106 protein-coding genes, 2 tRNA genes and 3 pseudogenes (1 of these 111 running past the window's edge) are annotated in these 115,343 nt (G+C 48.3%); 61 read left to right on the top strand and 50 right to left on the bottom strand.

The features are described 5' to 3' along the window. Both BT142_RS13285 and BT142_RS13275 read right to left on the bottom strand, forming a co-directional pair. Window positions 1-245, bottom strand: partial view of a hypothetical protein gene (locus BT142_RS13285; protein ID WP_139182233.1) — the 5' end (the start) only. The gene continues 427 nt to the left of window position 1, outside the view; the window shows 245 of its 672 coding nt (coding positions 1-245); it begins with the start codon at window positions 243-245; the stop codon falls past the left edge of the window. Window positions 246-790: 545 nt separating this feature from the next. After that, the gene (locus BT142_RS13275) at window positions 791-1,648 is read right to left on the bottom strand and encodes a LysR family transcriptional regulator (protein WP_072418673.1); all 858 of its coding nucleotides are present in this window, start codon (window positions 1,646-1,648) and stop codon (window positions 791-793) included. Between the two features lie 149 nt (window positions 1,649-1,797). On the opposite strand from BT142_RS13275, the gene BT142_RS13270 reads away from it, so the two are divergent. The 6 genes from BT142_RS13270 (at window position 1,798) to BT142_RS13250 (ending at window position 5,955) form a co-directional block, all read left to right on the top strand. Beyond that, window positions 1,798-2,640 carry an aldo/keto reductase gene (locus BT142_RS13270; protein WP_072418672.1) on the top strand — a complete coding sequence of 281 codons (843 nt, stop codon included), beginning with the start codon at window positions 1,798-1,800 and terminating at the stop codon, window positions 2,638-2,640. Between the two features lie 12 nt (window positions 2,641-2,652). After that, window positions 2,653-3,168 carry a flavodoxin gene (locus BT142_RS13265; RefSeq protein ID WP_072418671.1) on the top strand — a complete coding sequence of 172 codons (516 nt, stop codon included), beginning with the start codon at window positions 2,653-2,655 and terminating at the stop codon, window positions 3,166-3,168. Window positions 3,169-3,180: 12 nt separating this feature from the next. After that, window positions 3,181-3,936 (top strand): carboxymuconolactone decarboxylase family protein, encoded by a 756-nt coding sequence (locus BT142_RS13260; RefSeq protein ID WP_072418670.1) that lies wholly within the window; start codon window positions 3,181-3,183, stop codon window positions 3,934-3,936. Between the two features lie 183 nt (window positions 3,937-4,119). Further along, window positions 4,120-4,278 (top strand): hypothetical protein, encoded by a 159-nt coding sequence (locus tag BT142_RS19160; protein ID WP_175444946.1) that lies wholly within the window; start codon window positions 4,120-4,122, stop codon window positions 4,276-4,278. 141 nt (window positions 4,279-4,419) lie between these two features. After that, complete coding sequence (locus tag BT142_RS13255) at window positions 4,420-5,586, top strand: family 43 glycosylhydrolase (protein WP_072418669.1); 1,167 nt, start codon at window positions 4,420-4,422, stop codon at window positions 5,584-5,586. A 36-nt stretch (window positions 5,587-5,622) separates the two neighbouring features. Then, the gene (locus BT142_RS13250; protein ID WP_072418668.1) at window positions 5,623-5,955 is read left to right on the top strand and encodes a carbohydrate-binding protein; all 333 of its coding nucleotides are present in this window, start codon (window positions 5,623-5,625) and stop codon (window positions 5,953-5,955) included. 159 nt (window positions 5,956-6,114) lie between these two features. On the opposite strand, the gene BT142_RS19650 is transcribed toward BT142_RS13250, so the two are convergent. The 6 genes from BT142_RS19650 to BT142_RS13220 form a co-directional block, all read right to left on the bottom strand. Then, entirely contained in the window at window positions 6,115-8,577 is a 2,463-nt protein-coding gene (locus BT142_RS19650) for a cellulase family glycosylhydrolase (RefSeq protein ID WP_072418667.1), read from the bottom strand. A 409-nt stretch (window positions 8,578-8,986) separates the two neighbouring features. Continuing rightward, on the bottom strand, window positions 8,987-9,850 hold the full coding sequence (locus tag BT142_RS13240) for a carbohydrate ABC transporter permease (RefSeq protein ID WP_175444947.1): 864 nt from the start codon (window positions 9,848-9,850) through the stop codon (window positions 8,987-8,989). A 1-nt stretch (window position 9,851) separates the two neighbouring features. Beyond that, window positions 9,852-10,868 carry a carbohydrate ABC transporter permease gene (locus tag BT142_RS13235; RefSeq protein WP_072418666.1) on the bottom strand — a complete coding sequence of 339 codons (1,017 nt, stop codon included), beginning with the start codon at window positions 10,866-10,868 and terminating at the stop codon, window positions 9,852-9,854. A 115-nt stretch (window positions 10,869-10,983) separates the two neighbouring features. Beyond that, window positions 10,984-12,315, bottom strand: coding sequence for an ABC transporter substrate-binding protein (locus tag BT142_RS13230; protein ID WP_072418665.1), 1,332 nt, complete (start codon window positions 12,313-12,315; stop codon window positions 10,984-10,986). 533 nt (window positions 12,316-12,848) lie between these two features. Next, complete coding sequence (locus BT142_RS13225; protein WP_072418664.1) at window positions 12,849-17,498, bottom strand: zinc ribbon domain-containing protein; 4,650 nt, start codon at window positions 17,496-17,498, stop codon at window positions 12,849-12,851. A gap of 595 nt (window positions 17,499-18,093) precedes the next feature. Next, on the bottom strand, window positions 18,094-18,786 hold the full coding sequence (locus BT142_RS13220; RefSeq protein ID WP_072418663.1) for a 4Fe-4S binding protein: 693 nt from the start codon (window positions 18,784-18,786) through the stop codon (window positions 18,094-18,096). Window positions 18,787-18,948: 162 nt separating this feature from the next. On the opposite strand from BT142_RS13220, the gene BT142_RS18775 reads away from it, so the two are divergent. Next, complete coding sequence (locus tag BT142_RS18775; RefSeq protein ID WP_072418662.1) at window positions 18,949-19,611, top strand: Crp/Fnr family transcriptional regulator; 663 nt, start codon at window positions 18,949-18,951, stop codon at window positions 19,609-19,611. A 140-nt stretch (window positions 19,612-19,751) separates the two neighbouring features. Here BT142_RS18775 and BT142_RS13210 read toward each other — a convergent pair whose 3' ends face one another. Then, window positions 19,752-20,498, bottom strand: a complete 747-nt coding sequence (locus BT142_RS13210; RefSeq protein WP_072418661.1) for an alpha/beta fold hydrolase — start codon at window positions 20,496-20,498, stop codon at window positions 19,752-19,754. Window positions 20,499-20,889: 391 nt separating this feature from the next. Here BT142_RS13210 and BT142_RS13205 point away from each other — a divergent pair, with 391 nt between their 5' ends. Beyond that, window positions 20,890-25,476, top strand: coding sequence for a glycoside hydrolase family 2 TIM barrel-domain containing protein (locus BT142_RS13205; protein ID WP_072418660.1), 4,587 nt, complete (start codon window positions 20,890-20,892; stop codon window positions 25,474-25,476). A gap of 171 nt (window positions 25,477-25,647) precedes the next feature. On the opposite strand, the gene BT142_RS13200 is transcribed toward BT142_RS13205, so the two are convergent. Then, on the bottom strand, window positions 25,648-25,896 hold the full coding sequence (locus tag BT142_RS13200) for a hypothetical protein (RefSeq protein WP_072418659.1): 249 nt from the start codon (window positions 25,894-25,896) through the stop codon (window positions 25,648-25,650). A 230-nt stretch (window positions 25,897-26,126) separates the two neighbouring features. Next, window positions 26,127-26,438, bottom strand: a complete 312-nt coding sequence (locus BT142_RS13195; protein WP_072418658.1) for a winged helix-turn-helix transcriptional regulator — start codon at window positions 26,436-26,438, stop codon at window positions 26,127-26,129. A 36-nt stretch (window positions 26,439-26,474) separates the two neighbouring features. On the opposite strand from BT142_RS13195, the gene BT142_RS13190 reads away from it, so the two are divergent. Beyond that, a complete protein-coding gene (locus tag BT142_RS13190) occupies window positions 26,475-26,684 on the top strand; it encodes a hypothetical protein (RefSeq protein ID WP_072418657.1) in 210 nt (69 codons plus the stop codon). Between the two features lie 318 nt (window positions 26,685-27,002). On the opposite strand, the gene BT142_RS13185 is transcribed toward BT142_RS13190, so the two are convergent. After that, window positions 27,003-28,001, bottom strand: a complete 999-nt coding sequence (locus tag BT142_RS13185; protein WP_072418656.1) for an alpha/beta hydrolase — start codon at window positions 27,999-28,001, stop codon at window positions 27,003-27,005. Between the two features lie 145 nt (window positions 28,002-28,146). Between BT142_RS13185 and BT142_RS13180 the strand changes: the two genes are divergently transcribed. The 10 genes and pseudogenes from BT142_RS13180 to BT142_RS13135 all read left to right on the top strand — a co-directional run bounded on the left by BT142_RS13180 (window position 28,147) and on the right by BT142_RS13135 (window position 41,583). Continuing rightward, window positions 28,147-29,022, top strand: a complete 876-nt coding sequence (locus BT142_RS13180) for a LysR family transcriptional regulator (RefSeq protein ID WP_072418655.1) — start codon at window positions 28,147-28,149, stop codon at window positions 29,020-29,022. A 146-nt stretch (window positions 29,023-29,168) separates the two neighbouring features. Beyond that, complete coding sequence (locus BT142_RS13175) at window positions 29,169-31,976, top strand: DUF6055 domain-containing protein (RefSeq protein ID WP_084659476.1); 2,808 nt, start codon at window positions 29,169-29,171, stop codon at window positions 31,974-31,976. Window positions 31,977-32,345: 369 nt separating this feature from the next. Continuing rightward, window positions 32,346-32,555 carry a helix-turn-helix domain-containing protein gene (locus BT142_RS13170; RefSeq protein WP_347497675.1) on the top strand — a complete coding sequence of 70 codons (210 nt, stop codon included), beginning with the start codon at window positions 32,346-32,348 and terminating at the stop codon, window positions 32,553-32,555. Window positions 32,556-32,759: 204 nt separating this feature from the next. Then, window positions 32,760-33,678 (top strand): annotated as a pseudogene (locus tag BT142_RS13165) (tyrosine-type recombinase/integrase); the annotation flags it as partial. Window positions 33,679-34,083: 405 nt separating this feature from the next. After that, window positions 34,084-34,935: a site-specific integrase gene (locus tag BT142_RS13160; protein ID WP_072418652.1), complete on the top strand. Its 852-nt coding sequence runs from the start codon at window positions 34,084-34,086 to the stop codon at window positions 34,933-34,935. Window positions 34,936-35,051: 116 nt separating this feature from the next. Further along, entirely contained in the window at window positions 35,052-35,621 is a 570-nt protein-coding gene (locus BT142_RS13155) for a hypothetical protein (protein WP_139275804.1), read from the top strand. A gap of 2 nt (window positions 35,622-35,623) precedes the next feature. Then, a complete protein-coding gene (locus tag BT142_RS13150) occupies window positions 35,624-36,418 on the top strand; it encodes a zinc ribbon domain-containing protein (RefSeq protein ID WP_072418650.1) in 795 nt (264 codons plus the stop codon). Between the two features lie 14 nt (window positions 36,419-36,432). Further along, window positions 36,433-37,509 carry a zinc ribbon domain-containing protein gene (locus tag BT142_RS13145; RefSeq protein WP_072418649.1) on the top strand — a complete coding sequence of 359 codons (1,077 nt, stop codon included), beginning with the start codon at window positions 36,433-36,435 and terminating at the stop codon, window positions 37,507-37,509. A 13-nt stretch (window positions 37,510-37,522) separates the two neighbouring features. Then, entirely contained in the window at window positions 37,523-38,089 is a 567-nt protein-coding gene (locus tag BT142_RS13140) for a zinc-ribbon domain-containing protein (protein WP_072418648.1), read from the top strand. Then, window positions 38,086-41,583, top strand: a complete 3,498-nt coding sequence (locus BT142_RS13135) for a hypothetical protein (protein WP_072418647.1) — start codon at window positions 38,086-38,088, stop codon at window positions 41,581-41,583. Before BT142_RS13140 ends, BT142_RS13135 begins: the two co-directional genes overlap by 4 nt. 556 nt (window positions 41,584-42,139) lie before the next feature. On the opposite strand, the gene BT142_RS13130 is transcribed toward BT142_RS13135, so the two are convergent. Next, entirely contained in the window at window positions 42,140-42,535 is a 396-nt protein-coding gene (locus tag BT142_RS13130; RefSeq protein WP_072418646.1) for a hypothetical protein, read from the bottom strand. 196 nt (window positions 42,536-42,731) lie between these two features. Here BT142_RS13130 and BT142_RS13125 point away from each other — a divergent pair, with 196 nt between their 5' ends. From BT142_RS13125 to BT142_RS13105, 5 genes are all read left to right on the top strand, one after another. Beyond that, window positions 42,732-42,935: a helix-turn-helix domain-containing protein gene (locus BT142_RS13125; RefSeq protein WP_072418645.1), complete on the top strand. Its 204-nt coding sequence runs from the start codon at window positions 42,732-42,734 to the stop codon at window positions 42,933-42,935. Between the two features lie 132 nt (window positions 42,936-43,067). Beyond that, window positions 43,068-43,688, top strand: a complete 621-nt coding sequence (locus BT142_RS13120; RefSeq protein ID WP_072418644.1) for a recombinase family protein — start codon at window positions 43,068-43,070, stop codon at window positions 43,686-43,688. After that, window positions 43,681-43,911, top strand: coding sequence for a helix-turn-helix domain-containing protein (locus tag BT142_RS13115; RefSeq protein ID WP_072418643.1), 231 nt, complete (start codon window positions 43,681-43,683; stop codon window positions 43,909-43,911). Before BT142_RS13120 ends, BT142_RS13115 begins: the two co-directional genes overlap by 8 nt. Window positions 43,912-43,914: 3 nt before the next feature. Continuing rightward, on the top strand, window positions 43,915-44,712 hold the full coding sequence (locus BT142_RS13110) for a tyrosine-type recombinase/integrase (protein WP_072418642.1): 798 nt from the start codon (window positions 43,915-43,917) through the stop codon (window positions 44,710-44,712). A 466-nt stretch (window positions 44,713-45,178) separates the two neighbouring features. Continuing rightward, the gene (locus BT142_RS13105) at window positions 45,179-45,595 is read left to right on the top strand and encodes a hypothetical protein (protein WP_072418641.1); all 417 of its coding nucleotides are present in this window, start codon (window positions 45,179-45,181) and stop codon (window positions 45,593-45,595) included. A gap of 135 nt (window positions 45,596-45,730) precedes the next feature. On the opposite strand, the gene BT142_RS13100 is transcribed toward BT142_RS13105, so the two are convergent. From BT142_RS13100 to BT142_RS13090, 3 genes are all read right to left on the bottom strand, one after another. After that, a complete protein-coding gene (locus tag BT142_RS13100; RefSeq protein ID WP_072418640.1) occupies window positions 45,731-47,161 on the bottom strand; it encodes a hypothetical protein in 1,431 nt (476 codons plus the stop codon). A gap of 2 nt (window positions 47,162-47,163) precedes the next feature. Beyond that, complete coding sequence (locus tag BT142_RS13095; RefSeq protein ID WP_072418639.1) at window positions 47,164-49,926, bottom strand: tetratricopeptide repeat protein; 2,763 nt, start codon at window positions 49,924-49,926, stop codon at window positions 47,164-47,166. Between the two features lie 388 nt (window positions 49,927-50,314). Then, complete coding sequence (locus BT142_RS13090; RefSeq protein ID WP_072418638.1) at window positions 50,315-51,022, bottom strand: helix-turn-helix domain-containing protein; 708 nt, start codon at window positions 51,020-51,022, stop codon at window positions 50,315-50,317. A gap of 197 nt (window positions 51,023-51,219) precedes the next feature. Here BT142_RS13090 and BT142_RS13085 point away from each other — a divergent pair, with 197 nt between their 5' ends. The 8 genes from BT142_RS13085 to BT142_RS13050 all read left to right on the top strand — a co-directional run bounded on the left by BT142_RS13085 (window position 51,220) and on the right by BT142_RS13050 (window position 59,131). Then, on the top strand, window positions 51,220-52,665 hold the full coding sequence (locus BT142_RS13085; RefSeq protein ID WP_072418637.1) for a YfjI family protein: 1,446 nt from the start codon (window positions 51,220-51,222) through the stop codon (window positions 52,663-52,665). Window positions 52,666-52,671: 6 nt separating this feature from the next. Further along, window positions 52,672-52,986 carry a hypothetical protein gene (locus BT142_RS19645; RefSeq protein WP_242940033.1) on the top strand — a complete coding sequence of 105 codons (315 nt, stop codon included), beginning with the start codon at window positions 52,672-52,674 and terminating at the stop codon, window positions 52,984-52,986. 342 nt (window positions 52,987-53,328) lie between these two features. Then, entirely contained in the window at window positions 53,329-54,528 is a 1,200-nt protein-coding gene (locus BT142_RS13075; protein WP_072418635.1) for a plasmid recombination protein, read from the top strand. Window positions 54,529-54,583: 55 nt separating this feature from the next. Continuing rightward, window positions 54,584-54,877 (top strand): helix-turn-helix domain-containing protein, encoded by a 294-nt coding sequence (locus BT142_RS13070; RefSeq protein ID WP_072418634.1) that lies wholly within the window; start codon window positions 54,584-54,586, stop codon window positions 54,875-54,877. A 204-nt stretch (window positions 54,878-55,081) separates the two neighbouring features. Continuing rightward, window positions 55,082-56,281, top strand: coding sequence for a tyrosine-type recombinase/integrase (locus BT142_RS13065; RefSeq protein ID WP_072418633.1), 1,200 nt, complete (start codon window positions 55,082-55,084; stop codon window positions 56,279-56,281). A gap of 292 nt (window positions 56,282-56,573) precedes the next feature. Next, window positions 56,574-56,843: a DUF6809 family protein gene (locus BT142_RS13060; RefSeq protein WP_072418632.1), complete on the top strand. Its 270-nt coding sequence runs from the start codon at window positions 56,574-56,576 to the stop codon at window positions 56,841-56,843. 10 nt (window positions 56,844-56,853) lie between these two features. Continuing rightward, window positions 56,854-57,270, top strand: a complete 417-nt coding sequence (locus BT142_RS13055; RefSeq protein WP_072418631.1) for a hypothetical protein — start codon at window positions 56,854-56,856, stop codon at window positions 57,268-57,270. A 220-nt stretch (window positions 57,271-57,490) separates the two neighbouring features. Further along, the gene (locus BT142_RS13050) at window positions 57,491-59,131 is read left to right on the top strand and encodes an Eco57I restriction-modification methylase domain-containing protein (RefSeq protein ID WP_072418630.1); all 1,641 of its coding nucleotides are present in this window, start codon (window positions 57,491-57,493) and stop codon (window positions 59,129-59,131) included. Here BT142_RS13050 and BT142_RS13045 read toward each other — a convergent pair. The 6 genes from BT142_RS13045 to BT142_RS13020 all read right to left on the bottom strand — a co-directional run bounded on the left by BT142_RS13045 (window position 59,121) and on the right by BT142_RS13020 (window position 64,306). Further along, window positions 59,121-60,149 (bottom strand): hypothetical protein, encoded by a 1,029-nt coding sequence (locus BT142_RS13045; RefSeq protein ID WP_072418629.1) that lies wholly within the window; start codon window positions 60,147-60,149, stop codon window positions 59,121-59,123. The genes BT142_RS13050 and BT142_RS13045 overlap by 11 nt on opposite strands. A gap of 2 nt (window positions 60,150-60,151) precedes the next feature. Continuing rightward, the gene (locus BT142_RS13040) at window positions 60,152-60,376 is read right to left on the bottom strand and encodes a helix-turn-helix domain-containing protein (RefSeq protein ID WP_072418628.1); all 225 of its coding nucleotides are present in this window, start codon (window positions 60,374-60,376) and stop codon (window positions 60,152-60,154) included. Between the two features lie 188 nt (window positions 60,377-60,564). After that, on the bottom strand, window positions 60,565-61,392 hold the full coding sequence (locus BT142_RS13035) for a hypothetical protein (RefSeq protein ID WP_072418627.1): 828 nt from the start codon (window positions 61,390-61,392) through the stop codon (window positions 60,565-60,567). Then, window positions 61,379-61,843, bottom strand: a complete 465-nt coding sequence (locus BT142_RS13030) for a hypothetical protein (RefSeq protein WP_072418626.1) — start codon at window positions 61,841-61,843, stop codon at window positions 61,379-61,381. Before BT142_RS13030 ends, BT142_RS13035 begins: the two co-directional genes overlap by 14 nt. Before the next feature lie 174 nt (window positions 61,844-62,017). After that, a complete protein-coding gene (locus BT142_RS13025; protein WP_072418625.1) occupies window positions 62,018-63,133 on the bottom strand; it encodes a DUF2971 domain-containing protein in 1,116 nt (371 codons plus the stop codon). Window positions 63,134-63,277: 144 nt separating this feature from the next. After that, complete coding sequence (locus tag BT142_RS13020; protein WP_072418624.1) at window positions 63,278-64,306, bottom strand: hypothetical protein; 1,029 nt, start codon at window positions 64,304-64,306, stop codon at window positions 63,278-63,280. 260 nt (window positions 64,307-64,566) lie between these two features. On the opposite strand from BT142_RS13020, the gene BT142_RS13015 reads away from it, so the two are divergent. The 5 genes from BT142_RS13015 to BT142_RS13000 all read left to right on the top strand — a co-directional run bounded on the left by BT142_RS13015 (window position 64,567) and on the right by BT142_RS13000 (window position 69,410). Continuing rightward, window positions 64,567-66,027, top strand: a complete 1,461-nt coding sequence (locus tag BT142_RS13015; protein WP_072418623.1) for a YfjI family protein — start codon at window positions 64,567-64,569, stop codon at window positions 66,025-66,027. A gap of 101 nt (window positions 66,028-66,128) precedes the next feature. Next, a complete protein-coding gene (locus BT142_RS13010) occupies window positions 66,129-66,425 on the top strand; it encodes a helix-turn-helix domain-containing protein (protein ID WP_072418622.1) in 297 nt (98 codons plus the stop codon). 3 nt (window positions 66,426-66,428) lie between these two features. Next, the gene (locus BT142_RS19150; RefSeq protein ID WP_175444948.1) at window positions 66,429-66,602 is read left to right on the top strand and encodes a hypothetical protein; all 174 of its coding nucleotides are present in this window, start codon (window positions 66,429-66,431) and stop codon (window positions 66,600-66,602) included. A 308-nt stretch (window positions 66,603-66,910) separates the two neighbouring features. Further along, a complete protein-coding gene (locus BT142_RS13005) occupies window positions 66,911-68,110 on the top strand; it encodes a plasmid recombination protein (RefSeq protein WP_072418621.1) in 1,200 nt (399 codons plus the stop codon). 118 nt (window positions 68,111-68,228) lie between these two features. After that, window positions 68,229-69,410, top strand: coding sequence for a tyrosine-type recombinase/integrase (locus tag BT142_RS13000; protein ID WP_072418620.1), 1,182 nt, complete (start codon window positions 68,229-68,231; stop codon window positions 69,408-69,410). Between the two features lie 116 nt (window positions 69,411-69,526). Here BT142_RS13000 and BT142_RS12995 read toward each other — a convergent pair. The 3 genes from BT142_RS12995 to BT142_RS18480 all read right to left on the bottom strand — a co-directional run bounded on the left by BT142_RS12995 (window position 69,527) and on the right by BT142_RS18480 (window position 70,303). After that, window positions 69,527-69,601: transfer RNA gene (locus BT142_RS12995), tRNA-Glu, on the bottom strand. A gap of 3 nt (window positions 69,602-69,604) precedes the next feature. Beyond that, window positions 69,605-69,681 (bottom strand) — tRNA-Met (locus BT142_RS12990). 175 nt (window positions 69,682-69,856) lie between these two features. Continuing rightward, window positions 69,857-70,303, bottom strand: a complete 447-nt coding sequence (locus BT142_RS18480; RefSeq protein WP_084659472.1) for a zinc ribbon domain-containing protein — start codon at window positions 70,301-70,303, stop codon at window positions 69,857-69,859. A 204-nt stretch (window positions 70,304-70,507) separates the two neighbouring features. Here BT142_RS18480 and BT142_RS12975 point away from each other — a divergent pair, with 204 nt between their 5' ends. The 6 genes from BT142_RS12975 to BT142_RS12950 all read left to right on the top strand — a co-directional run bounded on the left by BT142_RS12975 (window position 70,508) and on the right by BT142_RS12950 (window position 76,139). Beyond that, on the top strand, window positions 70,508-71,329 hold the full coding sequence (locus tag BT142_RS12975) for an Mrp/NBP35 family ATP-binding protein (RefSeq protein WP_072418619.1): 822 nt from the start codon (window positions 70,508-70,510) through the stop codon (window positions 71,327-71,329). Window positions 71,330-71,488: 159 nt separating this feature from the next. After that, window positions 71,489-71,860 (top strand): GntR family transcriptional regulator, encoded by a 372-nt coding sequence (locus tag BT142_RS12970; RefSeq protein ID WP_072418618.1) that lies wholly within the window; start codon window positions 71,489-71,491, stop codon window positions 71,858-71,860. 3 nt (window positions 71,861-71,863) lie between these two features. Beyond that, window positions 71,864-72,733 carry an ABC transporter ATP-binding protein gene (locus tag BT142_RS12965; RefSeq protein ID WP_072418617.1) on the top strand — a complete coding sequence of 290 codons (870 nt, stop codon included), beginning with the start codon at window positions 71,864-71,866 and terminating at the stop codon, window positions 72,731-72,733. Then, window positions 72,717-73,454, top strand: coding sequence for a hypothetical protein (locus tag BT142_RS12960; protein ID WP_072418616.1), 738 nt, complete (start codon window positions 72,717-72,719; stop codon window positions 73,452-73,454). The genes BT142_RS12965 and BT142_RS12960 overlap by 17 nt, the downstream gene beginning before the upstream one ends. Window positions 73,455-73,466: 12 nt before the next feature. After that, a complete protein-coding gene (locus tag BT142_RS12955; RefSeq protein WP_072418615.1) occupies window positions 73,467-74,264 on the top strand; it encodes an ABC-2 transporter permease in 798 nt (265 codons plus the stop codon). Between the two features lie 12 nt (window positions 74,265-74,276). Next, entirely contained in the window at window positions 74,277-76,139 is a 1,863-nt protein-coding gene (locus tag BT142_RS12950; protein ID WP_072418614.1) for a serine hydrolase domain-containing protein, read from the top strand. Window positions 76,140-76,177: 38 nt separating this feature from the next. Here the strand turns inward: BT142_RS12950 and BT142_RS12945 are convergent, their stop codons facing one another. Continuing rightward, the gene (locus BT142_RS12945) at window positions 76,178-76,951 is read right to left on the bottom strand and encodes a hypothetical protein (protein ID WP_072418613.1); all 774 of its coding nucleotides are present in this window, start codon (window positions 76,949-76,951) and stop codon (window positions 76,178-76,180) included. A gap of 259 nt (window positions 76,952-77,210) precedes the next feature. Between BT142_RS12945 and BT142_RS12940 the strand changes: the two genes are divergently transcribed. From BT142_RS12940 to BT142_RS12890, 11 genes are all read left to right on the top strand, one after another. Then, window positions 77,211-78,953 carry a putative bifunctional diguanylate cyclase/phosphodiesterase gene (locus tag BT142_RS12940; protein WP_072418612.1) on the top strand — a complete coding sequence of 581 codons (1,743 nt, stop codon included), beginning with the start codon at window positions 77,211-77,213 and terminating at the stop codon, window positions 78,951-78,953. A gap of 160 nt (window positions 78,954-79,113) precedes the next feature. Next, window positions 79,114-80,175, top strand: a complete 1,062-nt coding sequence (locus BT142_RS12935; protein WP_072418611.1) for a transglutaminase domain-containing protein — start codon at window positions 79,114-79,116, stop codon at window positions 80,173-80,175. 14 nt (window positions 80,176-80,189) lie between these two features. After that, a complete protein-coding gene (hisA, locus tag BT142_RS12930) occupies window positions 80,190-80,960 on the top strand; it encodes a phosphoribosylformimino-5-aminoimidazole carboxamide ribotide isomerase (protein ID WP_072418610.1) in 771 nt (256 codons plus the stop codon). 118 nt (window positions 80,961-81,078) lie between these two features. Next, window positions 81,079-82,149, top strand: a complete 1,071-nt coding sequence (locus tag BT142_RS12925) for a D-alanine--D-alanine ligase family protein (protein WP_072418609.1) — start codon at window positions 81,079-81,081, stop codon at window positions 82,147-82,149. 15 nt (window positions 82,150-82,164) lie between these two features. Continuing rightward, window positions 82,165-82,998, top strand: coding sequence for a glutamate racemase (murI, locus tag BT142_RS12920; protein ID WP_072418608.1), 834 nt, complete (start codon window positions 82,165-82,167; stop codon window positions 82,996-82,998). Window positions 82,999-83,019: 21 nt separating this feature from the next. Beyond that, complete coding sequence (locus tag BT142_RS12915; protein ID WP_072418607.1) at window positions 83,020-83,436, top strand: YwiB family protein; 417 nt, start codon at window positions 83,020-83,022, stop codon at window positions 83,434-83,436. A 150-nt stretch (window positions 83,437-83,586) separates the two neighbouring features. Beyond that, window positions 83,587-84,267 (top strand): response regulator transcription factor, encoded by a 681-nt coding sequence (locus BT142_RS12910; protein WP_072418606.1) that lies wholly within the window; start codon window positions 83,587-83,589, stop codon window positions 84,265-84,267. After that, window positions 84,260-85,591 carry a sensor histidine kinase gene (locus BT142_RS12905; protein ID WP_072418605.1) on the top strand — a complete coding sequence of 444 codons (1,332 nt, stop codon included), beginning with the start codon at window positions 84,260-84,262 and terminating at the stop codon, window positions 85,589-85,591. The genes BT142_RS12910 and BT142_RS12905 overlap by 8 nt, the downstream gene beginning before the upstream one ends. Before the next feature lie 34 nt (window positions 85,592-85,625). Continuing rightward, on the top strand, window positions 85,626-86,420 hold the full coding sequence (locus tag BT142_RS12900) for an HAD family hydrolase (RefSeq protein WP_072418604.1): 795 nt from the start codon (window positions 85,626-85,628) through the stop codon (window positions 86,418-86,420). Window positions 86,421-86,424: 4 nt separating this feature from the next. Continuing rightward, window positions 86,425-87,108, top strand: a complete 684-nt coding sequence (locus BT142_RS12895; RefSeq protein WP_072418603.1) for a response regulator transcription factor — start codon at window positions 86,425-86,427, stop codon at window positions 87,106-87,108. A 47-nt stretch (window positions 87,109-87,155) separates the two neighbouring features. Further along, window positions 87,156-88,907 carry an Rqc2 family fibronectin-binding protein gene (locus BT142_RS12890; RefSeq protein ID WP_072418602.1) on the top strand — a complete coding sequence of 584 codons (1,752 nt, stop codon included), beginning with the start codon at window positions 87,156-87,158 and terminating at the stop codon, window positions 88,905-88,907. Between the two features lie 80 nt (window positions 88,908-88,987). On the opposite strand, the pseudogene BT142_RS12885 reads toward BT142_RS12890, so the two are convergent. Further along, window positions 88,988-90,262 (bottom strand): annotated as a pseudogene (locus tag BT142_RS12885) (recombinase family protein). Window positions 90,263-91,341: 1,079 nt separating this feature from the next. Between BT142_RS12885 and BT142_RS12880 the strand changes: the two are divergent. From BT142_RS12880 to BT142_RS19635, 3 genes are all read left to right on the top strand, one after another. Next, on the top strand, window positions 91,342-92,442 hold the full coding sequence (locus BT142_RS12880; protein ID WP_072418601.1) for a dockerin type I repeat-containing protein: 1,101 nt from the start codon (window positions 91,342-91,344) through the stop codon (window positions 92,440-92,442). A 603-nt stretch (window positions 92,443-93,045) separates the two neighbouring features. Continuing rightward, window positions 93,046-93,222: a leucine-rich repeat domain-containing protein gene (locus tag BT142_RS19640; RefSeq protein WP_242871973.1), complete on the top strand. Its 177-nt coding sequence runs from the start codon at window positions 93,046-93,048 to the stop codon at window positions 93,220-93,222. Window positions 93,223-93,227: 5 nt separating this feature from the next. Continuing rightward, window positions 93,228-93,572: a hypothetical protein gene (locus tag BT142_RS19635; protein WP_242871974.1), complete on the top strand. Its 345-nt coding sequence runs from the start codon at window positions 93,228-93,230 to the stop codon at window positions 93,570-93,572. 197 nt (window positions 93,573-93,769) lie between these two features. Here BT142_RS19635 and BT142_RS12870 read toward each other — a convergent pair whose 3' ends face one another. The 12 genes from BT142_RS12870 to BT142_RS12815 all read right to left on the bottom strand — a co-directional run bounded on the left by BT142_RS12870 (window position 93,770) and on the right by BT142_RS12815 (window position 101,502). Further along, a complete protein-coding gene (locus tag BT142_RS12870) occupies window positions 93,770-94,321 on the bottom strand; it encodes a CDP-alcohol phosphatidyltransferase family protein (RefSeq protein WP_242871975.1) in 552 nt (183 codons plus the stop codon). Then, on the bottom strand, window positions 94,278-94,640 hold the full coding sequence (locus BT142_RS12865) for a VOC family protein (protein WP_072418599.1): 363 nt from the start codon (window positions 94,638-94,640) through the stop codon (window positions 94,278-94,280). The genes BT142_RS12870 and BT142_RS12865 overlap by 44 nt, the downstream gene beginning before the upstream one ends. A 134-nt stretch (window positions 94,641-94,774) precedes the next feature. After that, complete coding sequence (locus BT142_RS12860) at window positions 94,775-95,242, bottom strand: GNAT family N-acetyltransferase (RefSeq protein WP_072418598.1); 468 nt, start codon at window positions 95,240-95,242, stop codon at window positions 94,775-94,777. 37 nt (window positions 95,243-95,279) lie between these two features. Further along, the gene (gene rfbC / locus BT142_RS12855; RefSeq protein ID WP_072418597.1) at window positions 95,280-95,795 is read right to left on the bottom strand and encodes a dTDP-4-dehydrorhamnose 3,5-epimerase family protein; all 516 of its coding nucleotides are present in this window, start codon (window positions 95,793-95,795) and stop codon (window positions 95,280-95,282) included. A 26-nt stretch (window positions 95,796-95,821) separates the two neighbouring features. Continuing rightward, window positions 95,822-96,478, bottom strand: coding sequence for a phage head-tail adapter protein (locus tag BT142_RS12850; protein WP_072418680.1), 657 nt, complete (start codon window positions 96,476-96,478; stop codon window positions 95,822-95,824). A gap of 47 nt (window positions 96,479-96,525) precedes the next feature. Next, window positions 96,526-97,425, bottom strand: a complete 900-nt coding sequence (locus BT142_RS12845; RefSeq protein WP_072418596.1) for a carbohydrate kinase family protein — start codon at window positions 97,423-97,425, stop codon at window positions 96,526-96,528. Between the two features lie 117 nt (window positions 97,426-97,542). Beyond that, a complete protein-coding gene (locus tag BT142_RS12840; protein WP_139182234.1) occupies window positions 97,543-97,740 on the bottom strand; it encodes a hypothetical protein in 198 nt (65 codons plus the stop codon). Between the two features lie 34 nt (window positions 97,741-97,774). Then, window positions 97,775-98,386 carry a helix-turn-helix domain-containing protein gene (locus tag BT142_RS12835; protein WP_072418594.1) on the bottom strand — a complete coding sequence of 204 codons (612 nt, stop codon included), beginning with the start codon at window positions 98,384-98,386 and terminating at the stop codon, window positions 97,775-97,777. Further along, window positions 98,376-99,041, bottom strand: coding sequence for a phosphatase PAP2 family protein (locus tag BT142_RS12830; RefSeq protein ID WP_072418593.1), 666 nt, complete (start codon window positions 99,039-99,041; stop codon window positions 98,376-98,378). The genes BT142_RS12835 and BT142_RS12830 overlap by 11 nt, the downstream gene beginning before the upstream one ends. Window positions 99,042-99,196: 155 nt before the next feature. Continuing rightward, window positions 99,197-99,604, bottom strand: a complete 408-nt coding sequence (locus BT142_RS12825; protein WP_072418592.1) for a YjdF family protein — start codon at window positions 99,602-99,604, stop codon at window positions 99,197-99,199. A 163-nt stretch (window positions 99,605-99,767) separates the two neighbouring features. Next, window positions 99,768-100,799: an isochorismatase family protein gene (locus BT142_RS20015; protein ID WP_072418591.1), complete on the bottom strand. Its 1,032-nt coding sequence runs from the start codon at window positions 100,797-100,799 to the stop codon at window positions 99,768-99,770. Between the two features lie 106 nt (window positions 100,800-100,905). Next, window positions 100,906-101,502 (bottom strand): TetR/AcrR family transcriptional regulator, encoded by a 597-nt coding sequence (locus BT142_RS12815; RefSeq protein ID WP_072418590.1) that lies wholly within the window; start codon window positions 101,500-101,502, stop codon window positions 100,906-100,908. Between the two features lie 301 nt (window positions 101,503-101,803). On the opposite strand from BT142_RS12815, the pseudogene BT142_RS19620 reads away from it, so the two are divergent. After that, a pseudogene (locus tag BT142_RS19620) lies at window positions 101,804-101,970 on the top strand (plasmid segregation actin-type ATPase ParM); the annotation flags it as partial. A 357-nt stretch (window positions 101,971-102,327) separates the two neighbouring features. Here BT142_RS19620 and BT142_RS19885 read toward each other — a convergent pair. From BT142_RS19885 to BT142_RS12805, 3 genes are all read right to left on the bottom strand, one after another. Then, window positions 102,328-102,456, bottom strand: a complete 129-nt coding sequence (locus BT142_RS19885; RefSeq protein WP_278277313.1) for a hypothetical protein — start codon at window positions 102,454-102,456, stop codon at window positions 102,328-102,330. A gap of 1 nt (window position 102,457) precedes the next feature. Continuing rightward, window positions 102,458-103,057, bottom strand: a complete 600-nt coding sequence (locus tag BT142_RS12810; RefSeq protein ID WP_072418589.1) for a DUF1836 domain-containing protein — start codon at window positions 103,055-103,057, stop codon at window positions 102,458-102,460. 144 nt (window positions 103,058-103,201) lie between these two features. Then, entirely contained in the window at window positions 103,202-103,933 is a 732-nt protein-coding gene (locus BT142_RS12805) for an N-acetylmuramoyl-L-alanine amidase (protein ID WP_072418588.1), read from the bottom strand. A gap of 199 nt (window positions 103,934-104,132) precedes the next feature. On the opposite strand from BT142_RS12805, the gene BT142_RS12800 reads away from it, so the two are divergent. After that, window positions 104,133-105,632 carry a S1C family serine protease gene (locus BT142_RS12800; protein WP_084659470.1) on the top strand — a complete coding sequence of 500 codons (1,500 nt, stop codon included), beginning with the start codon at window positions 104,133-104,135 and terminating at the stop codon, window positions 105,630-105,632. Window positions 105,633-105,911: 279 nt separating this feature from the next. Beyond that, window positions 105,912-108,173 (top strand): diguanylate cyclase, encoded by a 2,262-nt coding sequence (locus tag BT142_RS12795; RefSeq protein ID WP_072418587.1) that lies wholly within the window; start codon window positions 105,912-105,914, stop codon window positions 108,171-108,173. Between the two features lie 44 nt (window positions 108,174-108,217). Here the strand turns inward: BT142_RS12795 and BT142_RS12790 are convergent, their stop codons facing one another. The 7 genes from BT142_RS12790 to BT142_RS12760 form a co-directional block, all read right to left on the bottom strand. Continuing rightward, on the bottom strand, window positions 108,218-109,549 hold the full coding sequence (locus BT142_RS12790; RefSeq protein ID WP_072418586.1) for a WG repeat-containing protein: 1,332 nt from the start codon (window positions 109,547-109,549) through the stop codon (window positions 108,218-108,220). Between the two features lie 158 nt (window positions 109,550-109,707). Beyond that, window positions 109,708-110,169: a D-aminoacyl-tRNA deacylase gene (gene dtd / locus BT142_RS12785; protein WP_072418585.1), complete on the bottom strand. Its 462-nt coding sequence runs from the start codon at window positions 110,167-110,169 to the stop codon at window positions 109,708-109,710. Then, complete coding sequence (locus tag BT142_RS12780; RefSeq protein ID WP_072418584.1) at window positions 110,157-111,014, bottom strand: aldose epimerase family protein; 858 nt, start codon at window positions 111,012-111,014, stop codon at window positions 110,157-110,159. The genes dtd and BT142_RS12780 overlap by 13 nt, the downstream gene beginning before the upstream one ends. Before the next feature lie 19 nt (window positions 111,015-111,033). After that, window positions 111,034-111,774 (bottom strand): CpsD/CapB family tyrosine-protein kinase, encoded by a 741-nt coding sequence (locus BT142_RS12775; RefSeq protein WP_072418583.1) that lies wholly within the window; start codon window positions 111,772-111,774, stop codon window positions 111,034-111,036. Beyond that, window positions 111,761-112,576, bottom strand: coding sequence for a YveK family protein (locus tag BT142_RS12770; protein ID WP_072418582.1), 816 nt, complete (start codon window positions 112,574-112,576; stop codon window positions 111,761-111,763). The genes BT142_RS12775 and BT142_RS12770 overlap by 14 nt, the downstream gene beginning before the upstream one ends. Window positions 112,577-112,606: 30 nt before the next feature. After that, entirely contained in the window at window positions 112,607-113,410 is an 804-nt protein-coding gene (locus tag BT142_RS12765; RefSeq protein ID WP_072418581.1) for an amidohydrolase family protein, read from the bottom strand. A gap of 26 nt (window positions 113,411-113,436) precedes the next feature. After that, entirely contained in the window at window positions 113,437-114,276 is an 840-nt protein-coding gene (locus BT142_RS12760) for a glycosyltransferase (RefSeq protein WP_072418580.1), read from the bottom strand. Window positions 114,277-114,522: 246 nt separating this feature from the next. On the opposite strand from BT142_RS12760, the gene BT142_RS18770 reads away from it, so the two are divergent. Then, window positions 114,523-114,990, top strand: coding sequence for an HNH endonuclease (locus tag BT142_RS18770; RefSeq protein ID WP_072418579.1), 468 nt, complete (start codon window positions 114,523-114,525; stop codon window positions 114,988-114,990). 178 nt (window positions 114,991-115,168) lie between these two features. On the opposite strand, the gene BT142_RS12750 is transcribed toward BT142_RS18770, so the two are convergent. Further along, window positions 115,169-115,343 (bottom strand): transposase (locus BT142_RS12750; protein WP_175545499.1); only part of this gene is annotated, 175 nt, incomplete at its 5' end.

The raw sequence follows: 115,343 nt of genomic DNA, 5'->3' as shown, positions 1-115,343 counted from the left end.
ACATACCAGTCTGAACCGCCATTGACCTTGAATTCGGCGAGCTTCATTTTGAAGGTGCCGTTAAAATTGCTGGTTGCACTGGCAGTCAGCATCAGCCCGTTCGCCGTCGGCACGTACCCAGCCCCAATAAGTGCGGTTATCCTTTTTTCGGCTTGTTCATGGTTCAGCGCCGCATTCGGGACAAAAAAACGACAGACATTGTAACTCCTCCTTTCCCCTGTAAATGCGAAGTTTACGCATCTCATACGATCGGCGATATTTTTTGACTGCGTCAATCATAATTTTTTTACAAACCTAATTTATTAAAGGGAAAGGTCTATCAGAATTACCTTAGTAATCGGAAAAAGTTTGAAGAAGTTGCCAGAAAAGTTATCCTCATGGTATTTGATCTTCCATATGATTTTGATCTTGGTATACGATTCAGACCGAGTTCGATAATTGTGACCTGCGACGGCATATGCGGCTTGGCGATCGTTGACAACACCTACGATATGGGACATAACCATTTTAAAATTGTGATCGGGACCGAACTCGACTACATTTTTTACAGATTCGGAAGAGTATTTTTTAGAAACCAAATGACAGCAAGGATTTTTTATGCTCGGATTGTTCGGAAATAAAAAAGATCAAAGATGAAGATGACTTCATCTGACAGAATGGGTTTCCGATAAAAATGAAAAAAGGCACGGCAGAGATTTGCATCTGCCGTGTCTTTTGTGATTGTGAAAATTTTTCGTCCTGCAAGCGCTGCGAATACTCTCGTTCGAGTTTGCGATGATTACCGCGTTATTCACGGTGTTTTCCGTTCCTCCAGCCACTTCGCCAGAGCCTTGAATTTTCGGTTGTTCTCTTTACGCCAGCAGCAGAAAAACGTGGTCTTCGCCGCATCGTCAGCGATGGGGATATTCACGCGGTTGACATCGCCGTGCCGCATATTCATGGTCACGTCCGACGCAAAACAGGGCAGCGCCGAAGCCTTGATAAGCTCGTTCATTGCCTCGTATTCGCTCTGGAGGATGTACTTTGTGTTGGGTGTGAGCTCCCGATGGACCCAATGCCAGTAGCCAAGATCGGAGTATAGAAGCATTGTCTCGCCGTCCAGGTCGTCGAAGTGAACCTCGCTGTAGCCTGCAAGCGGGTGCGCAGGCGGAACGGAGAGATACAGCTGTTCCTCGAAAAACCTGCGGCAGAGGATACCCTCCTGCTCCACCTCGCATGGCATGATTATCAGCTGGCAGCTGCCGCCCGTCAGCTCGTCGAGGAAATCCTCATGGTACTTCATCTCGCCGGTGATCTTCATTTCGGGGAACAGCTCGGACAGCGCGGGCACGATTATCCACATGGGCGCGGGCGCACAGGAGCAGACCGAGATCGTCCTGCGGCTGAGGTCGAAAGCGCGGACGCGTTCCACCAGCGCTTCGTTTTCGTCGATCACCTTGCGTGCAAGTTCGACTGCGAGCCTGCCGTTTTCGTTCAGCTCCACCTTGTTCTTGCCGCGCGTGAACAGCTTCACTCCCATCATGTCCTCAAGTTTGGCCATCGTGCGGCTCAGCGCTGGCTGGGAAAGATGCAGCTGCTCCGCGGCTTTTGACATTGTCCCATAGTCTGCGATCGCAACCAGCTGCACCAGCATATATATTTCGATCATGGTATCACCGCCTTTGTTTCAGTATAGCATATTTCGGGCTGTAAGTCAATATGCTATTACCGAAAGTTATACTGCTATCAGAAATCGGCATTGTACAAATGCGCAGAAATGCGGTATAATAAAGACAACGAAAGCAAAGAGGTGAGGAAATGGACAGCATAAAACTTTCAAACGGTGTGTCGATGCCGATGCTGGGATTCGGTACGTTCATGATAAAGCAGGACTGCGAGCAGCACGTCGCGGACGCGCTGAAACTGGGCTATCGGCTCGTAGATACGGCGTCTGCGTACTTCAACGAAGCGGCGGTCGGCAGAGCGATTAGCGCAAGCGGCATAACCCGCGGGGAACTGTTTGTCACCTCAAAGGTCTGGGTTCAGGACGCAGGCTACGACAATACGCTCAGAGCGTTTGAGAAAACGCTCCGTGAACTCGGACTCGACTACCTCGATCTGTACCTGATCCACCAGCCCTACGGCGATTACTACGGATCATGGCGGGCGATGGAAAGGCTGATGGACGATGGGCTTATTCGGGCGATAGGAGTGTCGAATTTCTCGCCCGAGCGGGTGGTCGATCTCGCACTCAACAGCGACACTCCGCCGATGGTCGATCAGATCGAGCTTCACCCCTTCCTGCCGCAGACAGACGCGATCGCCGAGATCAGAAAGTACGGCTGTGTACCGCAGGCTTGGGGACCGCTGTGCGAGGGTCAGAGGGATATTTTCGGCAACCCAACGCTGACAGAAATTGCAGCATCTCACGGAAAAACAGCCGCGCAGATCGCTCTGAAATGGAACCTGCAACGTGGCGTGGCAGTCATCCCGCGCTCGACGAATCACAAACACAGGGCGGAAAATCTCTGCCTCGATTTCACGCTGACCGACGAGGAAATGCAGCGTATCACGTCCCTCGACATCGGTCACAGCGAGATCATCGACCACCGCTGCGCGCACACGGCGCGGCAGCTCATCAACTGGAAGATACACGACTAAGGAGGAAAAATCATGGCAAAAATACTCATCGTTTACTACTCGCGCAAGGGCGAAAACTACTGGAACGGCGGCTTGAAAAACATTTCTAAGGGCAACACCGAGCGCGTCGCGGAGTTCATTCAGAAGGCGGTCGGCGGCGACCTGTTCGAGGTCGAGACCGTGAAACCCTACTCCGAGAGCTACATGACCTGCATCGAGGAGGCGAAGGCGGAGCTTCGCGCAAAGGCTCGCCCCGAGATCAAGGCGTTCCCCGAGAATTTCGACGACTACGACACGATCTTTGTCGGCTACCCGAACTGGTGGGGCACGATGCCGATGTGTATGTTCACGCTTCTCGAAAAGTACGATTTTTCGGACAAGACGGTCATCCCGTTCTGCACCAACGAGGGCAGCGGCATGGGCGGCAGCGAGCGTGACCTGAAAAAGCTGTGCGTCGGCGCAACGGTGAAGCAGGGTCTTGCGATACACGGCGCGGAGTCCGCCGAGAGCGAGAGCAAGGTCGCGGCTTGGGCGAAAAAGTCTGTCTGAGGGGGTGTAACTATGGCTGAGAAGATCGTGCAGACCGCAGGCAGAGACGCCCTTGGTGAGTTCGCGCCCGAATTTGCGCACTTCAACGATGACATTCTGTTCGGCGAGAACTGGAATAACGCCGACATTGACCTGAAAACTCGCAGTATCATCACGGTGGTGGCGCTGATGTCGCAGGGCGTGACGGGGGACGCGCTGCGATTCCACCTGATGAACGCGAAAAATCACGGCGTTTCACAGAGGGAGATCGCGGCAGTCATCACCCACACGGCTTTCTACGCAGGCTGGGCGCACGCATGGGCGGTGTTCGGTCTTGCGAAGGAGGTCTGGGATGAAAGATCGCCCGATCTGACCGAAAAAGACCGTTTCCAAAACGAGATATTTTTCCCGATCGGTGAGTCGAACCCTTACGGCGAATTCTTCGTCGGAAAGAGCTATCTGGCGCAGGTCTCGAAGGAACAGCTCGGCGTATTCAACGTCACTTTCGAGCCTGCCTGCCGCAACAACTGGCACATTCATCACGCGAAAAGCGGCGGCGGTCAGATGCTGATCTGCGTCGGCGGACGCGGCTTTTATCAGGAGTGGGGCAGGGAAGCGAGGGAACTTCGCTCGGGCGATGTCGTGAATATCCCCGCGAATGTCAAGCACTGGCACGGTGCCGCACCCGACAGCTGGTTCTCGCACCTTGCGATCGAGATCGAGGGCGAGGACGGCAGCACCGAGTGGTGCGAGCCTGTTTCGGATGAGGAATACGGAAAACTGAAATGAATGACACGGAAGAGGACGGTTCGGCAGTTTTTTGTGACGAATAAAGCGGACTGCCGAAAGACTGCGGTATCAGTGCCGAAGAAACTTTTTTCTCGGCTTTTGATGACAGCAAGTGGGAAAGCTTTTGTCTGCCGCATACCTTTAATGCCGATGACGGCGCAAGGGGCAGGGCGGAGGTCTGCTATGGCGGCGAAAACTATTACAGAGGGCTTGCCTGTTACAGGAAGCGTTTTTGTGTGGGAGAACGTCATGCTGAACAGCGGCAGGAATGTTCTGGACGCTGTAGCCTATTTTGTCGGTCACGAGCTGACCGACACGGCAGTGATATACGGCAGCTTGTGATGCAAAATACTCCCCGAAATTGTCGGTAAACGCTCGGATAGCTGCGGTAAGAAAATTGCGGTTCGGCGATTGACTATTTATTCCGTTAATGGTATAATATTAAAAACTCTTTCGTCACATAAGGGCATAGCTAGGTACAAAATGAAAACGAAAAAATCACTTTCTGCTATTATCATTGCTGCCGCTCTGGTCCTTTCTGCCTGCGGCTCGGTAAAACCCGAGGATTTTTCGATCGGGACGGACAGCGGACCGATCAAGACATCAGAGACTTCGGCTGTCAGTTTTGACACGGATAACAAAATACTTTTCAAAGCCGAAAACGAGGAAAACAATCCGCTGATAACAAACCTGTTCGCTGCCGACCCGACTTCTGTCGAGGACAACGGTAGGCTCTATGTTTTCGGCACGGCTGATGAGCAGCAGTACAGGACAAGACCTAAATCCAAAAATACATACGAATCCATAAAGTCCTTTATCATCATATCGACCGAGGATATGGTCAACTGGCGGTACGAGGGTGAGATCGACACAAAAGAGATCGCACCGTGGATAATCGCGTCATGGGCGCCGTCTGTCGTTTCCCGTGAGGAAAGCGACGGCAAGACCCATTTCTACCTGTACTTTTCAAACAGCGGTGCAGGTGTGGGCGTGCTTACCGCAACAGACCCTTCGGGCCCGTGGAGCGACCCTCTCGGACATCCGCTTGTTTCGGCGGGCATGGAAGGGCTTGAAAACTGCCCGAACCCCTTTGACCCCGGTGCGTGCATTGATGACGATGGTGTCGGCTGGCTTTCCTTCGGCGGCGGCAAGGCAAAAGACGGCAGCGACTATATGCCCGGAGTTGCGAGGGTAGTCAGGCTCGGGGAGGATATGATCTCTCTGAACAGCGATTTCGCCGAGGTGAAAACACCGTACTTCTTTGAGGCGAGCGAGCTGAATTTCATCGGCGGAAAGTATGTTTACACCTACAATACTTCGTGGGAGACCCGTTCCGAGTGGGACTATGATCTGCCCGTTCTTTATCCGCCTGCCTGCTCAATGGCATATCTGACGACCGAGACGCCCCTTGACACCGACAGCTGGCAGTATCAGGACTATTATCTCAAAAATCCTGGCGAACTCGGTATGGAATACTCCAACAACCACACGCATCTCCACAAGTTCAAGGACAAATATTACCTTTTCTACCATACCCTTGTTTTGCAGAAAGAAAGGGGCATAAACAAAGGTTTCCGCGCTCTGAGCGCCGATGAAGTGACGGTCGATGAGGAAAATGCCGTGATATACAAATGCGATGCGTCGCGATAAGGTGTTGAACAGCTCGGAAGTGTTGACCCTTATGCCGTGCATAACGCAGAGGAAGTCTATCTCACCGACTGCGAGTTTGCCAAAAAAGAGAACGATATTTATGTCAAGTGCAAAAATGAGAACGTGATAGCTGTCAAAGGCGTTGATTTCGGGGACAAGTGCAGGGGCTTTGCCGCAAAGGTGCGCGGAAGCGGTACTTTAGAGGTAAGGCTCGACAAGCCCGACGGCGAAGTGCTGTCGGCACTGAAGTTCGATGCTGATGACCGGGCGGTGTATTACAATGATGCCGAAACTGACGGCAGACACGACCTGTTCTTTGTTTTCGACGGTGAGTTCGGCTTTGACGAATGGCAGTTTGCGGGAAAGTGACCGCTGTGACACTTTGAAAAGGCTCGGTAAAAAGTTTATTCTCATGTCAGATGAATAGCAGAAGCGGTGTGCATTCGGGCATACCGCTCACAAACAAATCAGGCAGTCCCCGAAGAGACTGCCTGATTTTTCATCTTTTGTTCGGTTTTTATTTTGCCGTCACTTGCTTATCGTAACAGTGAACGCTCTCTTGTTGATATTGCTGATGTCCCACTCGCCGTTTATCTTTGCGCCGACTACCAGTTTGTAGGTGCCTGCGGGGATGTCTGTTCTGGTGTAGGTCAGGACATTTCCCTGAGCGAGTATCTTCCACTTGCCTGCGGAGTAGTAGGCGATGCAGTACTTGTCGGCGCCCTCGACTGCATTCCATGTGAGTTTCAGGGTGCTGCCCCATACGGATGCCGACGCGATGGGGTACTTCTGGGTGTTGTCCGAAGGCTTGGTCTGGGTGTAGACGGTGCAGGTCTTCGAGGTCTCGGAGATGCCGCCGTTTCCTCCGAAAAGGGTCTTGCCGAAGGAGGTCAGGGAGGTGCCTTCCCAGTCGTTGGAGATGTCGAGATACGCGAGGTCTGAGTTGTTGCCCTTCCATGACCAGCCGAGATAGCCGACGTTCTTTTCGGTGCAGTAGGAAAGGATGGTCTCTTCGGCAACGTCGCCGTTGGTGTGCTGACCGCCGAACTCACCGATGACAACAGGCACGCCTATCGCCAGTGACTTGTCGATATTGTTTCGCACCATGTCCGAAGTTCCGCCTGCGTACTCGTACATATGTATCGAGAACACGGTGTTCTTATCGGGGTCGGACTCGAACACCGACTTTCCGTAGTCGTGTATGGACGCGGGATACTGACCCCAGCCTGCGGAGTCGATCATTATCATGTTCTTGATGCCTGCGCTGCGGATGGCGGAGATCGCCTGCTTGTTGCCGCTCGCCCACGCTGAGCCGTTCCATTCGCCAGCCCATTCGTTTGCGATATTGAGGATGACGTATGCGCGGTTCTCGTTGAGGATATCCTTCATTTCCTTCCAGTAGTCGCAGGCTTTGAGAAGATCGCTGATGCTGTTGCTGCCCGTTGCGTCGTGAACTTCAAGTATGCACACCTGCTTGTTCTCCTTGCAGACGCTGATGATATCCTTCAGCTCGGAAGCCGAAGTCTTGTTCCACTGCTGACCGTCAGCGCAGACGATGCGGACGGTGTTGGTGCCGAGCTTTGCGGCAGCCTTGATCGAAGTCTCGGTCTTGTCGGCGTACCACGCGTGAGCGATATTCACGCCCCTCATCACGAAGGGGTTGCCGTTAGCGTCACGGATGGTGGTGCTGTCAACGGAAAATCCGCCGTCAACGGTTGCAGAGGTCTGCGAGCCGCTGCTGCTGCCCTCGTTCGGGTCGGTGGTGGTCGTGCCCTGTTCGGTCACGCTGCCGCCCGACTTTGCCGCCATGTTCTTGGCGTGCTTCTTGAAGTAGGTGAGGATGGGGTCGCCGTTCATCACGGTGAACTCGCTCAGCCTGCGGGTGTTGAACTCCCAGAATAGACCGCCTGCCGCGTCCTCCTGTTCGATGGTGTCGAACACCGAGCGCCAGTATTTCTCGTAGGTCGTGCTGTCGAGGGAGGAGTGAACGTTGAACTCGGTGGCGAGGAAGGGCTTGCCGACCTTGTTGTGTGCGTCGGAGATCCACTTGCGCATAGTCTCGGCGTTCTCATCGGGTGAAAGGCTCGCCCAGTACTCGTCGGGGTAGGGGTGCGCCGAGCAGAAGTCGATATAGGGCGACTGCTGGATATAAACGTAGGGGTTGCCCTCGTCGCCGCCGAAATTGTAATTCGTACCGTGACCCTCGATGCCTGCATAGACCATGTGGTTCGGGTCAACGCTCTTGATGAACGAGCCCATTTCGTCCACCCACGCACGAAGGGTCTCGCCTGAGGTGTTCTCACCTGCGTCCTGGTAACGCGGCTCGTTCATCAGATCCCACGCAAAGATGGTCGGATCCTCCTTGTAGAGCTCGCCTGTGTAGTAGTTCCTGCGCTCGGCGAAATGCTCGGCGTAGTCCTTGTACCACTGCTTGCAGATATCGCTCTTGAAGTACACCGCACGGTTCTGATGACTGCCGCCGCTCAGACCCGCCCAGCTCAGCTTCTTGTCGATGCCGCCGTAGGCTTCCCAGTAGTTTTCGAGGGTGATGATGACGCGGATGCCGTGCTCCTGTGCTGAGTACATGATATAGTCGAACAGCATGAACTCAGCTTCGTTGTACTGTCCGGGCGACTGCTCGAAGCCGTGCCACGACTCGTTCGAGAAGCCCCAGGTCCGCACGACGTTCACGCCGTTGTCAGCCATCTGCTGCATACGCTCGTCGATCTGGGACTTGTACATATACTTGTTCTCGATCGCGTCGATGGAGTAGTCGCTGGAGCCGTCACCGAGGGTGAACAGGTCGTAGGAGTTGCATCCGCTGACGTAGAAGGTCTTTCCGTTGCACATGAAGTGAGTGCCGTCCGCATAGACGAAATCACGCGGAGTTTCGGCGGATACGGTCAGCGCCTCGTTCGGGAGACCTGCGCAGGCAGCGGACAGGCCGTATGCCGCTGCCACCAGCAGGGTCTTGAGCTTAGTTTGTTTCATCTGAGAAACCATCCTTTCCGATTTTTAATACATTTTGTGTGGAGTTAAGAAAATCGCTTTTATGAATATATGATAACATAAAGTTAAGTTAAATTCAATCGGTATATTAACCAAAGTTTTAACTAATTTAACTGCATATTGCACTGTTTCTATAAATGCACTTATGTAACGAATTTGCAGAACTAAAATATGAATCAAGCAGTACAACACGATATAATGCAATTTCTCGGATAAAACGCCTTGATTTTCAACATAAGCACGTTTTTATATTGGGTACATTTTACTTATAGTTGCGAAGATATTCACGTTTATTTCGTTTTAAACTGATACTTAAATTAATTCACTGTAAAATTGCGCCGTAAGAAAAAAGGCATCACCGCCTTAAATACGGTAATGCCTTTTGATGTTTTCACTCCTTGACAGAGCCCGAAACAAGTCCGCTGTAGATATATTTTTGCAGGAAAAGGAATATCAGAAGCGTCGGGATGATGCAGAGAATGATGCCTGCAAACACCACTTCCCACTGTATCTTGGTGGAGCTGATGTACTTGTAGAGCACCGTTGAGACCACCAGCAGCCTTTCGTCCTGCATATACAGCTGCGGTGTGTAGAAGTCGTTGTAGATGCTGACGAACTTGATTATCAGCACGGTCGCGATGGCGGGCATGAGGTTCGGCAGGATTATCGAGAAGTAGATGCGCGGATAGCTCGCCCCGTCCATGATCGCGCTCTCGTCGAGCGACACCGAGATCTGGCTCAGAAACTGCATGAAGATGTAGATCGAGATGATGTCGGTGCCGACGTAAAGTATTATCGGCGCGAGCATCGTGTTGTAAAGCCCCATTTTGCTGACTATCTGAAAAACCGTCACCTGCATCGAAATGTTCGGCAGCAGCGTCGCCAACAGGAACAGCCCCTTTACCGCACGGGTGAAATAGCCGTCGAAGCGCTGGATGACGAAGGCGGTCATGGTGCCCGTGAGTATCGTTCCCGCGCAGGACGCTGTCAGGATGGCGGCTGTGTTTCTCAGACCGAGCAGCACGTTGCCCTCGAAGAATGCTGTCCTGAAGTTCTCGAAGCTCCACGACTTCGGCAGGTCGAACACGCCCGAGTTTGCGAATTCCTTCCCGTCCTTGAACGCTCCGAGAAGTATGACCGCAAGCGGCACGAAAACCGATAGACACCCTGCGATCAGCACGATATACTGCAATATCGTGACTATCAGACTGCCGTTTTTCGCCTGCTCTTTTATGCTTTTTCCTGCGGATGCCATTTCACGCATCCCCCTTTCCCGACATTTTCAGACGCTTTTTTCTTGCGGTCTCTCTTGCATCGACTTCCGACTCGTCGCGGAACATGAACTTCTGTATCAGTGTCACGATCACGATGATGATGAGCAGCACCACCGCCATCGCCGACGCGAGTCCGACCTGCTTTTTCTTGAACGCCGTCTCGATGGTCTTGATGACAAAGGTCGATGTGCCGTAGTTTCCGCCCGTGATTATGTATGGTATCTCGAACACGGAGATAGCGCCCTTTACCGCCAGTATCAGCTGCAAGGAAATGATCGGCTTGATGCCGGGGAAAACGATGTAGCGGAAACGCTGCCAGGGGTTCGCGCCGTCAAGGTCGCAGGCTTCGTAGAGGTCGGGGCTTATCGACTGTATTGCGCCGATATACATGATGATGTCGAAGCCGATGTACCGCCATATCGACACGAACACCAGACAACAGTTGACAAGCACGGGGTTAGCCGCGTCCATCCAGCGGACGGGCTCGATGCCGAAGGTCATCAGCACGCTGTTGAGGGTGCCTTCTTGTGTGAGGGGCGGGTTGCCCTTCGTGAAAAATTTCAGGAAGATTATCGACACCGCCACGCCGTTCATCAGGTAGGGGAAGAACAGCACACCCTTGAAGAAGCCCTTCGCACGTATCTCCGCGCAGAGTATCGACGCGAGCAGCAGCGCCAGTGCCTGCTGTATCACTGAGCCCGCGAGGTAGTAAAGGCTGTTTTTGAAGGTGATGAAGTAGTCGGGGTCGGTAAAGATGGTGATGTAATTTTGGAATCCCACAAACTCGGGGTCTGCGCCGAACTGGTCGCGCTCCTGAAAGCTGTAGGCTATCATGCTGCCCGCAGGCACGAACGTGAACAGCAATAGCAGTGCGAGAGGAATCAGCAGGAAGAGTGCCGAAACGTAGAACTTCTGCCCCTCGTAGGTGCGGAGCCACTGCTTCACGGAGCGCCCTGTCTGCGGTTTTTCGGGGATGTTTTCTGAGATAATATCTGTCATATTCAGCTCCTTGAATGGTCGTTTCCTCAAAACAAAGCTCCGCCGTTTGGGAGCGGAGCCTTGCCTGATAGGAAGTTAAGAGAAGAAATATTGGTTGGTGAGCGTGTATCTTAGATCAGCCGAGGATCTCGTCGCGGGCGGCTGCCCACTTTTTGTTCTCGGCTTCGATTATTGACTTGAATTCGGCTTCTCCTTTGCCTGCGAATGCCGCTTCTGCGAGCTTTATCTTGAAGTTATCCGTATCTCCGCCCCACACGCTGACGCCCGACTTGGTGTCGATCTCGTCGAACTTTCCGAGAAGCTCCTCGGGAGCGGCTGCCTTCTCAAAGAATACCACATTCGAGAATTCGGACAGATTAGCGGGGAGAATCGAGTCAATGGTGGTGGGGATCATGCCCTCTCTTGCGGCAAAGCCCGACTCGCCCACGAACCACTCGACATAAGCCTTCGCAAGATCCTTATTCGCCGAGTGCTTGCTCACGCCCACGCAGTAATCGGATGCTGTCTCGGCGTACTGACTGCCGTTGGGGGCGGTTATAGGCACGGGCATATAGCCGATGACCGACGGATCCTCGGCCTGCTCCTGGAACTGCGCGATAGCCCACGAGCCCATGACCATAGTGCCGATCTTGCCCTCGCCCATCCAGACCTTTGAGGACTCCCATTCGGTGGTCATGTGATCCTCTTCGATGAGGTCGGGGCTGGAGAACAGGTCGTACATCAGCTTGTAGACCTGATAGTAACCGCCGTCCTCCGCGAACAGGTCGGGCTTGTCGGTGAGCAGCTTGTTCTCATACTCGGCGTCGCCCGAAGCGGAAAGGACAAGGCTCTGCCACTGGGTGATAGTCCAGCTCGCATCCTTGTACTGGGTGTAGTAGGGGATCGCGTCGGTGTTGTCGGCGATGAGCTTCAGATCGGCAAGAAATTCTTCGGGAGTCGTAGGCGTCGAAGTTATGCCTGCGTCAGCCCAGACCTTCTTGTTATAAAGCACGCCGACCGCGTTTCCGCCGTAAGCCAGTCCGTAGATGTTCTTATCGGCATCCATTTTCTTATCCGCCCAGCGATACTTTGCGCTGAGCTCGTCGTAAGTGCCGATGGGCTCGAAGAAATTGGCGAGGTCGGTAAGCTCGACCTCATCGGGTATCATCAGAACGTCGCCGTAGTCGTCGGTGCCCATTCTTGTGGCGACAGTGCCCGCGTAGTCCTGATAGCCGACGTACTGCACGTCGCAGTTGTGAGCCTCCTCGAACGCCTTTGTCAGCTCGTCGAGGCTGCCGTCATCAACTCTGTCGGTGCGGTTGGTGAGCACTTCGAGGATGATCTTTCCGTCCTTTGTGGTCTTGGACTTGCCTTCCTCGGACTTGCTGCCGCATCCGCCGAGCACTCCTGCCGAGGAAAGCGCCATCACAGCAGCGAGTGCGGCTGTCGTTATCCTGAACGATCTCATAGTTAATACCTCCATTAAATTAGCTTATGTAATGGTTAAAATATATCGTAGTCAAAGTATATCATATTAACTAAAATAAGTCAATAGAATGATTAAAATTAATCTTGATTTCGAGCTAATTTTGTAGAAAACGCTAATAATTTGATATTGCTGTTGTGTATAATGCACATTTCACAGCTTCCTTACGAACCTTTGTATGTTTGACACAATAGTGAAATAACAGCAAAAAAGAAAAGACAGCAGGCGGGTGGGTCACATTTCCTGCTGTCTTTTCCTTTTCACTTTATTAAGTTAAGGAAGATTATTATTATGCTTTGATTATACCACTTAATTTAACCGATGTCAATAGCTGCCCAAGCAAAAAGTTCAACAAACTTACTTAAAAATTAACTTATTTTTTGTCAATTCAGTTTCTTCTGCTCAGTGCAGAAGTTTCTTATTCGGCGTTGCAGTGCCATCAATAATCTGCGGTGCGCACATTTTCGATAAAAACACAGCCTCGGCAGCATATAGCGTCCGAGGCTGTATCAATACTAATGCAGACATTCAGCAACGCTGTCGCCCCAGCTTTGAAGCGTCAGACCCTGCTCGGCAAGGTTCTTCTCAAATATCGCCAGCGGGATCTTTTCCTCCGCGACGAGCTTTGCCATCGCGTGATTGTCGAGCACCTGCGGAGTGAGCGTGCTTTCGCCGCCTTTTGAAACGTGGTAATTGTCGCGCGGGATGATGATCTGATCGGTCTGTTTTGTGATCTGGCGCACCCCCTCGACCTTCTGCGAATAGCTTCTGTAGCGGTAGCCCTGCGCCTCTGCGAGCTTCGACTCACGCGCCATACCCGACAGAGATCCGGCGGCTCGTTCGCATTCGGCAGCCTTTTCAAGGCTCCTGCCTGCCTTGTCCGTGTACCACTCCCTACCCTTATAGGTCACGGTTTCCCGGTTCAGCGCGGCGCCTTTGAGTTCCATGCCCTGAAGGCTCCTGTCCACCGTGCCGTCCTTCATTATGCCGGTCATGCCGCTGAGATCGGCGTAGGCTTCGGGATTTCGCCGGCTGTGCATTGCGGAAGGCGAGGTCTTGTACTCTGATACCACCGTAACGTCGTAATCCTCCATAAACGCCCTCGCTTCCTCGATGCTCGGCGGCTCCTTCCCCGTCATTCTCTTATAGAAATTCCGCGCCATAGCGTTCTGAGCAATATTCTGGTCAACGGTAAAGTCCTTTGAACGATCTGACCTGACCATGACCATAAAGGATTCGTCAGAGTCGTTCGGGATACTCTTTGTGGGGAGTTTATTGCTGTTCGCAGAAGCGTTGAACGAATACAGATCCTCACGCGGAACGCCGGTTTCCGCTGCTATATCGTCAAGTGTATCCATACGCGCTTCTTCGAGCACGCGGCTGCGGTAGCGGTTGTACTCGGCACGCATATTCATCGCGTAAGGATCGTTGGAGCGCTGGAGCTGTTTCAAAGCGTTCTTGTCGTTCCAGACCTCGCGCACCGCTTCTTCGTAATCCCGACGTGCAAGCTCCTTTTCGGGACCTTTTGTTTTAGCAAGCTTCTGCTGTACTTCTTTGAGCTTCTTGACTTTCATCAGTCCACTGTGCATCGCCATATCGGCTTCCTCGACAGCCTTCAGCTCGGCGGGAGTCAGCTTTGTTTTCAGCACAGCCGCCTTCTGCGGAGCCTTTGCTGATGATTGCGTGAATGCGTCGGCAGCCTTATCCCATGCGCCCTTGAAGCTCTTCGCGAGCGTGTTGAAGTAGTTCTGCGTGTTTTTCAGCGCCTGTGCACCGGTGTTATACAGTGCGGAATTTCTGCACAGAGCCTTGTCTGCTCTGGTGATGAAATTGTTGTACTTCTGCGCACAGCCTGCGGCGACCGCGAGAGCGTCAACGCCGGTCAGGTTCTTCGCGACGTAGTTGGCGGAAATGCCGCTCACGGCGATGGATGCCTGGATGACATACTGTTTTCCGTAGGCTCTTACGCCGATCGACACAGCGTCCCAGAAGTCCATCTCGGTCTCGCCGGGGCTCGTCGTATAGATCTGCTCCCTGATCTGGTCGCTGACCGTCATTGCTGTGAACAGCACCTCGGAATAGCCAGCGGTCGTGATGCCCAGCGCTATCCGCCCGAGAACAGAGCTGTCGCGTATACCCTGCATGAGCGCATAGCAGGCGGCAAGTTCGTCGGCAAGGGTGACAGGCTCGGTATCGCCCCTCGCGCCGGTATGCGTTCCCTGCAAGAAGCCCTGCCATATCCTGATGACGTTATTCAGCTGATTCTTGTCGAAGCCGAAGCGTTCATCGTAGCCTGTCAGCATACGGTCGATCATGTTGTAGAGCGAGTCGAGGTGGTTCATATAGTTGTGCCAGATACGCTCCTGAACATGGAGCAGATACTGCCTTGTCTGCTCTTCCTCCTTCTGATGCCTGTACTTTTCATCGGAGCTTTCAAATGTCAGGAACGGCTGCGAGAGCAGCAGCACCTCGCGGCGCACCGAAAGCTCTTTGCCCTTGTAATTTATCTTGATCTCGATTTCCGCATTCATACGCATCGGAGCGTCAAGACCGCCCTTTGTGGAGCATATTTTGATCTTTCTTCCGCCTGTGCTGTGAACGTCGGTGGTCGGGAAGGCGACTATCCCCAGGCTGTCAACAAGCGCCTGATGATCCTTTGTAGCCTCGCTCTTGTGTGCGTAGCGGTCAGCAAGCAGCTTCTTTGCGTAGACCTTTGTGCTGCCGGGCTCGCCGGTCTTTTTGTCGGGTATCTTCGGCACGGGGGCGATGCGCAGGATACGCTGATTCTTCTCGTCATAATCGAGCAGCAGCAGCGAGCCCTCGGTCACGCAGTATTCGTAGTCGGAGGGACGCGGCTCCTTAACTCCGACACGCTCGGGGCGCAGCTGCAAATAACACCCGATGCTCTGGGTGCTGACGATCAGCGTCAGCCCGAGGTGTATGCGGTAGACGGGGAAGTTCTGCGTGATCTTGCAGTACCCTGCCGCGCCCGGTGCGCCGTCCTCTGCGGTGACGGTAAGCATATAGGTCTCGGTCGTCCCTGCCAGGTGAACGCTCGTGCCCGTCTCACTGATGACGGCTTCATAGACCCTCGGGTATTCCTTGTCCGGCACGACCTTGACTGCAAGATTGTCACCCTCGTCCCTGATCTGTGACTTTTTGCCGGTCTCGTCAGTAACGCCTATCTTTCTGAACTCATACGTCACGCGTGCCTGGTCGCTCATGCCCCTTATGCCGAACGAGACCGCGAATTCGAGCTTTCTGTTTGCCGGAACGCCGATATTTTCCTGACCGAAAATGATCTGCGGCTCGGTCACATTGAACACCACGTTCTGCGTATATGTTCCGCCCTCGCCGGCGAAACGGAATGTGACCGTGCCTGTCCCCGACGGTGTTCTGCCGCTCTCGGGAACGCTCACCATAGCACACCGATAGCCCTGCACTATCCCACCGTCGGAAACGCTCAGAGAACCGTCTGCGGAAAAGACCTGTATCTGCGAGGTGAGCAGGGGGCAGGGGAGCAGACCGCCTTTATCGTCTATCTCGGCAATGCGGGCAAACACAGCCTGCGGCTGACCGCCGGTGCTGAGCGTGCTGCCGAAGTTTTTGTTAATGAACATTTTATAGCGCTTTTTCTTGCGTTTCTTCTGTGAATCGTCTATCGCTTTTCCGACGGCGAACCCCAGAAGCCCCGAACCGCCGACTGCGGCAGCCGTGCCGATAACGCCGGGCACCGTGCCGTCCTCGTCATCGTCGTCGTTTTTGCCGTCAATGATATCTGCGTCGATCTCGGTGCCGCTATCTTCTCCCTCAGAATCGGATGCCGAAACCGTTTCGTCCTGAATGACCGGCGGCTTCGCATCTGGGGAGATAAGCGCGTACAGATCGCGGTCAACGCCGACAACTACAGGCTCGGAGATTGAAGGCGTCCAGCTCATCAGAATACCTCTAAGCTGATCCGCCATAGTGATGGCCTCATCTTTGTTCCAGCAAATGATCTTAAACTCAATAATTGATTTCCCGAGTTCATTGTTCTGTGCCCATGGGAATAGCGTAGTCAGGTCAACGTAAACATCCAGCTCATAACGGATTGGCTTACCCTTATTATCATATATTAACCCTGCATGACCCTTTGCCGGATAGCCTGCTACGCTTGTAATATAATCTTCCTTTGGTACGCCCTGGCCGAAATCATCTTTCATTTCGTCAAATTCAAGGCTTGATACCAATTCGGCATAGTAATTCGGCTTTGTCGAAAGATCGCCTTTATAAGCAGGAAAATTGGGAAGCGTCAGATCCACACGGGTATAGGTCACACCCTGTAATGAATCATTTGCGTAGGGCGACGGGATCTCTGTTGCAAAGATGTAATGAAAATACCGTTCATAACCGTCCGCCTCCTTCTGATTGGTTCCGCCGCCTGAGGTCAGAAAAACATCATAGGTATAATTCTCGTGGTCGTTAAGCGGAAGCAGATAATCCTGATAATCACTAAGCTGTGTCATGACCTCCTGAAGATCAGCCGAACACGCCCAGTTCATATCGTCAGGCTTTTCCATAAGCGCAGACACCGAAACATCGGGAACACTCATCGCAATGAACAGCCCGCAGATCAGCAGGGACAAGACCCTCCTGACCCCGTCGCCTGCTTTCTTCTTGTTTTTAGCCCTGCTGATGATGAGTCGTGCCGCCGACACAGCAGCAATAACGGCAGAAACTATGATCCGTACAACAGGCGGCAGGAACATAAGCCCCGTGAATGATGCGGCAGTAATGCCGAGACCTGCAAGAACGGCGGAAAGACTCGGTCTGCCCTTTGCAATTCCTGCGATACCGCCGAATTCTCCGAGACCGAACTCGCCCGCGAAGTCAGCGGCTTTGATACCGATGCTGTCTGCCGTGCTGCTGATATTTCCGAAGCGCTCTTCGTCAGCCGTTGTCACATCCGCCGACGACGATGGCTGACCGCCGACAGGCGCCCTGCATTTGGAACAGAACGATGCGCCTTTTATGAGCTGTGCGCCGCACTTTGCGCAGTAGCCGCTCATTTCGACCTGATGCGCTTGCGGACGGGAGTCTTGCTTTATCTCATGCCTGCATTTCGAGCAGAAGCGTGCGCCTTCAAGCAGCTGTGAGCCGCATTTCGGACAGTATCGTGCTGCCATGTGGTTCACTCCTTTCGCAGTCTATTATCAAAGTTCGTCCGTCATTTTGCGGTTTATGTCATGCTTCGTCGGGATGGTATTTCTGTACGAAGATATTTTGCGGTCTCCTGCGTTATCGGTTTCACACGCAATTCGGGCGGAACAGGAAATCATCTCAAACGTTTAATGTACATGGAAAATTAATCTTTTATTCATTATAGCATACTTTCTTCTAAAATGCAAGTATATTATAAAAAAATCAACTTCATAAAAAACAGACCTTGTAATCGGTCTGTTTCTTTGTTATAATAAGTTATGCGATATATGCCGAGCACAAAAACCAATGCATACACTTCTGCCGCGAAACGCTTGCTGATATTTCTGATCATATTGTCCGACCTCCTCTGTCGGGTTTTCCGCCGTTAACACTCGCAGACGGAAAAATCTTACAGTATAATTATTCCATAATCTACAAATACTTGCCAATATATTCTGGAGATAATCAAAACTATTAACCTGCATTTGTCATTCCGAACAATGAGAAGGTCGGGTCATTGTGTATTGTGCTCTATATCAGCTCTTTGTGGATGATTCAATGCAAGTGATTTCTTCCTCGTCAGCGTTTTTCAACAATGTTCCCGTCGGGCGATATGACAGCAATTTCAAGAGGGATGTTTTTGCCGCTTGCGTTAATTGCCCGTTTTACGGCTTGCTCCAGACCGCCGCAGCAGGGGACGGTCATTCTTGTGAGCGTGATGCTTCTGATGTCGTTATTGCGGAAGATCTCCGTCAGCTTGTCGGCGTAGTCAACGGCGTCGAGCTTCGGACAGCCGATCAGAGTTATCTTGCCTTTGATGAAATCATGGTGGAAATTTCCGTAAGCGTAAGCCGTGCAGTCTGCGGCTATAAGCAGGTCGGCGCCGTCAAAGTAAGGCGCATTGGTCGGCAGCAGCTTGATCTGCACGGGAAACTGACGGAGACAGCTGTTCACGCGAGCGCCGCTGTTATCCTCTTTCGGGGTGAAGCTCCGCAGAGCCGAACCGGGGCAGGTAAAGCCCGTACAGGCGGACTTCTTCTGCTTGTTTTCCTGTACTGCCTTTTCGTCGTAAGCCGCCGCTTCGCGTTCTGTGAAGTGGATAGCGTCCATGGGGCAGGCGGGGAGACAGTCCCCGAAACCATCGCAGAAATCGTCTCTCATGAGCCTTGCCTTGCCGTCAACCACAGCGATTGCGCCCTCGTGACAAGCCTTTGCGCACAGACCGCAGCCGTTGCATTTTTCCTCGTCTATCTCGATTATCTTTCGTATCATAATTATTACCTCAACTTTCTCTAAGTTTGCTGCCGATGACTTGTTGATCGCGAATTACCTCGCTTTCTGTTTTGCTGATAATATTATACCATGTTTTTCTGAGATAAGCTGTTGCACGGGCAACAGTTTTGTGCTATAATAACAGAAAAAGGGGGTATCTCCATGAAAGAACAGGCCGTTTTCGGCAAGTATAAAGACCTCATCGCAGACTGTGCGCTGTTCAACGGGATAACGCAGGAGCATCTGCCCGATTCGCTGAAATTCCTGAAAACGCAGTTCAGGACCTACCGCAAGGACGACTACATCATCACGCTGGGCGACCCGTTCAGATACGGCATCCAGCTGCTCGAAGGCAGTCTGGAGGGCTCGTTCATCAATGAGAATTACGACAAGATCAACATGAACCATTTCACGGCGGGTACGCTGATCGGCGAATCTCTTGCCTGTTCGCAGATACAGTGCAGCCCGATACAACTGCGAGCCATGACCGACGTATCGGTGCTGTTTTTTGACTTCACGGTGCTGTATGATACGGAGGCGCTCAAACACACATATCAGCTGAAAATGTCGGTCAATCTGATACAGGCGCTTTCAAGGCGGAATGTATTTCTCAGCACAAAGATCAGGATATTCGGTCAGAAAACACTCCGAGACAAGGTGATCATCTATCTTGAAAGCCTTCCGAAGCGTGAGGACGGAAGCGTGAAAGTGCCATTTACTCAGACTGCTCTTGCCGAGTTCATGGGCGTCAACCGAAGTGCCTTATCGCGGGAAATGGGCAGAATGGAGGACGACGGTTTGCTTAGTTCGGTCGGGGACGGATAAATATTGAAGCTCTGACCGAAATATCATATTATTTCAGAGATACGTTACGGGGATTTTTGATCGGGCAGAAAAATGCAGAGCCTGTGCAGCTCTGCATCGGGGAATATTCAGTTGAAATTGTCTGTGAAACAACATCAACATCACGAACCATCGGCGATCGACCTGACAGCAGTAACGTAATCACGGGAATGATTGATAGAAAAATCCCCATGATACATTTCCGGAAGTCCCGTTATCGAACTATCGGGAAGTGCGTCATGGATGGTCTGAGCAGATCTTCTGATGCCCCGATTTTCCTTCTCTCCATAAAAAATATGGACATCTGCCGAACACCTTTTGATCGACTCATTTAGACTGTATGAAGTATTCGCTTGGAGAAAAGCGATCATATCGTCCTTTTGTATCTTGCAGGTGTCACGGTAGTAATCGTCAAACAGTTCAGGTTTCATACGCAGCTGGCGAAATTGCAGCCCGGAAAACCATTTTTGCCTGATAAGCGGATAACTGCACCCGAACGCAGGACGTATCATGGTGTTTGTGAACCTCGAAGGGACAGCCATCGCACTTTCCACGATAGCGTGCTTGCAAATATCACCCTGCTGTGACAGCATTTCAAGCAGGATCTGTCCGCCGAGGGATAATCCGCCGATCATAAATACCGAATCGCCCAGTCGTTCTTGTATGAAATCAATGATCTCAGCGGAATTATCCTCGATGGTCGTAAAATGCCTATCGCTCCCTGCGTGACCGTCTAAGATAGGGATGATGACATGATATTCACTTTTCATGGCTTCCGCTTCCTCACGGTAATTCCACCATGACAGACCTCCGCCGTGCAGAAGTATTATCGTTTTCGGATTATCCCTGCCAAATTCTTTATAGTTCATATCGCACCACATTTTTACGTTTTAAGCAAGCCGACCGCCTGCTGTTACCTCTTGATTATACCACACCTTCCCTGAAAACGCAATCAAATTTCTGAGAGCTCCGACCTATATACATAACATACAAATTGCCGCACAGAATTTCGTCACTCTCTACAAAGGTGCAGTATATCGACCTTCGGCATAGCTTTTGTGTATTTTTCTTATGTAATTTTTCCACCTTTTCTTCATTTTTGGGGTTGCACTCACGCATATTTATTTGTACAATATTAATAAAATGTACCGCTAAATTCAAATATATTTGTTTGAATCGAAAAATACTGTGTGATACCATCATGAGCCGCAGGCAGCACATTTGCTGATAGATAACGGCTCAAAATATAAGGAGGTCTATATGAAGAAAAAGTTCACATTTGTTGTGTCGGCCATGATGCTGACCCAATCATTGTACGGTTTACCTCCGCAGAAAGCTGCTGCGGCTGATGTGACCTTCACTCACAGGGAGTGGTCGGGTCAGTCGGGTGCGGAGGACGTTTTTGCCGTGAACCGTGAAGCGGCTTCCGTCAACCCCGTCCCCTTTCAGGACGACGCTTCTGCTGTAAACGCCGTATGGAACTACAATGACCGTGAAAAGTCCGACTATCTCCAGATACTCACAGGCGAAGGCGAGGACTGGGAACTCAACGTTGTACAGAACGACGATCAGGCTGCCCCCTACCGCTGGGGAGGCTTCATGAATGCCGACTACAAGGGCAAGGACGGCGACGGCTGGAAGACCGTTCAGCTGCCGAAAAGCTGGACTGCGCTCGGGTTCGACCACTCGATCTATACAAACATCGGCGAGCCGTGGCAGAGCGACTATGACCCCTGGGTGAACTGTCCGTCAGCTCCTACGAAGTACAATCCCGTGGGACTTTACCGCAAGAAGTTCACTCTCGACAGCTCCATGAAGAAAAGCGGCAGACGCATCTATATCCAGTTTGACGGCGTAGAATCCGCTTATTACGTATTCATCAACGGCAAGGCGGTGGGCTACAGCGAGGACACCTTCAGCCCTCACCGTTTCGACATCACCGACTACCTCAACGACGGCGAGAACATCCTCGCAGTTGAAGTGCATAAATTCTGCGACGGCACATGGTTTGAGGATCAGGACATGATCTACGACGGCGGTATCTTCCGTGACGTTTTCCTCGTCAGCAGTCCCGACGTGCAGATAAGCGACTATACCGTCCGCACAGACCTTGACGACAGCTACAGGAATGCCCAGTTGCAGCTGAGTATCGACGTAAGGAACCTTACAGGCAATTATAAGAGCGGCTGGGCTCTGGAAGCTGCTGCCTTTGACGAAGCGGGAAACAACATCCTCAGCGGCGCTTATACATCCGTGAATTCTCTCGGCGCAGGTCAGACGGGCACATACTCGATCAATACCAATGTAACAGCCCCGAAGCTCTGGTCCGCGGAGACTCCGAATATCTACGCTCTCGTCCTCACTCTAAAGGACGAGAAGGGAAATGTACAGGAAAAAGTCTCCGCACAGCTGGGATTCCGTGAGATAGGTTTTACTTCCACAGCCGTTGACAATTCATACGGCGTCACCACAAAATACTGGCAGCCAATAACTATCAACGGCAAGCGTCTGCTGCTCAAAGGCGTGAACCGTCACGATTCAGACCCCTTCTACGGAAAGGCAGTTCCTCAGAAGACAATGGAAGAGGATATCCGCCTCATGCAGAAGCACAACATCAACGCCATCCGTACATCCCATTACAGCAACGATTCATACCTCTACTGGTTGTGCAACAAGTACGGTATGTACATGATGGGCGAGACCAATATGGAATGTCACGCTCTTCAGGACGGCAAGAACAATGACTCCAAGGCTCTGTTCTACGAACTGGCTATGGACAGGACCGAGACTGCATACGAGCGTCTGAAAAACAATCCTGCTATCGTTGCATGGTCTATCGGAAACGAGATGGGCTATACCACCAATCCAAATGATGCAGGCGGAATGTTCAGGGATATGATCTGGTATTTCAAGAAAAACGATCCTACCCGTCCTGTTCACAGTGAAGGACAGCACTTCGGTATGGGCGTTGACATGGGAAGCGATATGTATCCCGGCTCGGACATTATCCGCTACAACGCAGGCGTCGGGAAGATGCCGTACGTAATGTGCGAATACGACCACGCGATGGGCAATTCCGTCGGCGCTCTCAAGGAGTACTGGGACGCTGTAAGAAGCGCCGACAATATGCTGGGCGGCTTCATCTGGGACTGGGTCGATCAGTCGAGAGCTGTAGCTCTTCCGAACGGCGGCTGGGACTACTACTCCGAAAGCTATGCCCACAAGAACCTCTACTCCGATGAAAGCCGCGGCAAGTTCTTCGGCTACGGCGGCGACTGGGGCGACAAGCCCAACGACAACAGCTTCTGCGAGAACGGTATCATCTGCCCCGACAGGACTCCTCAGCCCGAGGCTGACGAGGTCAGATACCAGTATCAGAGCTTCTGGTTCTCGGCGAATGCTCAGCAGCTCGCACAGAACACCGTATCGGTATACAATGAGAACAACTTCCTCGATCTGAGCGATTTCACCGTTGAGTGGAAGCTTCTGAAAAACGGTTCGGAAATTGACAGCGGCACTGTCAGGGACGCTAAGTGTGCTCCTCTGACGAGTGCAGATATCACTGTTCCGTTCAGGCTCCCGAAAACTTACTACTCGGGCGACGAGTTCATACTTGACATATCGGTAAAGACCAAGAAGGCTACAGACCTTCTGCCGTCAGGTACCGAGGTGGCATATGAGCAGATATCCCTCGACTCCGCAGGCATCTCCGCTAAATACGACGGCGGCGATGCAGAACTCACCATAGTTGATGCAGGGTACGCATACGTTCCCACCAACAACCGCAACGACTTCAACTTCGCAATAAACAAGTCCACAGGTCTTATTGAAAAGTATTCCTATAAGGGCACGCTCCTCATCGAGAACGGTCCGACCCCCAATTTCTGGCGCGGCAACGTTGAAAACGATAACGGCTGGGGTGCTAAGGACCTCTATGACAAAGCCTGGGAAAGGGCTATGGACGGCGCTAAGGTCACAGGCATCGAAACGGGCGACGCATCTGACGGAGCCAAGACCGTGACCTCACACCTTGAACTCCCCAACGCAGGCAGCACAAAGGTGGATATCAAATACACGATCTACCCCGACGGACGTGTGAACTGCGACTTCAAAGTTGACGCAACAAGATCGGGTCTGGGCAACTTCATCCGTGTGGGCTCGATGATGACCCTTCCCGAAGGCTCGGAGCAGCTCTCGTGGTACGGCAACAAGACCGAGAGCTTCAATGACCGTAAATCGGGCGGCCGTCAGGGCATATGGGAGAGTACTGTTTCAGAGCAGTATTTCCCGTATCTCAAGGCTGACGACTGCGGAAACCTGACCGATGTCAAGTGGATATCCGTCAAGAACAAGGCAAACAAGACAGGTCTGCTTATCGCAGCAAACGGTACTGTAGAAGCAAGTGCTCTCCACTTTTATCCAGAAGACCTCCAGCAGGCTGACCACGTATACAAGCTTTCGCCGAGAAAGGAGACTGTACTCAGTGTTGACTACGGGTCGATGGGTACGGGAACTGCCACCTGCGGACAGGGTACACTTGAAAAGTACCGTCTGCCTTCGGGCAGGACCTACAGCTGGAGCTACACTATCATTCCCGTAGACACAGATACAGACGGCAAGTCAATGTCCGCGACCGTTGCGAAGCTCCGCTCGGACGGTGTGAGCATTCAGGACAAGAGCTCCAATGCACTGACCATCCCAATAAAAACACCTGCAACATTAAAGTCAACATCAGAGGGAAATGCGGTATCGGGTTCGCTTTCGATACCTTCATCCAACAGTCTCGGAGCTTCTCTTGAAGGCAAGCATTCGTTCACTGTTGAAGCCGAATTCGTCCCCACGGGCAACCCTGATTTCAACATGATTGCAAGCAAGGGCGACTGCGCTTTCGGTCTCAGAACTGAAAAGGGTCAGCTGTACTTCTTTGTTCATGCAGGCGGAGAATGGCGTACAGTTTCATACAAAACAGGTACTGACGAAGCCTCTGGCTGGATCGGGAAGAAGCATCAGCTGGCAGGTATCTATGACGCCGATTCCAATACCATAAAGATATACTGCGACGGAAAGATGCTGACAGAAAAGAGCACAGGCACCACCGCAGGGATAACCTCGTCCTCGTATGACCTTACGCTTGGCGCCTGCCCCGAAACAGGACGCACCTCCATGGCGGACTTCTATGAATTCCGCGTCTACAGCAAGGCACTCACCGAAAGCGAGCTTGCTTCGCAGAATACCGCTTCACCCGCATATGGTCCCGACAGCAAGTACGTTCAGCTCTGGCTGGATTTCGATAATGTGGTCTCGCCTGTCCCTGCAAATCCGACCGTTTCCTATGAAGCAGGCGACGGCGCGGTTAAGCTCACCTGGAACAAGGTCAGCGGTGCGGAAAAATATGCCGTCGGAGCCTATGTGGGAGGGGCGTGGAAAATTCTCGACACTTGTCCTGCGACCGCATCTTCGTATGTTCTGAAAAACCTCAATGCAGGCATGAACTACAAGGTAGCCGTGATCGCTATGTTCGACGGCAAGTGGAACATGGACATATCGAATGCGATCGTTGTTACACCTAAGGAAGCGACCCCGCAGTATCCTGTAGTCAAGGCTCAGGTGCAGGGCAGCGCGTTCAGGCTCAGCTGGGGCGCTGTCAAGGGTGCTGACAAGTACGCTGTTGTGTATTATTCGGCAGGGAAGTGGAGACTGCTCGACCAGTTCGACGCAGCCAGCACTTCTTACGCCAGAACTAAGGTCCCCGCAGGAACTTACCGCATCGTTGTTGGCGCGAGAATCAACGGCAAGTGGGATCTTACATCGTTGAACAGCAGAGCTGTCACGGTTACCATCAAGTAAGATTTTCATTGTCCTATCCGATATGGGTAAAACCAACAGCCCAATAGATGGATAACCATAATGAAAACGATCCCGAAGCTGACATAAAACTCAGCTTCGGGATCGGTCTTTTTCGGTTAATATTCTTTAAGTTCTCGATCGGTTTGCGAAGAACGGCGATCATGTTTGATATTAGGTGAACTTTACGATGATATCCATCTTTCCGCGCTTGCCATTCACACAGGGAAACTGTGCGAAGGTCTCAAGCTCTGTTACCTTACGACCCGCTGCATAGTCCATATCGAGTTTTGAAAACTCTCTCAGTAATGAATAGGCTGCCAGACACACATTTTTATCATCGCAGTCATAGTTTTCAAACAGCCATCTCAGAAAAGCATCCTGAGACAGTTCCTTTGTTGCATAATCAAACAGATTTTTCATTTTTACACCTCTTATAATTTATTCTGTCACTTCGGCGAAGCTGCCGAAGTGCTTCATAGCAAGGTCGCTGACCTCGTTTCCCGACTCAAATCTCGCCGACTCGTCAACGACAGTTTTCGTCTGCAAGGTTTTTTGCACTGTTTTTCTGCAAATCGTGTCGTTGCATAAGCTCCGCCGCATTTTTTACAAGGTTGCTGCATTCAATCAGTAGCAATTCGGTTGTTATCTCCCTACTCACACATCATATCCAGGATAGGTATCAGCGACTTCCCGCGCTCTGTAAGCGAATACTCCACCTTCGGCGGTATCTGCTGATATTCCTCACGGTGAACAAGTCCGTCCGCTTCAAGCTCCTTCAGATTCACGCTGAGCGTCTTGTAGGAAATATCACCGATGTACTTTTTCATCTCATTGAAACGAACGATGCCGAACTCCACCAGCGTATAGAGAATGGTCATCTTGTATTTTCCGTTGATAAGCGACAGCGTATAGCTGAACCCTGTGGTTTCGAGTTTTTCTTCCGAGATGCAACGGCCTAACATCTTTTACATTCTCCTTTAGATAAGTATGTAACCTCAATGTGCGTACTTGACAGAAAATCTGTTTGTGATATCGTCGGCAAGATCGTCAATGTGAGCGCCGAGGAAAGCGTTGTCGGGAACAAGGACAAGATCCTGCCCGAGAAGGTAAATGCGCTTGTATTCGACCAGTACAGAAACGGTTATTTCTCCATTGGTGAAAAGGTCGGTCAGGCTTGGAATGCAGGGGCAGGGCTGATGAAGAAGTAAAAGAAATATCAGATCGGCATTGTGGCATACCACAATAACAGCGCACTTTATCGGAACTGAATAAGCTGTTTCGATCTATTTCTGAAAAACAAAAGGCGATATCTTACACACAAGTAAGTTATCGCCTTTTTTCAGAAAAGCTATTTGATTTAGATAGCACCTCATGAATATTGCCATTGATGCAAATGCTCTGCTTCGCTGTCTCATCGGGTGCATAAGCTTCGCCAACCTTCAAATGAGGATACCGCTGCTCATAAAGTCGAGAAATTCTTGTAACTCTTGAGTAGCCGTTGTCATTGCTGTTTCCTCCAAGATGGTTTATTTCAGATACTCGTTATAGAACGCTTCGAGCTTATCAAACGGGATAGCATTGTTCTCACCGCCGTCATAGAGATCGGTATGCGATGCTCCCTCGATAACAAGAAGTTGCTTGTTGTCGGCATAAGGATTGTCCTTTATCATCGCTTCATAAGCATCCTTGCCGAAATAGAAAGAGTGTGCCTGATCGCCGTGCATTACCATAACAGCGGAGCGAATCTCATTGCTGTATTGCAGGATAGGCATATTGATGAACGACAGTGAAGAAGTCTTGTTCCAGCCGCCGTTAGAGTTTAGCGAACGTGGGTGATAGCCGCGCTCGGTCTTGTAATATGCGTGGTAGTCCTTCACGAAATACGGAGCATCATCAGGCAGAGGATCAATAACACCGCCGCCAAGCTCATATTCGCCGCTTACATAATCCTTGATACGCTGGGCGTTGAGTGACTGCTTCATAGCATACCTTGCATCAGCATTGTCGGCTTCATCAAAATAGCCCTTTGCGTTCACTCTTGTCATATCGTACATCGTGGAAGCTACTGTCGCCTTGATACGGGTATCCATAGTTGCCGCATTTATCGCCATACCGCCCCAGCCGCAGATGCCGAGGATACCGATACGCTCGGGATCGACATTCTCCTGCACGGAGAGAAAGTCAACGGCTGCCGAAAAGTCCTCCGTGTTGATGTCGGGAGAAGCCACATAGCGGGGAATACCGCCGCTTTCGCCTGTAAACGAGGGGTCGAAAGCGATCGTCAGGAAACCACGCTCTGCAAGTGTCTGGGCGTACAGACCGCTGCACTGCTCCTTGACAGCACCGAAAGGTCCGCTGACAGCGATAGCAGGGAGCTTACCGTCGGCGTTCTTCGGGGTATACATATCGGCAGCAAGTGTGATGCCGTAGCGGTTGTGGAAAGTGATCTTCCTGTGGTCAACCTTGTCGGATTTCGGGAAAGTCTTGTCCCATTCCTGTGACAGAGTAAGCATTTCGTCTTTCATATTGATTACCTCCGATTTTAGTGGTTTTCTTTTATTATAGCATAGTATATCTGAAATGTAAAATACCTATTTAGAATAGCTTGTCATTCTTGACAGGAATTGCAAAAGGCGGTATAATAAATATATCAACTGACGGAGGTGCGGTATGGAAATACGGATATTACGCTACTTTCTGGAGATCGCAAGAGAAGAAAACATGACAAGAGCGGCTGAACGCCTGCATATCTCACAGCCCTCGCTTTCTAAGGAGATCAGGAAGCTTGAGGACGAGCTGGGGCATACGCTTTTTGTACGCACGAACAAGAGTATGCACCTGACCGATGAGGGGATGCTGCTTCGCAAGCGCGCCGAGGATATTCTTGCTATGGTGGACAAGACCGCCGAGGAGTTCAGCCAGCTTGACAACATCATCGGTGGCGAGATACGAATAGGCTGTGCCGAGAGCTATCTCATCAAGTATCTCGCACGGAGTATCAGGGATTTCAAGGAGCAGTACCCGAATTTTGTCTTTCACATTTTCAGCGGAGATACCGAGCCTGTTGCCGAGCGCCTTGACAGAGGTATCCTTGATCTCGCTGTTATCGTTGAGACGCCGAATTTGTCGAAGTACAACTATCTCTCTGTCCCTGAAAGTGATAAATGGGGGCTTGTGATGCTCCGTGACAGTCCGCTTGCACAGAAAGAAAGTCTCACCTTTGATGACCTTTACGGACTGCCGCTGTTCTGTTCCGAGCAGTCTATCCGTGTGGATTTTCCACGCTGGTGCGGTGATAACATGGGCAAGCTGAACTTCGCAGGGACGGTCAACCTTGCCTATAACGGCTCTGTTTTTGTGAAAGAGGGGCTGGGTTATCTGCTGACCTTTGAGCATCTCATTGACACAAGCGAAGAAAGCGGACTTTGCTTCCGACCGATCACGCCAACGCTTGAAACGAATATGTATATCATCTGGAAGAAATATCAGGTGTTCTCGCCGATAGCAGAGCTGTTTCTGAAAAAGCTGAGAGAGGATTATGCGTAAATAAAACCAGATTTTGTCATTTACAATTGAAATTGCAATATATTTGATTATTTTTGCAATTGTAAGCGGTCTTGTTTTGGTGTATTATATTATTGTAATTCAGATTAATTATTTGAAATGCAAATAATGATTCGGGAGGAATATGAATGTCAAATCTATTTAAAAGAATGACAGCAGTTGGATCAGCAGGTCTGATAATGTCATCCGTACTTACCGCAGCACCTTACAGTCTCGTTTCAGAGGCGGTAACGTCTTTGAGTACCCGCGACCCCTGGTGCGCGAATGATGATGTCAACCGCTGGGAGTCGGAACACTTCCAGTTCATCTGGGGCAAGACGGGTGCCGATTCTGGCAAGGTAACGCAGTCATTTCTTGAGGAGAACGCCAAAAACCTCGAAGCGTGCTGGAATGTTTACATGAACGAGCTCCACATGGAGCCGCCTACCCAGTCCACCAACACCAGACTGCGTGACGGAAAGGAATATAAGGTCAATATCTATATTTCGGGTACCGGCATTTCTCATTTCCCTGATGACTGGGCATGGATGGGATATGATAATCAGGGCTATGCCTTCATGTTCTGCTGTGTGGGCGCTATGCAGAATTCACCTAATCCGTCATGGGTACTGCCGCATGAGTTCGGGCACGTCGTTACTGCGCACCAGATCGGGTGGAACAATAACAAGTATGTCGGAGCTCTGTGGGAAGCGATAGGAAACTGGTTCCGCGAGCAGTACCTCTACTCCGATTACTACAAACAGTGGGCGAACGTTTCGGGTACAACGGATTATTTTGAAACATACCACAAGAATCTTTGCTTTACTCCCATTATCGGGCGTGACAATTATGCTGCATGGCTCTTCCTTCAGTATCTCACCGAGAACCCTGACAAGCTTCAGGGTTACGGCAGCAGTTTCGTAAAGGATCTCATGCAGCAGGGACAGCCCGACGAGTATCCCTACCACGAGATAGAACGTCTTTCGGGCAACGACATAAAGGATACCCTCGGGCACTATGCAAAGCGTCTTGCGACTCTCGACTTTGCGCACAAGAGTGAGTATCTGAGACGTATGGAGGAGCTTTTCGACCGCGGTGAATGGAACTGGGGTGAGATCTATACACTTCTCGAAAAGAGCACGAAGGCGGACGATTTCTATACCGTCCCCACCGAGCGTGCGCCTCAGCAGTTCGGTGTGAACGTTATCCCTCTCGAAGTGACCGCAGGCAAAATAAGTATAACACTTAAAGGTCTGACCGACATCAAGGGCGCAGACTGGCGTGCCTGTATCGCAGTTGAGCAGAAGGACGGCACTACACGTTATTCCGATCTTTTCAAGTCGGGTGAGACAATGACAATGGACTTTGGCGCAAATGATTCCGCCGCATATCTGACGGTCACAGCTACTCCCGATTCGGATACATGGCAGCAGTATGGCGTTCAGTATATGTTCAGCGAGGGCGAATTCGATGAGAACCATGCGCCGTTTCTTGGCAAGAACCGTTATCCCTACGGTGTTACGATCAAAGGTGCTGACATAAAGCAGACTCGTAACAACGTGAACGAATCATCGGGGAGAAGGCACTCCAACGGCGGCGGCTTTGTAGCCTATACGGCAAAAGTCGATGATTCCGTCTATGTCGGCAAGGATGCGAGAGTGCTGGGGTACGCAACAGTCAAGGGCAACGCGAGGATCGAAGATCATGCTGTCGTTACAGGCTCCGCCGAGGTCTCGGGTAATGCGGTCGTCAAAGGTCATGCTGTCGTTGCGGAAAGAGCAAAGGTCAGGGATAATGCCATAATTGCCGATTATGCGGGAGTCATGGGCGAATCCGTCGTTTCAGGTAATGCCCGTGTGCTTGAAAGCGGACTTGTGTTCAACAGCTATAATGTCAGCGGAAATGCGACAGTCAAGGGTGTTGCATACGGTCTTGCCAACGGCAGCGCTTCAGGGCAGGCTATCCCCGACGGAGACTACTATGACGACACGGGAAGAAATCTGCAAAAAGGCGCCATCTACGGCTGGGCAAGCTACGAGGGATATGCTCTGAACAGGCCGTTTACCGACGGACAGTATGCAGGGCTTGAGTTCGATACCGACAGTACACATATTGCCAGTGATACATATACCTCGACCTATGCCATGAACTTCGGTACTCCTGTTTGGAGCAACAAGCTCACAAGCGGAAACGGTGTTATGACATTCAACGGCAACAGTTATATGGTCGGTGACAGTTCGTATGCCGCTCTGCACGATGCAGATTATCAGACTGCTATCCTGCTCAGGGACAACCGCAGGAATACCATCTTCCGTTTCGGCGATGATGAAAAGTATATGTCCCTCACCGCAGAGAACGGAAGCATTACCTTCTCGATCAACAACGGAAGCGGTGTGCAGTCGGTGACGGCTGAAAACGCCTATACAGCAGGTCACTGGGCAACTGTCAGCGTGATACTTGACGGAGATAATGCAAAGCTGGTCGTAAACGGCGGCAGCGGCGCAAAAACTGCGGCTGGCAGGATCACGGCAGACCCCGTCGATATTGTAAGCGACGACGCGTCTTACCTCATCGCGGATGGAATGAACGGTTCAATGGACTATTTCAGAGTGAACTTTAAGGAAGTCTCCGAGCCGACCTACTATTATACCGAATCCGAAGAGATCGTTCCCGCAGTCAGATACCCGAAAGTCACAAAAATTGAGTACAGTGAGAAGACCCACCAGGTCAGATTAACATGGACGCCTGTCGAGGGTGCGACTCACTACGGTATCGTAGTATTTAATGCAGGAAAGTGGAGAGCACTGACTACTATACCTGCTTCGGCTACAAGCTACACTTCAGCCAAGAACCTCACCCCCGGCAAGAGCTATAAGGTCGCAGTGGGAGCAAAAGTAAACGGCGATTGGGATGCTGCCAACGCTATCAAGAACGCAGTGACGGTTACCATAAAGTAACAACACGAGTTTCTGTCGGCAGATCACGCACCAGGCAGCAGGGAAGTGCCATTGTAAATGAGCTATTGGTGCGAAAAGTGAATGCTTAAAATAACAAGGATAAGATAAACACGTCTATCCGGTAGAAACCACACCCGGCAGAATGGTATCTGTTTGGTGTGGTTTTCTCAGTTTTCATTGAAAGCGATACTGGTTGGATGCTGATTTTTGCAATAGGAGGTATTTGACGTATCTGAGGAAAAAGAAAAACTCTGAAACGACGGTATAGCGCATTAGTCGCAAAGAAGTTTTTGAGTTTTAATTTAAAGGTTGCGCAGATACGCTCTACGCAGCCTTTTTCTTTTTATCGAAGCCAATGATTCCGAACAGGTGTCTGAGGTCAAGTCCAATGTCGTGGAGATGCTGACCGTCAAGGAATGCACCGAAGCGGTCAGGGGACTGTCTGAACACACCGTCCGCAAGCTCATCAAGCAGGGTAAGCTGCCGTATCTGAGGACGGGCGACGGCGTGAACGGCAAGATGCTTGTCAACAAGGCAGACTTGCTTGCCTATTTCAACGGACAGACAGCGAACAGATAATTCTGTACGCTGAGAACGGCGATTTTACGCTGTTTGAACGGCAACAGACAGAAAATCCACAAACACCACAGAACAAAGGACATAGATTTGGGCATACTCCCGAAAAAGATAGAAAAAACTCTTGACAAAAGCCCGATAGTGCGCTAACATTAGAGTAACAGGAGTATGCCATAAAATCTATGTTGACAGGAAGGACATCAACTTATGGCTACGATAAGAAAAAGAGGAAACTCTTATCAGATCAGAGTTTCCTGCGGATATGATACATCAGGTAATCAGGTGGTTCAGACCATGACATGGAAGCCTGCGGACGGTATGAACAAGAAGCAGATCGAGAAAGAGCTTCAGAAGCAGGCTATTCTTTTTGAGGACAAGTGCATGAAAGGTCAGGTCACGGCGAACGTGAAGTTTCAGGACTTTGCCGAGCAGTGGTTTGAGGAGTATGCGAAACTCAACCTCAGAAATACGTCCTATGAGCGCATGAAACAGCTCACCGTGAGGGTGTATCCTGCAATCGGACACCTCAGACTTGACAAGATCACCAGCCGCCATATCCAGCAGTTTATCAACGATCTGGCACTTAACGGCAAAAGCCTGAAAAAATGGCAGACCGCTGTCGAGAAAGACAGCCGTTCATCATCTCAGCTTCATAAGCGATGTGTTCAGCTACGCTGTGAAGATGGAAATGCTCACCGATAACCCCTGCAAGCGTGTTACCGTTCCGAAGGGCGAGAAGAAGGAGAAGGACATCTACACTTTGGAAGAAGTTGCACAGCTCTTTCAGGTCCTTGAAACTGCACCGCTGAAATACCGTACTTTCTTTACTTTGGCGATATACAGCGGATTCAGGCGTGGAGAAATGCTCGGTCTTGAATGGAAGGACATTGACCGGGAGCATAACGTTATCAGCGTCCGCAGGACGAGCAACTACACCGCTTCAAAGGGTATCTACACCGATACCACCAAAACGAAGAAATCTCAGCGTTCGCTGAAATTCCCTCAGTGCGTTATGGATATGCTCCGTGATTATAAAGCGGAACAGGACGAGGAGCGTATAAAGCTCGGTACGAAATGGCAGGACTATGACCGCCTGTTCGTAAAGTGGGACGGCAGACCGATGAATATAGGTTGCTCACAACGTACAATGACGGCCGAATCGATCATCATTCAAAACTAAGATTTAAAAGTTTAACAATATTATTCCCGACGATGAAGTCTATAGACTGAAAAACGCTGTAATTACGCGGGTTTCGGGGTATCACAAACAGTTTTGACCCCAATTTGACCCCAAAATAAAGCAGTGCAGAAAAGAACCCTGAAGCAGTAATAGTAATAGCAAAGACCGATCCGTTGTGGGTCGGTCTTTTTGAGTGTTCGGGGCTCAGAGAAATATACCTACGGCTTGTTCGTCATTTATACATCCGAATACTTGTCTGAAACCTTTTTCAATTCCTCTGCAAAACCCTTTCTGATGTCCTTCGGCGAAACTATTTCCAATCCGTCGCCATACAGGCAGAGGGGTATCCGTGTGATAATACTGAATATCCCGACAACTGCTATGAATATCGATAGCGAGAACAGCTGGGTGCTTGAAACGGTCACGAATATTCTGATTGAGGTGCTTGGCAGTATAGCCGAGGAGGAACGCTTGAAGATACGCAGGCGACAGACAGAGGGTATCCAGTATCCCAAGAGCCGCAAAAAGCCCCCGAAGTTTTACGGCAGCGAGGAGCTTGATATGCTGCTCGAAGCAATGGACAAGTATCCGCCCGAAAGCAAGTACAAGCTGTTTGTGTATATAATGATAACAACGGGCTTGCGTAAGGGCGAGATACTGGGTCTTGAGTGGAAGAACATCGACCTTGACAATGGAGAGCTGAGTATCGTCCAGAGTGCAAAGTACAGCAGAAAAAGGGGTATGTATCTTGGCGTACCCAAGACTGACACTTCTGTCCGCAAGGTCAGAGTGCCTAAAGAGGTGGTTGAAATGCTCAGGCAGTACAAGGCGGAGCAGGACGAATACATACTCAATATGGGCAGTGCCTGGGAGTATAACGATTTGCTGTTCACTCAGTATGACGGCAAGCTGATGAGCATACAAACACCTTATGAGTGGCTCAAGGGCTTTTACGAGAAGCATAGTCTTCCGTTCAAGGGGATACACGCAAGCCGTCATTCCTTTGCATCAGAGATGATAGCGAATAAAATGGATATCATCAAGGTGTCAAGAACCCTTGGTCATTCGATGCCAAGTACGACTGTAAACACCCCAAAAGGACACACCCCACCTCCCGCAGCCATATTCGATAATACACAAAGGTTCAGCGACAACCAAAGCCGCTGGACCTTTTTCTTTTCACCAATATCTGCACGGCTCTGATTTGGAAGATATTATACAAAAATTAACTTTTTTATTTAAAACTATTGTATTATTGTTTGGTTTATGATATAATAAGATAACACTTAATAATCAATTTACAAAATGCGAGTGAGAATATGACAAAAATTTCACAATCTGTTTTAACTCATGACGCAGACGGCAAATACCGCTGGACTTATGAGATGAGCGTTCTTAAAAATCCCATGATCTTTCTGACCGTGTGGAAGATACTCGCCGTTATTTCCGCGGGCATTTTTGCGATCATTTTTCTTGCGGATATCGAACACGCCGACCGTATTTTGAAAGACCTGAAATTCTGCGGGATATTCTTTGCCGGCATGACCGCAATGGTCTGGCTCGGCTGTCTTGTTTATTCGCTGATGATCGGTGGCAAGTACTGCGCCGAGTTTGAGATGGACGAAAACGGCATCACCCACCGGCAAGCCGAATGGCAGGCTGAAAGGCTGAAAAAAGCCATGAGGTTTTCTGTAAGATACCAGATGATGACGCGAACCGAGATAAGCTCCGACTTCTCAAAGGTGCGCAGGATCAGGGCATATCCGAAGCGCAACACAATCAAGCTCGACGAGCCGTTCGCACACAATCAAATATTCGTGTCCGACGAGGACTTTGAATTCGTCAGACAGTTCATCATGACACATTGCACCAACTTGAAGGAGGGATAATCATGGCAGGTTTTTGCGCAAAATGCGGCAGCAGGATAGACGATAACATCAGATTCTGTGCGAAATGCGGAACCCGCGTGGAGAGCGCACCGCAGGTGATGAACGTTCAGCAGGTTCAGCCGCAGACATATCAGTTTGAACAGCCTCAGCAGGATCTTTACTATCAGCCGGCACCTCAGCCCTCACAGCAGACTTCAGAAAAAAAGGGTATGAGCAACGTCGCGGCTTTCTTCTTGGCGATAGTCGTGCTTGCGGTCGGAACGACGGGATTTTTCGCATTCAAGGAGGACGGCTTCCTGCGCCGTGACAGCGAGGAGACCTCAAAGAGCCGTTCATCTAAAGAAAAATCTTCAAAGGCTGAAAAATCGGATAAGGAAAAGTCCGAAGAAGAAAATGATGATACCCCGAAAGCCGAGAAAAAAGATACCGCCAACAACACGGTCGATTGGGACGGCACGATCTACGGCGTCGAGCTGCCAAAGCCCGACGGATATGATAAGGTATATGAGATCGTCGACAATGGAGATACTACGGGCGTGTATATCGACGGCGTGACCTACGATGAGTACAAGGCGTACTGCAAGAGCATCGAGGATTCGCCCGACTGGGTGCCTGCCGACAAGACACCGCCAGAGGACACTGCGCACTTCCCCGATGACTACAACGAAAAAGTCATAGCCGTGTATTTCTCGGGAACATATAAAGACTCGCTGTATGTTTCGGTGCATTACTGCGTCGATTCATTCTGCGAGGATACGGGCAAGCCGAATTTCGAGATAGTGGCGTATTTAAAATAAGGTAGGTGAAAAATATGATCTGTCCAAACTGCGGAAAACAAATCAACGACGGCGATCTGTTCTGCGCGTACTGCCGACAGAGGGTCGATAGTCAGCCGGTTCAGCAAACTATTCAGCCGGTATATGTTCAGCCCGAACAGCCGATACGTTCAACCGATCCCGTGAAGGAACAGCACCCGGCATCGGTGTTTTTTACAACGCTGTTTATTGGCGCGTCGCTGATAGCATCGTTCATCATGTTCATCAAGCCGGGTTATATGCTCGGTAGAGATGACGATGACAGCTCGTCCCGAAAGAAGAAATCGGACAGCTCGGTGTCGGTAGTCGATAAGGAAAGTAAAGAAGATGATTCGGAGATCGTGACTACCGTGACAACAGCAGGCACCACAAAAAAATCCACAACAAGTGATGATTCTGACGGGATCACCACAACCAAAACCACCACCACAGCAGCGGACACGTCAGCTGCTACCACCAAAAAAACTACCACAAAAAAATCAACCACAACGAAAACCACAACGTCACAAAACACAACGAGTATTACAGCAGCCAATACCACAACAGCCGCTCCGGTGACCGATCAGCCCACAACCACCGCCGCAACCAAATCAGCGGACGATATCGCCAAAGAGGATGCAGTGAACTATTCGACCGACGAAAAACCCTCGTTCAGCGACTTTGAATGGTGCTACGGACAGTTCGGGTTGGTGCGGGATCCTCCCTCGGACGTGGAATTTCTCATGGAATCGGGGTCGTGGACTGGCGGCTGGAAATGCATGATCGTCTACTCGACCTCCGAAAACGACGAGCAGTATATCCGCGAGATCAACAACGTTTACATCGACATTGAGGGCACTGACATCGACATGACCGTCAAACACTACATCTACGAGATAGACGGCGAGAGCTACGATGACAGCATCACCGCCAATTGGACGCTGACTGGTCAGGTGACTAACGGTCCGTTTGAAGTAGTGGGCGGCGAGCGTGTCACGATGCGGAGTTTCTGGCGGCAGAACGGTCACGAATACGCCGTCGGGGATATGATGCTTCAGGACGGCACGGACGCATATATCGCATTTTACAGGTGAGAGGGGGGTACATATGTCTGCAAGTTTTTGTCCCCAATGCGGCGCAAAGCTGCTTCCCGACGCTAAATTCTGTTCCAAGTGCGGAACGACCATCGAAAATAAGCCTGCCGAGGCTCAGACGCAAGTCCCGACTTCGGGCTTTTGCGCAAAGTGCGGTTCGCCTTTGCTTGTGGGTGCAGTCTGCTGCTCAAAGTGCGGTGCCGATGTAAGCGGCAAGCCCGAAAATCCCGCACAAAACGCATTTCAACAGCCTATGCAGTCTGTCGCACAGCAGTTACAAGCCAACATTTTTTCACAGACCGCCCCACAGATACGAAATGCTGTCGGTCAGCTCTCACAGGTGACGAATGCCCCATCACAAGGCGGTCAGATAGCCTTTGACATAGCTGATTCGTTTTTCGGAACAGTCGGCAAAGGCATTGGGATCGTCCCGAAGATAATAGCCGGACTTTCGGCAGGAGGGCTGTCCTTTGCGGCTATCTGGAACGCCGAAAGCCCGATAGCGATCTCTGCCATTATCTCGGCGTCAGCAGTCGTCATACGCATAATGATCGGGCTGATAAGGAGGGCAAAGCGATGAAGAAAATTATATTGAGTTTTATCAAAAGGCTTTTTTCTCTGACGGCTGCGGTATGCGTATTTGCAGGCAACGGACTTATTGTCACTGCCGTGACGGAAAACGATCAAGGCTCATCAGAGAAAATGATCGACAAAGGCTGGTGGGAGTATTACGATATCGACACCTTTGTGCAGGACAAGACCGGCTTTGACGATTACGGAAATATGGATCGTGCTTATCTGAAAATCACCTGCGGCGACGGAAAAGTATCTGCGGAAACCATCGTCAAGACCGATATTCAAAACGGCTACGGTCATATCTGGCTGAAAACAACTGACAAAATGACCGGAAGTATGTCTTTTACGAAGCCCCTGGATAAGTATTCTCCCGGCGACACTTTCAGAACGAATTTCGACGTGACTGTTTCGGGGCTGTTTCATCGGTCGACGCCGGAGGGCGATCTGGATTCGAGTATATATTTCAGATGCGAAGCTTCTGCTGCGACAGGACACTTTGAGGATAAAAGCTTTACAGAAGAACGCAGAAAGTTTTTTGAAGACGAGAAAACACATGACCTGGAGACCGGGCTTCCAAGTCTTTATAATAGTACCGAAACATCGGGGTCTGCCACATTTTCGGGAACTATTCCCGAGCATGAGGAAGGCTTCGACATAATGCAGATACGGATAGGCGATCTGGCTCAAGCTACTATGGGCGGCGGATATTTTTATGTTAACTACTATTACAAATGGCACTCAAACCTTGTCCCCGCCGAGGGCGGAACGGAAAGCAGCTCGGACAGCACTTCAAGTCAGAGCGATGACAGCACATGGATAATTCAAAATGAAAGCCGGAACGCTCTTGAATCGGCAGGAGAGGACAGCGGTACCGAGATAGATGAGGAGTTGGTCACCGGCAAGAAAAAGCATAGAGATGACGACAGCTCGGACAACGCTAAAAAGGGTGCGGCAGCTGCCACGGGTGCAGCTGTAGCAGCTGTCACAGCCACTACTTCTGTCACGAGCAGCAGGAAGAAAAAGACGGTCTACAAGCTGCATATCTACAAGGATTTCGGAAACGGTATACCTGTGGGCAGACCTGTGTATCTTTATGCTCGGATTGCAAAATATGAAAACGGAAGTGCGGTCGGAGTCACCGACGCCGAGCTGACGCAGAAGATCAGTATCGACTTTGACCTGCCGCCGAGGTACAATGAAAAGCTGCGAAGCTGTGTACAGGCGAAAAAGCTTTACGGTGTGCAGAACGGCTACGCAAGGTTCGCCGTGCTGATCAGCGATAATACCGCAACATCGGTACTGGCTGACGACGAACTTCCCCTGACTGTCAAATTCATCTTCACCGGCAAGGGCGGCATTCTGACTGAATGTGTGAGATTCAGGATGATGGGCAAGCCGACTGCTCAGCTTATGCTAAAAACAAACAGCGGCTTTATCGAGCGTATCGGGCGTGAGCATATCTCGGCATTCCTCGGGAGGACTTATAAAGATATTCCCGAAACACAGCTGCTTCTCGGCGACAGCAGACCCTATTCGCTGTACGTCAAGGTGAAGAATTTCCTGTATCCTGCCGAAAGCATAAAGCTGGCATATGAGAATGCTGACGGTTCTCTCAACGGCAGGTACACTGTGACCCCTGTCCGTGTTGACAATGATATCTTCGAGCTGAAAATAGACAACCGCACTGTCGCAAGCGATGACAAGTGCGGCGAAAAGCCTTACGTTGACGGCGGTTTCAGTGTCACCCTCACAAATTCCCACGACGAAAAGGGCGAGCTTTATTTACCTGTGCAATTCTATCACGAAGGGATCTTTGCTTATTGCAGTCACAGCTATCCCGATAGTGACCGCTTCAAGAGAGCCTGCGTTGAGTATCACACCAACGAGATAGACGAGAACAAGCTTGAGCATCTCAGGAAAACGCTGATACGTATATGCGGAGCGTTCAGGATAGAGGGCGCTTCAAAGGATTCCGAGTCGATCGTTTATCTGACAGAGAAACCGGTGAAGCTTTCAACTGAGCTTGTTGGCCGTGACGATGAAATGAAGAAGATACTCAAAAACATCAGCACCGACATAACTCTTGAAGAAAACGATGATATAAGCCTGCGGCCAAAGCGTGTCCTGTTGGCTGACGATCCCATGAAGGAATACTCCTGCGAGCTTGCTGTGACCGTGCAAAAGCATGACGGAAGTCCTGTCAGCGGCAATATTCCTCTGCTTGTGATCGGCGAACCGAGAAACGGCGAGGTCTATAGCTGGAACAGAGAGGTGGAGTTTACAAAGAACATGATCACTCTCTATAATATCAAAAGTCTGTCAGATGTCCGTTTCGATATGTGGATAAAGGAGCTTTACAACCACAGGTTCTCTCCTACAGAGCTGTCTATAATCAGGCACAGGCTGTATGATATAGGCGTTGAGCTTGAACATGAGAGGTTCAGGCTTGCCATGAACGAAGCCGCTTTCTGGGATAAATGCGTAATGATCGCCGAGGCGGTAAAGTTTGCGGACGATATTGCGTTTACGATCACCGTTCGGGCAATCGCAATAACGATACTCAAAAAGAACTCGATGTATGTCGAGCCTGTTGCCAATGCGATAAAGAAATTCATGGAAGACGTCGCTGCGGAGTGGTCGATGGGCAAACTCGATGAACAAGCAATAATAAAGATACTCATGGACACGACATTCACGTTCTTTGAAGATCTCTTCATAAACTTCGCTATGCTTCCCGATCCATACTCACTTATCACGCTTTTTGTTCTGGCATCGTGTATCAATTTTTGCCGCCATGCCGTCACGCTCTCAATGGATAAAAGCAACAGAAACATGGGTCAGGCAGAGATACTATGCAAGGCGCTGACAAATTGCGTCATTGATATGACCGTAAAGGGCGCAGTGATCGCAATAACCAAGGTGCTTGAAAAGAAAGTCCCGGGTCTTTCAAAGTTCGTTGAAGGCGACAATATAGATGTTGTTATCAAGAACAAAAAGGTCACGGTAGATGCGTCAGGACAGATAATGAAGATGCTGACAAAGGGTCACACATTCAAGAGTGTATGGCGAAATGCAACACTCAAGCAGGAGATACTGAACATCTGCGCAGAGTATGCTCTGCCGGGCGTCATGAAGATGGACGACGGTCATACATGGGCAATACCTTTCCCGTCATTCTCAGGTACACCTGACGAGGAAAAAATGATAGACGAGGCATACGATCAAATGCTCGCAATGAACAATACTGTAAGTATAACAATGCCCGGAACAGACATAACACTGCCCGTTCCCAAAGACCTCATTTCAATAGCCGTTACGACAAAGCTGCTCGACAGTCTCGGGATGAGTAAGGTCATGGACTTCTTTGATGCGGTCAAAACAGTTAAGCCGCCCGAAAGGTTTGAATATATCCCGCCGCGCAAGCTAAACGAATCGCTGATCGAATACGGCTGGAAGAAAGAAGCAGACAGGCTGAATGAGGGACTCACGATGCTTTGATTCATCATTGGTTATCTGCAAAAACGATAAAAGCGGTGTGCTCACACGGCATACCGCTTTTTGTAGCTATTTTTTTCAAACGCTATGCTTTTCAGCCTGCTTCACTTGTTGATAATGTAGCAATAATAAAATTATACAGAAAATAGGCAGTTTATTAAGCCTAATACATATGGGGATCAATAGTCGAAGGACGTTGCAGCTTTTAGCCGCAGCGTCCTGTTTTAATTCCGAATATGAAATTTCCAATTAAACTTCAAGATAATAATCTGATCATGGAACATACGGCAGAGCGATGATTTTTGTGCTATATATAATAATAGAGAGGTCAGCATCAGCACTATTCAGGCTCTCGGCAATGTTGAAAACCGCCCGACACAAGTGACAGAAATGTAAACATCAATTTGTTGAAGCCTGACAAAGATTATTACATTTTTTTGAAAGGGCGATTTTGTATTAACTATTGAGAAGACTTGTTTCTCGTCTGTTTTTCTCTCACAGATCGAACATCAGCAACCTACATTTCTAGTGTACGTCTGTGAGTTCTTCCAAACTTTTCTCACAGGGTTGGATTTTTGCCATTCTCATCCCATACCTTATGGAGGGCAGTGTTCTTGTCTGCTGTTCTATTCACAAATTTAGCATAAGCACCCCGCATTTCAAGAGTGCCTCTGTGAGTTCTACAGATCTTCTGAAATGCCGTTAAGGTTTTTGCCACTTTGTCCTCTTTGATATATGGAGAGATATTTTTCGAGCAAATATATTTTTTACAAAAATACCTCAGCAGCCTTTGCACATATTTCACAAGAATTATTACAGTTTGATTCTTTACTGCAAAAAACAGCTTTATAATGTCCTTGATATCTGAAAGACGGAGACTTTCTATTTTGATAATATCAAGTTGACCTGCGGAAGATGAAGTACCTAACCCATCAAAAGTAACCAACCTTATCAATCGGAGGTGATAACAATAGTTACATAAAACTACACTCAAATGAACGCAAGGCATTCGTCAAGCCTTGCAATTGAGAAGTGAAAACCGTTTGGCTCGATGATAGCTATCCCACGTTCGCCTATGATGAAGGTGCAGGGGTACATACGCAAACAGGTATTTAATTGGAAAGTAACACCAACGCAGGGGGTGAAAGATCATGACTGATAACAAGCCAATTATCCATGCCGAGGCTGATTTTCGGTTCGTATTCTTTACGGTTAATGATGTTGCAGAAATACTGCACTGCAGCTATTTCGGAGCCAGAGACCTTTTCTTACAAAAAAGCTTCCCCTCACGAAAGATTTGTGGCAGATGGCTTGTAAGCGCTAGAGATTTTCTGGATTGGGTAAACAAGCAATGATATGACTGTTCGGTAAACTATACTTTTGCGAACTCTGTATATAACGTTCGGAAAGCACCGTCTTTCTAACATTTCCGAACGTTCAGAGTGCGCAAGGGATTTTACGAACGGTTGATAGGAGATGATACATTTATGATGTTCGGATACGGGCGAGTTTCTTCTCGCCAGCAGAATGAGGACAGGCAAGTCGATGCGTTGATTTCGTTTGGTGTGCCGCCAGACAACATCTATATTGACAAGGAGTCAGGAAAAAGCCTTGATCGCACTAACTACCAACGCCTACGGAATGATGTTCTGAGAGAGGGTGATACCCTTGTGGTTAAGGAACTTGATAGACTGTCAAGAAACAAGAGTGATATTCGTACAGAGTTGGAATATTACAAGCAACACGGTATACGGGTGATTATCCTTGACATACCCACCACCTGCTTGACAATCGAAGATGGGAACAAGTGGGTTTTAGACATGGTTTCCACAATTTTAATCGAGGTGCTCGGCAGTATTGCTGAGGCAGAACGTTTGAAGATACGAAAGCGTCAGGCAGAGGGTATTAGTGCTGCAAAGAGCAAGGGGGTTCAGTTTGGTCGAAAGCTGATTAAGAGACCTAAGAATTGGGAGCCTGTGTATTCCAGTTGGAAGAACGGAGATATAACCGCTGTCGAAGCAATGCATAGAACCAAGTTGAAAAAAACAACGTTCTATCGCCTTGCGAAAGAGGCAGCTGATCACGAAAGGAGTTACGATGATGGATAAAAGTATTGATACTGTACGCAGCAAGAGCGAGCATAAAGGTGTGTCTTTGCCAGTGGTGGCGACGATACAAGAGGTTGAAGAGCTTACCAACTTGCGAGAGTTTACCATTCGCAACCTTATTAAGCAAGGGAAGATCATAGCTATGCGCAGCGGCAACGGCAAGCATGGTAAATACCTAATCAACCTTGAGTCGGTGCGTGATTACCTCAACGCCCCCTGGTGACCTATGAGCATTGTCATAAGAGACAAGCGCACAGCGCAAATCAGGGTGTCAAAAAGAGGCACTAGGAAGTATTTCAGCAAAACGGTTCACATACCAGATGGCTTGACCAAGCGAGAGAGAGACCGTTTTCTGGAAGAGGAAGAGAGAAAATTTGAGAACGAGTGCAAGGGCGGTTGTAAGAACGCCAGCATAACATTCACTGACTTTTTAGAGCAGGATTACTTTGTGAACAACCCTCGGAAGGACGATTACAAGAGTATGCTTTCGAGGACGCTGCCACAGATTGGTCATATCCGCATGAATGAGTTCACTCGTTTTACTATTCAGAACTTTGTCAACCGTCTGGCAAAGGATACGAATACTAAGTCGGGCAAGCCTTTGTCTATAAAGACAATTCGCAACAACGTTAGTTTCATTTCTAAGGTATTTGCCTATGCAATCAGTACAGGCATGAATGTTGAGAACCCTTGCCGAGATATTGCATTCCCTAAGTCTCGTAAGAAAGAGTCGAAGTTCTACACCGATGAGGAAATGTTGCAGCTGATGGAGACAATGGACAAGCACCCGCCAGAGACCAAGTACAAGCTGTTCTGCTACATCGCTATGTCAACAGGAATGCGAAAGGGTGAGATACTCGGACTGGAGTGGAAGAACATTGAGCTTGACACTGGGGTTATTCATGTTGTGCAGGCGGCAAAGTACACAGTAAAAGTTCCTCAACAGATTGTGCCTGTGATGAATTATACTAACCGTTGCAATCATGACAATTATTGTGAGATGAAAGAAATAAATGCGAGATAGTCAACACCATAGATGAGCGTGGAGTTGAAGATTTGCAAATTTCGTCTGTTGTATACAACCCCTGCAACCACCGCAAATACGCCGTTTTACGGGCTTAAAATCATGGGATAAAAACGTGTTCTTCCCAAATTCTTCTCAAATCGGGCAGAGGAGAAAAATAAAAAACTCCGAAACGACGTATTTACGTCATTTCAGAGCCTTAAAAAGTGGTGACCCGTACGGGAATTGAATTAAATTTTTCAGATTTTCTAACCTGCCGTGATATGGGAAATAGCCCGTATTTACGGCGTTTTTTAGTTTTAACGTGTTTTATAATCCTGTCCTTTATCGTAACTTTTTGGAACGTGTAAAGGACAAACAAAGGACAACGTTATGTGCATACTCCTGTTATTATCATTTCAAATCACGGAATACATTTTTGAACACCGTGAATCCAATCATGATAAAGCATAACGGAGGTAATACCATGAGCAGATATAAGAGCGAACAGACCGCTTACAATCCACTGAAAAAGAAATACGTTCCACTGTGGAAACTGGACACCAACACCATGACCGTTACCTACTTCAATGCCGATACGCAGACCGAGAAGATTAAGACCTATCACACCGACTTCATCAGGTATCATCTTCATTTCTCTGACAGCCATTGTCCCGACAGACTTCGCAGGCTCGTCAACGAGGGCAAGATTATTCAGTATCTTGATGATATGGAACGGAAAGTCAGCGATGCTATCTCCCTTCAGGTGGAGCTTTGGAAACAGACCGACAGCTGCTATCACGAGGCTGTTCTCAGCGGTGATGCTGAGAAGATGCTCGGTTTGGAGAATTGCTTTGTCTATATGGCGAGAGAAGCGATGTTTGAGCGTATGGTTTATATTTGATAGGATTTACAACGGCGGTGCCTTTGGGTGCAGCCGTTGTTGTATATCAACAATTACTTGACCTAGTTCGCCATACATATATATTTCTTTAGATTGTGTGGGTAGGCGTTATGCACTGAGCCACTCGACTCAATCTTAAAACATATTTTTTATGATAGTTGAAGCGATATTTTTTCCTTCACGGTGGTCACTTGCGGTTTTAGAAACAGTAGTCTTGTATCTGCCATCTCCATAGTATGTAAGCCGGTAGTGTTTCCCGTCTTCAGTAATCGTAAAACCCAGATCCATTAGTGCTTGACGCAAAGATCCACTCATCGTCCTATAGTCTTTAAGGAGAATCTTTACCGAGTTTGCGCGCTTTTCGGCTACTCCATCAAACCCGTTCTTTTGAATGATATCCGATAGTACATCATGCCTTCTCGTTTTGGGAGCTGTGTTTTTCAGCTTTTCAGCAACAGCATCCATAATCATCTCTTTGATTTCTCCCGGAAAAAACTCATCCTCGATGCCGAGATAGATTACTGCAACATCTTCTGTCGAGTCAAGCTTCGCTTTTAGCCCTTGATTTTCATAGGATAAGGCATCATTTGCTTTTGTTAGTTGTTCCACCTGTTGCTGAAGCTTTTTAATATCGTCATCGAAATATGCAATTAATTCATCTGCATCATTAAGAGCTTTTGCTTTCTCCAGCTCTGCAGCAAGACGTTCCTCTTTTTGACTACTATATCTATCGCGTAATAATGCATTACTTACCCCTGTCCAAGTGTATAGCGTATCTACCATTTGAGAATTGCAATACTGTATCACGCTCCGTATAACCTTCTCCATCAAAATATCATCACTACCCTCATAGGCACGATAGAGAAACTTTTTATGTCCAGCTGCGTGATTAGGATAATAGATGCCGATTGCACCATAGTATTCATTCTTATCATCACATTCACGTCTTAATCGACTGTTTAGACAGTTTTCCTTTTGAACAAGAACGTGAGCAACACCTTTGAGCCGGCTGGCAATCCATTTCACATTCACCGGATCCTCTCCAAAGAGTGTTTTGGAAATATAGACAACAGGCAACCGATAATGACTGACACCGTTAATGACATCAACAATTATGTCCATATTATCTTTATCAATGATAACAGGGCGATTTGACACAGGCAAATTATTATCGTCCTTTATATATCCCTTTTCTACTAAGAGTGAAATAAAGTGCGGTGTTGAAAAACCGGATTCGACGGTCAGTGCTGATTCAAGATAACTTCTATCCAATCGAACAGACATTTTCATGTCATTAAAGTTCATGACATAATCTGTATCCCAAATAACACCGTCAGATTCGATTTTCTCGTAACGAACTGCAATAATATTCTGATTGCGGTATTCTTCTATGGCAAGCCATAAGGAATCATCCCCGTATCGAATATTTCTTTCTCCATTCCAAACAATGCCCGAGATGACATTTTCTTTATGAGGACTACCTTGATTCCATTCAATGGCAAGACGAATAAAATCGTCTTTACTCATAGATTCGTTGATATTGAGGACAGTCGAAAACAACAGCATATTTAACTCCCCATTTCTCTGTGCTTTGTAATTCCGTGGTCGATATACGATTTGAGTATGGAGCTTGCATCTGGAGCAGATAATTGCTTCCCTTTTTCTGAAAGAAGTATACTCTTTTGTATGTTTTTTTCTACACCATAGCCATTTTCATAACATTGAGACAGGATCATCGTAGCATTAAGATCACCAAGTCTATCTCCCTCAATTAAGTATTTAATAGCCTTCTTTTCATTTTCTTCGACACCCTCGCCTGTCAAGAGCATATAACCTAACTGACCAGCTACAAACCCTTGCGGAAGAATGGCATAACTTCTTTCGAAGCACTTATAAGCTTTTCTCAAATCTTTACCATAACTTTTTTCTCCTATGCCGTTATAATACAACGCACCAAATTGATAGTGCATGAATGCATTATCCGATTTCAATCCAGCATTAAAATACATAGGAATACTATCCTTTGAAATGCCATCTGCCAAAGAATCAGGGACAAGTCCTGTATTTAAAATAAAGGCAAGGTATCCTGCTGCTTCAACCACATCATCTCTAAGCCATAAAGATTTTTGAAAATGTCTTACGCTATCTATATAATCATTTGTATAAAGAAGTTCAGCTAAGCCGATCAAATTATGCGTTTCATAGCATTCCACATCTTTTATAAGCATCGTATAGTCATGAAGATTTGTCCCTGTTCTCCTTAAGTCCTCCGTAAATTGATAAAACATTTTGGCACCAGGCCAATAGCCTTTATCAGCAGCTTTTTTAAAATACCCAAGAGAATCAACTAATGTATCAATGTCATTAGGGTTCTTTAATAAAATGTGCCACCCAAATACAACTAATGCGGCAGAATCATTTTCTTTAACTAATTGGAGAACAGAATGGATATGTTCCTTCATCCATTTATTGTATAAAGTATCGTTCCCATCATACTTTAAGAGTCCATATTGATAAGTAGAAAGAACATCTCCAAGTGACATACCTTTTCGCCAATTTTCAAGAGCTTCTGTCCTATTGTTTACAATATGACCATACCCTTCGGCATAGTATTCTCCAAGATAGTAGTATGCCCTCGCGCAGTTATTGTCGGCTGCTTTTTTGAATAGCGGAAAGGCATCTATAAGCTTGCCTTTCACAAATAATCTTTCAGCTTCAGCATATGTTTGTTGAGATTCTTCGTCTATAATCTGCTTTACAGATATGGTCTGCGGAGAAGACGGTGTTCTATAAATCAACGCATTAGTAATAGCATCTACTCTCGATTCAAGCGTATCAAATCTTGCGCTTAGTGAGATGTAACCCTTGTTGAGTGCCAGAATCTCTTCTCCATACATTAATACAATTTTTTCACTAACACAATGACGTTCGTAAAGGATGCCTACGGCTTTTGATACATAAACCCCCAATTTTTCATGGTTACGTTTTAAATCCTCTTTTGTTGCTTTATTGATACCTGTAACCGTTTTTATCATTCTCTGAAACCAGTTCTGGCTCTGAAGAATGCTGAACTTTGAATCGGTATCTTTCATCAATTCAACCATTCCTGCCAGCACAGAATCTGCCTCATCCATAGGTAGAGAAGCATAGTATTCAAAATCTTTTAGTGCCTGTTCTGTAATAACACCTTTAGCCAATTCATTTATTTCCTGCTGCTGTGCAATGAATCCTTTTATAAAAAGGCTATATTGATCTGTTGCAACATCCATTTTATGAGCAAGAGAACCACAGAATTCTGTTAAATCACGATAATAAGTTGCTTCGTGTAGTATCTTAAGATAGTCACCACGTGCAAATGCTGGTGCGACTATCTTATCCACTGCAGCAGTGACCACAAAAGAAACAGGAAATGTTACAAGACTTGAAATCCCAGCTTTAGTAATAGCAGCGGAAACAGGAATCATTATGCCAGACGAAAAAACTGCATTAATTCCGGAATTTCCACCACTTTTCATGATTTCTTTTAGATACTGTTGACCACTGATTTTTCCTTCTTTAAACTTTCTGTACGAAACAATAGTCTCTACTCCAGCATTTACAACAAATCCAAGAATCCCTGATTTTGCTACAGTGATTCCAACATTCTTAACTGTATAATTAGGACTTGCTTCACCAGATGTCATTTTCTCCAAGCGTGAATCACGAGCAGCTTGTATCGAATCATTATTCCCAAATGAAATAACCTCATCATATCCAAGTTTTGACACCTGCTCAACTTTTTCTGCGTTAGTAACAACCGCCATATCTTTAGGGGTATTTTTTAAATGCGGAGTGTTTTTGCTTGTATAAGCCTTTAGCTGATATTCTGTATCTGTCCCAGATAAAATGTCATGTGCTGTTATGTCACTTCCTGGGCGGTTTGCCACATCACCGGCATCAAATGTTTTGAAAAGGTTTTTAAATGATCTCCGTTGAGCAGACATCCAATCCCATTCATAGCCTTTTCCTTGAACAACCTTCTTTGCCCAGTTTTGCTGTCCAGCAGTTCCAGACATATACGCTTGCATTGCGTCAGATGAAGCAAAATGACCGCTTTTTGCATAATTTCGGTTCATCCAGTCCCAAAATTCCACAGAATTAACTAAAGCACCGCTTTCTCCGGCTGAAGGTCCCATGGAAGCCAACCGCGAATAATTCTCCTGTGCTAACAGTTGACTGGTTTCATCCATCATGGATAATACTTCATCGACAGAATAAACTTCTGTCTGTGTATTAATGGTCTTCTGAATGTTTTTCTTTTTGTTCTTCTTTGTCCTGTTTCCAGTGCTCATGATTACTTAACCCCCTTTTTCTCATATGTAATCTGGATATCGTAAACCTCTATGTAAATTATATCATAATCATGTCGAAAAATCAAGTGTAAATCCCCGAATTTACGCTGTTTTTCACTTTGAACCATCCAAAATCAAAATTCACTCAACTATCCTCACCACCATAATTTTTTTCTTTCCTTAATGTCATGTGTTCGTACACCTGTATCAATTTTCTTTCATCACCTTAATATTATTATACAATTACTAATACCATTTTTTTGGTGCAATGTTGAGATTTAGAGAATGGTTATATTGGGAGTTTGGACTGTTAACTTTGACTCCAACGGAATCAAAGTCCCCTCAAAAAGAAAAGAGCCAAGAAGCAACGCTCCTCAGCTCCATAACCTTATTCAATCCCCGTAAACATAACCTGATAACTCACCCCCGTAAACTCCCTGAGAAAATCCATATCCGAGAAGTTAAGACCGTAGTTATGCGTCTTGCCACTATCCTTGCCCGTGTATAGGTACTCCATCTTCTCCTGATCGAGATGCTCGGTGCGGAGAGCTTCACGATCAAAGCCTTTTTCTTTCAAGTGATACAGCACGATGCGTGAGAGCTGCACCTGCACTATACGGTAACTCTCGGTGTCGGCACAGTGATCGAGAATGCCCAGTATATCGAATATCGTTTCGGTGTCCTTCAAATGCTCGGTATCGTATTCGGTTTCGGGGACGTATTCAATATACTTATCATTATTCAGAAACTGCACCGTACAATTCACATAAGGAATGATCTTTAACTGCATTTCAAGGCTGATCTCACTGCCACGGCGAAGGCTAACCCACCGCTGTGAAAGGGAGCTTACCGACTTGAACACACTTCTTTTTTTGTTTGCCTGCGGAATGATGGGTGTATCGTCCTCATTTATCAGGTAATCTATAGGAACATCGAAGTATTCGGCTATTCTTGTTATCATGTCGAGGTTCGGCATACCGTCATTCACCCATTTGGTGACGGTCGCCGCCGAAATGCCCAGCTCAGTGGCTAAGGTTCTTGGCTTGATTCCTCGCTCATCGCATAATTCATTATATTTTCTCCAAAAGATGGTCATTTTGTGTCCCTCCAATTTGTGCAAAAGGCAGAACTTAACTTGTTCTGATTATTTTTACTTGACAAATGCTACTTAGGTAGCATATAATATGATTCAGGGATTGAAACGTGTTATTTCTTTTCTTATTATAACACATCAAACGCAATCTGTCAATAGAAATACAAGAAAAATTACAAAAGTAGAGGAAAACAAAACTTATGAATGAAATCAAATGGGTAGAACCCCGACCGCTCCGGCAGAGTGCGGACGCTATCCCTTTTCCGCTCGATGCGTTGCCGACTGTCCTGCGAAATATGGCGCAGGCGATCTCGGTCACGACTTCCACCGATGTGGGAATGGCAGGGACGGCAATGCTCTCAGCCGTGGGCTACTGCTTCACAGGTCTGTACAGACTTGCAGGAAAAGCAGACCACACCGAACCGCCTGTGCTGTATTCTATCATCATAGCACAGCCGTCAGAAAGAAAAAGTCCTGTCATGCACTTCATCAAAGCTCCGTTCGACAGCTTTGAGAGCAAGTACAACAAGGATCACCGAGAGGAAATGTACAAGGCACAGCAGGACGTTAAGGCTCTTGAAGCTCGTGTCAAGGCAATGGAGAAAGAGGACGAGCCTGACACCGCCGCAATTGCAAAGCTCCGTGTGCAGGCGGATAATATCCGCAACACCACTCCTATCCGTATCGCTGTTGACGATATAACCCCCGAATCCCTTGTGATAGAGCTGAGTGAGAATGATTCTCTGCTGATGATCTCCGATGAAGCCGGAATGCTTTCCAACTTCAACGGAAAGTACAGCGGCGGCATCCCAAACCTCGACTTGCTCCTGAAATCGTGGAACGGTGAGAAGTACATCTGCAACAGAGTTATCCGAGGGCGAACGGAAATTCCCCGTCCTTATCTTTCAGTCGCACTCGCAGGTCAGCCCTATATATGGGACAACATGATGAACGACACCGCTTTCAGGTCAAGCGGTCTGATCGCACGTTTCGTTCCCTGCTTCGCCAAAAGCGATGTCGGGAAACGGCGATATGATACCCCTCCTATATCAAAAGAGATCAGGGAGCAGTATCACGATTTCATTCATCAGCTCCTGAAAGGAAAGAAGGATTGGAACGGAGATGAAACGATACTGCATCTGTCCCGTCACGCTTCCGAGGAGTACATAGATTACTGCAATAACTATATCGAAAAAGAGATCAAGGAATCCATGTGCTGCTGTCAGGACTGGGGCGGTAAGTTCCACGGGCTGATACTTCGGATAGCTTGTATTCTGCATTGTGCGGACTGCTGTTCCAGAGGTGTTGAGCCGTCCGATGAAAGCGTGAATCATGACACACTTGCGAGGTCGTTCAGCATCGCTCACTACTACCGCTATCAGGCGATTTACGGTTTCAGTGTGAACGCTCCGGATGGGAACATCGTCAAGTCTGAGAAGATCATTCAGATTTTCAAGACAAAGAACATCAAACAGGGCTTGAAATCCGATCTCTACCACGCCTGCCGATGCAATCTTTTCCCGTCCGCAAAGGACTTCTATTCAGCACTTGACACCCTCGCTGAATACGGCTATGTAGCTTATGAAGATGTGACCGCTGCCAACAACAAAAAGGCTCAGATGGTCTATGTGAATCCACATATCTGAATCACAATGGGTTTTGTGGTTTTTGTGGTGGCTGACACTGAAACGGCGGTATTATGGCTTTTGCAAAATACAGACCTGAATGTTGGTTGCCGGCGGTTGATGGTGGTTGAGCATTTTTGCGGAAAGGAGGTGAGGTGTATGGTCGATATGGAAAAGGTAAAAGCGCTGACTTCTATCCTTGAAGAAAGAAGCGGTCTTGATGTTCGTGAAGCACTGGTTCGTTACTACGATTTTTTGACGGACGATGAAGCTCTGGACTATGATTTTGAGCTTGGTTTTCTTCTCAATAAATTCAATATTGAGGTGGATATTCCGTTCTGATTTTTGCAGTTTTGGAAACTGCAATTTTGGATTTTTGTAATGCGGATTTCTGCATTACTGTGTCCACATTTTTCGGCTGTTCCGTCAGCCGTTCAGCCTCGCAGAGCCCCATAAGCATTTTTGATAGTCCGAATAGGCTGTCAAAAGTGCTTTGGGGTTACTGGCGGCACACCGCAAGTAAATTCCGGCTCTCCGAGCCGTTTGGTTTGCCGATCTCCGTATCGTTGCAAGCCAATTCAAAAGCCCTTCAAGGGCGCTCATCATCGCATAGGCGGTGAGCCTTATGCGTATGATTATCCCTCGTCAGAGGGTTCAAACAGAGATATAAAAGGAGACATTTTAATGAGTACAAAATCTATCTCGATGTGCGAGGGCAAAGGCAGCCTTTCACATAACAATCGAGAGTTCACTGCCAAGAATATTGACAGTTCCAGAACGTCGAACAATGTGATCTTTGTTCAGCAAGATCTGGGCGAGACTTACCACCAGCTTTTTGACGAAGCGGTAGAGAGATACAACGCTCGGCAGAAAAGAAATGACCGTAAGATTAATGACTACTTTGAACACCTGTTCAACCGTCCTCCAAGCAAGAGCGTGATCGAGGGTGCAAACAAGCAGAAAAGTTTCTACGAACACCTTGTATATATTGGCACGAAAAATGATTCGGCTGTCGGCACTCCCGATGCGGAGATAACGGCGGAGTGTCTGCGTGAATATATGGAGGGATTTCAGGCGAGAAATCCGAATCTCTATGTGTTCAATGCGGTCATGCACCTCGATGAAGCAACTCCCCATTTGCACATCGACTATATCCCTCTCGGACATTACAGCAGAGGTCTTGAAGTCCGCAACGCAAAGAACAAGGCACTCGATGAAATGGGCTTCGGAAATGACGCTCATTCCAATAACCGTTGGCGGCTCAGGGAGTGGGAAGTGCTGAGGGATATTTGCAACGCTCACGGTATCGAGATCAGCGAGCCGAAGAAGTCCAGAGGATACAGCTACACGGTCGAGGAATATGGCGAACATGAGGACGAGATCAGGCGGCTGAACGAGGAAAAGGCTCAGGCACTTTCCGAGCGTGATGAAGCCCAAGCAGAACTTGACAAGGCGGCTAAGAAGAAAGTCAAGCTGGACGAGATCGAAAGTATTGAGGTCAAGGAGTCTGTGTTCGGCAAGAAAGTCACCCTCGCCAAAGAGGACTACGACACACTCAGTGACACCGCCAAGAAGTATGTGGCTATGGTCAAGTCCACAAAGAAGCTCAAAGCTGAACACGATACGGCGGTACAGGAGCGTGATGCTCTGAAAACACAGTTGGCGGCTGCTTCCTCAGAACTTGCCACCTACAAGAAAGCCGAGGAGCAAAAGGGACTTTTTACCCGTGAGAAGCTGAAAAAAGAAGCAGCTCGAATCAGCCGTGAGGACGAGCTTTCCCGTGAACTGAGAAAGGCTAAGGCGTTTATTTCTGCCTGTGGACTGAGCGCTGACTTTCAGCAGTACAAGTACAACAGCACCACAAGAAAGAATGTGCTGGAATAACAAATATACAAGATAGAAAGCAGGGGAAGTACCTGCTATGGAGGTTTTTACAACTATGACAACAAACAGAAAGAACGAGCTTATCGCTCAGCTCGTAAATATCCTGAGCGAACTTATCGAGACAAATGATTCCGACCAGGTGTCTGAGGTCAAGTCCGAAGCTGTGGAGATGCTGACCGTCAAGGAATGCACCGAAGCGGTCAAGGGGTTGTCTGAACATACCGTCCGCAAGCTGATAAAGCAGGGAAAGCTGCCGTATCTGAGGACAGGTGACGGCGTGAACGGCAAGATGCTTATCAACAAGGCTGACTTGCTTGCCTATTTCAACGGACAGACAGCGAACAGATAATTCTGTACGCTGAGAACGGCGATTTTACGCTGTTTGAACGGCAACAGACAGAAAATCCACAAACACCACAGAACAAAGGACATAGATTTGGGCATACTCCCGAAAAAGATAGAAAAAACTCTTGACAAAAGCCCGATAGTGCGCTAACATTAGAGTAACAGGAGTATGCCATAAAATCTATGTTGACAGAAAGGGAATCAACTTATGGCTACGATAAGAAAAAGAGGAAACTCCTATCAGATCAGAGTTTCCTGCGGATATGATACATCAGGTAATCAGGTCATTCAGACCATGACATGGAAGCCTGCGGATGGTATGAATAAGAAGCAGATCGAGAAAGAGCTTCAGAAGCAGGCGATCCTGTTTGAGGACAAGTGCATGAAAGGTCAGGTCACTGCGAATATCAAGTTTCAGGTCTTCGCCGAGCAGTGGTTCGAGGAATATGCGAAACTCAACCTCAGAAATACGTCCTATGAGCGAATGAAACAGCTCACTGTGAGGGTTTACCCTGCTATCGGTCATCTGCGACTTGATAAGATCACCAGCCGACATATCCAGCAGTTTATCAACGATCTGGCACTTAACGGCAAAAGCCTGAAAAACGGCAGACCGCTGTCGAGAAAGACAGCCGTTCATCACCTCAGCTTCATCAGCGATGTGTTCAGCTACGCTGTGAAGATGGAAATGCTTACCGATAACCCCTGCAAGCGTGTTACCGTTCCAAAGGGTGAGAAGAAGGAGAAAGACATCTACACTCTCGAAGAGGTCGCACAGCTCTTTCAGCTCCTTGAAACTGCACCTCTGAAATACCGCACTTTCTTTACTTTGGCGATATACAGCGGATTCAGACGTGGAGAAATGCTCGGTCTTGAATGGAAGGACATTGACTGGGAGCATAATGTTATCAGCGTCCGCAGGACAAGCAACTATACCGCTTCAAAGGGTATCTACACTGACACCACCAAGACAAAGAAATCTCAGCGTTCTCTGAAATTCCCTCAGAACGTCATGGACTTGCTCAGGGCATACAAAGAAGAACAGGACGAGGAGCGTATCAGGCTCGGAACGAAGTGGGTAGACCATGACCGCCTGTTCGTCAAGTGGAACGGTGAACCGATGAACAACAACACACCGTATTTCTGGCTCAAAGAATTCTGTGAAGAAAACAATTTCCGTTTCTGTGACATACACTCCCTGCGACACTTCTATGCTTCGGCTCTCATCAATGAGGGCGTTGACGCAGCCACCGTGTCGGGAGCGTTAGGTCACTCGACGATAACTACCACGACTTCTATCTACTGTCATGTGTTCAATCAGGCTCAGGCGAGGGCAGGAGATGCTATCGCATCGGTGCTTGACTTCCACAAGCCCGACACGGACAAAGGACAGCCCAAAGCTGTATAAAGGACAAGTAAAGGACAGAAGCCGTATCAGGGTAAAAGAAAAACTCTCAAATGGCGATATATCGTCATTTGAGAGCCTTGTGTGTGATGACCCGTACGGGAATTGAAAATCTCGGCGCACTTTTGGTGACTTGTCGGGATATGCAGAAACGCCCGAAAATACGGCGTTTCAGAACAATCTACAAAAGTCCGTTTATACTGTTTTTTGCTAAGTTTTTGCACCCTTAGCGGACAAATAGCGGACAAAATATCCGACATACCCTTGTATAATTTTCGATATGGAGGATATAAAAATGAGAAACATTCTCGATGAACTTTACGACTATGACCTGTTTCATTTGACCGAAATAGAGGACACTGACGGAGCATACAGAGCAGCCCTCGACAGGCTCGTCAAGGCAGAAGCCAAGTTGAAGAAAGCCTATCCCGACCGTACTGACATTCTTGACGAATATCAAACAGCGGACATTGATCTGCACAATCTCTCCAATCGCAATGAGTTCCGCAAGGGCTTCAAGGTCGGCGCACAGCTCGTCCTTGAAATGATCAAGACTATTAGGTGAGGTGGACGGTATGAGCAGATACAAAAGCATACAGGTGGCTTACAATCCCCTGAAAAAGAAAGATGTTCCGATTTGGAGACTTGAAACCAATACTGTGACCGTCACCCACTTTAATCCCGATGCCTTGACCGAGGAAAGCAAGACCTATAACACGGACTTCATCAGATATCATCTCCACTACTCCGACAGCAAGTACCCTGACAGGCTTCGCAGGCTCGTCAATGAGGGCAGGATCATGCAGTACCTCGATGATATGGAACAGAAGGTCAGTGAAGCTATCTCCCGTCAGGTGGAGCTTTGGAAACGAACTGACAGTTGCTATCAAAAAGCTGTTCTCAGTGGTGATGCCGAGAAGATACTCGGTTTGGAAAACTGCTTTGTCGGTATGGCGAGAGAGATTATCTTTGACTGTATGGTTTATATCTGATTGCTTGGACGGCTGTGCCTTCAGGTGCAGCTGTTCTTATATTGTTTAACTTTCACTCAGCGTATTATAGGCAAAAGGAGTGGCAATATGATTGACATACCAGATGAAATTTGTTATAATATAAAAGATACCATGGCTTATGTTGGAAGTGTTTCCTATAATGCCATATTGCATATCTGATAGGTGCTGACTTTTGTTATTTAGCCTCGAAGGAGAAATTATGAGATATAAAAACGAAACAAAGGAAAAGTCAAATGGAGTGATTTACACTCCTGAAGAAATGGCTAATTTCCTTTCAAATGAGCTTATATCATATCATATTAACAATTATGATGACGAGATTTATGTTTTAGATCCTGCTGTTGGTAATGGCGAATTGCTTTTATCAATAGGCAATTTGTTAAAAAAGCATTATCCAAATAGAAAGCTTGTTTTAGTCGGATATGAAACTGACAAGGGAGTCGCTGAAACAACCTCCAAAGAATTAATTAACTTCTTTCCAGATGATAGGGTAGAGATTATTCATCAAGATTTTCTTTCAGTTGAGCCAACAGTACAGTTTGATTTTATCATCGCCAATCCACCATACATTCGGACACAAATTCTTGGTACAGATAAAGCTCAGGAGCTTGCAAATAGATATTCTTTAAGCGGTCGAATAGACATATACTATGCATTTTTATTGTACACAAAGTCTTTCTTAAAGATAGACGGTATAGCTGGATATATTACTTCTAACAAGTTCTTTACGATCAAATCCGGAGCTACCGTTCGAGATTATATGATTGAAAACTATCAAATCAAAAGAATTGTAGATTTTGGTGACACAAAGCTATTTAATGCTTCCGTCCTTCCTTGCATTGTTGTATTTTCAAATGGAAGAACCTCCGATCCTTCTGAGGTTGAATTCACATCAATCTATCAGACAGATGAAAATGAACAGGATTGCATTACGTCAGTATTTGAGAAAATAGGCGAAAATGGAGTGTTCTCTACTTCAGACGGTAGAAAATTTTCTTTCAAACAAGGCACATTATGTAGCGTAGAAAAATCTGATTTGTGGACCATTTCCTCAGATGAATCAAAACAATGGCTAAAAACCGTTGAAAAGCATACCGCTCATCATCTGTTTGAAATCGGTAAAATAAGAGTTGGTATAAAAACCACCGCCGATAATGTTTTTATAGGCGATTCTTGGACGGGTGAATTAAGTAAAATCGAGCTACTTAGACCATTGATCACGCATCGAAATGCTGGTAAAATAATCCCTAATAGTGCTGATACTTGGCAAGTATTATATACGCATACAAGCGTTAATGGAAAAAAGGCTGCATACGACATTGAAAAATATCCTTATGCCAAAGAGTATTTATACCAACATTACGAGCAGTTATCATCAAGAAGCTATGTACAGAAAGCACATAGGAACTGGTATGAAATATGGGTTCCTCAAAACCCTGACAGTTGGAAAGCCAGAAAAATTGTATTCAGAGACATTTCTGAAACGCCACAGTTTTGGTTGGATGAAAGCGGAGCGATTGTTAATGGAGATTGCTATTGGATAGAAATAAATTCTGATGTAAGTGAGGAAATGGTCTATCTTACTCTTGCTGTTGTAAATAGTAAATTCATTGAAAAATACTATGATACGAAGTTTCATACCAAACTCTACTCTGGCAAACGAAGATTTATGACACAGTATGTTGAGGAATTTCCTCTTCCTTCACTTGATAACCCTTATGCTCAAAAAGCGATTGCCGTTGTAAAAAAAATAATTTCGGGACTCTCCTCTGAGGAAGAATCCCGAAACATAAGTATTCTTAATTCTTTGGTAGACAGTATGTTCACAGTTACTTCTTAAAGAAATCAGATGGTAATGGAAGCTGTATTTTTGCGTTTTGCTTCTTACCTTGGAATAACGGAAAGTCTTTTGTGAAGTGAAGCCCATTGGTGATATACACTTTATCAATGGTTACCGTTCCACGGACTTGATTCACAATTCCATCAAAAATAGCATATCGTACATCTTCGCTGAAGAACGGTTTTCCATAACAATTGAAAATACAGCAACCATCTTCTGGCGAATGTAAACCCAAGTCGATAGTTGGAGAGGTTTGAAGCTTTATTTCAAGGAGTTGATTACGTAAATCGGGGTATCTTCCATCATCTTCATAAATTGAATACCCAAGAGCTTCACATACAGCACTGTGAATTACCGCACCCCTATTTCTTTCTTGGGTTGCTGAGATGTAGCTAAACTCACATCCTTCAAGAGTAATCAGTCTATCAAACAGTTCTGAAATAGGCAGGAGACTGTCTGGATTCGGAAAACTGTTTGGATTGAATTCTCTCAGGTTAGGATTGCGTTTACAGATAACGTCCATTAGATTTTCAGTATCTGTCGTTGCAAATAAGCTGCTCCGATCAAAGTGATGCATTGTCGCTTGATACTTTGTAGTAAGTTTTCCTGTGTTATCATAGTCAGCGAGTTCATCACCAGTAATAACTCGAACGTTTGTGACAATATCATCTTCATTGACCTCAAGGAAAACATAGCGCCGATCAGGAGTTATTTCTTCATTCCAGATTTGCACATTGAGCGACTTTTGAGTGTAAACATCAAAGTTCTGCCCATAAAAACGAGGTTGAGTTTTCTTGAAGCTTTTTGGTATAGGGTATCCTAAACATTCACAAATCTTTTGCTTTACTATTTTAGAGCGAGTTCTTAATGGTAACCCCTGCAAAGATAATCCAACCATACCAGATTCGATAATTGCCTGAAGCCGTTGCGTTGGAATATACAGTGTTTCATTATTCGGGTCGATTATTTCGTAAATGGTCAATCCGCTTTCGGCTATATTTCTTTGATAGTTAATCATACTTAGTCCTCGCTTTCATTGCTATCTATAAAAAGCTGATATGTTTCAATTTCCAGAGCGTCAGCAATACGCTGGATATTCTCAAGGGCGATACTTCTCCTGAAACATTCTATATCACTGATATAAGTCCTGTGCAAACCGCACTTTTCGGCAAACTTTTCTTGCGACAGCCCTTTTTGTGTACGGTACTTTTTCAGATTTGTGCCAAACACTTTAACGATATCCATAAACACTCCTCCATTTTATCAATATTATACAACTTTGAACACAATAAGTCGACAGACAATAAGTGTACAAGCTTAATCAAACACAAAAAACCTCTGTAATCATTTTACTGGATTACAGAGGCTTTTGTTTTCTTCTAAGATTCGCACATACAATCAACGTAAATGTGACGGCAAATATTTTTATTTGGTTATTTTATCAAATTCTGATAAAACGGTGCGACTTCTGCAAGAAAGGGAAACATTTTATCCGCAAAAGTGAGCAACGAACAACAAGCACTTGCAAATTTAACACCTACATCAAGTCTTTTAAGCAGCTTAAACTGAGACTTGACTTTTTGCTCATCAGGATTTCCAGAGTTAAGCTCGGATTCGATTATTTCAATGCTTTCTTCAGCGTCAGCTTTATCTTCTGGAGACAAGTTCGGATTAAGTTCTGATTTCATCACTTCGATCAGCTTATGCAGTTCATCAGAATTAACGCCATTATTGTTCTGAATTGCAGTTAAGTTCGCATTATCATTCGCTATATTCACTTGCTGACCATTGATGTTGTAAGTTACGTTATCGTCCATTCCCATTTCTATACCTACTTTCTTTAAGTAATCACTAATATGGTTTATTAGTGCTAAAATAACACAATGGTTAAATTCTTTCAACATATCCGCAAATTTATTTGATGACGAATACGGTATTATTATTCCGGGAGGGAGGCTTTTATATTCACTATTACAAATTGTCTTTATATATGAGTATATCTCCGATGTTTCCGCATCTTCATTAAGACTAAATTTAATCTTTCCACCTTTATGTAAGCATTCGTCTAATAGCGATTCCATTTCAGAATTGTAACCGCCGCAGCTATTTATATATTCCATTATCAGCTCGTTAGCTTCTATATAATTACAAAACCTTCTTAGGTCATCAAGATAGTTATCATATGTTGATTGTAATAAACGATTGGAAATACTGTTAAATTTGGACATTATTGTTTTTAAAGTAGATTTATTGATCTCCAAACTCTACACCTCCACAAAACGGGCAAAAACAAACTGACATCTTTAATAAAGGACTGATTTTTGCTGATCGGGCACAACACATATATTTATATTCAACCAAATCTTCTATAGTTGAATATATAGGCGGCTCATACGCTTTTTTAGGTCTGCGTCCAGCCTTATATTTTACAAATTTGTTGTGAGAAAACTGCCTTTCCATTTTCTTTGAAAAATCATATAATGTATCTTGTATATAGTTCGTTATCATAGCGTTTGCAAGCTGAATCACATCATTTGTGATATACGATTCGCTTGTCAAACCACAATTCGGACAGTATATATTCAAAATCTCATCTGATTCTATATCATGTGGGGTGCATTTGAAATACTCCCCGCAGTTTTCGCATTGCAACAGAGCATATCCATCGTTATCAGAAGGAATAGAAATCTCAAAAGATACTGTATCGCTCACAGAGAATCATCCCCTTTATTACAGATACAAAATTATTATTCACTGATGATTTTTTATATTGCATTAATAATCTCAAACGCTTTAACTAAATGTATTATACCATATCTTCATCGAAAAAGCAATACCAATTCCCGAATTTACGCTGGTTGCAGCTTTATCCCATTGGATCCAAAGCTATTTATTTGAACGTTTTCGCTTATTACACTGCTTAATTCTTAGACAATTCTCACATAGAATGCTACAGTCTTTCATCTCAAATTTATTGGGAGAAATGATTACACCAACATATGGTATACCCTTACGCTTGCATATTTTAATAATCTTCTTCCGATCTTTGGCAGACATTCTGTTACCTAAATAAACCTTTTTGATTTTGAAAAACTGACAATTATAAGTATCATCGGTTATGAGATTATCACAGGAAATTAGTCTCCACTCCTGTTGATATTTCCAGTCCAGACTTTTGCTAAGTAATCCATATTTATAGAAGTTCCATAGTTCCTCATTTGAGAGGTTACCATTTGACCTCCAATTCAAACTAAGCGATGTTAGATCTGTTCTATTGTCTGTATATATTACCGGAAACAGATTGTGGTAAATTTCAGCGTTGTCTGAAGAATAGTCAGGTGTTTCATATTCAACGCAAAATCCTTGATGATAATTTGCGTAATGTGACCACATCAGCATAGAATATGGCGTTTCTGCAAAACAGGCAACTCTGAACCGATTAGCAGTATGCTGTATCTCGTCATATTCCTCCTTTATCGCTTTGTTGAAAGCCACAGAGTAGCTTTCCCCGTTAGTTTCCGGAGAACTAAGTTCTAATTGTAATCTTAAAAAGAATGCTTCATGATGTAAACGAATCATTTCACAATCTTGTCTATGCTTATAGAACTCATCCAAAGGTTTGCCAGACATACCATGAGTGTATATTTTCTCTGCTAACCGCATAGACACTTCTTCATAACTCCACTCAGGTTTTACATCAACGCCGCATAATTCGGCATAGTAACGAATTCTCTGCAACGCAAACTCATTAGCATCAATGAATAAATTGCAATCATAGGGATCGTCAAAGCTGCTCGGTGCAGAAAGAAAAACGGTATTGTTCTCTAAAGCTTCTAAAGAGAAGTTGCGAGTAACCTTATTGATTCGTTTGGTTGTATTGGGAAAATACTTGAAGAAGCTTTTTCTCATTTTATGAATGTTTATTTCAAACAATTCAGCCATTGTTAATTTAGCTATCTGTTCTTCATTCTGCTCGACATCTCTAATATAAAATACTGACATATTGCACCTCTTAAGTAAAACTGTCATTTCTAATTGCTTTTGCACAGTCATTTTTAGTGCTTTTACAAATTATACCATACTTTCATCGTAATAGCAAGAGCAATTCCCGGTTTTACGCTGTTTGCAACTTTGAACCCACTGGATTCAAAGTTCACCTCTATGCTCCTTCTCCCACTCAACTGCCAGACCATTCCAAAACCGCGCAAATTTCTTTCTCAGTTGAATGTAAAATTGCTCCATTTCATCATCGGGCAAGCGGTTTTCTGCCTGATACTCCTCGATCTTATCTTTGAGAATTTGAGTATAAGCCTTCCTTTCCTTGTCAAATCTTTGAAGAACTTCGCTATCTTCATTTACCCTTGCAGACAACTTCGGCTTCTGCTGACCAATATAGTTACTGAGCTTCGTGAGATACTTCTGATATGTACCGTTATCTCTCTCCCTGCGTTTCGCATTTTTAAGCTCGTTCTGATAAGTAGCCTGACACTCTGTGCCGTCACAGCATACAGCATTTTTCTTTCCGAGGAATACCTTACCGCAATATTTACAGCTGCAAACATATAGCTTTCTGCTGTGTATTGCAAAGCTGAAATCATAGAAGAAGTTGACAAGTGCAGTATCAGCCACGGTGTAAATATCGTTCCTGTCATTTCCCCGTATAATGATCTTATCAAAACTAAGCCTGAATGCTTTCATATCGCTCTCGGAGTTGAAGTCAAAATTCCAATCGTCACGCATGACCTCACGGATATTATTAAACACCTCATTGACATATTCCGTGGACTTCTTCAAGGCTCTGGTGTTAAAGAACGCTCCTGCCTTGTCGATGTCTGCTCTTGCTGAAAGAAAAATATCTCTCAGCGTATCGGAGTAGTAACGTGTGAAGAAGTTGAAGCTGTTCAGGCGGTTATCGTCAAACCGTTCCAATATCTCACGGAACACTGCACCTCTGCCGTTGATCGTGCCTATCAGCTCGTCTGTGAGCTGCTCATAGTCCAGGAAGCCGTTACGAAACTCCGTTATATCCCTGAAAATCTCGTCAAAGCTCAGGATAGTCTGCATATCTTCGGAGATATTTCCCCATAACTTTGGATCGTCCTCTGTAACCACAAAAATAACGTTCTTTGCCTGCTCGTCGATGCGATAGAGCAGGATTTTTTTGTTTTCTGCCATGTTTTGCTCCTTTACAATAACGTAAAACGTCAAATACGTTATGAATATTATAACACTTTAGGCTATACTTGTCAATACTTTATCATAATTTATAACGTGAATTAATGTTACGTTATGCAAATTTCAAAGTAAATAACGTAAATTTCAATATTATAACGTGATATTATGGATTTACAGACTACCGTTATGGTACAATATTCATGTCAGCAAGAGACAGACAGCTGACATAACACTAAACATCAGAAAGGACTGATTCATATTTGAATGAACCTACACAGTGGGCAACGCCCATACCACTCCGTCCCGACGGAACAAACCTCCTGCCGTTCCCCGTGAACGCTCTCCCTCCGATACTAAGGGATATGGCGCAAGCAATAGCGACTACCACTTCAACGGACGCTGCTATGGCAGGCACAGCAATACTCTCTGCGGTAAGCTATTGTTTCTCAGGCGTTTACAGAATGTCGGCAAAGCGAGATCACACCGAGCCGCTGGTGCTTGATGCTCTTACAGTAGCAGAGCCGAGCTTCAAGAAGTCGCCTGTGATCTCAATGGTGAAGCGACCGTACATACAGTTCGCTCACGATTGGAACGAGAACAACAAGCAGGACATCTTCAAATCTCAGGCGGAGTACAATTTGTTAGCCGGCAAGCTCGAAGCACTTGAAAAGAAGAATGATGTGACCGCCGATGAGATTGCCAAGCTCCAGACCGATATGAGCAATCTCCCTCAGAACAACTTCCGCAGGATAGTGGTGGACGATATTACGCCCGAATCACTTGTGCATCAGCTCGAAGAAAACGGCACTCTGCTGATGATCTCGGACGAAGCGGGTATGCTCGGCAACTTTAGCGGACGTTACAGCAACAACGTCCCGAACCTTGATCTCCTGCTGAAATCGTGGAACGGGGAAACGTATATCAGCGACAGAGCGACCAGAGGGAGCATTGTGCTGAAAAAGCCGTATATGAGTATCTGTCTTGCGTGTCAGCCGTATGTTTTTGATAGCATGATTAACAATTCTGCTTTCAGGGGCAGCGGTCTGATAGCTCGTTTCGTGTACTGTTTCCCCGTAAGCAATATCGGCTCACGGCGCTATGATACGTCGCCTGTCCCCGAAAATGTTGCGGAGAAATACAAGAACCTTGTGTACAAGCTCCTCAACACCAAATTCAACTACCATGACGAGAAAGAGCTGTATCTCCACTTTGACGGCAAGGCTTACAAGGAGTTTGTTGATTATTACAACGACTACATTGAGCCGCAGCTCGTCACGGATATGGCTTTCTGCAAGGACTGGGGCGGCAAGTTCCACGGTCTTATCCTGCGGTTATGCGGTATCATTCATTGCGTAAAGTGTGCGCTGAATGATGTGAACCCCATAGAGAACCGAGTAGGCATTGATACGTTCTGCAATGCGATTGAGATTGCAGGATACTTCCGTGAGCAGGCAATTTATGCTTACAGCTTGGGCGATATTGACCTCGGAACGGTAAAGGCGGAGAGGGTGCTGAACAAAATACGCTCAAAGGGTATCCGTGAGATCAGGCAGAATGACCTTTACAAGCTCTGCCGTTGTACGCTTTTCAAGAACGCAGCCGACTTCGCTGAGACCATGGAGATGTTGGAGGAGTATAACTATCTCCGCCGTGTGACCATTCAGGGGGCAAACGGCAACAACAAGAGTGGGATTATGGCTTTTATAAATCCCAACATCTGAACAATCAACATTATCGACATTTTCGGGCTTCGATTGTGCTGAAAATGCTGATAGTTCATAAAACTCAAAACACAAACCATAGAAAGAGAGAGGTTTACACTATGACTACTACACAGAAGAAAGAGATCGTTGACAACATTCTGGAGCTGCTGATTCAGCTCACCGAGGACGGAGAGAACTCCGTTCCGCAGACCACCACCACACCGACTTCTAACAAGGTTGAGATGCTGACTATCAAGGAATGCACTGAGGTCATTCAGGGACTTTCCGAACACACCGTCCGTCAGCTCGTGAAGCAGGGCAAGGTGAAGTCCGTACGCACAGGCGAGGGCAGGAACGGAAAAATCCTTGTGAACAAGGCTGACCTGATCGACTATTTCAACGGAAAGGGGGTGTGAGATTTGAGCAAACTTGAAACGCTGAAATTCTTCCTCTGGAAAAGAAGCGGTCTGCATCTTCGTGATGCTCTCGCTCGCTACTATGAGTACCTGTCGAATGAGGAGATCAGGCTCTACGAAAAGGAGATAGATCAGCTCCTTGAAAAGTACGAAGTTGAGGTAGAGATGCCGTTCTGATTTTACGATTTTCAGAATCACATTTCTGAAATTTTGTAATGCGGATTTTTGCATTACTGTGTCCACATTTTCGGCTTCTCCGTCAGCCGTTTCAGCCTCGCAGAGCCCCAATAGCATTTTTGATAGTCCGAATAGGCTGTCGAAAGTGCTTTGGGGTTACTGGCGGCACTCCGCAAGTAAATCCCAGCGCTCCGCGCTGTTTGGTTTGCCGATATACTTATCGTTGCAAGCCAATTGCCCATCAGGGCTTTGCGTCAACAATTCCCTCATCAGAGGGTTCAGATATAGAAACAAAGGAGACTATTTTTATGAGTACAAAGACTATCTCAATGTGTCAGGGCAAGGGCAGCCTGTCACATAATAACCGAGAGTTCTCTGCCAAGAATATTGACAGCTCACGGACTGCGGACAACATTGTTTTTGTCCGTCAGGATCTGGGCGAAACCTACGATCAGCTTTTCGGCGCAGCGGTAGAGAGATACAACGCTCGTCAGAAAAGAAATGACCGCAAGATTGACGACTACTTTCAGCACCTGTTCAACCGTGAGCCGAGCAAGAGTGTTATCACCGGAGCGAACAAGCAGAAAAGTTTCTATGAGGACTTGGTTCAGATCGGCACGAAAGACGATACGGGTGTTGGCACTCCCGATGCGGAGATCGCTGTCGCCTGCCTGCGTGAATACATGGAGGGATTCCAGCAGAGAAATCTGAATTTCCATGTGTTCAATGCCGTGATGCACCTCGATGAAGCAACTCCCCATTTGCATATTGACTACATTCCAATCGGGCATTTCGACAGAGGGCTTGATACCCGAAACGCAATGGCGAAAGCTCTCGAAGAAATGGGACACGGCAAGGGTGCAAATGCGATCAACCGCTGGCGTTTAACCGAGTGGGAAGTTCTGCATCAGATCTGCCTTGCTCACGGTATCGAAATTGCCGAGCCGAAGAAGTCCAGAGGGTACAGCTACACCACCGAGGAATACGGCAAGCATAAGGACGAGATCAAGCGGCTTGAAGAAGAAAAGGCACAGGCTATTACCGAGCGTGATGAAGCCCGTGCAGAGCTTGACAAGGCAGCCAAGAAAAAAGTCAAGCTCGATGAGATCGAGGGCATTGAAGCCAAGGAGTCCATGTTTGGCAAAAAGGTCACGCTCTCCAAAGAGGACTATGACACACTCAGCGACACCGCCAAAAAGTATGTGGCTATGGTCAAGACCAACAAGAAGCTCAAATCCGAACATGACACGGCGGTACAGGAGCGTGATGCTCTGAAAACGCAGTTGACGGCTGTTTCCTCGGAGCTTGCCGCCTACAAAAAAGCTGAAAAGGAAAAGGCACTTTTTACCCGTGAGAAGCTGAACAAGGAAGCAAAGCGTATCAGCCGTGAGGACGAGCTTTCCCGTGAGCTGAAAAAGGCTAAGGCTTTTATTTCTGCCTGCGGATTGAGTGCTGACTATCAGCAGTTCAGATACAACAGCACTACAAGAAAGAATACATTAGAATAAAAGAAGATAGTTTATGACATACCCGAAAAAAGTACGTCAAAACCCTTGACAACGCCGATTTATTGCGCTAAGATTATAGATGTACAAGGGTATGTCATAGATTTTTAGGAGGTAATCTATGGCAACTATAAAGAAACGTGGCAACGGCTATCTTATCAGGGTCAGTTGCGGCTATGATGTAAATGGTAAACACAAGGAACAGTCCATGACTTGGAAACCTGATGAGGGCATGACGAAGAAGCAGATCGAAAAGGAACTGAACAGACAAGCAGTAATGTTCGAGGAAGCTGTCAACCACGGCTACAAGACTTCTGCTATGAAGTTTCAGGAACTTGCGGAGGAATGGTTCGAGAACTACGCTAAGAACGCCCTCAGAAGCACTACATACGAGCGTATGCTCCAGCTCACACACCGTGTCTACCCTGCGATAGGACATCTGCGTATCGACAAGATTACCGCAAGGCATTTGCAGGGATTCGTGAACTCTCTCGCAAAAGAGGGAGCGAACGAAAAGACAGGCAAGCCACTCGCACCGAAAACGATACGTCATAACCTGAGTTTTATCTCGGACGTATTCAGTTATGCGGTGAGAATGGACTTGGTATCGGACAATCCGTGCAGGAAAGTGACGATACCCAAAGGCGAGGTCAAGGAGAAGCCTATCTACTCCCAGGAGGAGATCGCACAGCTTCTCACGGCGATCAATGGCGAGCCTACGAAGTACAGAGCCTTTTTCTTTCTGATAGCGTACAGCGGTTTCCGCAGGAGCGAAATGCTCGGTCTTGAATGGAAGGACATCGACTTTGAGAACAACATCATCAGCATCAAGAGAACGAGCAACTACACCTCGGAGCGTGGCATCTACACCGACACCACAAAGACCAAGCGTTCAAAGCGTGTGCTGAAGATTAGTCCCTACATAATGGGTATCCTCAGAGAGCTGAAAGACGAGCAGGACGAAGAAGCACTCCGCCTGGGCGACAAGTGGGTAGAGAGCGACAGGCTGTTCGTCAAGTGGGACGGCAGTCCGATGAATAATCAGACTCCCTATGGTTGGCTCAAAGAGTTCTGCGAGAAGAACGATATGCCTTTCTACGGTATTCACAGCTTCCGTCACTTCGCAGCTTCTGCCTTGATCTCATCGGGGCTTGATGTGGTCACGGTATCGGGAGCGTTAGGGCATTGCAATTCAGGAACTACTTTGAACGTCTATGCTCATATGTTCCAGACCGCACAGGCAAGAGTGGCTCAGGCGATGGACGGAGCGTTCAGTTTTCTTCCGCAGGATAGCACAAGATAAAACAAGAATGTCCGCTGCAAAATCCGAATAGCGGACAAGTAGCGGACAAACCCTATTTTCGGTATAAAAGAAAAACTCGGAAACGGCGATATTACGCTGTTTCCGAGAACGTTGAATGGTGACCCGTACGGGAATTGAACCCATGATTCCGCCGTGAAAGGGCGGTGTCTTAACCTCTTGACCAACGGGCCATATGGTAGCGGCAGCAGGATTCGAACCAGCGACCCCCTGGGTATGAACCAAGTGCTCTAGCCAACTGAGCTATACCGCCACGTTAACACCGCCGATTCACATTGAGAATCATGTTCGGTGTCAATCGACTTATATATTATATACTAAAAATCCGCCTGTGTCAAGCACTTTTGCGAAAGTTTTTTAACTTTGTAATATCTTACAACGAAGCAAGTCGAATTCGACTGTTAATTGTCGGATGTGTACAAAAGTTCTCAGAAATTTTTCATTCCTGACAGTATGACCGCGCCGAAAAGCACATAGAAGATGACCGTCAGCACGACGGCGATGGCGGAAAGAATGAGGGTGGCCTTCGCATAGTTCTTCAGAGATTCGTCGCGGGCGGAAACTATGATAATGATCTGACCGATGACGGGGAGAAAACTGCACAGGAGCATCCAGCCTATCCAGCCTGCAACGGTGGTCGCTGCGCTCTGCTGATAGTAGGGCTGCGAATAGTTCGTCTGACCGTAGCTCTGATAGCCGCCCGTGTTCTGATAACCGTTAGTGTTCTGGTAGCCGTAAGTATTCTGATTGCCGTAGCTGTACTGACCGTACGCGTTGTCGGCATTAGCAGCGCCTGGGATTGGTTCGCCGCAGGAAGGACATACCGAATCGGAAGGAGAAAGCTGCGAACCGCAGTTTTTACAGAAATTTGCCATAAGATTACCTCCAATATGGTTAATATATATAAACAATTATACCATATGAATTATCCACATATATTAATATAAAATGTACGAATAGCGAACAAAAAGTTAATAATGCACCACGCCAAAAAAACTACTCGTCACAGTTGACTATTCTATCCGATTGTGGTATAATATGTCTATAACGCGCTATGCGATTTGAAAGGAATGAATGTAATGAGTGAAGAATGTACACACGACTGCGGCTCCTGCTCGGCTGACTGTTCGAGCAGGCAGGGCGGCGGCATCCAGAAGGCTGAGCCGCACTATATGTCGAATGTTAAAAAGGTGATCGCTGTTGTCAGCGGCAAGGGCGGCGTAGGCAAGTCCCTCGTGACTTCGCTGCTGGCGGTCAACGCGTCTCGCAAGGGCTTCAAGACTGCCGTTCTCGACGCCGATATCACAGGTCCGTCCATCCCGAAGATCTTCGGCATCGACACCAGACCCGTGACCACCGAGGACGCGCTTTTCCCCTGTGACAGCGTCAACGGCACAAAAGTCATGTCCATCAATCTCCTGATGGAGAACGTAACCGACCCCGTTGTCTGGAGAGGACCTGTTATCGCAGGCGCGGTAACACAGTTCTGGACCGACGTCGCCTGGGGGGAGGTAGACTATATGTTCGTGGATATGCCTCCGGGAACGGGCGACGTTCCGCTGACCGTGTTCCAGTCGCTGCCCATTGACGGCATCGTGATAGCTGCTTCTCCCCAGTCGCTGGTATCGCTGGTTGTCGAGAAGTCGGTGAAGATGGCTCGCATGATGAACATCCCGATACTCGGTATCGTTGAGAATATGAGCTATCTCGAATGTCCCGACTGCGGCAAGCGCATCGCGGTTTACGGCGAGAGCCACGTAGATGAGATCGCCGCACAGTACGAGATACCCGTGCTGGCAAAGCTCCCCATCGACCCGAGATTCGCAGACCTCTGCGACAAGGGCGCTATCGAATCGGTAAGCGACGACATGATCGCACAGTTCGCAAAGCTGGATCTTTGATCGGACAGACAAACAGACACACAAATCCCGAGAGCTTCACGCTTTCGGGATTTTTTTTGAAAAACCTCTTGACAAAGTCTATCGGCCGTGTTATACTGTACATAAGCTGATATATACGAATATATACACGTATATACAGTCTATGCAAAGGAGTACTTCATGAAGATAATCATTAAAAATCGGTCGGATCAGCCGATATACGAACAGATCGAGGAGCAGATCAAGGCTCAGATACTCGACGGGATAATATCCGAGGACGAACAGCTGCCGTCCATCAGACAGCTCGCAAAAGACCTGAAAATAAGCGTCATCACCACCACAAGGGTCTACAACGACCTTGCGGAAGAGGGCTTCATCGTCTCGGTCGCGGGAAAGGGTTACTTCGTGGCACCGCGCAATAACGAGCTCCTGAAAGAGCGTATGCTCTTCGAGATGGAGGACGGCTTTGAGAAGGCAGTAACGAACGGTCACAATGCAGGACTTACCGACGATGAGATAATCGCGGCTCTGCGCAGGTATATGGAGGGATGAACTATGGAGAATATTCTTGAAATAAACGGTCTGAACAAGAGCTATGAGGGCTTTTCCCTCAGAGACGTGAGCTTTTCCCTGCCGAGGGGCTACATAATGGGCTTCGTCGGTCAGAACGGTTCGGGCAAGACCACCACAATCCGTTCGATACTGAACATGGCAAAGACCGACAGCGGAAAGATCTCCGTTTTCGGGCTCGACAGCGTTGAGGATTCCGTGGAGATAAAGGAACGCCTCGGCGTTGTGTTCGACAGCCTTTACCTCGGCGAGCATCTGAACATCAGCCGTATCGAGCGCCAGCTGAAGCCCTTCTACAAGAACTGGGACAGCGACTGCTTTGCGAAGCTGATAAAGCGCTTCGGCCTTCCCGACAACAAAAAGGTCGGCGATTTCTCGAAGGGCATGAAGATGAAGGTCATGATAGCCGTCGCCCTTGCCCACAAGCCCGACTTCATCATCCTCGACGAGCCCACCAGCGGTCTTGACCCCGTCGCCCGCGACGAGCTCCTCGATATCCTCGCCGAGTTCATCGAGGACGAGAACAGGGGAGTGCTCTTCTCCACCCACATCACCGCCGACGTTGAGCGCATCGCCGACTATGTCACCATCCTGAACAACGGCAGGGTGTGGTTCACGGGCACGAAGGACGACCTCACCGAGAAGTTCGCCGTCCTCAAAGGCGACCCCGACGACATCCCCGACAGCGTGAAGCCGAAGCTCATAGGCTATCATAAGTACCGCAACGGTTTTGACGCGCTTATAGACCGCACCGAGCTGAAAACCCTTCCCGACACCCTCGAATACGAAAAGGCGACTATCGATGAGATACTTGTCTACATCGCGAAGGAGGATAAGAATGAAACAGATTCTTAACATGATAAAGCTGTACCTTTACACAGGTCTGCCGTTCCTGACAGACGGCGCCATGCTGTTATTGATGATGTTCCTCCTGATACTTGGCATCCTTTTAGCGCCGATAGAGATATTCGCGGCGCCCCTGCTGGTCGCTGTGATCCTGACGGCGTTCATCCCCACGGTCGAGGAACAGAGCTGCTACAGCAAACTGTACGGTATCCTTCCCGTCGAGCGAAAAAACAGGGTCAGGGGACAGTTCTTCTACAGTCTCACGGTATTTTTTCTGTGCGAGACAGGCAGTATGGTGCTCACCCTGTTGTCCTTTGCGATGAAGCTCGGCAGACTGCTTCCCTTTAAAGACCCTTTCCGCAGGATGATAGAGAACGAATACACCGATACGGGCAACCTTGTTCTTGCATTCTGCCTGCTGACTGCGGCATTTGTCCTTCTCGAACTCTACCAGGTGCTTCTGGTGATGGTGTCGGGCGTTTTCGGCAGGGAAGCCAAGACCAAAGTTTACGCAGGTCTGATAATCACGCCGCTCGCTCTCGGAGGGCTGTTCATGTTCCTCAATGAGCGGGATGTTTTGCCTGTCATCGACCTGAGTTCGCTCCGTCCGCCCGAAACGTTCACCGCGGGGGTCATCCTGTTCATCCTCACCGCGAACGCCGCGATGTTCGGGCTGACGGCGCTGTTTGCCGAACTGACAGCCGCAAAGCTCGAAAAGAATGAACTGTAAGGAGTGAGACTTATGCAGATAGATAAGATAAAAACTATCATAAATGCCGACCTCATCACGATGAGGGGGAGCAAAAAAAGCAATTTATTGCTTGCGGCTGTCACGGGGTGTATCTGTATTTTCGGTGCATTTCTCGTGTCGCCGCTCGTAGGTTCGTATCTTCCGCTCGTAACGGGGCTGCTCATAGTCCCTCTGCTGTTCCAAAACGAACAGCGCTATCACTGCGACAAGCTCTACTGCCTTCTCCCCGTGACCCGCAGGGACGTCGTCAACGCAAGATACCTGTTCACAGCCGCGCTGAATCTTGTCACCTGTCTGTCGAACTTCGCCGTTACATTAGTCTCATACAAGTTCAAAGTATATCTTAAAGTCATCGGAGATGATAACGATATACTCGATAAGCTGACAGCTGCGCTCTCCTCTTCCTTATCCAAGACGGGAGTCATCGTTGTTACCTGTTTTGCGATGAACGCGCTGTCGTTCATCATGTGTTCTTCGATTCTGCGCAACTACTTCAAGAACCCCGAGTCTATAGGCGTGAATGTTTCGCTGTCCAAGTCGAAAAAGCTGAAAAAAAGTGACTATGTCGGTCTTGGGTTCACCATCGTTATAATGATATTCTTTCTTTCGATAATGACAGGTCAGATCTCGATAGCCCCTGCGATAGCGGTCATCGCTATGGTGATAGGACAGCTCGCATCGGTGGGGGACGGCTTCATGCTGTGCTTTCTGCTGCTTTTCATAAGCGCCGCCGAAACGCTGTTCCAGTACTTCTGCACGCTCATCGAATACACCGACAAGGAAATGTAAGGAGGGCTTGATATGAAAAACACCATAAAACGTATCTCGGCGGCTCTCTGTGCGGCTGTTCTTATGACAGGCAGCTCTGCAAGCGCGTTTGCCGATGAGGTGAAGAAAGAGGAGATAATTCTCCCATCGGGCATGACCCTTCGGGAGTTCACAAAGGAGCTCGAAGAATACTCCGACCAATGTATCAGCGGTGACATCGAATCTACCGAAGAAGGCTCGGTCTCGGTGGGGCTGTTCAGGGGCGATGAAGTCATCTACACGGGATACTTCGGCTACACAGACTACAAAGAGAACACCCCCACCGACGAGAACTGTGTCTATGAGTGGGGAAGCATCTCCAAGACGCTGATATGGGTCAGCGCCATGCAGCTGTGGGAAGAGGGAAAACTCGACCTGGAACGCGACGTCCGCGAGTATCTCCCCGAGGGGTTCTTTCAGCATCTCAGCTATGACGAACCTATAACCATGCTGAACCTCATGAACCACAACGCAGGCTGGTGCGAGACCACAAGGGCGATATGGTACACCGACAGCGAGACCATACCGCCCCTGAAGGAAGCCTTGCAGTGCATAGAGCCAGCACAGGTACACCGCCCTGGCGAGGTAGTTGCCTATTCAAACTACGGTGCGGCGGTGGCAGGCTGCGTCATCGAGTGCGTGTCGGGGATGGATTACGGCGAGTACGTCAGTCAGAACATCTTCGAGCCGCTGGGTCTTGAACACACATCCATCATGCCCGACCACAGCGATGATCAGTGGGTCTATGAACGCCGCCGTCAGATGAAGAGCGTCAGCGTCGGCGGTTTATCGGGCTACGAGAACGGTCATCAGCTCAAATACGCAGGCGCGTATCCCGCAGGAGCGGCGACAGGCACCCTCGCAGACCTCATCACCTACGGTCAGGCACTTGTCAGCGACGAAGCGCCGCTCTTCAAAAGCCCCGAAACACAGCAGGCTATGTTCACGGCGACCGACAGCTACGCCGACTCTGATGTGCCCGTGAACATGCACGGATTCTTCTGCTTCGAGAGGGGAGTACGCACATACGGTCACTCGGGCGCGACCCCCTTCGGACAGGCGAACCTCGAATTCGACCCTGAAACAAAGGTCGGTGCGGTAGTCATGCAGAACGAAGGTCTCAGCTCGGGCTGGATACTCGGCGGCGTCTATCCGCTGGTGTTCGGAAATTTGCAGGCGGACAAATACGGCAGCAGACAGGGCTCGGCAGACCTTACGGGCAGGCATTTTGTCGTTTCACGTGCGCCCCATAAGGGTATGCTGAAATTCATCCCTCTGCTACAGACTGTTCAGTTCACCCACGAGTTCGACGAAATGGGCGGCGGACTTTTGCAGATGTCCAACGGCGACGAAGCGGCAGTCATGGGCGTCAGGACCCTCTCCGACGGAAGGACGCTCATCGAATCGACTTCCGTTGACGTGGTGAGCGACAGCTTCTACCTGCCGAAACTTCTGCTGTTTACCTTCTATCTGCTGGTGGCGGTGACTGCGAGCTATATGCTCCGCATCCGCCTGAAACTCAGACGCGCCCACAGGGACACAGCCGTCATCGGTTCGGCGCTGTCAGGCGCGGGACACGCCGCAAGGTTCGTTTCGGTGCTCTCGATGCTCTCATCCTTCGTCATCTACTATAAGTACTTTGGCGGCATACCGCTCTCGGCAGGAACGGTCATCGGCGTTATCCAGATGGTCTGCGGCGGGGTCTGTGCGGTCTCGGCGGCAGGCTCGGCGGTGACGCTTATAAAGGGCAGGAAGAGCAGGCTTGCGTTCATCCTCTGCGTCCTGAACATCGCCGCCAACATCCTCACCATCGCAGCCATACTTTTCTACGAGCTCTACCGATTCGGGGGTTGCTGAAACAGAAAGAAGCAGTACAGAAAAATGTACTGCTTCTTTTATTTTTCGCGTATGACAGTCAGCACGTTCGAGACGCGCCCGACGATACGCCCGTATATTCCGCGGTCGGCGGTGATGTGTTCGTAAAGCTCCTCCGCGTCGATGAAGTACTTCTTCCCCCAGGATGACACCCGATACAGCACCATCTGCCTGCCCGTGTCGGCGTTCTTGCAGACGACCGCACCCGTGATGGTGACGTAGTGGTTCGAGGTCGAGTTGGTGCGCTGAAAGCGGCAGGGGTCGGCGCTGTCGCGTGAGTACAGGGGCAGCTTGTGGCTCTTTGAAGGTCCCACCCCGAGAATCACGGGCTTGTCCTCGGCGAGCGCTTTCGATATGATGCGGAAGCATCTGCGGTCGGGCAGGGGAGCGTTCCGCTCGGAGCGCCTCATCGGCACGGGAATCAGTTTCGCCGTGAGTTTGCTGCCTGTCCGCGCAAAATATCCTTTCAGGAGCTTACCGCTCCTGCCGTCGATGCTGCATATCTCGAACTTCCTGCCGAGGATGCCGCCCAGCATCCTGAGGCGGATGTTGTCGCTGTTGAACCCGTTTACATATTTCAGATACTCTTCTTTCGTGAGCCTGTTCCTGCCCGAGAGGTACAGCGAGATATCCGCCATCGCGATAAGTCCGCAGCCCGTTTTCCCGATAAGCTCGCCGAATTCCGACTGATTACCGCCGTAGAGCGGCCTGCTTCGGCTGCCGACCCGAACGTATTCCGAACGGAGATAAACCTTTTTTTCGCTTCCCGATACTATGTAAAAGCCGTCTTTCATGCCGTTTCACCTCTGTACAATTATACCACAGAGCCATGCGTTTTGTCAATCGTGTGCCGTCTGCCGTGAAAATCCGAATGTCAGGATATGCCTTCGGTGTTATTTTTTGCAATATTGCCAAACAAACCGACTATTTGAATTTTCAGTGCAAACATTAACAGAATATTCACACACCTTATTTGACAATGTGCTATAATTAAAACAAAAGTTAATTAAATGGAAAATTTATTTCATAATTGCTTAAAGAGGAGGCTTCTATATGAATGCTCAGGTTTCGGATATGAATGTGGGCGGTATCATCCCCGAAGGGCTGCCCGGCGGTTTTTTTGTATACGAAGCGTCTGAAAAAGAAAATATCATTTTTGCGGATATGAACGTAGTTCGTCTCTACGGCTGTGAGACCTATGAGGAATTCCTTGAATTCGTCGGCGGTTCTTTCACGGGCATGGTACATCCCGATGATCTTCACAAGATAGAGAACGAGATACAGGCTCAGACGATCTTCGGCGAAAAGCGCCACGACTATGTGCGCTACCGCATCGTTAACAAGCAGGGCGAGACAAGGTATATCGAGGATTTCGGACATCTTCTGCACAGACTCGGCGGAAAGGGCTATTTCTATGTGTTCATCGTTGACGTTGACAAGAACGAGTTCTTCAACCGCAGCAGGAATTCCTATGCCGAAGCCGAGATACTCGCGCAGAATCAGGAGACCGACAGGCTCACGGGGCTGTTCAATATGTCCTTCTTCTATTATAAGGTGCAGATGCTCCTTTCCGCGCCCGACAGTTACCGCAAGAACTACTCGATAGTTTATTTTGACATCCCGAATTTCAAGCTCTATAACGAACGCCACGGCTTCAAGCTCGGCGACGAACTGCTCTGCGACCTCGCAAAGCTCCTGCGCGACGAGTTCAAGGACGGCACGGTAGCGCGTTTCTCGGACGACCACTTCTTCGTCTTTGCCAACGGCACCCGCGAAGAGATAGTCATCAAGATCGAATCTGTCTACAAGCGGCTCCTGCTTTCGGAAGACCCCAACAAGAAAGTCCGCATCAAGGCAGGAATGTACTTCCTCGACGGCAGAAGCTCCGAGATAGGCCTTGCCTGCGACCACGCAAGGCTCGCCTGCAACAGCATCAAGAGCCGTCACGATGTTATCTTCTGCATCTACGACGAGATGCTCCGCGAGAAGCTCCGCCGTCAGCAGTACGTGGTCGATCATATCGACGAGGCGATCGAGCATGAGGATATAAAGGTCTACTATCAGCCTGTCATCAGGGTCGAGACAGGGGAGATATGCGGCTACGAAGCGCTCGTCCGCTGGTCGGATGAGAAGTTCGGTCTGCTGTCGCCCTCGGACTTCATCGAGACTCTTGAACAGTTCCATCTCATACACCTGGTCGACAGATACGTTGTCGGCAAGGTCTGCGACGATCTCCGCAGTCTTATAGAGAACGGCGAGCCTGCCGTTCCCGTTTCCATCAATATCTCCCGTCTCGATTTCGAGCTTTGTGATATCTTCGCGATCATTGAGGAGATACGCCACGAATACGGTATTCCCAGAGCCATGCTCGACATCGAGATAACCGAAAGCGCACTGAACGATAACGTCGGCTACATCAAGAGCGAGTGTGATCGTATGCGCAGGATGGGCTACCATATCTGGCTCGATGACTTCGGAAGCGGCTATTCGTCGCTGAACACCATCGCGGAGTACGATTTCGATGTGCTCAAGCTCGACCTTCTGTTCCTGCGCAGTCTTTCCACCAATTCCAAGACAGGAACCCTCATGACCTACATAGTAAACGGTGCGAGAGACATGAATCTCGACCCCCTCTGCGAAGGCGTTGAGAGCGAGGAACAGTTCGAGTTCCTGAAAAAGATAGGCTGCGAACGCGCACAGGGCTTCTACTTCGGAAAGCCGATGCCCATGAACGAGACCAGAGCCTACACGCGCTCCAAGGGTCTGAAGTGGGAACAGCGCAGCTATGTTGACTGATGATATACCGTGATTTTTCCAGCTCCCGTTCGTCGGGAGCTGTTTTTGTCCGAGAAAATACGGCCGTCGGAGTATCTTTTTATGTCATTTTACTTGACACATCGGCAAAAATGCTGTATAATAAACATATATCGCCTTTTTGACGGATAAGGAGCAACAGATGAAGAAAATAACTGCGGTCATCGCCGCTTTGATAATGCTCTCGGGCTGTGCAGGCCAGAAAACCGATGACAGCTCGGAGAAAACTGTCACCAAAACAGAAACAGAAACTACAGAAACCGAGACCGTGACCACAGCCGAAACAGTTACAACGATCGAAGCCGTAACCTCCGTGGACTCTTCGTCAGCTGAGGACACCTCATCTGACATTGAAGAAGCTAAGAAGAAGGAATTCGAGCCTTTGTATGACATCACGCCGATGCTCGACGCCTTCCGTTCGGGAGACCGTTCGCGGCTCGATGAGTTCGAGACCGAGGCTCTTGAAAAAGCCGAGCGCGTCATTTCCGAGGTGGTCACTGAGGATATGGACGACTATCAGAAAGAGCTTGCAGTTCATGACTGGCTCATCGCCGAGTGTACCTACGACCCGGGTGAACTCCGCGTCATCCCGAAGCGGACAGAGCACAGCGACGAACCCTACGGAGCGCTCGTTCTCGGAAAGGCTATCTGCGCGGGCTACAGCACTTCGTTCCAGCTCATGATGAGTATGCTCGGCATCCCGTGCGTCCTCATCCATTCGACGGATGTGGAGAATGAAGAACACGCATGGAACGCAGTTCAGCTCGACGGTGCATGGTACTATGTTGACGTAACGTGGGACGACCCTGTTCCCGACAAAACGGGCAGAGCCATCACTCACGAGTGGTTCAATGTTTCCTACGATTTTCTTTCCGAAAGACACGTCATGACCGAGGACTGCCCTCAGACCGAGAGTTTCGCGAACAGCTTTGAGATACGTGAAGCCACCGAGCTCGAAAGCATCGAACAGCTCGCAGATGCGGTCAATAATGCGGTCTCGCGCAATTACGACACTGCCGTTCTGCACATCACCGACAGCTCGGTCATAGAAGGAAAATACCGTCTCACGAAAGAATGGATGTTCTGGAATGAAGACGTTGTCGCTTTATTAAAAGAAGGCACAGGGCGTTCACGCAACCCCGTTGTTCGCTCGAAGCTGACAAAAATAGATGATGAAGAATACGTCGTACTATATATTAACTGAACCAAGGTGGAAATATGAGATTTCGTCCATGTATAGACATACATAACGGCAGAGTAAAGCAGATAGTCGGCTCGTCCCTCAGAGACGAGGGCGACAGCGCGAAGGATAATTTCGTTTCCGAGCAGGACGGCGCCTTCTACGCCGACCTGTACAGACGTTACGGTCTGTCGGGCGGCCATGTGATAATCCTCAATCCTGTCGGGAGCGAGCATTACGAAGCCGACCTCGAACAGGCAAGGCGCGCGCTCGGCACTTTCAGCGGCGGATTGCAGCTCGGAGGCGGTGTTACCCCCGATAACGCACAGATGTTCCTTGAAATGGGTGCTTCACAGGTCATCGTCACGAGCTATGTTTTCAAGGACGGCAGAGCCAACATGGAGCGGCTTGAAAAGCTCACGGCTCTGGTCGGGAAAGAACATCTTACCCTTGACCTCAGCTGCAAAAAGACCCCCGATGGCGAGTATTTCGTCGTCACCGACCGCTGGCAGAAAATGACCGAACTCCGCTTCTGTGAGGAGACCCTTGAAAAGCTCTCGGGCTGCTGCGCGGAATTCCTTGTCCACGCGGCGGATGTTGAGGGCAAACAGCACGGCATCGAGGAGGAGGTCGCACGTATCTGCGGCAGCTCGCCGATACCATGCACCTACGCAGGCGGCATAGCTTCGATGGAGGACATAGAGCTCCTGAGAAAATGCGGCGGCGGAAAAGTTGACTTTACTGTGGGTTCGGCGCTTGACCTTTTCGGCGGAAAACTGAGCTTTGAAGAACTCGCAGGAATAAAATAACACGGATATCATTAAATATGTAATAAGGTATCTGAAATAAGAAACACTTGCTGACGGCTGAAAGACCGCTTGTTTCTTCTTTCAGATATCTTATTCGGATAAAAGAGGAGTAATAAGTATGGCAAAGAAGAAAGTTGCCGTTATATTCGGCGGAAAGTCGAGCGAGCATGACGTTTCAAACGTCTCTGCGGCACACGTTATCAGAAGCATCCCGAAGGATGAGTTCGAGGTCATCTGCATCGGCATCACCAAAAAGGGACATTGGGTAAGATTCATCGGCAGTGTTGACGATATCGCATCGGGCGCGTGGGAACGCGACTCCGACAACGTCCCCTGCATCATGTCCCCCGACCCCCTGCACAAGGGCTTTATCCTGCTGGAGGCGGACGGCACTTACGCAACCCTCAAAGCCGATGTCGTTTTCCCCGTGCTGCACGGAAAGAACGGCGAGGACGGCACTATCCAGGGTCTTTTCGCCATGAGCGAGGTGCCTTTTGTCGGATGCGATATGATATCCTCCGCAAACTGCATGGATAAGGAACTCACCCACATCGTGCTCGGTTCCTCGGGCGTGAAGATGGCGAAGTACATTTCCATGCGCTACAGCGACATCTCGAAGGTCGATGAGTTCATCGCGAAGGCTGAGAGCGAGCTTACATATCCTATGTTTGTAAAGCCCTGCTGCGCAGGTTCTTCAGTGGGCGTTTCGAGATGCACGAACGCTGCAGAGCTCAAAGAGGGCATCAAGAAGGCATTCCTTTCCGACAGGAAACTGCTTATCGAGCAGGGCGTGAACGGCATCGAGTGCGAGTGCGCCGTTATGGGCAACGATGACCCCTTCGCTTCGGCGGTCGGCGAGATAAAGAGCGCGAACGTCGGTTTCTACGACTTCGACTCAAAGTACAACGACGCCTCTTCCGAGACGATAATTCCCGCCGCTATCAGCGAGACCGCTTCTCAGCGCATCCGCGAGACCGCCGTCAGAGCTTACAAGCTGATGGGCTGCTCGGGTCTGTCGAGAGTCGATTTCTTCCTCTGCGACGGCGACGAGCCTGTGCTCAACGAGATAAACACCCTTCCCGGTCATACTCCTATCAGTATGTACCCGAAGCTGATGGAGCATGAGGGCATCCCCTTTGAAGAGCAGGAGCGCAGACTTATCGAACTTGCTCTCGAAAACAGCGATTGACAGGTGGCATATCAGATGATAGATACATTATACGGAGACCTTTCAGAGGGTGCGATAGGCGTTTTCGATTCAGGTGTGGGTGGGCTCACCTGTGTTAAGGAGCTTATCAGACTTATGCCTCACGAGGATATCGTCTACCTCGGCGATACCGCGAGAGTTCCCTACGGCACGCGCAGCCGTGATACCATCGTCCGCTACGCAAAGCAGGACGTGGGTTTCATGGAGAAGCATAACGTAAAGCTGCTGCTCGTCGCCTGCGGTACCGTTTCGTCGGTCATCGCGGATGACAACATCTTCGAGGGTACGGGGATAAGCTGCTACAGCGGTGTCATCATCCCTGCCTGCGATGCAGCCTGTGAAGCTACCCGCAACAATAAGATAGGCGTTATCGCGACCCCAGCGACTATCCGTTCGGGAAGATATGAGCTGGAGATAAAGCGCCAGTGCCCAGACATCAGCGTTTTCTCGAATGCCTGTCCTCTTCTCGTGCCGCTTGCCGAGAACGGATACACCGCCCTCGGCTGTGAACCTGCCGAGTTCTTCGTGAAGGAGTACCTCACACCTCTCAAGGAACAGGGCGTGGATACGCTCATCATGGGCTGTACCCACTATCCGCTGTTCGAGAATGTTATCAGGAAGTTCATGGGGGACGATGTCACGCTCATCTCTTCGAGCGGCGTCACCGCCGAGATGACATACGAAGCGCTCAAAGCACAGAACGCGCTGAAACCCGACTCCCACAAGGGTAGGGTAGAGCTGTTCTGCACCGACAGTGTTCAGCTTTTCAAGGAAAATGTCAGCAGATTCCTGGGCGATGCCGAGTGCGAGATCGCGCAGTGCAAGCTGTAAAGGAACAGAAAAGAGGTTCTTATGGGACTGACCGATAAAATATTCAAGCCAGCCGTTTTCGAGCTTGAGACAAATTCGGACGGCAACGTCGATACCGTCAAGGGTGACTGCCTTTACAGACTCGTGACGGGCGGTTTTGAGCTTATCTACAAAGAAGAGGGCTGCGAGACCCGTGTCAAGCTGACCGCCGAGAACGTCGAGTTCGAGCGCAAGGGCGAGCTCAGCTACAAGATGCTCATTCTTCCTCAGCAGACGACTTCCACCGTCATGAACACCGCCTACGGCAAGATGGAACTCAGCGTCAAGGGCGAGGATATGCTCTATATGCCGATGCAGCATGGTTTTGACGCCGTTTTCCGCTACTCACTCATGAACGGCTCGGGCGGAAGCACTCACATGACCATCGCACTCAGAGTGAAATACAACAGACAAAAATGATGTCACGGCCTCTCCGTATCCTTGCGGAGGGGTCTTTGTTCTGCGGGGACGGATGCAAAAATTGACAGCAGTCGTTGACTTTGGCGGCGTTTTGTGCTATAATCAATGTAGTATGCGATGCTTTACGGACAACGACCAAAGGAGTTTTCTATGAGATTATTACTCGCAGAGGATGAAAAGGAGCTTTCCAACGCGCTTGCGGCTGTGCTCAAGCATAACAATTATTCAGTCGATACGGTGTACAACGGCAAGGAAGCCGTTGACTATGCTCTCGCAGGGAATTACGACGGCATCATCATGGATATCATGATGCCCGTGATGGACGGTCTCGAAGCCCTCAGAGAGCTGAGAAAAAGGGGCGTGAGCCTTCCCGTGCTGCTCCTGACCGCCAAGAGCGAGCTCGAAGACAAGGTCACGGGTCTTGACGCGGGCGCTGATGACTACCTCACCAAGCCTTTCGCCATGAGCGAGCTTCTTGCGAGAGTCCGCGCCATGACAAGGCGCATGGCACAGGATGCCGCCCCCTCGAACGAGATCAGCTTCGGCGACCTCACCCTCAACCGCACGACATTCGAGATAGCGGGTCCCAAGGGCAGGGTCCGTCTCGGCAACAAGGAGTTCCAGATGATGGAGTACCTTATCTCGAACCCCCATCAGCTCATCTCCACCGAACGTTTCATGGAAAAGGTGTGGGGCTACGATTCCGAGACCGAGATAAACGCCGTCTGGGTACATATCTCCTACCTTCGCCGCCGCCTGAATTCGGCAGGCTCGAAGGTCACCATCAAGGCTTCAAGAGGCAGCGGCTACAGCCTCGAATACGATGCTTAAAAAGCTCAGCCTGCGCTTTTCGATAGCGGCGATAGGCGCACTGTTTGTGATAGAGCTGCTGATGATACTGCTCATCAACGGCCTGAATTACCGCTCGATGCTTGAACAGACCGACAGGCTTTTGCAGATGATCTGCGACAACGGCGGCAGTTTCCCCGAACCTGTCATGATGTTCGACAACCAGTTCAAGCCCTCGGATAAACCTTCCTCAAAACCCGATCAGGCATACGGCTCGCAGAATGCCGCATCAGCTTTCGGCGGCAATTATCAGGAGTTCAAGAACAGACGTGATGAACGCGCCGACAAGGAGCTTCGATATGCGACCCGATATTTCACCGCGACTGCCGATGCGAACGGCGAGATAGTCAAGCTCGATACGGGGCATATCGCCAGCGTCAATTCGGATCAGGCGGAGAAATATGCCCTTGACGTTCTGGCAAAGAACGACGACAAGGGCTTTTACGACAACTTCGGTTTCAGATGGCAGACGGTCACGAATCCCGACGGCACGCGGCTTGCGGTGTTCCTCGACTTCTCCAACTCTGCCGAGGGTCTGATCCGCATCGGCGAGCTCTCGCTGGCGATAAGCGGGGGACTGCTGGTGGTGTTCTCGCTTATCATCGTGCTGGTGTCGAAGCGTGTGGTGCGCCCCGTCATCGTCAACAGCGAGAAGCAGAGCCGCTTCATAACCGACGCGGGTCACGAGCTGAAAACGCCCCTCGCGATAATCCGTGCCAATACTGAGGTCATCGAAATGACATCGGGGGAGAGCGAATGGACGCGTTCGACCATAAATCAGACCGACCGACTCAGCGACCTGCTGGGACGTATGCTGATGCTCGCGAAGTCGCAGGAGAGCCAGCGGTTCAGCTTCGCCGATGTCGATCTTTCAGCCCTCGCAAGGGAACAGACCGATAATTTCATGACCTACTGTTCGGCGGAAGGCAAGCCCCTTGAGACCGAGATAGCGGAGGACGTCCACATCAGCGGCGATGTGAAGATGCTCGATATGCTCATCTCCACTCTGCTCGAAAACGCCGTCAAGTACGGAAAGCCCGACAGCCCCATCAGTTTCCTGATGACCGCGTCGGCAAAACACGTCCGCATAAAGATCACGAACCTGTGCACCGACCCGCCGATGGGCGACCTGACGCTGCTGTTTGACAGGTTCTACCGCGGCGACTCATCGCGCACCCGTGAGACGGGCGGAAGCGGCATCGGGCTGTCCATCGCAAAGACCATAACAGACGCTCACAAGGGCAAGATAAGCTGTACCGTTGAGGGCGAGGCTGTTACATTCTGCGTGAAGCTCAACAGAGCCTGAACCGCATTTATTGGGAAAGAAAAAGGAAAAGAATATGAAAAAGATAATGTTTTTTGATGTTGACGGGACGCTCATCCCCGAGGACGGCGACCATGTCGTGCCCGAAAGCACGTTTGAGGCTCTCCGTCTTGCAAGGAAAGCGGGGAATCTGCTGTTCGTCAACACGGGAAGAACGCCCGTGATGGTCGGTGAAAAGATCCGCAGCATGGGCTTTGACGGCTTTATCTGCGGCTGCGGGACGTACATCGAGTGCGGCGGCAGGGAGCTGTTCTACAACAGGCTCAGCAGAGAATTCTGCCTGAGCGTTGCCGAGACGGTGAGAAAATACGACGGCTGCCCTATGTACGAACACCGCGGCGGTATTTTCAGCGACCCGAAAACACGGCGTATCGAGCCCGTCTGCGGTATTCATGACTCCCTCGGCATCAACGGTCTGTCGGATAACCGCACGGTCTACGACGATGATTTCATCTTCGATAAGTTCGTGCTGAGCTTTGACGAAAAGACCGACCTTGAACACCTTCGCCCGAAGATAGAGGAGGATTTCGCGTGGATAGAGCGCGGTGAGACCTTCGCGGAGCTTGTCCCGAAGAATTGCAGCAAGGCTACGGGCATCGACTTTGTCCGCGAGCGTCTCGGGCTGGAGCGCGGGCAGTGCTACGCCATCGGCGACAGTCTCAATGACCTGCCGATGTTCTCGGCGGTCGGCACGTCGATTTCCATGGGCAACGGCGAGATGCTCGCTCCCTACGCCGACTATGTGACCGACGATATCCACGCGGACGGCTTGTACAAGGCTATGGAGCATTTCGGATTTTTTGAGGAGTGAAACGATGAGCACCATTCTGATAATCGAGGACGACACTGATATCAACGATATGCTGCGCCTGCTTCTGCGGCGAAACGGCTACGACACGGTGAGCGCTTATTCGGGGACCGAGGGTCTGCTTGCCCACAGCGGCAGCATCGACCTTATCCTGCTGGACCTCATGCTTCCGGGCAAGAGCGGCGAAGAGATCATCCGCGACCTGAAAGCGAAGCACGACGTCCCGATAATCGTCACCAGTGCCATCCACGATGTCGGCAAGAAAGTCGGGCTGTTCACACTCGGGGCGGACGACTACGTGACCAAGCCTTTCCATAACGAGGAACTGCTTGCGAGGATAGCCGCGAGACTTCGCTCGGGCGTCGGGCAGACTTCCGAACCCGTTTCGCAGAATGTTCTGACCTACAAGGGCATGATCCTTGACGAGGAGAGCTTCAGCGTCACCTGCTGCGAAAAGCCCGTCGAGCTCTCGAAGCACGAATTTCTGCTGCTGAAACTCCTGATGGAGAAGCCGACCCGTACCTGCACAAAGTCGCTCATCTACGATACGGTGTGGGACTATGAGACCTCGGCCGACGACAACACCCTCAACGTCCATATCAGCAAGCTCCGCAAAAAACTGAAAGAATGCGACCCCGACACAGACTACATCGAGACTGTGTGGGGCATTGGATACAGACTGAAAAAGTGAACCGTCTCACCCTGTGAGACCGATAAGACAGGAAAAGGAACGATAAAATGGCATTAGACGGAATATTTCTGAGCCTTGTGCGTGAGGAGCTTGAAGTGCTCCTGAACGGCAGGGTCGATAAAATATACCAGCCCTCCCGCGAGGAGCTGGTCATCGCGATACGCACCCGTGAGGGCGCCTACAGGCTGCTAATTAATTCGGCAGCAGGCACAGCGAGAGTACACCTTACAGCCGAGAGCATCGAGAACCCGAAAACACCCCCGATGTTCTGTATGCTCATGAGAAAAAGACTCGGTTCGGGCAGGCTGACGGCTATACGTCAGGACGGCTGCGAACGAATCCTCTGCTTCGATTTCGACACGGTCAACGAACTCGGCGACCATGAAACGCTGACCCTTGCGGTTGAGATAATGGGCAGACGCTCGAATCTCATCCTCATCGGCGGCGACGGAAAGATAATCGACAGCATCAAGCGCGTCACCCCCGATATGTCGGCGGTCAGACCCGTTCTCCCGGGGATAGCCTACACGCTGCCGCCCCGTGCGCCGCGCCTCAGCCTCACCGACCTCGACAGCGAACGTCTCGGCAAGGGGCTGTCGGTCTTCGGCGCAAAGCGTATCTCGAACGCCCTCGTGCAGACAATCGAGGGTATATCCCCCGTGTTCGCGGACGAGGCTGTTCAGCTCACGATAGGCGATGACAAGGCGGCTTCCGAGCTGACCTACGGCGAGACCGCGAAGCTCTCCGACTGGCTCGAAGAGCAGGGCAGACGGCTCACCGAGGGCAAGCCCCGCTACACCATACTCAGCACCCCCGACGGTCAGCTGAAAGACTTCTGCTTCACCGAGATAACCCACTTCGGCAGCCTGATGAAGCTGACTCACGCCGAGAGCGCCTGCGAACTGCTCGACGTGTTCTATTCACAGCGCAGCCGTTCTGAGCGCATCCGTCAGAAGGCGCAGGACCTGTTCCGCCTGCTGACCTCGCTTTCCGAGCGCATCGCGAGACGTGTCGCGAACCAGCGTCAGGAGCTCGCCGAGTGCGCCGACCGCGAACGCCTGAAGATCATGGGCGACCTCATTATGACGAACCTCTACGCGATACAGAAGGGTCAGACCACCGTCAGGTGCGTCAACTACTACAGCGAGGATCAGTCGGAGCTCGACATCCCCCTCGACCCTCGGCTCACACCCTCTCAGAACGCTCAGCGCTACTACAAGGAGTACCGTAAGGCCGACACTGCCGAAAAAATGCTCCGCGAGCTTATTTCCAAGGGCGAGGAAGAACAGCGCTACATCGACTCGGTGCTCGATTCCCTCAACCGTTCGGAGAGCGATTCGGACATCGACCAGCTGCGCGAGGAGCTTTCCGAGCAGGGCTATCTGCGCAGACGCGGCGGCAGGATAAAAGCCGACCGTCCGCTGCCCCCAATGAAGTTCGTTTCCGACGACGGTTTCACGATACTTGTCGGAAGGCACAACCGCCAGAATGACAAGCTGACCCTGAAAGACTCCCAGAAGCACGATATATGGCTGCATACCCACGATATAACGGGTTCACACACCGTTATCGTGACAGGCGGCGTGACCCCTCCCGACTCGACGATAATGCAGGCGGCGAGGATTGCGGCGTACTGCTCGAATGCGCGTCAGAGCTCGCAGGTGCCTGTGGATTACACGCTGATTCGCCACGTTAAAAAGCCGAACGGCGCAAAACCGGGCATGGTCATCTTCACCGACCAGAAAACGGTCTACGTAAAGCCCGATCAGGCGGAAGCCGAGCGGCTCCGCGTCAAGTAAAAAACAACACCGTCAGGGTAAAACGGGTACTCATAAAGAAGTTTTTATGATTTGAAGATAAGGTTGCGTAACCTCGGCGGTTACGCAGCCTTTCTCTTTTTGTCGTACTTCATACTGTCAGCAACGGCAGTCGTTACAGCAACATCGAAACGATAGTGAATCTCGATCTCCTGAGTGCGATGCCCACTGCTCTTGTCGGGAGCGTGGATGACGATCTTTTCGATAAGTTCGTGCATGATCTCAGGAGTAAGCTCTGTGATATGCTCATACTTCTGTACTGCCTTTATGAAAGCTGTCACATCGGCGGACTTCTGTTCGGCAGTATCAATGTAGGTGGACAACTCTGCTACGGTTGATCTCAGCTTCTTCTGCTCGTCCTCATATCCTGCTGACATCACTGCAAAACGCTCATCAGAGATTTTTCCTGATACATTGTCCTCATAAAGCCGTGTGAACAGCCTGTCAAGTTCAGCAATACGCTTCTCAGCATCTTTCAGCTTTTTCCTGGACTTGGCAAGCTCCGAGGACTGCTTCTGAACGGAATTATCCATCGCTGCCTGCACAAACTCGTCCTCATTCTCCTTGACAAAGGAAATCATCTTGTTCAGTTCACCGAGTATGATCTCTTTCAGAACGATCGTCCTGATGAAGTGAATAGTACAGCCATTCTTATCCTTGGCGTAGGTTCCACATTTCAAATGCTCTTGGTCAGCGGTCATGGTTGTCGCTCGGCACAGATACATTTTCTTTCCGCAGTCCGCACAGTAGACCATACCCGAAAACGGATTGACTTCCTCATGTTTGGTGGGACGGCGTTTGTTCTTGCGAAGCTCCTGCACTAAATCGAACTATTGCTGAGTAACGATAGGCTCATGGGTATTCTCAAAGATAAGCCAGTCCTCTTTCGGGTTATCCACACGTTTCTTGTTTTTGTAGGACTTCACATGAGTACGGAAGTTGACAGTGTGACCTGCATATTCGGGCTTTTCGAGAATACCCGAAATAGTCTCCATACCCCAACGATTAAGATTGGCATTCTTGTGACCGTTATCCCTGCCCTGTGACAGAGCATAAGCCGTCGGCGTAGCAATTCCTTCTTCCGTCAAAATGCGAGCAATCTGCGCCGGATCGTAACCGTCAATGCAAAGATGAAAAATCTTGCGAACGACCTCGGCGGGTTCTTCGTCGATCACCCAAAGGTTCTTGTCCGTTTCCGAATGCTTGTAGCCGTAGATCGGATTGGAAAGATGTTTGCCCGACTGCCCCTTAGCCTTGAAAACGGCTCTGATCTTTTTACTCGTATCCCTGGCGTACCAGTCATTAAAAATATTAAGCGCTACAGATGGATAACCCATAAGTGACCTTTACCGCCCAAAACAAAATAACAACTAAAAAGAGTATCAATCTCCTATAATACGGGAGACTGATACTCTTTTCTTTTTTATATCAACAGTAAGTTTTAGTATCTTCTATTATGATCAAAACAAGATGGCTTAAAAAGCTATAAGTCAAAGTTAAGAAAATACCAACACTACAATTTTTCACAAAATTATTGATTTGACGAGAAAAGCGTAAGATTTCCCGATAATATGCAGTTTTCAAGATGCTGGCTGACGATACTTTTACGTTCCGCTGACGGTCACGCACACTTGGACAGCAGGCTCATGCAGGTACGCTTGCGCTCCATATCGGAATGAATGTAGCGGTTGAGGGTTATGAACCACAACTATAGATACAATAATAGCAGTCCATATTCGATACAAAACATAGCCGCAACTGCATATAACGCAGTTGTGGCTATGTAATTTTACCTGCTATTTTTATCTTAATTATTTGACTTTAAACTTGATAAACCTGCTTGGGAACTGCAAACATTAACCATTCTCGCTATCATTACAGTCTAAGCGAATATTTTTTACTGTAATGTAGCTGAATTTGCAAACTTTATGTTAGCACGATCAAAGTGTATCAGCACCTCTATTCTAAGGTGCATTAGCCATTATAAAATGTATTGGTGTAGTAATATTTAAAAGTATCATTATTTGCGTATTTGAAATCATCTATTTGGTGATTTTTCAAGCACTTTGAAGAATGACCAAAATGCTGTAATATCAAGACTTTTGCCTATTAGTCTGCACTTGAACTTGGTAATTTTAGACATATAACACAGAATCAAATATAAATTTTTTACGTATGAAATTATATATATTGTATTGACATTTTAAATCATATATGTTATAATAAATTCTGCAAATTGTCAATCTTATGGAATTTGCCTTGCCATATTGGCATGAATCTCATTCAGGAGGGTTAAAATGATTCCCAAACAATCAAAAAAACTGAAACGTATCGTTTCGGGGCTGCTATCACTGACCATGATAACAAATATGTCAGCAGTTTTGCCTGCAAATTATGTCAGCAGTTTTGCCTGCAAATGCTGAGGAAGAAAGCGCGCAGGGTACGGAACATTATTCTTTGGTCGGAACAACAAGGTGTTCTTAATTCCAAAGGCGATGTCAACAATGATGGTGCAATAAATGCAGATGATAGGGAGCTTCTGCACAAGTGGCTCGTTCGTCTGATCGGTGACAATGAGCTTGATATGGAAAACGCTGATGTCAACTTGGACGGTAAGGTCGATATTCTAGATCTTGTCGAGTTGAGCAAACTATGCAAACCTGAGTCAGGCTCTTCTGAAGAAGAAACGTTTGATCAGCACATCGGTGAAGATTCGGAGATTCTTTCGGAGATAAACACCGATGATAACGCTTTCAAGGTTTCGCTCGACATAACAGCTTCTGGCGATGTATCGGCTTCGCTCAGCGCATCTGAAAGCGAATATTCAAGTGTTATCGAAAGTGATATGGTGGTTGGCGTTGTTCCTGAATTTGAGTGTGAAGAAGGCACTTCATTCAAAGATGTAGCACTGAATTTTAAAGTTAAAGATGAGAACGACTTCGCTGATACCAACGACGAGGATGCTGCTGTTCCAGAAGATCTTAAAGGCATAAGGAAATACAATGTTTTCAAGTATTTTGATGATATTGGTATGCTCCTGCCTGTCGAAACGACCTACGATGAAATAAACAATACAGTCACTACTCATAAAGATATTTCCAGTGCGAAAACAAAAATTGGTGAAGAAAATATGCGTGCCATAGTAGTTAATAATCTAGGTGCTCATACTTCTTTAATTGCATTTATATTGAGCGATAAGGCTGGAGCCTCTTCTTTATGGTTGGGCATTATTAGTGAAGTTCGAACTACTCCTAATATCAATATGATACTAAAGATAACCAATTATTGGGAGAAGCAAGGCCTAAAAGATGCACTGGATACAAGTTTAAAATCAAGCAGTGAGTTTAACGTGTATCGTTGTGATTATGCAAATACGATAACCGATTTTTGGTATCAGTGGGATACACCTGGATACATATGTAAGGTTGACGATAGCGGAAATTTTTACAAAATAACGCCATATTACATTGATGATAGTGCTATGATTTGTGAATCGTTAGGATGGAGAAAACCATGAAAGAGTTGATATTTCTTCTATTAACATTTTCTTCACTGTTATTATCTTTGCGTAGCAATTATAAACACTATAAAAACCATAATAAGTACAGATATATATTTTTTTCAGATTGTTTTTATTGTTCTTAACATTCTGTGGATTATTAAGACTTTGTTCTCTTTGACTAATTCCTGAATCCACAAAGTTCAATTGACAAATATGAGTAAAAAGCATTGATATTTTGGCACTTTTCAGCACTATCATTATTGTTTTTGACTTAACCCGATGGGTGAACTTTTCAAGAACTTCAAAACAGACATAAAACCCTGTATAGTCATGTTTTTTTCTGCTTTGATGCTTTTGAACTTTGCGGATTCAGGTAATAATAATCAGGAGACCAGCTATGAATAAAAAGAAACATTTTATTATCGTGTGCGTTATATGTATTGCATTGATAAGAATTTTTACACCTTATCTCGGCAAGCCGTTTTTGATTTTTTGTGATAATGATAAGGCGGAGAGTTTTTACCTGTCAAACAATGTAAAAAAATTAATTTATATTCAACTCATACACCGTGTATAAAATTTATAAGATACTGTACTGAACTTGAAGTGTTAGAGATTATGGCTTACGATATTGATATAAATGACATTTCAAATCCCAATTTAAAAGAATTAAGTATTGCTGGAAAATGTATGAACTGGTCAAGCTTGAACAAATGTACTGAATTGGAAGAATTGCATCTTAGTTATAGTAATTTTTCAACTATTGAAGATATATCTGAGCTAAAAAAAAAATAAAAACCTTGTACATCTATACTGAAACAGAATTGTCTTTAAACAAATTAAACGAATTGAAACCCATAACAGATCTCACCATTGTTTGTCCGAATGATATTGATTGTGAAGATTTTTCACAACTGGATAAGTTGGAAACACTATATCTTAGCACCTATGGAAACATATTCGGACTTGATAAAATGGATAGTGTTACATCATTAACATTAGTGCATCCCGATAAGGAGATAGGAAGTGACATATGCAGCATGGATTCGCTTAGGGAACTTACAGTTTTCGATACTAAGTTTTCCGATGAAGTCGAAAAAAACTTAAAGAAAAGGGTGTTGTTATTGAATATCATTAACTCTTAACTGTTACCCTTTGGAATAAAATTGTTAAACCTTGCCGTTTTTGATTCGTTGGCAATAAATAAGTCTCCATTTTACGACGATTTGGTTTTAGTGGCTTATGGATTGTGGCAAGGTTTAATTTTGGGGGAGCAATATTGATTTTGATGATTATACATTATCATCAAATGTTCTGTTCTAATTCTTCTCGATTCAATGCTTTAATCGTCACTTTGGTTTTTACTCATTCCCGTTCTGATGTAATGCCCTTCCTGAACAGCTGCAAAAGTCGCCACTGAACATACCGGAATTGCTGAATATTTCAGTGGGACTATAGAAAATGTCAAGGGTAGTATAAAAAGCAATATTCCTGTCACCTTATTCATTATTGAATGAACAGCCACCAGCTTTCTTTGTGCATTGAATCCTGAAATGATGTTGACTACCTTTATTAGCGCTATCAATACGATCCATACACATAACCATGTAGGGATATTAAAGATCGGGAGCAGCTTTATCAGGCAACAGACCACAAAAACAAAATCAGCAGCAGTATCAAGTTTTGATCCAAGCGCACTGACGGTATCTGTTTTCCTTGCAACCGTACCGTCTATCATATCGCTGATCCCCGCAGCAATGTACAGAGTATAAAACATCGGTGAAAATGCGGGAAAGAGCAGCAAAGCTATACTGCAAACAATTCTGATAGCGTTAATAATATTCGCCATTTTAAACAGGAGTTCCCACTTCGATAAGATTGCCGTCAGGGTCATAAAATCGTATCACCTTCTGTCCCCAGCAGTGCGTCATGAGGCGGTTCACATACCTGACTTCGGGATAGAGATTTTCCATCTTCTCAACGAATTCTTCTATGTCAGGCTCTTCAAAATACAACTCGCAGGAATTGTTCTCCGGAATGATCTCGCGTCCGAGAAACTCCTTCCAGTATTGCTCTTCCTGCAGGACAAGCCCATCCGTAAGAATCATGTTTCCTTCATTATCAAGAACCAACTCAAGACCGAACAGATCATGATAGAATCGTCTGGCTCTTTCAATATCTTTTACAACTATCAGTACATTCTTCAGCCTCATGGCAGAGCCTCCTTCTGAATGTGGTCAACAAATTCGGGATTAATACTTTAGTGCTTCTCACTCTTTGCGTGTTATAGCATAAGCATACGAAATTATATTCTAATTAATTCATCAACACAAAATCGAAAAGTTATTTACCCTCTTCTTTTCATCATCAAATAGCAATTAATTCCATTCTTATAAAAATCAGGCAGTTCCCCAACACACCTATATCCCAGAGTTTCATATAACTTTTTCGCTCTCAGGTTAAAATCATCTACAGTTAAAAAATACTTTGCCGAAGAAGAATCGCAGGCTTTATCCTCAAAATACTTGATTAGCTGTTTACCGATACCACAGCTTCTATATTCTTCCTTTACTACAACAATATGAAGATACGGGTAACTTCCAAAGACACCGTTTGTCATGTAGTAAATAAAGCCCAAACATTTCTCATTCTCATTCAATGCAACATATACGTTTTTTTGTCCGACTGCATAAGTAAGCATATCAGCTGCCTTTTCACGATCGCTGAAATACGCTTTTCCTAAATTCGATTTTTGCAGAATTTCTATGCAGCTATCAATATATTTCATATCTGCAGGTTGAATATGTATATTCATTTTTCTCTCTCTTCACACATTAATCTTAATTTTCGTCTCAACTGTCTGAAATAAACGGAGCATTTAAATCATAATCCGAAATCTCGGTAATAGGTATGGGCAATTTGAGACCGATTTTTGGGTCTTTATAATTTATATGTTTTGAATGAGCAGCATCGCCTTTTCTGTCTGCAGAGTAGAGCTGTATTGTGTCATTCTGCAAGGAAATAAAAGCGTGTCCAAATCCGCCTGGAATCAGTACCGCTAAAGCATTATCTGCCGATAGTTCAATTGACTCCCATTGAAGATATGTTGGCGATTCTTTTCTCAGATCAACAATATAATCAAGCCCTCTTCCTTTTATGACAGTCACAAACTTAGTCATAGGATTGCTCACTTCTCTGTAGTGTATTCCAAAGAAAGCACCTTCTTCAGGCATGCTGTAAATCCTCGTTTCTTTTTGCTTGAAATCATTGCTGTTTTCATCAAAGACATATGTAAGAAGACCGCGATTATCAACCCGCAAACGAAGCCTGAATATTTTTACTTTTACAAATATTTCTTTTATCATCATATTCGATCACATTAACAAGATCTATGTCATTTGTGTATTTTGCTTTCAATACGCAAACTTGCTTCTATGTGCATGATCCAATGTCTTGAAAACGGCATCTGTATCAAGCCGCGAATATCCTTGCCGCACCAATAGTCAATAAGCCACACAGCATTCTCATCACTGCTTACAACATTCATTTTTTGCAGTATCTCTCTGCGTTCCGGAGATATTCTTTGTTTCTGCATTTCATAAGGCATTTCACACAGAATTGCTTCGGTACTCTCTTTGACCTGAGAAATATATGAATATAGTTCATTTATATCCAACTGCTTTGAAAAATCAGATATTTCATTTTTTACAAGCTCGTTACCTGTTGTGATAATCGGAGAATTAATGCGCTCTTTGTAATTGCCCGAAAAGAATATCTGCTCATCACAATTTATTAGTGTGTGTGCGACAATATCTTCGATTCTAAAAATATGCCATAAAGAATATGCGATCGTCTTACTATGATAGCCGTCTGCATTTATGAAAGGTATCGCATTATAATCCTCTCTGGAAAGATTTTCCCTGAATGATATGATCGTCTGCATAAGGCTATTACGCAATTCAAACAGGGTACTTATGCCGTCAGTATAGGTATCTTTCCTTTTGATTTGAGTCTGCATTGTTTTGTTCAGTTCAGACCATTCTTTATTCATATTGTTCACCTGAATCCTGATTTGTCGTTCTACGTCATTCCGCAATATCATCGTATTATTAGTTCTTGTATTTCACGCAATTTCGGTGGATCAAGCTGCATAGGATATCGGGATATTGCAACACCCGCGCAAGCGCTTGCAAACCTCACAAGTTCATCATCGCTCATGCCGTTTGCCAGTGCGTATGTACAGCCCGCTTTGAATGTATCTCCCGCACCGAGCGTGCTTGCGACCTCAACGCGAAACGGCTGAAATGTTTTGACAGGCTCGCCTTTTCTGCCGTACAAAAGCTCATTCCCGCCGTTTGTGATTATGGTCAATCCGTTTGTATTTTCGGCATAGCGCGGAAACATTTCCTCGCGGCTGACATCGCCGTAGTGCATTTTAAGCCCTTCGCCTGAGATGACATCAACAGCTGCGTGACGGTGGATATAGCTGTCGTATTTGCAGTCGATAGTAACATAGGGCTTTCCGAGCCGGACACACATTTCGGCGGCAGACTGCGAATCCTCACCGAAAAATTCATCTATCGCAGCAAAATCGCACCACGCTATATCGGTCTCTTTCGGCGCGTTCCAGTGCTTTATCCCGCTGTTGTAATATTCCCCGAAGAAGTGTGCGAACCTGCCAAACGGCGTGCGGTCACTGCCGGTTATTATCACATAGTCCTCAAGACCCTCAAAGCTGTCATCAAAAGTCAGCGAGCCCAAATCCACCTGCTTGTCTCTGTAAAAGTCACGGGTCAACTGCGCCGTGCTCCTGCCAATATGCGTGCCGTCAATTCTGACCTCCGCGCTGAGGGAGGAAAGCACCGTCGCACAGGTACCTGTCTCGCCGCCGATAAAGCGTGCGTACTGCTGTATTTCGCTGTACTCGTCCGGTTCCGGGAAAGCGTCAAGCTTGAAGCTGTTTGAGCCGCATATCATGCCGTAAAGATATATTTTCATCGTATCTGTCCTTTTTCAATTTTGTCTTTCATTACCCTTATGCTTTGCTTCTTCTGCACTGCCGCCTTTGCCGTGTATGCATATCACAGCATCTTTCATTGCTATCCCCTCCCAAGATCATATCCCGTAGGTTTTGATAAAGTGTCTGCTGAACTGCTCTATCTTCTCCATTGCCTCATCTGTTTTCTCAGGCTTGCGGGCGCAGAGATGTATCAGCGCAGAGATCGGCGCAGTGTAGGCAAAGGCAAGCATTTCCGGGTCGTCTCGCCGCAGCAGACCGTTGTTCATCATGCCCTCAAAGATATGTGTAAACATCTCGGTCAGCCCGGTGAGGAAATGCTTTGTCACATTAAACGCTGTGTACCCTGAAAACCAGTATCCCCTTGACAATAAGCAGCAGGAACATGACCGTCACCGCATACGGCAGCCTTGCAGCTGTCAGGAACAGCACAGAGATGATACTCAGAACAAAAGAAAGAATTGTCACAGCACTGTGTCCCTTTTCGATATGCCTGTAATGCATCAACACCTTGACTGCACCTACTGTGATCAGCAGGATCATCAAGCCCCAACAGACACAAGCGAACGGCAATGCAATTTGCGTATACCGCAGCAAACTGACCGCCGTAAATGTGCCGCCCAACCTCTCAGGATAAAGCGGCAGGAGCAGTAACATCAACGCCATGATATCGGCGCAGCCTGTCAGCAGGTCGAGAAGATCGGCTATATTTTTACGGTTGTCGTCCTGTGCGGCGGTGATGAGTTCCTCCGAAGACAGCAGCTCGTCGATCGTGACAGAAAAATATTTGGAGATTTCCTTCAGGGAGTCAATGCTCGGATATCCCTTTCCTGATTCCCATTTTGAGATCGCTGTGCGTGATACGAAAAGCGCCTGAGCAAGCTCTTCCTGTGTCAGACCTTTCTGCTTTCTCAAAGTCTGTAATTTTTCACTAAATTCCATTTCTTCCCTCCGTCAGTCTGACAGTGCCGTGATACAGCAGATACAGCCCTGCGCTCAGCAGCAATGCCCCGATAATATCCGTCAGCCAGTGTACGCCCGATACAGTCCGTCCAATGACCATAAAGAGCGTGAAAAAAGCAGTGTAAGAATATACGGTCTTTCTAACAACACTGTTCTGCACCCTTCGCCGCACTTGAAAGGCAAGTGTCGGCATCACGCTGACAACAAGTAATGTTGTCGAGGACGGATAAGAGGCTTCCATTCGCCCCTCAATGAGGATCGGGCGATAATTGACAGGAATCATCTCGAAGATCAGATAGCCTGCGATCACAAGGATATAATATACCCCAAGCAACAGGATATCGCTGTCTACTTTGAACAGGCTTTTTCTTCTGAAAAGCTGAATCGCACCGAGTACGCCGAATCCCATACAGACGGCTATCGGAACAAGTCCCAACCAATCAGTGACAGTGTAGAGTACCATATGTACGCCTGTCAACTTATGAAACCATTGATTCTGTTCGGCAAAGCCGATGTTCGTTCCGTTCTGTCCGACAGGCTGCACATCAACAGTCTGTATCAGCATCGTCCAGATCACGAATGCCGCCAGCATCCCCAAGCCTGCAAGCAGCAATTTTCTTCCATTCTTTTCCATTACATCAGATCCTTTCGTTAGCAGGTTACTGCGGTTGCCTTTCGGCTGATCTCAGGATACCATGGAACTGTGAAAATGTAAAGAACCGCTGCGTCACATCGGCGACACGGAGTGTGTCATCATCGAAATATCGGCGTTTTTTGATGATACGTCTATCATCGTCCTTTATGTTTTTCTCTTTTCTTTTGCTGTTTTATCTCAAACATCCGTTGTTTGTCTGCAAGCTTCTGTTCACGGGTCTTCACCTTGCGTTCCTGTTTATTCTGTTCAAGCTGCATCTGTAACGCCATCTGTGACTTGGTGCCGACACCCGAACGCTTCATCTGTTTTCTTGCGTCCCTTTGCCGCCGCTTGGGATTATTTGCGGTTTTGCGCTGTTTTATATCAAATTCCTGACTGAACCGCAGTTCGGTGAAATGTATGAGAACAAATTCATATATCTCCTGTTCCTTCGGCTCTGCACCGAATGTGACCTTACATACGGACAGCCTGCCATTATCAAAGCGCTCAAATACTCCCACCCAGAACGGTTCGTCAAAAAATACCGTCAATGTTCCTTCCATATTTTTCTCAAATATTTGTTGTGCCGACGATCAGCATATATTTGCCGCCAGCCATTTTGTCATAAAATCCAACTGTTCCTCTGTGTGGAACCAATGCTCACCGTCCTGCATTACTGTCAGACCTGCGCCTGTACGTTCCGCAAACTCATAAACCGCACCTCACTTATATGCCATATAATCTGTATTCCATCTGGACGTCAAATGGCTCCTCTGCTGCCAGTTCCTCATTGACCTCCTCCGCAGGCGTACAGCCAAGTGCCCGGTATGCCGCCTGTGACTCTTTTGAGGAATGAGCGGATATGTACAGTTTATCCGCACCAAGCTGCCGCGCCTCTTCGCAGACCATAGAAAAGAGCTTCCTGCCGATACCCTGACGCCTGTATTCCTCTGATATCTGAAAACAAACCAGCTGCACATATTTTGCCGTAACTCCGAATATACGGTGGGAGACAGTCGCAAAACCAATGAGCCGCTCACCGTCGAAGGCGCCAAAGCCGGTCTGGTCAAGGTTTATATTATGCAATATTTCTTCTGCCATTTTCCGGCACTGCTCCTGCGACCAGTTTTCTTCAAAGACATTCGGCACAAGCTCCCAACCGTTGTCTGTCTTTCTCCAACACTCTGTAACAGTCTGGTGACGGACAAAATCATCCAATGAATGGCCTGCAAAATTGTTATTGTCCAATCTCTTATATTGATATTTAATTCCTAAAAATAGGGCAAGGCTCTTGACCTCACAGCCCTTCGCCTCATAATAGGCAAGCATTTCCGGCATCTTCTTTAAGTCATAGCTGGTCACACAATCGGAGATGACATGAACGGCATATCCTGCCTTTGTCATGTTGAAACAGGTGGATTTAACACAAGCAGTGGCGTCAGCACCGGCAACATAGAACTCTTTAATTCCGTTCTTTTCAATGAACTCTGTAAATTCCTCACTTGTAAGCGCATTTGCTTTCGTCTTCACAAAGATATTATCGGACACCACCTTCATTTCAGGAACCAGCTCAGCCCCTTTTGTGTCAGGCTTGAATGTGCGTGTACCGGCGGACAGATTATTATGCTTGATATAAATGATCTGCATATTCTCTGCCACAGCCCATTCGATAGCCTGATTGATCCGATCAATGATCTTTCTGTAATTCTTAGTAATGTCATTTTGAATGTCAATTACGACGAGTGCTTTTCTATTCATTTTTTATTCTCCATTTCCTGTCCGGTGATTCTCAGTAATTTCATTCAGCCATTCTTCCCTTGAAATCGACGACACATGAGTCATTCCGTTTGTTTCATCCGGATAATCAGTCATCCTGCCCGTAAACTTGGATAAAATGCCGGCTGAACTCTTTGATTTGTGAAATAGCCTCAGCCGTTTTTTCAGGCTCGCGGTCACAAAGATGTATCAGCGAAGAAATAGGCGCAGTATAAGCAAACGCAAGCATTTTGGGGGCATCGTTCCTCAGCAAGCCTTTTTTCATCATTCCGTCAAAAATGTATGTGAACATCTCAGTCAGCCCGGTGAGAAAGTGTTTCGTTGCAAGCTGCCTTGCACGGTCATCACGGTACTGCTCAATAGACAGCAGCTTTCTTGTCATCACGATCTTTTCGTCATGCACCGTAATATCGACCATCCGCATTGTCATTGCAACAAGTTCATCAAGAGTATCGGGTACAGGAGGCAGATTATCCGCCGAACCGAAACGTTCATTGTAATATGCGATCATTCTGTCCAGCAAAGAGTTCCAGATTTCTTCTTTACTCTTATAATGTTTGTACATTGATGACTTTACAAGCCCCAGCGATGCAGTCAGCTCACGGATATTCGTACCGTCATATCCCTTCTGCGAAAACTGCCTGAGCGCTTCATCAAGTATTCTTTCCTTTGTATCCTTTGCCATAGCATCCTCCAAAAATAAAGAGTGACCCATCGTTCACTTGCTATCTATATTATAGCGAACGGTCGGTCACTTGTCAATAGGCGTTTATATATTTGTGCATATCAAACAACTGATCTGATGATATTTTAGTGTTAATGGTGAAAAAATGCTTACCTGTTCATTTTCCTGCAACTGACGAACAACCCTAAGCCCTCCAAAATGATATATAATGGTTTCAGGTTCAGGAGATAGCCGCCTTAGCTAAAGCACGGCAAAATATCTCAGAGCCGACTACAACTTTTATATATATGGAGGGTATCGCATGAAAAGATACAACAATTTCCTGATCGTAGGCATTGACCACGGCTACGGGAACATCAAGAAGCAAGCACCGTCACACCGACAGGCATCACCAAACTGGATGCCGCACCGACCTTCACCAAGAACACGCTCTACTATGACGGGAGCTACTACCTCATCGGCGAGGGGGGCGGGTGTCCAGAAGCACCAAACAAGGCGACAGCCGAGACGGCAAGAAATATCTGCCCGATAAGTGGCAGGACAATCCTCGGTATCTTTACAGAAGAAATCTATAATTCATTGAAGAAAGCAGAAGAATAAATCTTGTTGCAACTCAAAATAATATTTTTCTCATAAAAGGCTACTATGCAGGTTCATCAGCAATAATCTGTTATTCTGAATTATGTGCTGACAAAAACAAACAGGAAGAGACATCGAAATGAAGTCTCTTCCTGTTTTGCTTATAGCCCGCTGTATAGGTCTTTCATATTAGTTTTTGAAAAACTTCTATATTAGTACCGACCTTACGTCCCCGACGGTGTTTTGTCATTTTCTGCGTTTCTTTTTCTTCTGCTTCCCGACGCTTTTCTTCGCGTCCGAGAACATCCCGAAGATGTCCATCACGAGGTCGAACAGGTCGAGCAGAAAGCTGCCTGCTTTTTTCAGCGCGTTCATGTCACACCCCGAGTTTCAGTTTGAGCTTGCCGCCGCCGTCGGAGTTCTGTTCCAGCTCCTCGAATTCGTCCTCTGCCAGCTGACGGTAGAATCCCGAGATAGCGCTCTGCACCATTATCATGAGCACGCTTTCGAGTATGCGCTGTTCGCGGTCGTCGAGACCGTCGGGCAGCTTATCCTCGATGACGATGCGTATCTCGTCCGCGGACTGCATCTTGTCCTCTTCCACCTCGTAAATGACCGAGCAGAGCAGGTTGTAGAGCTGTGTGTCGTGCAGGATGTCGTCGTCCATATCCACCACATCGCCGTTGACGATGCGCATCAGCTGTGCGATCTCTTCGAGTTTCAGGGTGCCGCGCATGATGTTGATGAGCAGTATCCTTACAACCGAGCGTTCGCCGTATTTCTTGTCGGTGGAGGGGGTGACCCAGCCTCTTTTGACCCAGTTCTGTATAGTCGTGCTCTCGATGCCCGTGAGCTGTGCGAGCTGTGAAAGCGATATGCCGCCCGTAGCGGAGATTATCGGCGAGATAAGCGCGTAGGTGTCGCCTGCGGCACGCTTGTCATAAGGGATCGCAGTTCCCGGGAGTGTAAGTGGCATTGTTTATCAGTCCTTTATTTTGTACTTTTATTTGTAGGCATGATGCGTTCGCAATTATATCACATCAGATATTATCATCATATCACAGGTTCAAGCGAACGTCAAGCAAGGAAACGTTAACCGTTATTTAAGAAAACATGAATTTTACTTATTTTCGGCATTTTTCTGCGAAATTCTCCCTGTCTCGATGTGGAAATCGTTTATTCCCGCCATTATCGCGAACGCCATCTCGCGCTGATAGGGCACCTGTTCGAGAAGTGCGGCTTCCTCGGGGTTCGAGATGAAACCGCATTCCGCCATCACAGTAGGGTTGTCGCAGTTGCACAGAAGATACAGCTCGTCATCCGTAGGCTTAGTCTCACGCTGATTATCGGGCTGGAGGTAGCCCGTGATACGCGCTTTGAGCGCTTCCGCCAGCTTCTGCCCCTCGGTATTCGGGCGGTGGTAGAACATCTGCGCACCGCTGTATTTCGGGTCGGTGAATCGGTTCTGATGAATGGACACGCACACCGAATCGGGCGTGTTGAAAAGTTCGAGACGGTTCTCCATGTCGCTCAGCTTCTGGGCTTTCAGTCCTTCGGTGCCGCTGTCGTGGATGGAAACATCCTCTGTGCGGGTGAGCGTGACCTTGTACCCCATCAGCATCAGCAGGTCGGCAGTCGTCGCGGCGATGTTCAGATTGATGCCTTTTTCGGGGACGCCGTTGACCGAAACTCCGCCCCCGTCTGCACCTCCGTGACCTGCATCCAGTATTACTGAGGGTCTTTCGAGCCACCTGACGGGGACTGCCGAGGTTTGCAGAGCGTTTTTGTCGGCGCAGGAACCGAGCATCAGCGTGAACGCGGCGGCTGTGAATACGGATATGATTTTCTTCATATGTTACCTCCGAATACAGAAACTTGTTTTTTTCTTAAATGATATGCTTGTTCGGGTGAAAAAATGCAATATATCGGTCAGTTTGCTTTTCTATTTTCAGAAGTGTAATAGAAAATCATCATTTTATTATCACATTAAAGGGTATAATTATATTCATAACGTATGATAGGCTGTGTCCCCGAGGAGGGCAAATACCAATATGGCAGATTTCGATAATAACGGACAGTTCGACTCCCGTCGTCAGCAGAACAACAACGACGGGAATAACGCATATAACAACAGCTTCCGCAGCTACGACCCTCAGCAGCAGGGCTACGGAGAATACTCCTATCAGCCCCCGAGAGAGCGCAAGAAAAGCAGAGCAGGGCTGAATGCGGCTCTTGCAGTGCTTTGCGTCTGTGCTCTGGGCGTGAGCTCTGTAGTGGGCTGGTCGCTTTTGCAGGAAAAGACGAATATCGGGAAGAACAACTCGATAAGCACCGCCGACAGACAGCGCGTCTCTGAAAACGAAGAGAAGAAAGAGTCTGAGAGCAAGAGCGACGACTCCGAGCGCGACCTCACGAATCTGCCGACTATAGAGACCCTCGCGGCGCCTGCCGACGCTATGAGCATCCCCGATATCGTGACGAAAATGTCGCCTTCGGTGGTGGGTATTTCCTGCATCACGGGTAATGCACAGGTCTCGGGCACGGGCATAATCATGAGCGAGGATGGCTACATCGTGACGAATGCTCACGTTGTCAAGGGCGCTTCCGCCATATCTGTCGTAGTAACCGATAAGACTTCGGGCAAGAAGGAGGATGACAGTTCATCCAAGAGCGTTGCCGAAAAGATACTCGAAAAGCAGAATGCGGGCGATACCGACAGCAATATCACTGCCGAACTTGTCGGCATCGATGTTCAGACCGACCTTGCGGTGCTGAAGATAGACCAGACAGGCCTTACTTCCGCCGAATTCGGCACGTCGAGCGGTATCGTGGTGGGCGAGCTGGCTATCGTTATCGGTAACCCGCTGGGCTTCGACCTTGCGAATACCGTTACGAGCGGCATCATCTCCGCTACCGACAGAAAGATAACCATTGAGGACAGAACGATGAACCTCATCCAGACCGATGCTTCGATAAACTCGGGCAACTCGGGCGGACCGCTCATCAATGCTTACGGTCAGGTCATCGGCATCACTTCCGCAAAGGTCGCAGATACTCAGGTCGAGGGTCTCGGCTTCGCTATCCCGATAGATGAGGCTAAGGTCATCATCGACGACCTCATCCGCTACGGATACGTCAAGGGCAGACCTACCCTCGGTATCAGCGGACAGAATATCAGCTCGTTTTATGCACAGTACTACGGCGTTCCCGAGGGCTTCATAGTCCGCACGGTAGAGTCGGGGAGTGCTGGCGAAAAGGCGGGCATTCAGGTCAACGACATTATCGTCGGTATCGAGGGCGAGCTTGTTTCGACCATCGAGCAGTTCAATGAGATCAAGAGCCTGTACAAAGCAGGAGACACCATAAAGATATCCGTTTACCGCGACGAGAAGATAATCGACCTTGAGGTCACTCTCGACGAGGCAAAGAACACCAACACCGCTGCCCAGCAGGATAACGGCAATAATGGCAATAACGGATATGACAATTACAACGGCTACGATAACTACAACGGGTTCAACAACTTTGACCCGTGGGGCAGCTATCGCTGATAAATCAGCTTTCTTCTAATAATTTTTTCATATTCTTTTACTTCATGCAGTTCACCGCACGGACGTGAGTTCGGGCGGTGTTCTGTATATTACACGATAATTTGCGTATTTTTTTCTCATAACTATTGATATTTTAATAATTGTATGTTATAATAATACATAATGTTTAAAATTGCCGTTCTGTGTATGAGCGGTACTTACAGATTTTTCCGTGATTCAGATATAGAGCCCTCACGGTCTGCGTAAGGCTCTGTTCTTATTACATTCGGGTGACAGATAATGAAAGACAAAAGATATTGCATTGGTCTGCTCGTTGCGAACATAACAGATATTTTCAGCAATGACCTTGCTAAGGGCGCTATGCGTGCAGCCGAAAGACTCGGAGCAGATCTCTTTATTTTCCCGGGCAAATACGTCGGGATACAGGGTCTCTACGAGCACAACGAGACAAAATACGAATATCAGCATAACCTGCTGTTCCAGTTTGCTGCCGAAGCTAAACTGGACTACCTTATCGTTGCTGTCGGGACTATCGCCTACAGCATTGATGACGAGATGAAGAAAAAATTCCTCGAGATTTTTGAGGGCACGCCTGTTCTGAGCGTGGCTTCCGAGATCGAGGGGTACGATTTTTTACAGTTTGACAACCGTTCGGGCATCACTTCCGCTATGGATTATCTGGCGGCTCGCGGCAGAAAGCGCATAGGTATGCTCGTGGGCGACCTGCTGAATCAGGAGTGCGCCGTTCGGTACTCGGCGTACCTTGAAGGCGTTGCGGAGTACGAGCTCGAATTCGAGGAGCGTTTCGTTTCCGAGTGTCATATCGGTTACGAATGCGTGCCTCAGGTCGAGGCGTTCGTCGAGCGCAATCCCGACCTTGACGCCATCATCTGTGTGAACGACGTTATTGCCGCCGAGACTTATAAAGTCCTTGCCAAGCGCGGGAAAGTTATCGGCAAGGACGTCGCGGTGGTCGGCTTTGACGATCAGCCTTTCGCTGCCGACCTCGTTCCGCCGCTTGCTTCGGTAAAGGCTGACGCTGAACAGCTCGCCGAAAGAGCCGTGGAAAAAGCCGTGAACTACCTCAACGGGGTCGAGGATAACGTTCACTATACCAAGACGCGGTTCATTCCGCGGCAGTCCTGCTACGCTGACGTGCGTTTTCTTAATGCGCCCGAAACTATGTTCGAGGGTGAGCTTGACGAGATCAAGCGCAATATGCTCAGGTATTTTTCTGTGGTCAGCGAAAATGAAGACGAAGCCGAGTCGCTCTGTCAGCCGCTTTACGAGCTTCTCGAACAGCTGAAACGTGATTATATCGACCGCGACGGCGACCTCGAAACCGCCGAGCGCACGACAGCTCACGTCAGAAAGTTGCTCGGCGACGAATCGCCCCTCAAAAACTCGCTGTCGAAGGTTTTCCCCGTCGTCACCGAATCCTATATTTGGCTGCTCAGAAACTGCACCGCAAAGAGCATCGGCGCGATTAAGACCCTCAAAACGCTGTTCACCGTCTCGTCCGAAAAGATCTCCGACGATTCTATAGCGAAGAGGTACATAGATCAGGCTCATGTGAACAATATCTTCATCCGCGACGCGCTCATGCTGGGCGGCGACCTGAAAAACAGCTACGCGCAGATACTTAAACGCCTTACGAATGTCGGTTCGATGACGAGTTTTCTCTACGTGCATGACGAGCCAGTGAGACATCCCTACGGCGAGGCTTTCCCGATGGGGCTCACCTGGACTTTTAAGTCCTACTGCTACGGAAGCGAATCCTATATGGTCCCCGACGAGGAGCAGCATATCCCCATGCCCGAGGTATTCCGAAACAAGTACCTCGACAGCGACAGGCGGCACACGCTGGTCGTGGCCGACCTCTACAGCGCCGAAGATCAGTACGGTATCGCCCTGCTCGAACCCCGTAATGCGCAGTTTTTCGATGAGCTGGAGCTTGTGACCTATCAGCTCGGTTCGGCGGTCAAGATGCTCCACATCCTGCGCCGTCAGGATATGCTCCTGACCGAGATCCACGCCCGCAATCTCGCCCTTGAGAATGAATCGAAGATCGACGAGCTGACGGCTGTATACAACCGCCGAGGCTTCTACGTTGCCGCCGACAAGATGATTAACGCTCCCGAAAACAAGGGCGGCGAGTTCATCGTCTGCTTTGCGGATGTGGATAACCTGAAAATGGTCAACGACAGCTACGGCCACATCGAGGGCGATTTCTCGCTGAGACTTACGGCTGAGTGTCTGCGTTTTGCCTTCGGCGAAGGCGCCGTCATCGGCAGGACTGGCGGCGACGAATTTGCCGCGATCATCCCGATGCGCGGCGAGCTGAACGCCGAACTCGTGAAGGACCGCAAGCGCCGCTTCGTCGAGGATTTCAATAATTCCAGACAGAAGCCCTACATCTTCGGAACGTCAGTCGGCGTTATCGAATGCAGGCTCGAAAACAGCTACGACCTCAAAGCCGCTCTCGATAAAGCGGACGATCTGCTCTACGTTCAGAAAAGCAAGCGCAAAAAAGTTATATGAATCAAAAAAGCTCTGCACCGTTCAAAGTGCAGAGCTTGATTTTTTTATTCGATGATCTCGGGCGGATCGGGAATGACAGGCGGGTCGGTCTCGACAGGAGGATCTGTCCAGACAGGCTCGGTATCAGACCATACGGGCTGAGAATCATCGTCAGGGATGTAGGGGTCGGTGGTAGAAGGTTCGTCAGTCCATGCAGGCTGAGTGTCAGACCATTCGCTCTCTGAGCTGTCGTTGTCATCGGACGTTGTTGTCGTCGCCCATGTCGCCCAGGTGGTTGTGGTGGTCGCGGTGGAGGTTATGGTGATGATCTCCTCGGGCTCGGCCTCCTCATCGCCGAAGCGGATGACTCCCCACAGACCGTCCGAGCATACCCAGGCTTTTCCATGGTGAACAGGTCTTGCCTGACTGAACTCGCTGGAACGAACAAGGCACTTGCCCTCGTGGTTGTAGTAGCCGAAGGAGTAGTTGATGCTTACCGCCACGATATCCTCGGAGAAGAGGTAGGGGTGACCCGAATCTATAGCGTCGGTAAGCTCGCCGTTGTAGGAGCTGTAGACCGCCTCGCAGTTGAACTTGATGAGCTCGTCGCCCTTCTCGTTGAAGTAAGCCCATTTACCGTCCTTTTCGAGAGCAACGGCAGTTATCTCGGTGCTCTTGTAGCGCGGCGCGTAGAATCCCGTATACTCGAAGTCGAGGAGCACCTTGTTGTCAGCCACAAGACCGTACTGCTTGATAGCGCTGTCCGACTCGATGACCTCTATCCTGCCGTACTCTTCGGAAACGTCCGCCTTTTCGGCGACAACCGAATTCTTTCCGTCGAACACCTGAACTTTCCAGTCGTCCGACTCGCGGGAGATATAGGTCTTTTTGTTGTCAACGTCGTAGTAGTACTTTACGCGGGTGCCTGTCGTGGGGGTGTAGTCGGTGGTTATGTGACCGTCCTTATCCATCGTGCAGTATTCGCGGACGTTGTGTTTTTCGTCGGTGACGTTGTAGAGAACGACCTGACCGCAGGGGTCGAGCAGATAGTACTTGAACTTCGGCTGAGCGAGCAGGTTGCCCTTGTAGTCCATGAAGCCGTACTGACCGTTCTGACAGATGATAGCGATGCGCTCGTACATATCGTTGTAGTACGGGCTGTCGGGGTCTATCTGGCTGCCGTCGAAAACTATCATGTTTTCAGCCTGAACGGCAGGCTTTATCGACCAGGCATAATTCACGACTCCGTTTGTCGAAAGCTCGGCTTCTTCGTAGTCGAGCTCTGCATTGTAGAAGTCGGTGTCGGCTGTCTGAGTTCCGGGGAGCGTGCATCCTGCCAGTGAGAGCGCAAGCGCTGCCGCCGAAAGTATCGACAGTATCTTCTTTTTCAATTTCATTTTTACCCTCCGTGTAAAATGTCTCCTTAGCTTTTCGCGGCTGTATATCTATGATACCGCAATCTTTATTATACATCATTTGATGCCGTTAGTCAATGACAAAACGGTGAAAATATCCTGTTTTCGGCTCGAAACTATGTGCATTCTGCCGTCTGATGTCAGAGTATCTTTCCGTTCTCGCAGTCGAGTATGATGGTGAACGGGCCGTCGTTCACGAGCGCGACTGTCATATCCGCGCCGAAGCTTCCGCACTCGACCTTGCCGCCGATGCGCTCCGCGCAGAGCTTTTTGAACAGCTCGTAAAGCTCTTCCGCACGTTTCGGCTCGCAGGCTTTCTCCTTGAAGCTGGGGCGGTTGCCATGAGAGCAGTCGGCGCAGAGCGTGAACTGCGAAACCACCAGCAGGTCGCCGCCCACATCGTTGACCGAGAGGTTCGTCTTGTCGTTTTCGTCGGAGAAGATGCGGAGCTTGACTATCTTATCCGCAAGCTTTTCGCAGTCGGTCTCGGTATCGCCCGACGCCGCCCCGAAGAGTATGAGCAGACCGTTCCCGATGCTTCCGATGATATTTCCGTCCACTGTGACCGAAGCAGAGGTCACGCGCTGTATCACTGCCCGCATTTGTGCTTACCTGCCTCGATGGAGAATGTGTAGTAATGCTCTTCGTCGGGAGCGAGCCTGATGGCGTGGGGCTTCTTCTCTATGTCCTCAAACTCGTCGTCTGCGTAAACGGGCACGCTCGTCCACGGCTCCAGACAGATGAACTGCGCCGCAGGGTCGGTGGCTGTCCACACTGCGATGCACTCCGAATTCGGAAAGTACACCCTGACAAAGCCGCCGTCGTCACGCAGAAGGGTGATCTCCTTCGATTCGGGTGCGTCCTTCATGATAACGTCGTACTTGAACAAATCTCTTGTCAGCTCGATGACCCGCTCGTGGTCGAGGATGGTGCGCTCGCCGTCGGGAGTTGGCTGTACGATGGTCTCAGCCTGTTCGTAGCGAACCATGCACTTGCCGCCCTCGATGTCGCAGGCGAAAGCGGGGTGTCCGCCGAGATAGAAGTACATATCCTTCTTGCCCGTGTTGGTGACCATGAACGAGCAGAATACCCTTCCTGCCGCTATGGAGTAGCTCACTTCAAGGCGGAAATCGTAGGGGTACCATTCAAGGGTGGTTTCGTCGGAGGTCAGCTCGTAGGTGACGCTGTGGTCGGTCTCGCCCACAAGTGTGAACTCGCTGTCCCTTGCGAATCCGTGATTGCCAGGCATATGGTACTCCTTGCCGTCAGCCTTGTAGGTCTTGCCGGACGGGGAGCAGATGAAGGGGAAGAGTATGGGAGCGTAGCGCTTCCAGGCGTCTCCGCACTGCCAGAGGTATTCCTCGTCACCTATCTTTATCGAGTGCAGTTCCGCGCCGTTGGTGCTGGCGGTGAAGCTGACGTTCCCGACTTTTTTCGTTGTAAGCATTATCTATCGTCCTTTCGTATCAGTCGTCGATGGGTCTGTCGGTCTTTTTGCCGTAATAGCCGTAGCCGAGTTTCCCGTAGTTCTTGTAGCTGTGTCTGCCTGTGCCTGCGGGAACATTCGTGATGACCGAACCGAGTATCGTTCCGTTTGCGAATTCCACCGCTTCGACGGCCTGTTTGTAGCTGTCTACCGTCGTAACGCCCGACATCGCCACGAGTACCACACCCGCTATCGAATCCGACAGGGTGAGAGCGTCGGTGACGATGTTGATGGGCGGCGTGTCGATGATTATGTAGTCGTAGCGTGATGACAGGTCGGAGAGCATTTTTTTCATCCGCTCCGAGCCGAGCATTTCCGAAGGGTTAGGCGGTATAGGGCCGCTTGTCAGCACGTCGAGCCCGGGGATGATGTCTCTGCAAACTACGTCCCTGAACGTGCTCAGCCCCGCGAGGAGGGTGCTGAGACCCTCTTTGTTTTTCAGCTTGAACAGTCTCTGCTGAGTGGGTTTTCTGAGGTCTGCGTCGATGAGAAGCACCTTTGCCTGCATCTGAACGAAGGTCAGGGCGAGGTTCGCGGTCATGGTGGATTTGCCCTCATGCTGTATCGAACTCGTCACCGCGAACGCCTTGCTGTCCTTGGTGGCAAGGCTGAACATAAGGTTCGTTCTCAGCGTCTTGAACGCCTCTGTCGCCTGAAACGACAGCTCCTTATCGAGCAGTGTGAAATATCTCTTGGGAGGTCGGCGGTTATTTGTAGTCATATTGTGTGCCTCCCTTGGTATCGTTCAGGTCGGGGATCTCCGCGAGAACGGGGATATCCGCAAAGTATTTCTTTATATCATCGCCGTCGTTGATGGTGTTGTCCAGCATATCGATGATGATGACCGCAGCCGCAGCGATAAAGCCGCCTGCCAGCATCCCGAGCACCGCGTATTTCTTCACGTTCGGTGACGAAGGCTCGGTGGGTATTTTTGCGCTGCCTATCGTCTCCACCGAACCTGCACGGGTAGTTCTTGTCAGCAGTTCGGGGGCGATCTCGGAAATGAATGTGCATATATCTGCCGAAAGCTCGGGATTCTGTGTTGTGGCGGTGATACTTATTACCTCTGTCTCATTGACCGCCTCGATGTTCACGAGCGAGCGTATCTGGTCTGCCGAGATGCAGGGCTTCGTTACCTTCTGCCCGTTCTCGTCGGTGACCTCTTTCTCCTCGATGTTGAATACTTTCCCGAGAGAATCTATGTCGTAGCATTTTATCAGCCTGTCCGACACCTCGTCATACACGATATCGTCCTGTAGTATAACGATATAAGTGCCTGCAAGCGCTTTCGAGGTCTGGATATCCTGCGCGTTTATCTTTCCTTCCTGCACAACGTCGCTGGCGGCGGTGTAGTTGTTCACATATATCGAGATCGAGGATGTGTACTTCACAGGCAGGATGACCTTTGCAAATACGAATCCTGCGATGAGCCCGAAAACAGCCGCAGCCGCGATGTACAGTATCTTGCTGAATATAAGACGGCAGACCCTCCGCAGGTTCACCTCTAATTCACGTTCTTCCATTTCTTCCTCCATTATCCTAAGAGTGCGGTATTATTCCTCCGTGAACAGCAGCCGTTCGGCGTTCTTGCCGAGGATGAGTTCTCTGTCGTCGTCGGAGATATTGATGCGCAGCAGCTTTTCTATCATGTGCTGTGCGCTTTCCCAGGGGCTGTCGCTGCCGAACAGTATGCGGTCGGCACCGTGCTTTGCGATTATGTCCTCCATCAGTCTGTCGGGGCAGTTAGCCGTGAAAGACGTGTCGAAGTAGACATCCCCCTCGATCCCTGCCAGCATCTCATGGACAAGGTGCCACTGGTCGTTTCCGCCCATATGTGCGAGTATCAGCTTCAGGTCGGGATGGCGCTTTGCCAGCTTCGCCGAACGTTCGGGCGGACAGTGTATCAGGTCGGGGGACACCCAGTCCCATCCTGCGTGGAGGATGAGCGGCAGACCCGAAGCGGCGATAGCCTCATACATCGGGTCAAGACGGGGGTCATCGACCATGAACTTCTGATAATCGGGGTGCATTTTTATTCCTTTCAGCCCGAGGGACTTGATGCGTGCGATCTCGTCGATGCAGTCGGGCGCGTCGGGGTGGACGCTGCCGAAGGGGATGAACCTGTCGCTCTCCTGCGCCGCCGAAGCAGCCCAGTTGTTCACGACTGTCTGCTGTTCGGGCTTTGTGGCTATCGAAAGCACGCAGGACTTGTCCACGCCCCATTCATCCATCCGAGCGAGAAGCTGGGTAGTCAGTCCGCGTGTATAGGGTTCGAGCCCCGACCTTTCGGACAGCTGCGTTATGGCCTTGTCCGCTATCTTCGGACTGAAAGCGTGAGTATGGATATCTATTATCATTATATTACTTCCTTTTTGTCAGGTATTCATGACGGTTTGCGCAGCAGCTTGCTGTAGAACAGCCCCGTGAGCCTCTGCGGCAGAATGAACAGCAGCAGCTGTGCCGCACAGGGGATGAGAAAATCCGTCAGTGACGAGAAACCCTCGGTGTGGTTATGCCATCTTACCGCGATGAAGCTGACCGTATTGTTGAGATTGCGTCTGCGGGTGAGATTATCCTTTGTGACGCGGTAGCGCACCAGAACTTCGGGCAGGTTAGCGCCGACCGCACCGTTCATGAGCATCCTCACAACGAACTCAAAGTCCTCGCACCTGCGGACGGTCGTATAGCCGCCTGCTCTGACAGCTGCCGAGCGCTTGTAGACGAGGGTCTGGTTGTTGAAGGGATTGCGCCGTTTTGCGAAGCGGGTTATCTCGGAGTGGGTGAGGGGAGTGCAGCGTTCAGCGATATGCTCGCCGCTGTCCGAATCGAATTCCTCGATGTACGCTCCGAGCATATCGACCTCGGGGTGTTCCGCAAGATACCGAAGCTGACGTTCGCACCTGTCGGGCAGTGAGATATCATCCGAATCCATCTTCACGATATATTCTGTCTTTGCACGTCTGAGAGCGGCGTTCGCACACGCGCCCACGCCCTGCGGCTCCTTTGTCCTGATGACCCTCAGAACGGGGTACTGCGACCTCAGCTCCGCGATAACGCTGTCGAGCTCATCCGTCAGACCGCCGTCACAGACGAGTATCAGCTGACTGCACGGGTGGGTCTGCGTAAGCATACTTGTAAGGCTCTCGCGCAGAAATTCGGCTTTTTCGCCGCTGTATACCGACATCACGACGGTATATGCGGGCAGTACTTCCTTAGTATTCATCAGCTCACCTCCGATATTCGCTCATACTCTATTATTATACTACATTTATAAAGAAAATGCAAGTGCTATTTTCAAAAACCTGTAAGTATTATCCATGCGTTGAACCGACGAACCGCACCGTATAAAGCTATCCCGTGGAAGGGTTGATTATCGCCACGAGAAATGTTATAATATACTCATCGAAAAACTGTCGGCGGTATATCTGCCACATGGCAGAAAGGGGGATGTTCGGCGTTGATACGGTATATGAAAAAGTTGTCGGCGGAAATTATCGGAGTTCTCGGTTACAGGGGCATAATGATACTGCTGGCGCTGCTTTTGTTTTTTCTGCTCTTCGCGTGGATAAAAAGCAGGCTGAGATACAGAAAATACAAGCGTGGCATAGACAAAAAAGAAGCCGAACAGCGTGCGACCCGTGAACGGCGTTATGTCACCTCCAAAATGAAGGAACACATCCTCGAACGCGACAATTACACCTGTCAGATATGCGGCATTTCAAGAGACTTCCTCAACAGCTACGCCGAGGGGCTCGGGGATTATCTTCTGCTGGAGGTCGATCACATCGTTCCCGTGAAGCAGGGCGGTTCGGGTGACGACGAGGATAATCTGCAAGTCCTGTGCTGGCGCTGCAACAGAAAAAAGAGCGGAACAAAGACCAACGAGGATGTTGCGGAACAGATAGACTACGGCATACATCTGTTTTTCGACGAATAAAGAGACCCATCCAGCTATCTGGCAGAAAAACAGGAGCTGTTGCACCATCAGCACTCCCTCTCAATATCCGCACATCAAACCCGTCAAATACAATGCTTTGTAAAATAGGCATTTTCAGCGCGCACACCCCCAAGCCCTCTTCAAAAAGAGAACTCGGGGGTGTTTTGTTCTGTTGGTTTTATGCCGATTTTAGTTCAAAAAGAGATATTCCGAGTCGGTTTCCCGAGATCTTCGTAAAAAGTTTCTTTATGTTGTATGCCAGCCCGAGCAAAATGAACTCTGTTTTGATGTTGTTTTTGCCCCTGCAAAGGAATCTTCTGAAGCCATGATCTTCTTTCAGCACTCCGAACCCG

This window comes from Ruminococcus sp. YE71 (assembly GCF_900119155.1).
Classification (GTDB): Bacteria; Bacillota; Clostridia; order Oscillospirales; family Ruminococcaceae; genus YE71.
The sequence above is the reverse complement of the archived record's forward strand: the minus strand, read 5'-3'. Positions and strand labels throughout refer to the sequence as shown.

Excerpts from the sequence above, each read along its gene's own strand:
- BT142_RS12860 (WP_072418598.1), bottom strand. The coding sequence starts at position 95,242 with ATGAATATACATATTCAACCTGCAGATATGAAATATATTGATAGCTGC.
- BT142_RS13020 (WP_072418624.1), bottom strand. The coding sequence starts at position 64,306 with ATGGCAGAAAACAAAAAAATCCTGCTCTATCGCATCGACGAGCAGGCA.
- BT142_RS13010 (WP_072418622.1), top strand. The coding sequence starts at position 66,129 with ATGACTACTACACAGAAGAAAGAGATCGTTGACAACATTCTGGAGCTG.
- BT142_RS13110 (WP_072418642.1), top strand. The coding sequence starts at position 43,915 with ATGAGCATTGTCATAAGAGACAAGCGCACAGCGCAAATCAGGGTGTCA.
- BT142_RS13195 (WP_072418658.1), bottom strand. The coding sequence starts at position 26,438 with ATGTTAGGCCGTTGCATCTCGGAAGAAAAACTCGAAACCACAGGGTTC.
- BT142_RS13065 (WP_072418633.1), top strand. The coding sequence starts at position 55,082 with ATGGCTACGATAAGAAAAAGAGGAAACTCCTATCAGATCAGAGTTTCC.
- BT142_RS13180 (WP_072418655.1), top strand. The coding sequence starts at position 28,147 with ATGGAAATACGGATATTACGCTACTTTCTGGAGATCGCAAGAGAAGAA.
- BT142_RS19640 (WP_242871973.1), top strand. The coding sequence starts at position 93,046 with ATGGCTTACGATATTGATATAAATGACATTTCAAATCCCAATTTAAAA.
- BT142_RS13190 (WP_072418657.1), top strand. The coding sequence starts at position 26,475 with ATGTGCGTACTTGACAGAAAATCTGTTTGTGATATCGTCGGCAAGATC.
- BT142_RS13155 (WP_139275804.1), top strand. The coding sequence starts at position 35,052 with ATGACAAAAATTTCACAATCTGTTTTAACTCATGACGCAGACGGCAAA.
- BT142_RS13270 (WP_072418672.1), top strand. The coding sequence starts at position 1,798 with ATGGACAGCATAAAACTTTCAAACGGTGTGTCGATGCCGATGCTGGGA.
- BT142_RS13025 (WP_072418625.1), bottom strand. The coding sequence starts at position 63,133 with ATGTCAGTATTTTATATTAGAGATGTCGAGCAGAATGAAGAACAGATA.
- BT142_RS19650 (WP_072418667.1), bottom strand. The coding sequence starts at position 8,577 with ATGAAACAAACTAAGCTCAAGACCCTGCTGGTGGCAGCGGCATACGGC.
- BT142_RS13115 (WP_072418643.1), top strand. The coding sequence starts at position 43,681 with ATGGATAAAAGTATTGATACTGTACGCAGCAAGAGCGAGCATAAAGGT.
- BT142_RS12895 (WP_072418603.1), top strand. The coding sequence starts at position 86,425 with ATGAGCACCATTCTGATAATCGAGGACGACACTGATATCAACGATATG.
- hisA (WP_072418610.1), top strand. The coding sequence starts at position 80,190 with ATGAGATTTCGTCCATGTATAGACATACATAACGGCAGAGTAAAGCAG.
- BT142_RS12790 (WP_072418586.1), bottom strand. The coding sequence starts at position 109,549 with ATGAAATTGAAAAAGAAGATACTGTCGATACTTTCGGCGGCAGCGCTT.
- BT142_RS13120 (WP_072418644.1), top strand. The coding sequence starts at position 43,068 with ATGATGTTCGGATACGGGCGAGTTTCTTCTCGCCAGCAGAATGAGGAC.
- BT142_RS19885 (WP_278277313.1), bottom strand. The coding sequence starts at position 102,456 with ATGAACGCGCTGAAAAAAGCAGGCAGCTTTCTGCTCGACCTGTTCGAC.
- BT142_RS19160 (WP_175444946.1), top strand. The coding sequence starts at position 4,120 with ATGGCGGCGAAAACTATTACAGAGGGCTTGCCTGTTACAGGAAGCGTT.
- murI (WP_072418608.1), top strand. The coding sequence starts at position 82,165 with ATGATAGATACATTATACGGAGACCTTTCAGAGGGTGCGATAGGCGTT.
- BT142_RS12945 (WP_072418613.1), bottom strand. The coding sequence starts at position 76,951 with ATGAAAGACGGCTTTTACATAGTATCGGGAAGCGAAAAAAAGGTTTAT.
- BT142_RS18770 (WP_072418579.1), top strand. The coding sequence starts at position 114,523 with ATGAAAAAGTTGTCGGCGGAAATTATCGGAGTTCTCGGTTACAGGGGC.
- BT142_RS13005 (WP_072418621.1), top strand. The coding sequence starts at position 66,911 with ATGAGTACAAAGACTATCTCAATGTGTCAGGGCAAGGGCAGCCTGTCA.
- BT142_RS13225 (WP_072418664.1), bottom strand. The coding sequence starts at position 17,498 with ATGGCAGCACGATACTGTCCGAAATGCGGCTCACAGCTGCTTGAAGGC.
- BT142_RS13125 (WP_072418645.1), top strand. The coding sequence starts at position 42,732 with ATGACTGATAACAAGCCAATTATCCATGCCGAGGCTGATTTTCGGTTC.
- BT142_RS13095 (WP_072418639.1), bottom strand. The coding sequence starts at position 49,926 with ATGAGCACTGGAAACAGGACAAAGAAGAACAAAAAGAAAAACATTCAG.
- BT142_RS13255 (WP_072418669.1), top strand. The coding sequence starts at position 4,420 with ATGAAAACGAAAAAATCACTTTCTGCTATTATCATTGCTGCCGCTCTG.
- BT142_RS12925 (WP_072418609.1), top strand. The coding sequence starts at position 81,079 with ATGGCAAAGAAGAAAGTTGCCGTTATATTCGGCGGAAAGTCGAGCGAG.
- BT142_RS12915 (WP_072418607.1), top strand. The coding sequence starts at position 83,020 with ATGGGACTGACCGATAAAATATTCAAGCCAGCCGTTTTCGAGCTTGAG.
- BT142_RS12910 (WP_072418606.1), top strand. The coding sequence starts at position 83,587 with ATGAGATTATTACTCGCAGAGGATGAAAAGGAGCTTTCCAACGCGCTT.
- BT142_RS13200 (WP_072418659.1), bottom strand. The coding sequence starts at position 25,896 with ATGAAAAATCTGTTTGATTATGCAACAAAGGAACTGTCTCAGGATGCT.
- BT142_RS13185 (WP_072418656.1), bottom strand. The coding sequence starts at position 28,001 with ATGAAAGACGAAATGCTTACTCTGTCACAGGAATGGGACAAGACTTTC.
- BT142_RS13070 (WP_072418634.1), top strand. The coding sequence starts at position 54,584 with ATGACAACAAACAGAAAGAACGAGCTTATCGCTCAGCTCGTAAATATC.
- BT142_RS13235 (WP_072418666.1), bottom strand. The coding sequence starts at position 10,868 with ATGACAGATATTATCTCAGAAAACATCCCCGAAAAACCGCAGACAGGG.
- BT142_RS13090 (WP_072418638.1), bottom strand. The coding sequence starts at position 51,022 with ATGACCATCTTTTGGAGAAAATATAATGAATTATGCGATGAGCGAGGA.
- BT142_RS12970 (WP_072418618.1), top strand. The coding sequence starts at position 71,489 with ATGAAGATAATCATTAAAAATCGGTCGGATCAGCCGATATACGAACAG.
- BT142_RS12830 (WP_072418593.1), bottom strand. The coding sequence starts at position 99,041 with ATGGAAAAGAATGGAAGAAAATTGCTGCTTGCAGGCTTGGGGATGCTG.
- BT142_RS13150 (WP_072418650.1), top strand. The coding sequence starts at position 35,624 with ATGGCAGGTTTTTGCGCAAAATGCGGCAGCAGGATAGACGATAACATC.
- BT142_RS12850 (WP_072418680.1), bottom strand. The coding sequence starts at position 96,478 with ATGAATAAAGAATGGTCTGAACTGAACAAAACAATGCAGACTCAAATC.
- BT142_RS13105 (WP_072418641.1), top strand. The coding sequence starts at position 45,179 with ATGAGCAGATATAAGAGCGAACAGACCGCTTACAATCCACTGAAAAAG.
- rfbC (WP_072418597.1), bottom strand. The coding sequence starts at position 95,795 with ATGATGATAAAAGAAATATTTGTAAAAGTAAAAATATTCAGGCTTCGT.
- BT142_RS12865 (WP_072418599.1), bottom strand. The coding sequence starts at position 94,640 with ATGAGGCTGAAGAATGTACTGATAGTTGTAAAAGATATTGAAAGAGCC.
- BT142_RS12880 (WP_072418601.1), top strand. The coding sequence starts at position 91,342 with ATGCTGAGGAAGAAAGCGCGCAGGGTACGGAACATTATTCTTTGGTCG.
- BT142_RS12965 (WP_072418617.1), top strand. The coding sequence starts at position 71,864 with ATGGAGAATATTCTTGAAATAAACGGTCTGAACAAGAGCTATGAGGGC.
- BT142_RS12900 (WP_072418604.1), top strand. The coding sequence starts at position 85,626 with ATGAAAAAGATAATGTTTTTTGATGTTGACGGGACGCTCATCCCCGAG.
- BT142_RS13275 (WP_072418673.1), bottom strand. The coding sequence starts at position 1,648 with ATGATCGAAATATATATGCTGGTGCAGCTGGTTGCGATCGCAGACTAT.
- BT142_RS12935 (WP_072418611.1), top strand. The coding sequence starts at position 79,114 with ATGAAGAAAATAACTGCGGTCATCGCCGCTTTGATAATGCTCTCGGGC.
- BT142_RS12765 (WP_072418581.1), bottom strand. The coding sequence starts at position 113,410 with ATGATAATAGATATCCATACTCACGCTTTCAGTCCGAAGATAGCGGAC.
- BT142_RS13055 (WP_072418631.1), top strand. The coding sequence starts at position 56,854 with ATGAGCAGATACAAAAGCATACAGGTGGCTTACAATCCCCTGAAAAAG.
- BT142_RS12840 (WP_139182234.1), bottom strand. The coding sequence starts at position 97,740 with ATGTTTACACATATCTTTGAGGGCATGATGAACAACGGTCTGCTGCGG.
- BT142_RS13240 (WP_175444947.1), bottom strand. The coding sequence starts at position 9,850 with ATGGCATCCGCAGGAAAAAGCATAAAAGAGCAGGCGAAAAACGGCAGT.
- BT142_RS13075 (WP_072418635.1), top strand. The coding sequence starts at position 53,329 with ATGAGTACAAAATCTATCTCGATGTGCGAGGGCAAAGGCAGCCTTTCA.
- BT142_RS13220 (WP_072418663.1), bottom strand. The coding sequence starts at position 18,786 with ATGATACGAAAGATAATCGAGATAGACGAGGAAAAATGCAACGGCTGC.
- BT142_RS12825 (WP_072418592.1), bottom strand. The coding sequence starts at position 99,604 with ATGGAAGGAACATTGACGGTATTTTTTGACGAACCGTTCTGGGTGGGA.
- BT142_RS12760 (WP_072418580.1), bottom strand. The coding sequence starts at position 114,276 with ATGAATACTAAGGAAGTACTGCCCGCATATACCGTCGTGATGTCGGTA.
- BT142_RS13205 (WP_072418660.1), top strand. The coding sequence starts at position 20,890 with ATGAAGAAAAAGTTCACATTTGTTGTGTCGGCCATGATGCTGACCCAA.
- BT142_RS12960 (WP_072418616.1), top strand. The coding sequence starts at position 72,717 with ATGAAACAGATTCTTAACATGATAAAGCTGTACCTTTACACAGGTCTG.
- BT142_RS13060 (WP_072418632.1), top strand. The coding sequence starts at position 56,574 with ATGAGAAACATTCTCGATGAACTTTACGACTATGACCTGTTTCATTTG.
- BT142_RS13000 (WP_072418620.1), top strand. The coding sequence starts at position 68,229 with ATGGCAACTATAAAGAAACGTGGCAACGGCTATCTTATCAGGGTCAGT.
- BT142_RS13085 (WP_072418637.1), top strand. The coding sequence starts at position 51,220 with ATGAATGAAATCAAATGGGTAGAACCCCGACCGCTCCGGCAGAGTGCG.
- BT142_RS12810 (WP_072418589.1), bottom strand. The coding sequence starts at position 103,057 with ATGCCACTTACACTCCCGGGAACTGCGATCCCTTATGACAAGCGTGCC.
- BT142_RS12975 (WP_072418619.1), top strand. The coding sequence starts at position 70,508 with ATGAGTGAAGAATGTACACACGACTGCGGCTCCTGCTCGGCTGACTGT.
- BT142_RS13145 (WP_072418649.1), top strand. The coding sequence starts at position 36,433 with ATGATCTGTCCAAACTGCGGAAAACAAATCAACGACGGCGATCTGTTC.
- BT142_RS12940 (WP_072418612.1), top strand. The coding sequence starts at position 77,211 with ATGAATGCTCAGGTTTCGGATATGAATGTGGGCGGTATCATCCCCGAA.
- BT142_RS13230 (WP_072418665.1), bottom strand. The coding sequence starts at position 12,315 with ATGAGATCGTTCAGGATAACGACAGCCGCACTCGCTGCTGTGATGGCG.
- BT142_RS12780 (WP_072418584.1), bottom strand. The coding sequence starts at position 111,014 with ATGCTTACAACGAAAAAAGTCGGGAACGTCAGCTTCACCGCCAGCACC.
- BT142_RS12905 (WP_072418605.1), top strand. The coding sequence starts at position 84,260 with ATGCTTAAAAAGCTCAGCCTGCGCTTTTCGATAGCGGCGATAGGCGCA.
- BT142_RS12805 (WP_072418588.1), bottom strand. The coding sequence starts at position 103,933 with ATGAAGAAAATCATATCCGTATTCACAGCCGCCGCGTTCACGCTGATG.
- BT142_RS12835 (WP_072418594.1), bottom strand. The coding sequence starts at position 98,386 with ATGGAATTTAGTGAAAAATTACAGACTTTGAGAAAGCAGAAAGGTCTG.
- BT142_RS12800 (WP_084659470.1), top strand. The coding sequence starts at position 104,133 with ATGGCAGATTTCGATAATAACGGACAGTTCGACTCCCGTCGTCAGCAG.
- BT142_RS12950 (WP_072418614.1), top strand. The coding sequence starts at position 74,277 with ATGAAAAACACCATAAAACGTATCTCGGCGGCTCTCTGTGCGGCTGTT.
- dtd (WP_072418585.1), bottom strand. The coding sequence starts at position 110,169 with ATGCGGGCAGTGATACAGCGCGTGACCTCTGCTTCGGTCACAGTGGAC.
- BT142_RS13135 (WP_072418647.1), top strand. The coding sequence starts at position 38,086 with ATGAAGAAAATTATATTGAGTTTTATCAAAAGGCTTTTTTCTCTGACG.
- BT142_RS18480 (WP_084659472.1), bottom strand. The coding sequence starts at position 70,303 with ATGGCAAATTTCTGTAAAAACTGCGGTTCGCAGCTTTCTCCTTCCGAT.
- BT142_RS12775 (WP_072418583.1), bottom strand. The coding sequence starts at position 111,774 with ATGACTACAAATAACCGCCGACCTCCCAAGAGATATTTCACACTGCTC.
- BT142_RS18775 (WP_072418662.1), top strand. The coding sequence starts at position 18,949 with ATGAAAGAACAGGCCGTTTTCGGCAAGTATAAAGACCTCATCGCAGAC.
- BT142_RS12955 (WP_072418615.1), top strand. The coding sequence starts at position 73,467 with ATGCAGATAGATAAGATAAAAACTATCATAAATGCCGACCTCATCACG.
- BT142_RS13050 (WP_072418630.1), top strand. The coding sequence starts at position 57,491 with ATGAGATATAAAAACGAAACAAAGGAAAAGTCAAATGGAGTGATTTAC.
- BT142_RS12770 (WP_072418582.1), bottom strand. The coding sequence starts at position 112,576 with ATGGAAGAACGTGAATTAGAGGTGAACCTGCGGAGGGTCTGCCGTCTT.
- BT142_RS13040 (WP_072418628.1), bottom strand. The coding sequence starts at position 60,376 with ATGGATATCGTTAAAGTGTTTGGCACAAATCTGAAAAAGTACCGTACA.
- BT142_RS12890 (WP_072418602.1), top strand. The coding sequence starts at position 87,156 with ATGGCATTAGACGGAATATTTCTGAGCCTTGTGCGTGAGGAGCTTGAA.
- BT142_RS20015 (WP_072418591.1), bottom strand. The coding sequence starts at position 100,799 with ATGAATAGAAAAGCACTCGTCGTAATTGACATTCAAAATGACATTACT.
- BT142_RS13140 (WP_072418648.1), top strand. The coding sequence starts at position 37,523 with ATGTCTGCAAGTTTTTGTCCCCAATGCGGCGCAAAGCTGCTTCCCGAC.
- BT142_RS13265 (WP_072418671.1), top strand. The coding sequence starts at position 2,653 with ATGGCAAAAATACTCATCGTTTACTACTCGCGCAAGGGCGAAAACTAC.
- BT142_RS13260 (WP_072418670.1), top strand. The coding sequence starts at position 3,181 with ATGGCTGAGAAGATCGTGCAGACCGCAGGCAGAGACGCCCTTGGTGAG.
- BT142_RS12795 (WP_072418587.1), top strand. The coding sequence starts at position 105,912 with ATGAAAGACAAAAGATATTGCATTGGTCTGCTCGTTGCGAACATAACA.
- BT142_RS13210 (WP_072418661.1), bottom strand. The coding sequence starts at position 20,498 with ATGAACTATAAAGAATTTGGCAGGGATAATCCGAAAACGATAATACTT.
- BT142_RS13175 (WP_084659476.1), top strand. The coding sequence starts at position 29,169 with ATGTCAAATCTATTTAAAAGAATGACAGCAGTTGGATCAGCAGGTCTG.
- BT142_RS12870 (WP_242871975.1), bottom strand. The coding sequence starts at position 94,321 with ATGACCCTGACGGCAATCTTATCGAAGTGGGAACTCCTGTTTAAAATG.
- BT142_RS19645 (WP_242940033.1), top strand. The coding sequence starts at position 52,672 with ATGGGTTTTGTGGTTTTTGTGGTGGCTGACACTGAAACGGCGGTATTA.
- BT142_RS13045 (WP_072418629.1), bottom strand. The coding sequence starts at position 60,149 with ATGATTAACTATCAAAGAAATATAGCCGAAAGCGGATTGACCATTTAC.
- BT142_RS12845 (WP_072418596.1), bottom strand. The coding sequence starts at position 97,425 with ATGAAAATATATCTTTACGGCATGATATGCGGCTCAAACAGCTTCAAG.
- BT142_RS12815 (WP_072418590.1), bottom strand. The coding sequence starts at position 101,502 with ATGGCAAAGGATACAAAGGAAAGAATACTTGATGAAGCGCTCAGGCAG.
- BT142_RS13100 (WP_072418640.1), bottom strand. The coding sequence starts at position 47,161 with ATGCTGTTGTTTTCGACTGTCCTCAATATCAACGAATCTATGAGTAAA.